The organism is Bradyrhizobium rifense, from assembly GCF_008123425.1.
GTDB classification, from domain to species: domain Bacteria; phylum Pseudomonadota; class Alphaproteobacteria; order Rhizobiales; family Xanthobacteraceae; genus Bradyrhizobium; species Bradyrhizobium rifense.
Window position 1 is genome coordinate 115,343 of the sequence record NZ_VSSS01000030.1, and the last position, 110,583, is coordinate 225,925.

The 110,583-nt window shown below is 63.8% G+C and carries 115 protein-coding genes, 2 tRNA genes and 1 pseudogene (2 of these 118 only partly in view); 38 read left to right on the forward strand and 80 right to left on the reverse strand.

The window, feature by feature from the left end; all coding sequences use genetic code 11:
• From FXB40_RS19185 to FXB40_RS50405, 6 genes and pseudogenes are all read right to left on the reverse strand, one after another.
• On the reverse strand, positions 1-51 hold the beginning of the coding sequence (locus tag FXB40_RS19185; protein WP_148773746.1) for a formylglycine-generating enzyme family protein. It extends 930 nt beyond the left edge of the window; only the first 51 of its 981 coding nucleotides appear in the window; the start codon lies at positions 49-51; the stop codon falls past the left edge of the window.
• Positions 52-369: 318 nt separating this feature from the next.
• Complete coding sequence (locus FXB40_RS19190) at positions 370-1,692, reverse strand: TAXI family TRAP transporter solute-binding subunit (RefSeq protein WP_148773747.1); 1,323 nt, start codon at positions 1,690-1,692, stop codon at positions 370-372.
• A 395-nt stretch (positions 1,693-2,087) separates the two neighbouring features.
• Positions 2,088-2,387, reverse strand: a complete 300-nt coding sequence (locus FXB40_RS19200; RefSeq protein ID WP_148773749.1) for a hypothetical protein — start codon at positions 2,385-2,387, stop codon at positions 2,088-2,090.
• 134 nt (positions 2,388-2,521) lie between these two features.
• On the reverse strand, positions 2,522-2,854 hold the full coding sequence (locus FXB40_RS19205; RefSeq protein WP_246207757.1) for a putative quinol monooxygenase: 333 nt from the start codon (positions 2,852-2,854) through the stop codon (positions 2,522-2,524).
• A 209-nt stretch (positions 2,855-3,063) separates the two neighbouring features.
• Positions 3,064-4,128: a sigma-54 interaction domain-containing protein gene (locus tag FXB40_RS19210; protein ID WP_246207715.1), complete on the reverse strand. Its 1,065-nt coding sequence runs from the start codon at positions 4,126-4,128 to the stop codon at positions 3,064-3,066.
• A gap of 42 nt (positions 4,129-4,170) precedes the next feature.
• A pseudogene (locus FXB40_RS50405) lies at positions 4,171-4,680 on the reverse strand (GAF domain-containing protein); the annotation flags it as partial.
• A gap of 771 nt (positions 4,681-5,451) precedes the next feature.
• On the opposite strand from FXB40_RS50405, the gene FXB40_RS47970 reads away from it, so the two are divergent.
• On the forward strand, positions 5,452-5,604 hold the full coding sequence (locus FXB40_RS47970) for a hypothetical protein (RefSeq protein WP_187436985.1): 153 nt from the start codon (positions 5,452-5,454) through the stop codon (positions 5,602-5,604).
• Between the two features lie 559 nt (positions 5,605-6,163).
• Here the strand turns inward: FXB40_RS47970 and FXB40_RS19220 are convergent.
• The 6 genes from FXB40_RS19220 to FXB40_RS19245 form a co-directional block, all read right to left on the reverse strand.
• Positions 6,164-6,568 carry a GFA family protein gene (locus tag FXB40_RS19220; protein WP_148773753.1) on the reverse strand — a complete coding sequence of 135 codons (405 nt, stop codon included), beginning with the start codon at positions 6,566-6,568 and terminating at the stop codon, positions 6,164-6,166.
• Positions 6,569-6,637: 69 nt separating this feature from the next.
• The gene (gene lon / locus FXB40_RS19225; protein WP_148773754.1) at positions 6,638-9,061 is read right to left on the reverse strand and encodes an endopeptidase La; all 2,424 of its coding nucleotides are present in this window, start codon (positions 9,059-9,061) and stop codon (positions 6,638-6,640) included.
• Between the two features lie 325 nt (positions 9,062-9,386).
• Positions 9,387-10,658: an ATP-dependent Clp protease ATP-binding subunit ClpX gene (gene clpX / locus FXB40_RS19230; protein ID WP_148773755.1), complete on the reverse strand. Its 1,272-nt coding sequence runs from the start codon at positions 10,656-10,658 to the stop codon at positions 9,387-9,389.
• Between the two features lie 464 nt (positions 10,659-11,122).
• Positions 11,123-11,755: an ATP-dependent Clp protease proteolytic subunit gene (locus FXB40_RS19235; protein ID WP_148773756.1), complete on the reverse strand. Its 633-nt coding sequence runs from the start codon at positions 11,753-11,755 to the stop codon at positions 11,123-11,125.
• Positions 11,756-12,029: 274 nt separating this feature from the next.
• Positions 12,030-13,388, reverse strand: coding sequence for a trigger factor (gene tig / locus FXB40_RS19240; protein ID WP_148773757.1), 1,359 nt, complete (start codon positions 13,386-13,388; stop codon positions 12,030-12,032).
• A 178-nt stretch (positions 13,389-13,566) separates the two neighbouring features.
• Positions 13,567-13,651 (reverse strand) — tRNA-Leu (locus FXB40_RS19245).
• A gap of 154 nt (positions 13,652-13,805) precedes the next feature.
• Between FXB40_RS19245 and FXB40_RS19250 the strand changes: the two genes are divergently transcribed.
• Positions 13,806-15,122, forward strand: coding sequence for a multicopper oxidase family protein (locus FXB40_RS19250; protein WP_148773950.1), 1,317 nt, complete (start codon positions 13,806-13,808; stop codon positions 15,120-15,122).
• A gap of 1 nt (position 15,123) precedes the next feature.
• On the opposite strand, the gene FXB40_RS19255 is transcribed toward FXB40_RS19250, so the two are convergent.
• Positions 15,124-15,561 (reverse strand): GNAT family N-acetyltransferase, encoded by a 438-nt coding sequence (locus tag FXB40_RS19255; RefSeq protein ID WP_148773758.1) that lies wholly within the window; start codon positions 15,559-15,561, stop codon positions 15,124-15,126.
• Positions 15,561-17,060, reverse strand: a complete 1,500-nt coding sequence (locus FXB40_RS19260) for an NAD(P)H-hydrate dehydratase (RefSeq protein ID WP_148773759.1) — start codon at positions 17,058-17,060, stop codon at positions 15,561-15,563. The genes FXB40_RS19255 and FXB40_RS19260 overlap by 1 nt, the downstream gene beginning before the upstream one ends.
• 380 nt (positions 17,061-17,440) lie before the next feature.
• On the opposite strand from FXB40_RS19260, the gene FXB40_RS19265 reads away from it, so the two are divergent.
• Positions 17,441-17,779: a P-II family nitrogen regulator gene (locus tag FXB40_RS19265; RefSeq protein WP_007603495.1), complete on the forward strand. Its 339-nt coding sequence runs from the start codon at positions 17,441-17,443 to the stop codon at positions 17,777-17,779.
• 150 nt (positions 17,780-17,929) lie between these two features.
• Positions 17,930-19,339, forward strand: coding sequence for a type I glutamate--ammonia ligase (gene glnA, locus FXB40_RS19270; RefSeq protein ID WP_148773760.1), 1,410 nt, complete (start codon positions 17,930-17,932; stop codon positions 19,337-19,339).
• Positions 19,340-19,401: 62 nt separating this feature from the next.
• Here the strand turns inward: glnA and FXB40_RS19275 are convergent, their stop codons facing one another.
• The 5 genes from FXB40_RS19275 to FXB40_RS19295 all read right to left on the reverse strand — a co-directional run bounded on the left by FXB40_RS19275 (position 19,402) and on the right by FXB40_RS19295 (position 22,266).
• Entirely contained in the window at positions 19,402-19,836 is a 435-nt protein-coding gene (locus tag FXB40_RS19275) for a hypothetical protein (RefSeq protein WP_148773761.1), read from the reverse strand.
• A 211-nt stretch (positions 19,837-20,047) separates the two neighbouring features.
• Positions 20,048-20,425 carry a helix-turn-helix domain-containing protein gene (locus FXB40_RS19280; RefSeq protein ID WP_148773762.1) on the reverse strand — a complete coding sequence of 126 codons (378 nt, stop codon included), beginning with the start codon at positions 20,423-20,425 and terminating at the stop codon, positions 20,048-20,050.
• Positions 20,426-20,436: 11 nt separating this feature from the next.
• Complete coding sequence (locus FXB40_RS19285) at positions 20,437-20,715, reverse strand: type II toxin-antitoxin system HigB family toxin (RefSeq protein ID WP_246207718.1); 279 nt, start codon at positions 20,713-20,715, stop codon at positions 20,437-20,439.
• 95 nt (positions 20,716-20,810) lie between these two features.
• Positions 20,811-21,422, reverse strand: coding sequence for a hypothetical protein (locus tag FXB40_RS19290; protein ID WP_148773764.1), 612 nt, complete (start codon positions 21,420-21,422; stop codon positions 20,811-20,813).
• A 70-nt stretch (positions 21,423-21,492) separates the two neighbouring features.
• On the reverse strand, positions 21,493-22,266 hold the full coding sequence (locus tag FXB40_RS19295; RefSeq protein WP_187436986.1) for a gamma-glutamyl-gamma-aminobutyrate hydrolase family protein: 774 nt from the start codon (positions 22,264-22,266) through the stop codon (positions 21,493-21,495).
• A 245-nt stretch (positions 22,267-22,511) separates the two neighbouring features.
• Here FXB40_RS19295 and FXB40_RS19300 point away from each other — a divergent pair, with 245 nt between their 5' ends.
• Positions 22,512-23,648 (forward strand): AI-2E family transporter, encoded by a 1,137-nt coding sequence (locus tag FXB40_RS19300; RefSeq protein WP_148773766.1) that lies wholly within the window; start codon positions 22,512-22,514, stop codon positions 23,646-23,648.
• A 6-nt stretch (positions 23,649-23,654) separates the two neighbouring features.
• On the opposite strand, the gene FXB40_RS19305 is transcribed toward FXB40_RS19300, so the two are convergent.
• The 6 genes from FXB40_RS19305 to FXB40_RS19330 form a co-directional block, all read right to left on the reverse strand.
• Positions 23,655-23,951, reverse strand: a complete 297-nt coding sequence (locus FXB40_RS19305; protein ID WP_035673823.1) for an antibiotic biosynthesis monooxygenase family protein — start codon at positions 23,949-23,951, stop codon at positions 23,655-23,657.
• Between the two features lie 98 nt (positions 23,952-24,049).
• Positions 24,050-24,286 carry a hypothetical protein gene (locus FXB40_RS19310; protein WP_148773767.1) on the reverse strand — a complete coding sequence of 79 codons (237 nt, stop codon included), beginning with the start codon at positions 24,284-24,286 and terminating at the stop codon, positions 24,050-24,052.
• Between the two features lie 57 nt (positions 24,287-24,343).
• Positions 24,344-25,576: a GGDEF domain-containing protein gene (locus tag FXB40_RS19315; protein ID WP_148773768.1), complete on the reverse strand. Its 1,233-nt coding sequence runs from the start codon at positions 25,574-25,576 to the stop codon at positions 24,344-24,346.
• A 229-nt stretch (positions 25,577-25,805) separates the two neighbouring features.
• On the reverse strand, positions 25,806-26,285 hold the full coding sequence (rpsI, locus tag FXB40_RS19320; protein ID WP_007611021.1) for a 30S ribosomal protein S9: 480 nt from the start codon (positions 26,283-26,285) through the stop codon (positions 25,806-25,808).
• A gap of 2 nt (positions 26,286-26,287) precedes the next feature.
• A complete protein-coding gene (gene rplM / locus FXB40_RS19325; protein WP_008137961.1) occupies positions 26,288-26,752 on the reverse strand; it encodes a 50S ribosomal protein L13 in 465 nt (154 codons plus the stop codon).
• Between the two features lie 158 nt (positions 26,753-26,910).
• A complete protein-coding gene (locus FXB40_RS19330; protein ID WP_148773769.1) occupies positions 26,911-27,339 on the reverse strand; it encodes a PaaI family thioesterase in 429 nt (142 codons plus the stop codon).
• Between the two features lie 86 nt (positions 27,340-27,425).
• Here FXB40_RS19330 and FXB40_RS19335 point away from each other — a divergent pair, with 86 nt between their 5' ends.
• From FXB40_RS19335 to FXB40_RS19350, 4 genes are all read left to right on the forward strand, one after another.
• Positions 27,426-28,250: an enoyl-CoA hydratase gene (locus tag FXB40_RS19335; protein WP_187436987.1), complete on the forward strand. Its 825-nt coding sequence runs from the start codon at positions 27,426-27,428 to the stop codon at positions 28,248-28,250.
• 19 nt (positions 28,251-28,269) lie between these two features.
• Positions 28,270-28,854, forward strand: coding sequence for a CoA-binding protein (locus FXB40_RS19340; protein WP_148773771.1), 585 nt, complete (start codon positions 28,270-28,272; stop codon positions 28,852-28,854).
• A 128-nt stretch (positions 28,855-28,982) separates the two neighbouring features.
• Positions 28,983-30,263 (forward strand): O-acetylhomoserine aminocarboxypropyltransferase, encoded by a 1,281-nt coding sequence (locus tag FXB40_RS19345; protein WP_148773772.1) that lies wholly within the window; start codon positions 28,983-28,985, stop codon positions 30,261-30,263.
• Positions 30,264-30,382: 119 nt separating this feature from the next.
• Positions 30,383-30,727: a hypothetical protein gene (locus FXB40_RS19350; protein ID WP_148773773.1), complete on the forward strand. Its 345-nt coding sequence runs from the start codon at positions 30,383-30,385 to the stop codon at positions 30,725-30,727.
• Positions 30,728-30,746: 19 nt separating this feature from the next.
• Here FXB40_RS19350 and FXB40_RS19355 read toward each other — a convergent pair whose 3' ends face one another.
• Positions 30,747-31,829: a COX15/CtaA family protein gene (locus FXB40_RS19355; protein WP_148773774.1), complete on the reverse strand. Its 1,083-nt coding sequence runs from the start codon at positions 31,827-31,829 to the stop codon at positions 30,747-30,749.
• Between the two features lie 109 nt (positions 31,830-31,938).
• On the opposite strand from FXB40_RS19355, the gene FXB40_RS19360 reads away from it, so the two are divergent.
• On the forward strand, positions 31,939-32,160 hold the full coding sequence (locus tag FXB40_RS19360) for a DUF2842 domain-containing protein (RefSeq protein WP_045003154.1): 222 nt from the start codon (positions 31,939-31,941) through the stop codon (positions 32,158-32,160).
• Here the strand turns inward: FXB40_RS19360 and FXB40_RS19365 are convergent.
• Entirely contained in the window at positions 32,150-33,193 is a 1,044-nt protein-coding gene (locus tag FXB40_RS19365) for a polysaccharide deacetylase family protein (RefSeq protein ID WP_148773775.1), read from the reverse strand. The genes FXB40_RS19360 and FXB40_RS19365 overlap by 11 nt on opposite strands.
• Before the next feature lie 129 nt (positions 33,194-33,322).
• Here FXB40_RS19365 and FXB40_RS19370 point away from each other — a divergent pair, with 129 nt between their 5' ends.
• Positions 33,323-34,504, forward strand: a complete 1,182-nt coding sequence (locus FXB40_RS19370) for a GNAT family N-acetyltransferase (RefSeq protein WP_148773776.1) — start codon at positions 33,323-33,325, stop codon at positions 34,502-34,504.
• Between the two features lie 19 nt (positions 34,505-34,523).
• Here the strand turns inward: FXB40_RS19370 and FXB40_RS19375 are convergent, their stop codons facing one another.
• Entirely contained in the window at positions 34,524-36,761 is a 2,238-nt protein-coding gene (locus FXB40_RS19375) for a GumC family protein (protein WP_148773777.1), read from the reverse strand.
• Between the two features lie 202 nt (positions 36,762-36,963).
• Here FXB40_RS19375 and FXB40_RS19380 point away from each other — a divergent pair, with 202 nt between their 5' ends.
• The 4 genes from FXB40_RS19380 (at position 36,964) to FXB40_RS19390 (ending at position 41,173) form a co-directional block, all read left to right on the forward strand.
• Positions 36,964-38,097, forward strand: a complete 1,134-nt coding sequence (locus tag FXB40_RS19380; protein ID WP_148773778.1) for a glycosyltransferase family 4 protein — start codon at positions 36,964-36,966, stop codon at positions 38,095-38,097.
• A gap of 119 nt (positions 38,098-38,216) precedes the next feature.
• A complete protein-coding gene (locus tag FXB40_RS19385; protein ID WP_148773779.1) occupies positions 38,217-39,764 on the forward strand; it encodes an undecaprenyl-phosphate glucose phosphotransferase in 1,548 nt (515 codons plus the stop codon).
• A 9-nt stretch (positions 39,765-39,773) separates the two neighbouring features.
• A complete protein-coding gene (locus FXB40_RS47975; protein ID WP_187436988.1) occupies positions 39,774-39,917 on the forward strand; it encodes a hypothetical protein in 144 nt (47 codons plus the stop codon).
• Positions 39,917-41,173, forward strand: a complete 1,257-nt coding sequence (locus FXB40_RS19390; protein WP_187436989.1) for an O-antigen ligase family protein — start codon at positions 39,917-39,919, stop codon at positions 41,171-41,173. Before FXB40_RS47975 ends, FXB40_RS19390 begins: the two co-directional genes overlap by 1 nt.
• Here the strand turns inward: FXB40_RS19390 and FXB40_RS19395 are convergent.
• A complete protein-coding gene (locus FXB40_RS19395) occupies positions 41,142-41,618 on the reverse strand; it encodes a MarR family winged helix-turn-helix transcriptional regulator (RefSeq protein WP_187437006.1) in 477 nt (158 codons plus the stop codon). The genes FXB40_RS19390 and FXB40_RS19395 overlap by 32 nt on opposite strands.
• A gap of 147 nt (positions 41,619-41,765) precedes the next feature.
• On the opposite strand from FXB40_RS19395, the gene FXB40_RS19400 reads away from it, so the two are divergent.
• The gene (locus FXB40_RS19400; protein WP_148773782.1) at positions 41,766-42,962 is read left to right on the forward strand and encodes an FAD-dependent monooxygenase; all 1,197 of its coding nucleotides are present in this window, start codon (positions 41,766-41,768) and stop codon (positions 42,960-42,962) included.
• A gap of 124 nt (positions 42,963-43,086) precedes the next feature.
• On the opposite strand, the gene FXB40_RS19405 is transcribed toward FXB40_RS19400, so the two are convergent.
• From FXB40_RS19405 to FXB40_RS19420, 4 genes are read right to left on the reverse strand one after another with little or no spacing between them, the layout of a single operon-like run.
• Entirely contained in the window at positions 43,087-44,262 is a 1,176-nt protein-coding gene (locus tag FXB40_RS19405; RefSeq protein ID WP_148773783.1) for a saccharopine dehydrogenase family protein, read from the reverse strand.
• Positions 44,263-44,292: 30 nt separating this feature from the next.
• On the reverse strand, positions 44,293-45,471 hold the full coding sequence (locus FXB40_RS19410) for a saccharopine dehydrogenase family protein (RefSeq protein WP_148773784.1): 1,179 nt from the start codon (positions 45,469-45,471) through the stop codon (positions 44,293-44,295).
• A gap of 9 nt (positions 45,472-45,480) precedes the next feature.
• Complete coding sequence (locus FXB40_RS19415; protein ID WP_148773785.1) at positions 45,481-46,263, reverse strand: DUF169 domain-containing protein; 783 nt, start codon at positions 46,261-46,263, stop codon at positions 45,481-45,483.
• Positions 46,264-46,319: 56 nt separating this feature from the next.
• Positions 46,320-47,087 (reverse strand): YdcF family protein, encoded by a 768-nt coding sequence (locus tag FXB40_RS19420; protein WP_148773786.1) that lies wholly within the window; start codon positions 47,085-47,087, stop codon positions 46,320-46,322.
• Positions 47,088-47,273: 186 nt separating this feature from the next.
• On the opposite strand from FXB40_RS19420, the gene FXB40_RS19425 reads away from it, so the two are divergent.
• The 3 genes from FXB40_RS19425 (at position 47,274) to FXB40_RS19435 (ending at position 49,175) form a co-directional block, all read left to right on the forward strand.
• A complete protein-coding gene (locus tag FXB40_RS19425; RefSeq protein WP_148773787.1) occupies positions 47,274-48,215 on the forward strand; it encodes an acetamidase/formamidase family protein in 942 nt (313 codons plus the stop codon).
• A gap of 201 nt (positions 48,216-48,416) precedes the next feature.
• On the forward strand, positions 48,417-48,614 hold the full coding sequence (locus tag FXB40_RS19430; RefSeq protein WP_007603456.1) for a hypothetical protein: 198 nt from the start codon (positions 48,417-48,419) through the stop codon (positions 48,612-48,614).
• A gap of 72 nt (positions 48,615-48,686) precedes the next feature.
• Positions 48,687-49,175, forward strand: coding sequence for a GcrA family cell cycle regulator (locus FXB40_RS19435; protein WP_148773788.1), 489 nt, complete (start codon positions 48,687-48,689; stop codon positions 49,173-49,175).
• 283 nt (positions 49,176-49,458) lie between these two features.
• Here the strand turns inward: FXB40_RS19435 and FXB40_RS19440 are convergent, their stop codons facing one another.
• On the reverse strand, positions 49,459-51,003 hold the full coding sequence (locus FXB40_RS19440) for a porin (RefSeq protein WP_148773789.1): 1,545 nt from the start codon (positions 51,001-51,003) through the stop codon (positions 49,459-49,461).
• 408 nt (positions 51,004-51,411) lie between these two features.
• On the opposite strand from FXB40_RS19440, the gene FXB40_RS19445 reads away from it, so the two are divergent.
• Positions 51,412-51,918, forward strand: a complete 507-nt coding sequence (locus FXB40_RS19445; RefSeq protein WP_148773790.1) for a MarR family winged helix-turn-helix transcriptional regulator — start codon at positions 51,412-51,414, stop codon at positions 51,916-51,918.
• A 32-nt stretch (positions 51,919-51,950) separates the two neighbouring features.
• Here the strand turns inward: FXB40_RS19445 and FXB40_RS19450 are convergent, their stop codons facing one another.
• From FXB40_RS19450 to FXB40_RS19460, 3 genes are all read right to left on the reverse strand, one after another.
• Positions 51,951-53,066, reverse strand: a complete 1,116-nt coding sequence (locus tag FXB40_RS19450; protein WP_148773791.1) for an alpha/beta hydrolase family protein — start codon at positions 53,064-53,066, stop codon at positions 51,951-51,953.
• A gap of 286 nt (positions 53,067-53,352) precedes the next feature.
• Complete coding sequence (locus FXB40_RS19455; protein WP_148773792.1) at positions 53,353-54,324, reverse strand: SDR family NAD(P)-dependent oxidoreductase; 972 nt, start codon at positions 54,322-54,324, stop codon at positions 53,353-53,355.
• A 144-nt stretch (positions 54,325-54,468) separates the two neighbouring features.
• A complete protein-coding gene (locus FXB40_RS19460; protein ID WP_148773793.1) occupies positions 54,469-55,377 on the reverse strand; it encodes a dihydrodipicolinate synthase family protein in 909 nt (302 codons plus the stop codon).
• A 326-nt stretch (positions 55,378-55,703) separates the two neighbouring features.
• Between FXB40_RS19460 and FXB40_RS19465 the strand changes: the two genes are divergently transcribed.
• Entirely contained in the window at positions 55,704-55,943 is a 240-nt protein-coding gene (locus FXB40_RS19465; RefSeq protein WP_027529950.1) for a hypothetical protein, read from the forward strand.
• A gap of 115 nt (positions 55,944-56,058) precedes the next feature.
• Here FXB40_RS19465 and FXB40_RS19470 read toward each other — a convergent pair whose 3' ends face one another.
• Entirely contained in the window at positions 56,059-57,030 is a 972-nt protein-coding gene (locus FXB40_RS19470; RefSeq protein ID WP_148773794.1) for an alpha/beta fold hydrolase, read from the reverse strand.
• A 121-nt stretch (positions 57,031-57,151) separates the two neighbouring features.
• Between FXB40_RS19470 and FXB40_RS19475 the strand changes: the two genes are divergently transcribed.
• Together FXB40_RS19475 and FXB40_RS19480 are read left to right on the forward strand one after the other, a co-directional pair.
• A complete protein-coding gene (locus FXB40_RS19475; RefSeq protein ID WP_187436990.1) occupies positions 57,152-57,772 on the forward strand; it encodes a TetR/AcrR family transcriptional regulator in 621 nt (206 codons plus the stop codon).
• A gap of 160 nt (positions 57,773-57,932) precedes the next feature.
• A complete protein-coding gene (locus FXB40_RS19480; RefSeq protein WP_148773796.1) occupies positions 57,933-58,340 on the forward strand; it encodes a hypothetical protein in 408 nt (135 codons plus the stop codon).
• A 130-nt stretch (positions 58,341-58,470) separates the two neighbouring features.
• On the opposite strand, the gene FXB40_RS19485 is transcribed toward FXB40_RS19480, so the two are convergent.
• The 7 genes from FXB40_RS19485 to FXB40_RS19515 all read right to left on the reverse strand — a co-directional run bounded on the left by FXB40_RS19485 (position 58,471) and on the right by FXB40_RS19515 (position 63,205).
• Positions 58,471-58,548, reverse strand: a tRNA-Pro gene (locus FXB40_RS19485).
• 110 nt (positions 58,549-58,658) lie between these two features.
• On the reverse strand, positions 58,659-59,237 hold the full coding sequence (locus FXB40_RS19490) for a MerR family transcriptional regulator (protein WP_148773797.1): 579 nt from the start codon (positions 59,235-59,237) through the stop codon (positions 58,659-58,661).
• A gap of 24 nt (positions 59,238-59,261) precedes the next feature.
• Positions 59,262-59,603 (reverse strand): integration host factor subunit alpha, encoded by a 342-nt coding sequence (locus FXB40_RS19495; protein WP_187436991.1) that lies wholly within the window; start codon positions 59,601-59,603, stop codon positions 59,262-59,264.
• Between the two features lie 134 nt (positions 59,604-59,737).
• On the reverse strand, positions 59,738-60,718 hold the full coding sequence (locus FXB40_RS19500) for a beta-ketoacyl-ACP synthase III (protein ID WP_148773798.1): 981 nt from the start codon (positions 60,716-60,718) through the stop codon (positions 59,738-59,740).
• Positions 60,715-61,776, reverse strand: a complete 1,062-nt coding sequence (gene plsX, locus FXB40_RS19505; protein WP_148773799.1) for a phosphate acyltransferase PlsX — start codon at positions 61,774-61,776, stop codon at positions 60,715-60,717. Before plsX ends, FXB40_RS19500 begins: the two co-directional genes overlap by 4 nt.
• Positions 61,777-62,072: 296 nt before the next feature.
• Positions 62,073-62,654 carry a YceD family protein gene (locus FXB40_RS19510; protein ID WP_148773800.1) on the reverse strand — a complete coding sequence of 194 codons (582 nt, stop codon included), beginning with the start codon at positions 62,652-62,654 and terminating at the stop codon, positions 62,073-62,075.
• A complete protein-coding gene (locus FXB40_RS19515) occupies positions 62,651-63,205 on the reverse strand; it encodes a ubiquinol-cytochrome C chaperone family protein (protein WP_148773801.1) in 555 nt (184 codons plus the stop codon). The genes FXB40_RS19510 and FXB40_RS19515 overlap by 4 nt, the downstream gene beginning before the upstream one ends.
• A 98-nt stretch (positions 63,206-63,303) precedes the next feature.
• Between FXB40_RS19515 and FXB40_RS19520 the strand changes: the two genes are divergently transcribed.
• Positions 63,304-63,789: an outer membrane protein assembly factor BamE gene (locus FXB40_RS19520; protein WP_187436992.1), complete on the forward strand. Its 486-nt coding sequence runs from the start codon at positions 63,304-63,306 to the stop codon at positions 63,787-63,789.
• Positions 63,790-63,922: 133 nt separating this feature from the next.
• Positions 63,923-64,924, forward strand: coding sequence for a Bug family tripartite tricarboxylate transporter substrate binding protein (locus tag FXB40_RS19525; protein ID WP_148773803.1), 1,002 nt, complete (start codon positions 63,923-63,925; stop codon positions 64,922-64,924).
• Between the two features lie 167 nt (positions 64,925-65,091).
• Here the strand turns inward: FXB40_RS19525 and FXB40_RS19530 are convergent, their stop codons facing one another.
• From FXB40_RS19530 to FXB40_RS19585, 12 genes are all read right to left on the reverse strand, one after another.
• Entirely contained in the window at positions 65,092-67,212 is a 2,121-nt protein-coding gene (locus FXB40_RS19530) for a sodium-translocating pyrophosphatase (protein WP_148773804.1), read from the reverse strand.
• Positions 67,213-67,450: 238 nt separating this feature from the next.
• Positions 67,451-68,449, reverse strand: a complete 999-nt coding sequence (gene thiL, locus FXB40_RS19535) for a thiamine-phosphate kinase (RefSeq protein WP_148773805.1) — start codon at positions 68,447-68,449, stop codon at positions 67,451-67,453.
• A 118-nt stretch (positions 68,450-68,567) separates the two neighbouring features.
• The gene (gene nusB, locus FXB40_RS19540) at positions 68,568-69,062 is read right to left on the reverse strand and encodes a transcription antitermination factor NusB (RefSeq protein WP_148773806.1); all 495 of its coding nucleotides are present in this window, start codon (positions 69,060-69,062) and stop codon (positions 68,568-68,570) included.
• A gap of 3 nt (positions 69,063-69,065) precedes the next feature.
• Positions 69,066-69,557, reverse strand: coding sequence for a 6,7-dimethyl-8-ribityllumazine synthase (gene ribH, locus FXB40_RS19545; protein WP_148773807.1), 492 nt, complete (start codon positions 69,555-69,557; stop codon positions 69,066-69,068).
• Positions 69,558-69,658: 101 nt separating this feature from the next.
• Positions 69,659-70,270: a riboflavin synthase gene (locus FXB40_RS19550; protein ID WP_148773808.1), complete on the reverse strand. Its 612-nt coding sequence runs from the start codon at positions 70,268-70,270 to the stop codon at positions 69,659-69,661.
• A 1-nt stretch (position 70,271) separates the two neighbouring features.
• Positions 70,272-71,420 (reverse strand): bifunctional diaminohydroxyphosphoribosylaminopyrimidine deaminase/5-amino-6-(5-phosphoribosylamino)uracil reductase RibD, encoded by a 1,149-nt coding sequence (gene ribD / locus FXB40_RS19555; protein WP_148773809.1) that lies wholly within the window; start codon positions 71,418-71,420, stop codon positions 70,272-70,274.
• A complete protein-coding gene (gene nrdR / locus FXB40_RS19560; RefSeq protein WP_027529969.1) occupies positions 71,417-71,899 on the reverse strand; it encodes a transcriptional regulator NrdR in 483 nt (160 codons plus the stop codon). Before nrdR ends, ribD begins: the two co-directional genes overlap by 4 nt.
• Positions 71,900-71,928: 29 nt before the next feature.
• Complete coding sequence (glyA, locus tag FXB40_RS19565) at positions 71,929-73,227, reverse strand: serine hydroxymethyltransferase (RefSeq protein ID WP_148773810.1); 1,299 nt, start codon at positions 73,225-73,227, stop codon at positions 71,929-71,931.
• A gap of 261 nt (positions 73,228-73,488) precedes the next feature.
• On the reverse strand, positions 73,489-73,710 hold the full coding sequence (locus tag FXB40_RS19570; RefSeq protein WP_008131709.1) for a hypothetical protein: 222 nt from the start codon (positions 73,708-73,710) through the stop codon (positions 73,489-73,491).
• A gap of 37 nt (positions 73,711-73,747) precedes the next feature.
• Positions 73,748-73,981, reverse strand: coding sequence for a hypothetical protein (locus FXB40_RS19575; protein ID WP_148773811.1), 234 nt, complete (start codon positions 73,979-73,981; stop codon positions 73,748-73,750).
• A 211-nt stretch (positions 73,982-74,192) separates the two neighbouring features.
• Positions 74,193-74,711: a transcriptional regulator LdtR gene (gene ldtR, locus FXB40_RS19580; protein WP_148753515.1), complete on the reverse strand. Its 519-nt coding sequence runs from the start codon at positions 74,709-74,711 to the stop codon at positions 74,193-74,195.
• A 399-nt stretch (positions 74,712-75,110) separates the two neighbouring features.
• Positions 75,111-75,614, reverse strand: a complete 504-nt coding sequence (locus FXB40_RS19585; protein ID WP_148773812.1) for a DUF6163 family protein — start codon at positions 75,612-75,614, stop codon at positions 75,111-75,113.
• Between the two features lie 138 nt (positions 75,615-75,752).
• Here FXB40_RS19585 and hemB point away from each other — a divergent pair, with 138 nt between their 5' ends.
• The 3 genes from hemB to FXB40_RS19600 all read left to right on the forward strand — a co-directional run bounded on the left by hemB (position 75,753) and on the right by FXB40_RS19600 (position 78,483).
• Complete coding sequence (hemB, locus tag FXB40_RS19590) at positions 75,753-76,814, forward strand: porphobilinogen synthase (RefSeq protein ID WP_187436993.1); 1,062 nt, start codon at positions 75,753-75,755, stop codon at positions 76,812-76,814.
• 251 nt (positions 76,815-77,065) lie between these two features.
• Entirely contained in the window at positions 77,066-77,602 is a 537-nt protein-coding gene (locus FXB40_RS19595; protein ID WP_148773813.1) for an RDD family protein, read from the forward strand.
• A gap of 104 nt (positions 77,603-77,706) precedes the next feature.
• Positions 77,707-78,483 (forward strand): arginyltransferase, encoded by a 777-nt coding sequence (locus tag FXB40_RS19600; protein WP_148773814.1) that lies wholly within the window; start codon positions 77,707-77,709, stop codon positions 78,481-78,483.
• Between the two features lie 5 nt (positions 78,484-78,488).
• Here FXB40_RS19600 and FXB40_RS19605 read toward each other — a convergent pair whose 3' ends face one another.
• Positions 78,489-79,841: an Nramp family divalent metal transporter gene (locus tag FXB40_RS19605; RefSeq protein ID WP_148773815.1), complete on the reverse strand. Its 1,353-nt coding sequence runs from the start codon at positions 79,839-79,841 to the stop codon at positions 78,489-78,491.
• A 170-nt stretch (positions 79,842-80,011) separates the two neighbouring features.
• On the opposite strand from FXB40_RS19605, the gene FXB40_RS19610 reads away from it, so the two are divergent.
• Positions 80,012-81,256 carry an MFS transporter gene (locus FXB40_RS19610; protein ID WP_148773816.1) on the forward strand — a complete coding sequence of 415 codons (1,245 nt, stop codon included), beginning with the start codon at positions 80,012-80,014 and terminating at the stop codon, positions 81,254-81,256.
• Here FXB40_RS19610 and FXB40_RS19615 read toward each other — a convergent pair.
• Positions 81,253-82,512: an adenylate/guanylate cyclase domain-containing protein gene (locus FXB40_RS19615; RefSeq protein ID WP_148773817.1), complete on the reverse strand. Its 1,260-nt coding sequence runs from the start codon at positions 82,510-82,512 to the stop codon at positions 81,253-81,255. The genes FXB40_RS19610 and FXB40_RS19615 overlap by 4 nt on opposite strands.
• 155 nt (positions 82,513-82,667) lie before the next feature.
• Between FXB40_RS19615 and FXB40_RS19620 the strand changes: the two genes are divergently transcribed.
• Together FXB40_RS19620 and FXB40_RS19625 are read left to right on the forward strand one after the other, a co-directional pair.
• A complete protein-coding gene (locus FXB40_RS19620; protein WP_148773953.1) occupies positions 82,668-83,825 on the forward strand; it encodes an MFS transporter in 1,158 nt (385 codons plus the stop codon).
• 31 nt (positions 83,826-83,856) lie between these two features.
• Positions 83,857-84,045: a hypothetical protein gene (locus tag FXB40_RS19625; protein WP_148773818.1), complete on the forward strand. Its 189-nt coding sequence runs from the start codon at positions 83,857-83,859 to the stop codon at positions 84,043-84,045.
• A 20-nt stretch (positions 84,046-84,065) separates the two neighbouring features.
• Here FXB40_RS19625 and FXB40_RS19630 read toward each other — a convergent pair whose 3' ends face one another.
• The 4 genes from FXB40_RS19630 to FXB40_RS19645 all read right to left on the reverse strand — a co-directional run bounded on the left by FXB40_RS19630 (position 84,066) and on the right by FXB40_RS19645 (position 88,917).
• Positions 84,066-86,129, reverse strand: coding sequence for a methyl-accepting chemotaxis protein (locus tag FXB40_RS19630; RefSeq protein ID WP_246207720.1), 2,064 nt, complete (start codon positions 86,127-86,129; stop codon positions 84,066-84,068).
• Positions 86,130-86,196: 67 nt separating this feature from the next.
• Positions 86,197-86,832 carry a hypothetical protein gene (locus tag FXB40_RS19635; protein ID WP_246207723.1) on the reverse strand — a complete coding sequence of 212 codons (636 nt, stop codon included), beginning with the start codon at positions 86,830-86,832 and terminating at the stop codon, positions 86,197-86,199.
• A 283-nt stretch (positions 86,833-87,115) separates the two neighbouring features.
• Positions 87,116-87,994 (reverse strand): DMT family transporter, encoded by an 879-nt coding sequence (locus tag FXB40_RS19640; RefSeq protein WP_148773819.1) that lies wholly within the window; start codon positions 87,992-87,994, stop codon positions 87,116-87,118.
• An 83-nt stretch (positions 87,995-88,077) separates the two neighbouring features.
• On the reverse strand, positions 88,078-88,917 hold the full coding sequence (locus tag FXB40_RS19645) for an N-acyl homoserine lactonase family protein (RefSeq protein WP_148773820.1): 840 nt from the start codon (positions 88,915-88,917) through the stop codon (positions 88,078-88,080).
• 357 nt (positions 88,918-89,274) lie between these two features.
• On the opposite strand from FXB40_RS19645, the gene FXB40_RS19650 reads away from it, so the two are divergent.
• Entirely contained in the window at positions 89,275-90,093 is an 819-nt protein-coding gene (locus FXB40_RS19650) for a chromate resistance protein ChrB domain-containing protein (RefSeq protein WP_148773821.1), read from the forward strand.
• Entirely contained in the window at positions 90,093-91,478 is a 1,386-nt protein-coding gene (gene chrA, locus FXB40_RS19655; protein ID WP_148773822.1) for a chromate efflux transporter, read from the forward strand. The genes FXB40_RS19650 and chrA overlap by 1 nt, the downstream gene beginning before the upstream one ends.
• Positions 91,479-91,510: 32 nt before the next feature.
• Here chrA and FXB40_RS19660 read toward each other — a convergent pair whose 3' ends face one another.
• Together FXB40_RS19660 and FXB40_RS19665 are read right to left on the reverse strand one after the other, a co-directional pair.
• Entirely contained in the window at positions 91,511-93,055 is a 1,545-nt protein-coding gene (locus tag FXB40_RS19660; RefSeq protein WP_148773823.1) for a GMC family oxidoreductase, read from the reverse strand.
• A gap of 4 nt (positions 93,056-93,059) precedes the next feature.
• The gene (locus FXB40_RS19665) at positions 93,060-94,610 is read right to left on the reverse strand and encodes an ABC transporter substrate-binding protein (protein WP_148773824.1); all 1,551 of its coding nucleotides are present in this window, start codon (positions 94,608-94,610) and stop codon (positions 93,060-93,062) included.
• On the opposite strand from FXB40_RS19665, the gene FXB40_RS47980 reads away from it, so the two are divergent.
• Positions 94,588-94,851: a hypothetical protein gene (locus FXB40_RS47980; protein ID WP_187436994.1), complete on the forward strand. Its 264-nt coding sequence runs from the start codon at positions 94,588-94,590 to the stop codon at positions 94,849-94,851. The two genes, FXB40_RS19665 and FXB40_RS47980, sit on opposite strands and share 23 nt — an antisense overlap.
• A gap of 12 nt (positions 94,852-94,863) precedes the next feature.
• Here the strand turns inward: FXB40_RS47980 and parC are convergent, their stop codons facing one another.
• The 3 genes from parC to recO all read right to left on the reverse strand — a co-directional run bounded on the left by parC (position 94,864) and on the right by recO (position 98,334).
• On the reverse strand, positions 94,864-97,122 hold the full coding sequence (gene parC / locus FXB40_RS19675) for a DNA topoisomerase IV subunit A (RefSeq protein ID WP_148773825.1): 2,259 nt from the start codon (positions 97,120-97,122) through the stop codon (positions 94,864-94,866).
• A gap of 60 nt (positions 97,123-97,182) precedes the next feature.
• Positions 97,183-97,458 (reverse strand): hypothetical protein, encoded by a 276-nt coding sequence (locus FXB40_RS19680; protein ID WP_148773826.1) that lies wholly within the window; start codon positions 97,456-97,458, stop codon positions 97,183-97,185.
• A 123-nt stretch (positions 97,459-97,581) separates the two neighbouring features.
• A complete protein-coding gene (recO, locus tag FXB40_RS19685) occupies positions 97,582-98,334 on the reverse strand; it encodes a DNA repair protein RecO (RefSeq protein ID WP_148773827.1) in 753 nt (250 codons plus the stop codon).
• Positions 98,335-98,392: 58 nt separating this feature from the next.
• Between recO and FXB40_RS19690 the strand changes: the two genes are divergently transcribed.
• A complete protein-coding gene (locus FXB40_RS19690; protein WP_148773828.1) occupies positions 98,393-98,698 on the forward strand; it encodes a hypothetical protein in 306 nt (101 codons plus the stop codon).
• 86 nt (positions 98,699-98,784) lie between these two features.
• Here the strand turns inward: FXB40_RS19690 and FXB40_RS19695 are convergent, their stop codons facing one another.
• The 8 genes from FXB40_RS19695 to rpoZ all read right to left on the reverse strand — a co-directional run bounded on the left by FXB40_RS19695 (position 98,785) and on the right by rpoZ (position 106,083).
• Positions 98,785-99,165, reverse strand: coding sequence for a hypothetical protein (locus FXB40_RS19695; protein ID WP_148773829.1), 381 nt, complete (start codon positions 99,163-99,165; stop codon positions 98,785-98,787).
• A gap of 21 nt (positions 99,166-99,186) precedes the next feature.
• Positions 99,187-100,113: a GTPase Era gene (gene era, locus FXB40_RS19700; protein WP_148773830.1), complete on the reverse strand. Its 927-nt coding sequence runs from the start codon at positions 100,111-100,113 to the stop codon at positions 99,187-99,189.
• Complete coding sequence (gene rnc / locus FXB40_RS19705) at positions 100,103-100,957, reverse strand: ribonuclease III (protein ID WP_148773831.1); 855 nt, start codon at positions 100,955-100,957, stop codon at positions 100,103-100,105. Before rnc ends, era begins: the two co-directional genes overlap by 11 nt.
• On the reverse strand, positions 100,954-101,718 hold the full coding sequence (gene lepB / locus FXB40_RS19710) for a signal peptidase I (RefSeq protein ID WP_148773832.1): 765 nt from the start codon (positions 101,716-101,718) through the stop codon (positions 100,954-100,956). The genes rnc and lepB overlap by 4 nt, the downstream gene beginning before the upstream one ends.
• Before the next feature lie 261 nt (positions 101,719-101,979).
• Entirely contained in the window at positions 101,980-102,399 is a 420-nt protein-coding gene (gene acpS, locus FXB40_RS19715) for a holo-ACP synthase (RefSeq protein ID WP_148773833.1), read from the reverse strand.
• Positions 102,396-103,148, reverse strand: coding sequence for a pyridoxine 5'-phosphate synthase (locus FXB40_RS19720; RefSeq protein ID WP_148773834.1), 753 nt, complete (start codon positions 103,146-103,148; stop codon positions 102,396-102,398). The genes acpS and FXB40_RS19720 overlap by 4 nt, the downstream gene beginning before the upstream one ends.
• Positions 103,149-103,193: 45 nt before the next feature.
• Positions 103,194-105,479: a RelA/SpoT family protein gene (locus FXB40_RS19725; RefSeq protein WP_148773835.1), complete on the reverse strand. Its 2,286-nt coding sequence runs from the start codon at positions 105,477-105,479 to the stop codon at positions 103,194-103,196.
• Positions 105,480-105,690: 211 nt separating this feature from the next.
• On the reverse strand, positions 105,691-106,083 hold the full coding sequence (rpoZ, locus tag FXB40_RS19730) for a DNA-directed RNA polymerase subunit omega (protein WP_014494742.1): 393 nt from the start codon (positions 106,081-106,083) through the stop codon (positions 105,691-105,693).
• 329 nt (positions 106,084-106,412) lie between these two features.
• Here rpoZ and FXB40_RS19735 point away from each other — a divergent pair, with 329 nt between their 5' ends.
• A complete protein-coding gene (locus FXB40_RS19735) occupies positions 106,413-107,057 on the forward strand; it encodes a LabA-like NYN domain-containing protein (protein ID WP_148773836.1) in 645 nt (214 codons plus the stop codon).
• On the forward strand, positions 107,038-107,712 hold the full coding sequence (locus FXB40_RS19740) for a uracil-DNA glycosylase (RefSeq protein WP_148773837.1): 675 nt from the start codon (positions 107,038-107,040) through the stop codon (positions 107,710-107,712). The genes FXB40_RS19735 and FXB40_RS19740 overlap by 20 nt, the downstream gene beginning before the upstream one ends.
• On the opposite strand, the gene FXB40_RS19745 is transcribed toward FXB40_RS19740, so the two are convergent.
• From FXB40_RS19745 to dapA, 4 genes are read right to left on the reverse strand one after another with little or no spacing between them, the layout of a single operon-like run.
• The gene (locus FXB40_RS19745; protein WP_148773838.1) at positions 107,709-108,302 is read right to left on the reverse strand and encodes a peroxiredoxin; all 594 of its coding nucleotides are present in this window, start codon (positions 108,300-108,302) and stop codon (positions 107,709-107,711) included. The genes FXB40_RS19740 and FXB40_RS19745 overlap by 4 nt on opposite strands.
• A gap of 4 nt (positions 108,303-108,306) precedes the next feature.
• Entirely contained in the window at positions 108,307-108,780 is a 474-nt protein-coding gene (smpB, locus tag FXB40_RS19750; RefSeq protein ID WP_148773839.1) for an SsrA-binding protein SmpB, read from the reverse strand.
• Positions 108,781-108,839: 59 nt separating this feature from the next.
• Entirely contained in the window at positions 108,840-109,253 is a 414-nt protein-coding gene (gene mscL / locus FXB40_RS19755) for a large conductance mechanosensitive channel protein MscL (RefSeq protein ID WP_187437007.1), read from the reverse strand.
• A gap of 57 nt (positions 109,254-109,310) precedes the next feature.
• Positions 109,311-110,201 carry a 4-hydroxy-tetrahydrodipicolinate synthase gene (gene dapA, locus FXB40_RS19760; RefSeq protein ID WP_187435282.1) on the reverse strand — a complete coding sequence of 297 codons (891 nt, stop codon included), beginning with the start codon at positions 110,199-110,201 and terminating at the stop codon, positions 109,311-109,313.
• A gap of 296 nt (positions 110,202-110,497) precedes the next feature.
• Here dapA and FXB40_RS19765 point away from each other — a divergent pair, with 296 nt between their 5' ends.
• Positions 110,498-110,583, forward strand: the start of a protein-coding gene (locus tag FXB40_RS19765; RefSeq protein ID WP_187437008.1) for a transglycosylase SLT domain-containing protein. 2,314 nt of this gene lie beyond the right edge of the window; 86 of the gene's 2,400 nt are visible here — the first part of the coding sequence; the start codon lies at positions 110,498-110,500; the stop codon falls past the right edge of the window.

Genomic DNA, 110,583 nt, shown 5'->3' on the forward strand with positions numbered 1-110,583 from the left:
ATGCCGCTGGTACCGATCGCCAACCGATGAAGAGACCTCAGCAATACTCATGAGAACCTCAATCCAAAGTGCCTAGTTGGTGCGCCGCTTTATGGCTTCCTGCGATTCGGTACGAGGCGATTTCGATTTCTGCAGAGTGCCGACGGGCTGACTGGCGGGTGGCGCGCTTCGCAGTCTTTGCCACTCATCCTGAAGCGCATAACCTCTGTGAACGACCTCGCCCGGAACGGTCGCAACGAATTCACCCGTTTGCGCAACGGCCGTCGCCGTCGACATGAACAGAGCGACGAGGATGGCGAAGTTGAATAAGGCTCGCATATCGAGGACTCCTTCACTTTCAGCGCCGCCGGACGATGGCGTTCCGTCGGTCTAGGCCGCGGGAACGAGCACCGACCTCTTTGCGAGCGTCGTTCGTCGGTCGTGAATCAAACTCTCCAGCCGATGCGCCGCCACGTTCAGCGTGGCGTCATCCACCGCGGTTTCGTCCCCCTCGGCGGATTTGGCGCGTTGGGTCTTGAGAATGTCGTCGATCTGATCTTCGATGTGCAGAAGCTCTGTCTCGGTGAGGACGTTGCGGATCTGGCGACCCAGCGCGTAGAGGGAATCCAGGGGGCCTTCACGCGTTGCGGGGTTGCCGATCCCGAGGAATTTCCAGCCCGTCGCAAGGACCGTCGCGATGCCGCCGAGCAGCATCGGCGTCAGGTAGATCCAGTTTCCGTATTCGTCCATGAAGCTCTGCGTGGTGCTGTTGTAGACGGCAGCCGCCCCGCGGTGCAGCGGAAGGTAGGCATCCTGATCGGTGCTAGGTGCGGTGATCTGCGCGAAGATGGGTTCTTCGTGCATCAGATCCCTGCGGACACTCATGATCGTCTGCGTGAGAGTTGTGACCAGATCCGATCCGAGCGTCTTGCCGGCGACCAGGTACAGGTTGGTCCTCAAAGTCGTGACGTCGTCGTCCGGAACGGGGGGAGCTCCCCGCAGCGTGCCCTTGGGCACGTCGAAGCTCTCGTAGGCGCGCTCCGCTTCCGCGATGGCGCCTGCCGACTCGACGGGGATCAGCGTCGGCAGAGCTTTCGGACCGGACTGGAAGATGTCACGAACCAGAGACAGATATTTACCGGTCAGAGGGATCACGATGAGCATCGCGCTCACCTCCTTGGATTGAATGGCCCGGCGGGCATCGGGCAGAGCGACGTCCTTGAACACCTTCGCGCGATCGAGCCCGTATTCCTTGCTCAGCACGTCCACGATCTTCGTGTTTGCTTCCCCTCCGAGCACGCCAACGCGGTGCCCCTTCAGCTTGTCCATGCTGTCGATGGAGGAGCCAGGCGGCGCTATGACCAACGCGGCCATGTGACTGACGACGACCACGGCCTGCGCCTTCGACAGATCGCCGACGTCGCCGCGGACCACCGCCAGATCCACCTTGCCGTCGGAAAAGGCCTTGGCGGCGCCGGGCGCGGTGCCGCTGTCCACAACTTTGAGCCGCACCGACGCATTGTTCGAGGCGAGCCGGGTGGCGATGGCGGACATCGCCTTGGCGGCCTCGCCGTCGATCGAGCCTACAGCGACGCTGAGCGTCACCGGACGGGTCCAGTACCGATAGGCAAGGAGGCCAGCGCCGGACACGACGCCGACGACGCCGACGAGCAGGACGAAACGGAGCCAGAGTGGTAGCTTCAGTGATTTCATCGTCGTTGCTCCGACTTGAACGACGGATGATCGCGCGGACGCCCTTTCGAGCGCTCGATCATCCATCTCGCTAACGATTAGTAAGCCCGGCGGCGGGCTACCGACGCCCGAGGCGCGACAACAGCAGGATGCGCGACGGGAGTTGCGACGACGGCGGCACCTCCCGCACTGACGCAGCCCGCCCGGACCACGCCTTTGGCGCAGACAACAGCGTTTGCTTCGATCGAAGTCAGGGCGAACAGACCGCCCGCCAGCAACAGAGACGTAATCACATGCTTCATGGTTCTTTGCCTTGAGTTGCGAGGGAACCAACGATCAGCATCGACATCCGATAGGATGCTTCGCCGATCATTCCTTGGGAAGCTTTCGCGCCAACTGCTGGTCCTGAATACATGTCAACAAATCGACGTAGCTGGGCGGGTCACGTCGGCGTCGGCTCTGTTGCCAACTGCCGCGCCAGTGCACATGACGCGGTCGGCGTTCATGAACCCGGACCATTGGGTCTCGAGCTGATCCTTCGCCTTCTGTTCGTCGTCCATGCACCGCTTAATCGTCGCGTCCATGCCGGCCTTGGGATCGAACGCCGAAGCGCTGTCAGCCTTGCAGCCGCGCGCGATATCGAATTTTGGAGGCTGGTCCGCGACCGCGACGACCAATTGCGACGTGAGGACGATCATTGAAAATTGCAGCAGCATGGGAGTGCTCCTCACTGACTTCAAGGAACGGTGGTGCTTATTCAATATCCAGATCAAAACCCGCGATGACCGCAATCGCGGCCAGGACGAGGCGCATTAATTTACCGGTCGTCTCTCTCTCCTTCCGAGAGCCTTCACTGCACGTCGGGGGTGATGCCTTGGTAAAGTGCCAGGACGTCCATGCCCTCCGCCCGCTCGACCGCGTCGAGGCGCACGACAGGGGCCTCACTGCAGAGTTCGATTGCCGACACGATCGCATTCAGTTTAGCGGTGTCGAGATTGCGCTCGAACTGCTCTCGCGATTCCCAATCTTCGACGAACAAGAGAGTCCGGCGACCGTCGAGATCCGAATAAAGGCGGGCGTCCAGACAACCCGGCGCGACCCTCGTCGGCCCAAGCAGGGCGCCAAGCGCGCGCAGCAGGGCCGTTCGCCTTTCGTCGGGAGCCACGACTTGCAGGGAGAACACGATCAAGCTCGTATCTTTCGCGACCGCCGTCCACAAACAAGGACGGTCCTGTCTCACATCGCAAAAAGCGGGCCAACGGCGAAGCCGGACGCGCGTCAGACAGAAAGATCAGGCGGAGCAGTGGGATAGTTGAGTTGCGCAGCGAGCCCGACGCGACCAGATGCGATGGAGTTCTCCGAGAATTCGGAGAACCTCCGAAACTTCGGAGGTCAATGCTTCGGCGTAAGGCCAAGCTTCTTGATGCGGGATTCGAGTGTCGTCGGCTTCATGTTGAGAAGAGCCGCGGCTCCGTTCGTCCCGCGAATTCGCCAATTGCACTGCTCGACGGCCTGCCGGATGATCGTCAGCTCGGCCTCGTCGAGCGAGCCGGCCGTGACCCTTACGGCAACCGGCCTCAGGGCCGCGCTGCTGAGCTTGACGTACAGCTTGGGACCCCGAGAAAGGATCATCGCGCGCTCGATCACGTTTCGCAGCTCACGGATATTGCCGGGCCAGAGATACTCCCGGAGCGCGTCCATGGATTCTTCCGCGATTTCCTCGATCGGCTTGCCCATCGAGTTGCCGAATTCCTTCACGAACGTCCACGCCAGAAATGGTATGTCCTCTCGCCGTTCGCGCAACGGGGGCACCTCGATCGGAAATACGTTGAGTCGATAGAATAGATCCTGCCGAAACCGCCCCTCGCTCACGGCCTGCTCGAGGGGCCGGTTGGTGGCAGCAATCACACGCGCATCGACCTTGATGGTCTTGTTGCCTCCCAATCGCTCGAACTCGCCCTCCTGCAGGACGCGGAGCAGCTTCGGCTGCAACTCCAGCGGCAATTCGCCGACCTCGTCCAGAAAGATGGTCGAGCCGTCAGCGATTTCGAAACGCCCCGCCTGCCGTGCAAGAGCGCCCGTGAACGCGCCCTTTTCCCGGCCGAACAGTTCCGACTCGATTAGGCTCGCCGGCAGCGCCGCGCAGTTGACCTTGATCATCGCGCGATCTTTTTGGGCGCTCGAATCATGGATCGCCTGGGCCAAGACTTCCTTACCGCTACCGGTTTCTCCGAGCAGAAGTACAGTCGAACTGGTTTGCGCTACCTGTTTGATTTCCTCGACCACTGACAAGAAGCGCGCCGAGCGGCTCATGAGGCCTTGCGGCGGCCTGACCTGGACGGCCTGCTTCAGATAGGAATTCTCCCGCTCGAGGCGGTCTTTCAGGAGCCTGATTTCCGCCATCGCGGCCAACAGCTTTTCGTGCTCCCGCTTCCGCGCGATAGCATGCGCGAACACCTCGCCCACCAGCATGACCCGTGCGATCAGATCATCCGGCCAGTTGCGGGTTTCTCTGAAGGCTGCGAACGCAATCGCGCCGATAACCCGACCGCCAATCCGAAGCGGGATGCTCAGATGCGATCGGAGGCCCGTCCGCCGGCAATATTCGGCCTCGCCGACAGCTTCCGGCGGAAGATCGTCGGCAGGATCCCGGACGACAAGCGTTTCGCCGGCGCGGAGTTTGGCTGTGAACCAGTCAAGCTGCGCCGGGAGTGGACCCAGGGGCGTAGCGTCAACGCCGTCTATGGCTGACGAAGAGACGACGACGAGAGAATCGTCCTGAAATTCAGCGAATGTGCTGCGGTCGAACCCGAGAAATTGTCGGAGGGTGACTTGCGCGATCTGAATTTCGGGCTCGACGCGATCGGCCAGGACGTTGGCCATTCGCGCGGAGAGATCAGCGAGCATGCGTTCGAATGCAACAAGCTCTTCGAGAGGACTGCTGGGAGCCGTATTCATTGCAGCCCATTCAGACCGGTCTAAGTCCGAATTGCTCCGCGCGGTACTCATTGGCACTCCTCCACTTCGCAAAGTTGCAACACGAATTGGTGGTGCTCAGTGCCACAGATCAAGCGCGCTCTAGCACCGCGCCGATAGAACGGAGGTTATCGCAAGAAATCCGTTGATCGGATTCATTTTCTCAACAACTCGCCCCTCCAAACTAGCATATTTGATCCATGTCTGGATGCTTTGCTGAGCAATATTGCTCAGTCCAAAAGCCAGAACTCACCGATGTGCCTATCGGCGCCCCGATTTTAGCCAGCTATCCTGCCATAGTCGTCTGATCAACTACCCAGCTCGGCGATTTTGACGCCAGTGCATGGGCAAACCTTTCCTGTCTGCCCCGATAACCGAACAACCTGCGAGCCGGTTCGGATTTCGCATTTGTACCAGCAAGGGACATCAGCTTGAATGAAAGTGGCCGCCAACTGAAGGCGGCCCTTTTTCTTCCATCTCATCTGAGCATTGAGGTCGGCAACTATTCGGGGATCGACCCACCAGCAACAATTCCCGTCGAACACAGCGCCAAACTGATCGCGTTGGGTTACATGGTGGACTTGGTGGGAAGGCTTCGAATGACTACGCCCGGCAGGCAGCTGATAGCTGTCGGGTTAAAACATGCTGACGGACCCAGCTGAGGCGCAACACTCTCAGTCACCGATGGATGCAGAAGGCTGGGCGGTGATGTCTCCCATGTGGATACTGGACCTGATTCAAAACAGGCCAACGCGAAAATCAACCTCTTATCGGGCGAACTGAGGGCGGCCTAAAAGGTGTGTCATGACGCCGAAGATCAAAGAGCATACCTGCACAACCTGCAACGGAACGGGCTTCTCCACGGTGAAGCAGCCGATGCTGGCAACTCGCAAAATCTATCCGGTGAAGTGCACAGTCTGTGCAGGCAAAGGACGGATTGCGGACAGCGCCAACTGAGGCGGCCTGAACTTCTCGGTGGTTGCCGTGGGTGCGAAACCGGGGCGTCCGCACCCGCCCATTATGTCTCCATCAAGTCCCATGACATATGCGCGGTAGTCTCGCATCGCCGTCCCCCTCGGCGGAAAAACTTCCATAGATCCTAGCGTGATAAAATCACTTCGGCGGCTGCAATCCCGAGGACTGTAGCCCCTCGTTCATCTGAGAGGCTGCTCGGCTTGTCGCGCCCACCGCAAAAACAACTCGCGGGCCATACTGCCAGGGGGTTGCTCTGCGGCCGCCTCCTTATATCACTGGGCCTCGTCCGCCAGCCGCTCCTCCGGGCGGTTTCGACGGCGTTCTCGCCACATCGACCCGGCTAGGCAGGCCCGTACCAGCTACGTACCAGAAACTGGCAATTCAGCCCGGAACAAAATGAGTTGCCACAAACCGAAAATAGTGGAAATTCAATAGCGGGTCCCAGCCGGGCCTCGTTTACACCGAGAGGGTCCGCGGTTCGAATCCGTGACCGCCCACCAGCCTACACTCGCTATGCGAGCTTCGGCTTGGCAAGCCAGCCTCAATCCCCCGGCCTCCCCGGCAGCAGCGGTACGGCGTCAATCCACACCGCCGCCGACTGGCACCATATCTGGCGGCTGGGCCTCAGCGCATCGCGCTGGCGGATCGAGCCCCAGCGGATGCCCCAATCGTCGGCCTGGTCGCCCTCGCCGCTGGTGAACAGCGGGGAACCGCAGTCGGCACAGAAGTGCTGAAAGCGCATCCGGCCGTTGTCGCCGCGCTTGCCGTAGAGCTTTGGCGTGCCGCCGGTGAGCTTGACGTCGGCTGCGGTGCAGATCGCGGTCACCCGGAACGGCGATCCCGTCAGGGTCTGGCAGTCGCGACAGTGGCAGACCGAGACCGTCTCAGGATCGACCTCGGCTTCGAAGGTGATCTGCCCGCAATGGCATTGACCGTCGACCTGCATTGCATCCCCTTCCCCAAAACAAAAACGGCGCCCGAAGGCGCCGTTTTATCATCTTTTCGAATTGCGATCTCAGTGAGCGGTCAGGCCGCCAGCGGCTTCGTCACCGTCGGGCTTCACCGTCACCTTGGTGTCCTCTTCCCAGACGATCGGCACCGGTTTCCTGACCAGCGCCTTGGCGACGACGTCGTCCAGGCGCGAGACCGGGATGATCTCCATGCCGCCCTTGATCGCATCGGAAATCTCCGTGAGATCCTTGGCGTTGTCCTCGGGGATCAGCACCGTCTTGATGCCGCCGCGGGCAGCAGCCAGCAGCTTCTCCTTGAGGCCGCCGATCGGCAGCACGCGGCCGCGCAGCGTGATTTCGCCGGTCATCGCGACATCGTGGCGGACCGGAATGCCGGTCATGACCGAGATGATCGCAGTGGCCATCGCCACACCCGCCGACGGACCGTCCTTCGGTGTCGCGCCTTCCGGCACGTGCACGTGGATGTCGCGCCGGTCGAACAGCGGCGGCTCGATGCCGTAGACGATCGCCCGGGAGCGGACGTAGGACGCCGCCGCCGAGATCGATTCCTTCATGACGTCGCGCAGATTGCCCGTGACCGTCATCTTGCCCTTGCCAGGCATCATGACGCCTTCGATCGTCAGCAGTTCGCCGCCGACATCGGTCCAGGCAAGGCCCGTGACGATACCGACCTGCGGCTCGCTCTCGATCTCGCCGTAGCGGTACTTCGGCACGCCGAGCAACTCTTCCAGAGTCTTCTCCGTGACCTTGACCGACTTCTTCTTGGAGAGCATCAGCTCCTTCACCGCCTTGCGGGCGAGTGTGGAGAGCTCACGCTCCAGGTTACGCACGCCCGCTTCGCGGGTGTAGCGGCGGATCAGAAGCAGCAACGCGTCGTCGTCGATCGAGAACTCCTTGGAGTCCAGGCCGTGCTTGGACACCGCGGTCGGGATCAGATGCTTGCGCGCGATCTCGACCTTCTCGTTCTCGGTGTAGCCCGCGATCCGGATGATCTCCATGCGATCCATCAGCGGTCCCGGAATATTGAGCGTATTCGCGGTCGTAATGAACATGACGTTCGACAGATCGTAATCGACCTCCAGATAGTGGTCGGCAAACGTCCCGTTCTGCTCGGGGTCGAGAACCTCGAGCAGGGCCGAGGACGGATCGCCGCGGAAATCGGCGCCCATTTTGTCGATCTCGTCCAGCAGGAACAGCGGATTGGACGACTTCGCCTTCCGCATCGACTGGATGATCTTGCCGGGCATCGAGCCGATATAGGTGCGGCGGTGACCGCGGATCTCGGCCTCGTCACGCACGCCGCCGAGCGAGACGCGCACGAACTCGCGGCCGGTCGCCTTCGCGATCGACTTGCCGAGCGAGGTCTTGCCGACGCCGGGAGGCCCGACGAGGCACAGGATCGGTCCGGTCAGCTTGTTGGCGCGCGACTGCACTGCGAGATATTCGACGATGCGGTCCTTGACCTTCTCGAGTCCGTAGTGATCCGCATCCAGAACCGCCTGCGCGGCTTCCAGATCCTTCTTCACCTTGGACTTCTTGTTCCACGGGATCGACAGCAGCCAATCCAGATAGTTGCGCACCACGGTCGCTTCCGCGGACATCGGCGACATCTGGCGCAGCTTCTTCAATTCATGCTGCGCCTTCTCGCGCGCTTCCTTGGAGAGCTTGGTCTTGGAGATCTTCTCTTCGAGATCGGCGAGCTCGTCGCGACCGTCGTCGTCGCCGAGTTCCTTCTGGATCGCCTTCATCTGCTCGTTGAGATAATACTCGCGCTGGGTCTTCTCCATCTGGCGCTTGACGCGCGAGCGGATGCGCTTCTCGACCTGCAGCACCGAGATCTCGCTCTCCATCAGGCCCAGCACCTTCTCCAGGCGCGTGGTGACGGACAGCGTCTCAAGGATTCCTTGCCGATCCGCGATCTTGACCGCGAGATGCGAGGCAACGGTGTCGGCGAGCTTGGCGAAATCGGTGATCGCCTGCACGACGCCGACGACCTCGGCCGAGATCTTCTTGTTGAGCTTCACGTAGCTCTCGAAGTCGGACACGACCGAGCGCGAGAGAGCTTCGGCCTCGACCGACTTCGCATCGGTGTCGGCGAGGGCAATTGCGGTGGCCTCATAATAGTCGGCGCGATCGGTGTATTTCTGCACGCGCGCACGCTCGAGCCCTTCGACCAGCACCTTCACGGTGCCATCGGGAAGCTTCAAGAGCTGCAGCACGCTTGCAAGCGTACCGGTCTCGTAAATGGCATCGGGCGCCGGATCATCGTCGGACGCGTTCTTCTGCGTCGCGAGCATGATCAGCGCGTCGTTCTTCATCACCTCTTCGAGCGCGCGGATCGACTTCTCGCGACCGACGAAGAGCGGAACGATCATGTGCGGGAAGACGACGATATCGCGCAGCGGCAACACGGGATAAGCGTGCGTCTCGCCATGGACGATGGTTGGCCGGGGTTTTGGATTAGTCATGGCCTTTTCCTTTTGCTTTGCCCCCTCGCACGCAGTCCGCCGCTCTCATGCGCAACCGCCACAAGGTGCCGAGGTGATCCACAAAACCAGCCTACCATTCGAAGGTTGGACCGGGCTTGCCGGATCGGAACTGAGGCGAATCTTGAACAGAATTCTCGCTCGCCGCCGACATTAGGTGGCTATCGACCCGGGGGGTGTCAAGTCATTGAAAAACACGCGCCATCAGGCGCTTACGCACTGGGGTAAGCGACGCAACATCGGCTGCGGAGTAGATTTCCGCAGCCGCTACTATGAATGACGTTTGGAGCGTTCCAGCGCCGCAAAATCAGGCGCTGGCGTTCTCGACGGCACGATCGGACCGATCGGCATAGATGTAGAGCGGACGCGCCGTTCCTTCCACGACTTCGCGGGAAATCACGACTTCTTCCACACCTTCCAGGCCCGGCAGGTCGAACATGGTCTCGAGCAGGATCGCTTCGAGGATCGAACGCAGACCACGCGCGCCGGTCTTGCGCTCGATCGCCTTGCGGGCAACCGCGCCAAGCGCCTCGTCGGCGAAGGTCAGCTCGATGTTCTCCATCTCGAACAGCCGCTGGTACTGTTTCACCAGCGCGTTCTTCGGCTCGGTCAGGATCTTCTTCAGCGAAACCTCGTCCAGATCCTCGAGCGTCGCCACGACCGGCAGACGGCCGACGAACTCGGGGATGAGGCCGTACTTCAGGAGATCCTCAGGCTCGACGTGACGGAAGATCTCGCCGGTGCGGCGGTCTTCCGGCGCCATCACCTGGGCAGCAAAACCGATCGAGGTCGACCGTCCCCGCGCCGAGATGATCTTCTCGAGGCCGGCGAACGCACCGCCGCAGATGAACAGGATGTTGGTGGTATCCACCTGCAGGAATTCCTGCTGCGGATGCTTGCGGCCGCCCTGCGGCGGGACCGAAGCCACCGTGCCTTCCATGATCTTCAGCAGCGCCTGCTGCACGCCCTCACCCGACACGTCGCGCGTGATCGAGGGATTGTCGGACTTGCGGCTGATCTTGTCGATTTCGTCGATGTAGACGATGCCGCGCTGGGCACGCTCGACATTGTAGTCGGCGGCCTGGAGGAGCTTCAGGATGATGTTCTCGACGTCCTCACCGACATAGCCGGCCTCGGTCAGCGTCGTCGCATCCGCCATCGTGAACGGCACGTCCAGAATCCGGGCGAGCGTCTGCGCGAGCAGCGTCTTGCCCGAACCGGTCGGACCGATCAGCAGGATGTTCGACTTCGCGAGCTCGACGTCGTTGTGCTTGGTCTGGTGGTTGAGGCGCTTGTAGTGGTTGTGCACCGCGACCGACAGGACCTTCTTGGCATGGCTCTGGCCGATGACGTAATCGTCCAGGACCTTGCAGATTTCCTTCGGCGTCGGAATCCCGTCGCGCGACTTGACCAGCGAGGACTTGTTCTCCTCGCGGATGATGTCCATGCAGAGCTCAACGCACTCGTCGCAAATGAAGACCGTGGGACCCGCGATCAGTTTGCGGACTTCGTGCTGGCTCTTGCCGCAGAACGAGCAATATAGCGTGTTCTTGGAGTCGCTCGTGCCGACCTTACTCATTCATGTCTCCGTCCGCGGTTCGATCCCGTCCGCTCGATCGTCCCATCCCGAAACGTTCGCGGGTAAGGGACTCAAATAGAGCAAATTCCGTACCAAAAAAGACCCTACGCGTCACACACCGTGCGAATCACGGTCACTCGATTCTCCGCGATCATAGCCGATCAGTCGTAGCCAACCATGCTGTCACCCGACTATCAAGAATTCGCTAATCGGGGGGGCGCTGGCTACCCGTGACAATACCGTGATTTCACGTCTTGGCACGGGCGAAGTGACCGAAATCACCCCAGCGTTGCTGGATTACCACGAAAAACAAGCACGAAAGCGGAACTTTCTGCCTGTCGCAGGGCGCAAAACCGCGTCTTTTGCGCCCTCGCGAGGTGCGTCGTTAACGCGAACGTCGCCCTCACGATCCCCACGGAATCCCCAAGAGGAATTCCAGGGATCGATGTTACGGCCCCAGCGCGTTACTGGGGCTTCGCCGCCGGTTCCTCGGCACGCTTGTCGATCACCCTGTCGACGAGGCCAAATTCCTTGGCGTCGTTGGCGGTCAGGAACTTGTCGCGCTCCAGCGCGTCCTCGATCGACTTGTAGGTCTGGCCGGTGTGCTTCACGTAGATCTCGTTGAGCCGCTTCTTCAGGTTCAGGATTTCCTGCGCGTGCAGCATGATGTCGGTGGCCTGACCCTGGAAACCGCCGGAGGGCTGATGGACCATGATGCGCGCGTTCGGCAGCGAGAAGCGCATGTCCTTCTCGCCGGCGGCGAGCAGCAGCGAGCCCATAGAGGCCGCCTGCCCCGTGCACAGCGTCGAGACCGGCGGGCGGATGAACTGCATGGTGTCGTAGATCGCGAGGCCCGACGTCACCACGCCGCCCGGCGAGTTGATGTACATCGAGATTTCCTTCTTCGGATTTTCCGCCTCAAGAAACAACAACTGTGCAACGATCAGCGTCGACATGCCGTCCTCGACCGGTCCGGTCAGGAAGATGATGCGCTCTTTCAGCAGGCGCGAGAAAATGTCGTAGGCGCGCTCGCCACGGTTGGTCTGCTCGACCACCATGGGCACGAGGTTCATGTAGGTTTCAACCGGATCGCGCATGAGTCACCTAGGTTTTCGGAGGACGTCGCCACTTTGCAGCCGATGGACGTCCCGTGATGCAGGAAGTTGGTAGAAGAAGAACGCTCGCGGGTAGAACGCTGGGTACAGGGTGCACCGACAGATATAGCCCAATTCACGCCAGACAAGTGCGGAACGAATTAAGGCTTAATCCACCGGGCACTTGAAGCTGATTCTCGCAAAAAGGCCCAGCCGGCCATCTGGCTAGCTGGGCCTGTTTGCTGATCATCCTTAATAGAAGACTGTCTCAACGCCTTCAGGCCGCAGTCTTTTCTTCGTCGTCCTTGTACAAATCCTCGCGCGAGACCTTCTTCTCGGTCACGTTGGCGAGTTCGAGGATGAAGTCGACGACCTTGTCCTCGTAGATCGGTGCACGAAGCTGGGCCAGCGCCTGGGCATTGCTGCGGTAATAGTCCCAGACTTCCTTCTCGCGGCCTGGCATCGAGCGGGCGCGCTCGATCACGGCACGGCCGACCTCGTCGTCGGTGACGGTGATCTTGTTCTTCTCGCCAATCTCGGAGAGCACGAGACCGAGACGCACGCGGCGGTCGGCGATCTTGTGGTACTCTTCCTTTGCCTTGTCCTCAGTGGTGTCCTCGTCGGCAAAGGTCTTGCCGGCCGAATCCATCTCGGCCTTGACCGAGTTCCACATCAGATTGAACTCCTCGTCGACCAGCGAGGACGGCGCCTCGAAGCGATGCGCCTCGTCGAGACGGTCGAGCAGCGCGCGCTTGACGCGCTGGCGCGTTGCATTGGCGTATTCGGCAACCAGACGCTCGCGCGCGGCTTCCTTGAGCTTGTCCAGCGATTCGAGGCCGAGCGTCTTGGCAAACTCGTCGTCGATCACGAGATCCTGCGGCGCCTCGATCAGCGTCGCGGTGGTCTCGAACTCGGCCGGCTGGCCGGCGAGCTTCTCGCTCATGTAGTTCTTGGGGAACGCCACCTTCAGCGTGCGCGTCTCGTTCGCACCGATGCCGATGAGCTGCTCCTCGAAGCCCGGGATGAAGGTGTTGGAGCCGATCACGACCTGGATGCCCTCACCGGTGCCGCCCTCGAAGGCTTCGCCGTTGATGGTGCCCTTGAAGCTGATGGTGACGCGGTCGCTGGATTCAGCCTTCGCGCCCTCGGCCTTGGCCGCATAGCCGCGGTTGGTGTCGGCAATGCGCTTGATCGCTTCGTCAATGTCCGAATCGGACACGTCGGCAACGGGCTTCTCGACCTGGAAGGTCTTGAAGTCGGCGAGCGCGATGGCAGGCACCACTTCGATCGCGACCGTGTAGGTCAGGTCGGACTTGCCCGAGAGCAGTTCCTCGACCTCAGCCTGCTCGGTCGGCATGGTGATCTTCGGCTCGGTCGCGAGCTTGAAGCCGCGCTCGGTGAAGAGCTGGGTGTTGGTGTCGCGGATGGTCTGGTCGATCGTCTCGGCCATCACCGAGCGGCCATAGACCTTCTTGAGGTGGCCGACCGGCACCTTGCCGGGACGAAAGCCGTTGAGACGGACCTTGTCCTTGAGGTCGACGAGCTTGGCGCCAGCCTTGGCGTCGAGATCAGACGCGGGAACGCTGATCTTGAACTCGTGCTTCAAGCCTTCCGAGAGGGTTTCTGTGACCTGCATGGCGTCCAATCTTCTTCTCGTTCGGTCCCGGCACGCTCGCGCGTCGGGACGCTGTCATTAATCGATCCGGCGCGAGGCAAACGCCTCAACGCCGGTGGTTCATCGAGCCCGGCTCCAGGCGGAAAACATCCGCGCGGAGCGAGGCCCCTCAGTAATCCGTGCAAACGCTGAAAGCGCTTGGTGCGGGCGGAGGGACTCGAACCCCCACAACTTTCGTCACTGGAACCTAAATCCAGCGCGTCTACCAGTTCCGCCACGCCCGCGTAAATTTGCATCAAGACCGGCCGCGATGCCGCGGGCGGCGGGCTTATAGCATGTGCCCGCCTGTTCGCAGCAAAAAAATGGCCCGATGGAGGCACCCTCCAAGTAGGCACGATGGCTGGACTTATCCAGCGCGGCGTGGTCCGGATCGCGCTTATGAAACCGCGGATTTTCGACCCCAATCGACGAGAGGTTTTGGTCGGACTGGGCGCCTCGCTGGGGGCCTCGGCCGCCGGGCTGATAACCGGCGGCGCGGGTCCGCTTCCGACCGCCCAGGTCCTCCTTCAGGCAAGGCCTGCCACGCTGGCCCTGAGGCCGGGTCAACCGGCTACACCGATCTGGGAGCTGGCCGCTGCAAGCCATATCGGGAATGTGCGTTTCAAGCGTGGGGACCGCTGCGAAGTGGTCTTTCGGAACGACCTGCCTGTGCCGGTTGCGCCAGTCTGGTACGGCCTCGATAGCATAGCCGTGCCGGACCCGCTGGCGGGACGGGCGCCCACCGCACCGGGCTCGACCGAAACATCAATTATTTCAATACCAAACGCGGGAACCTTGCTTGCCAACTTCCGTCTCTTTGAGGACCGCCTGAACCAGCCGGCCCGCCCGCTCCCGATCATCGCCGCGGAGACGAGCTCAGTCACCAGCGACCGCGACGAGATTCTGCTCATCGAGGAATGGCGCGTGCGGCCGGACGGCACCGCGCTGTCGCCGGGCCGCGACCCTAAGGACACGACCCCGCTCTACACCCTGAACGGCCGGACTTCGTTCGAGCTCTCAGCAGCCGTCGGCGAGCGGCTGCGGCTGCGCTTCATCAACGGCTCGCAACGATCTGTTCTGGCAATCAAATTGGAAAGCCACGAGGTCCAGGTGATGGCGCTGGACGGACAGCCGTCGGAGCCCTTCCCGGCCCGCAATGGCGCCCTGGTGCTCGCCCCAGGCGCCCGCGCCGATGCTTTTGTGGATGCAGCCACATCGGCCGCATTCGTGCTCCATGACGGCAAGGACGCGCGCCCGATCGGGCGCCTCGCGATCTCCGGCAAACTGGACCGGCGTGCGCCGCTGCCGCCACCGCAGCCACTGCCTTCGAACAACCTTCCCGAAAAACTCGACCTGAAAGGCGCCCTGCGGTTCGATGTCGCGCTCGGCGCCCCCGACGCCGGCTGGACCCGGACGGCCAATTTCTCCACCGCCTCCGCCCCCGCCTTCCGCGCCAAGACCGGCCGGACCGTCGTGCTGGCGGTGAAGAACCCCGCCCCTGCGACCGCCGTCTTCCACCTGCACGGCCACCATTTCCGCCTGCTCGACCGGCTCGACGACGGCTGGAAGCCCTACTGGCTCGACACGCTCGCCCTCGAGCCCGGCAAGACCGAGCGCATCGCCTTTGCTGCGACCTCACCGGGACGATGGCTGATCGAATCCGTCGTGACCGACTGGGCCGCGCCGCGGCTGGTGCGGTGGTATGGAGTGGAGTGAGCTATGCCCGCGTCCAAACGTACCGGACGTCCGGCTCCTTCTCCTCGTTCCGCGCCCCGTCTGTCTGCTCGGCCAGCCTGAACCCGCGCGCCTCGTAGAATCGCCGCGCCGGCGCGTTGCGCTGGAAGGTCCAGAGCTCGAGCCGCTCGCTGGCGCCTTTGGCGATGTCGAGGAGATCGGTGCCAATGCCGCGGCCCTGCGCGGCGGGAAGAACGTAGAGCTGCTCGATCCAGCCGTCGCGAAACGCGATGATCCCGCTCAGCACTTCATCGTCAAAATGTCCCCAGACGCGGCAGGTCGGAAAGACACGCTCGCGGTAGAACCAGTGATCCTCGTCCGGCGTGTGCAGCCCGATGAGCCACGGCATCGCCTGGTCGAACGCGGCCCGATGGACCTGCGCCGCCGCGCCCATATCGGTGAGCGCGAGCGGCCGCAGCATCAGTACTCGATCCCGAGCGCGTTGTAGATCCGCCGGTGCACAGCCGGCAGAGTCTCGGTGAGATCTTCCGCAATCAGCCCCGGCCCTGCTTCGCTTGCCGCCTCGCCGTGCATCCAGACGCCGATGCTGGCGGCTTCGAACGCCGGCACGCCCTGCGCCAAGAGACCAGCGATGATGCCGGCGAGCACGTCGCCGGCGCCAGCGGTGGCGAGCCATGGCGGCGCGTTGGCCGCGATGGTGGCGCGGCCATCAGGCGCGGCGATCGTGGTGTCAGGGCCTTTCAGGAGCACGACGGCGCCGGAGCGCTCGGCAGCGGCGCGCACGCGCTCGAGCTTCGAGCGGCCCGGAGTCTTGTTGCTGAGGTCGGAAAACAGCCGCGGAAACTCGCCCTCGTGCGGCGTCAGCACCACCTGGGCCCCGAGCGAAGACTTGATCGATTCAAACAGCCGCTCGGGATTGGCGGCAAAGCTCGTCAGCGCATCCGCGTCGAGCACGACATGGCGCTGCGTCGAGATCGCGGTGTGAACCATATCGCAGGTCCGCTCACCGACGCCGGCGCCGGGACCGATCATGCAGGTGTTGTAGCGCTTGTCGCCAAGCAGCTCGCCGAATTCGACCACGGTGTCGACGGCGCGAACCATCACGGCCGTCAGTGCGCTTGCATTGATCGCGAGCGCATCGCGCGGGGACGCGAGCGTCACGAGGCCAGCGCCGGCGCGCAAGGCACCGCGGGCGGCGAGCCGCGCAGCACCGGTCGCGGCCACATCGCCGGAGACCGCCAGCACGTGGCCACGCGCGTATTTATGGCCGTCGATGCGCGGCACCGGAAATGCTGCGCCCCAGAAATCCGGATCGTTCTCGAAGAGCTGCGGCGCGATCTCGTCGAGCACCTGCGCGTCGATGCCGATATCGGCAACGCGCACGTGGCCGCAATGCATGCGCCCCGGCAGCAGGAGATGCGCGGGCTTCTTGCGGAAGAAGGTGACGGTCTCGATGGCATTCACCGCGACGCCCAGCACCGCAGCGCTGGTGCCGTTGATGCCGCTCGGCAGATCGACCGCCAGCACCGGCGCGCCATTGGCGTTGATCGCCTCGATCATCGCCCGCGCCTCGCCGTCGACGGGACGGCTCAAGCCCGCGCCGAACAGCGCATCGATGATCAGCGCCGGCTTTCCGATCGCCTGCGGATTGAACGGCAGCACCGGCTGCTTCCAGCCGCGCGCGGCGGAGGCTGCGTCGCCCTGAAGCTGATCGCGCTCGCACATCAGGATGATCGAGACCTCGCGGCCTTGCGCGGCGAGCTCGGCGGCTGCGACAAAACCGTCACCGCCATTGTTGCCGGGGCCGGCCACGATCAGGATCGGCCCCTCCTCCACCAGCGCGTTGGCGGCTTCGGCGACCGCCTGGCCGGCGCTCAGCATCAGCTTGAAGCCGGGCGTGCCGGCCGTGATGCTGAGTTGATCAGCCCGCTGCATTTCGGCGGTGGTTAGAACTTCCATGCCACTTCCCTGGTCCAAACGCCTTTTCAACAGGCACGTTCCATGCCGATCCAGCCAACAGAACAACGATCTGCTCAGATATTGAACCGTTTGCCTATTTCGTAGTCTGAGGTATTTTGAGCCGGTCGGCTTCACCTATCAGAGATGCTCGTTAAAAGGCTGATAACGCTCCAATAATCAGGGCATTTGCAACTTGGCATAGACCCTGCTTTCGAGGAAGCCGCTTCGGTTCGTCGTGCTCACTGGCATTATCTGGGTGTGGCCGGCCGTTGTTGCCGGGCTGGTCAGGTCCCGGCATAGCGAAGACAAGATCGTGCGTGAGATAAAGCGCATCCTGACGAAGACGTTGCTATTTGTTCGATAAGGCCGGGAGGCGCGCAGTGAAGAAAATCGAAGCCATCATCAAGCCGTTCAAGCTCGACGAGGTGAAGGAAGCGCTTCAGGAAGTCGGCCTCCAGGGCATCACCGTGACCGAGGCCAAGGGCTTTGGTCGCCAGAAGGGCCATGCCGAGCTCTACCGCGGCGCAGAATACATCGTCGACTTCCTGCCCAAGGTGAAGATCGAGATCGTGATCGGCGACGATTTGGTCGAGCGTGCGATCGATGCGATCCGCCGGGCTGCACAAACCGGGCGCATCGGCGACGGCAAGATCTTCGTCTCCAATATCGAAGAGGCGATCCGCATCCGAACCGGCGAATCCGGGCTGGACGCTATCTGAGCCGGGTGCTATCCCGAATCCTGCGACACTCTGAAAGAAAAAAGGCTGCTTCGGCGGCCTGATTTCGTTTGTGCGGTTGCGCTAACTCGCCGAAAGCGAGAACGAATCTGCTCATCTGGAAACCGTCCCGCAGAGCCAAAAGGGGTATGCATGAAGACCGCCAAAGACGTCCTGAAATCGATCAAGGACAACGACGTTAAGTACGTCGACCTGCGCTTCACCGATCCGCGCGGCAAGTGGCAGCATGTGACGTTCGACGTCAGCATGATCGACGACGATATCTTCGCCGAAGGGACGATGTTCGACGGCTCCTCGATCGCCGGCTGGAAGGCGATCAACGAGTCCGACATGTGCCTGATGCCGGATCCGGTGACCGCGACGATCGATCCGTTCTTCGCCGAAACCACCATGGTCATCACCTGCGACGTGCTCGAGCCGACCACCGGCGAGCCCTACAACCGCGACCCGCGCGGCATCGCCAAGAAGGCGGAAGCCATGGTGAAGTCGATGGGCGTGGGCGACACCGTCTTCGTCGGTCCCGAAGCCGAGTTCTTCGTGTTCGACGACGTGCGCTTCTCCTCCGGTCCCTACAACACCGGCTTCAGGCTCGACTCCTCCGAACTGCCGACCAACACCGACACCGAATATGAAGGCGGCAATCTCGGCCACCGCATCCGCACCAAGGGCGGCTACTTCCCCGTTCCGCCGCAGGACTCGGTGCAGGACATGCGCTCGGAGATGCTCGGCGCCATGGCCAAGATGGGCGTCAAGGTCGAAAAGCATCATCACGAAGTCGCATCCGCCCAGCACGAACTCGGCATGAAGTTCGACACGCTGACGCTGATGGCCGACCATTTGCAGATCTACAAATACTGCATCCACCAGGTCGCGCACATCTACGGCAAGACCGCCACCTTCATGCCAAAGCCGGTCTATGGCGACAACGGCTCGGGCATGCACGTGCACCAGTCGATCTGGAAGGACGGCAAGCCGGTGTTCGCCGGCAACAAATATGCCGACCTGTCGGAGACCTGCCTCCACTACATCGGCGGCATCATCAAGCACGCCAAGGCCATCAACGCCTTCACCAACCCGTCGACCAACTCCTACAAGCGTCTGGTCCCGGGCTATGAGGCGCCGGTGCTGCTCGCCTACTCCGCGCGCAACCGCTCGGCGTCTTGCCGCATCCCCTACACCGCTTCGCCGAAGGCCAAGCGCGTCGAGGTGCGTTTCCCCGATCCGCTCGCCAATCCCTATCTCGGCTTCGCCGCGATGCTGATGGCCGGCCTGGACGGCATCAAGAACAAGATGGATCCGGGTCCGGCGATGGACAAGGACCTCTACGATCTGCCGAAGGAAGAGCTGAAGCAGATCCCGACCGTCTGCGGCTCGCTCCGCGAGGCGCTCGAAAACCTCGACAAGGACCGCGGCTTCCTCAAGGCCGGCGGCGTATTCGACGACGACTTCATCGACGCTTACATCGAGCTGAAGATGACCGAAGTCGCCCGCTTCGAAATGACCCCGCATCCGGTCGAGTTCGACATGTACTATTCTGGCTGATCGGCTCGAACAATCACGACACGCGAAAGGCGCCCCCCGGGGCGCCTTTTTTGTTTTGCGGGCTATCTACCCTGCTTGTCGGCGAATATCGCCAATTCCCCGCCGCCAGTCGCAACGACGTAATAGCCTGGTACGCCGATCTCCCATCCCTCGTAGCCGGACGACATGTTGAGAACTTCTAAAACGACATGGTCAGCAAAGAGGAGCGACATGTCTCCGGTGTCCGAACGAATTGAGATGCGCTCAATAGGCCTAGAGCCAAGAAGATCTCGCGCGACCTTTTCGCCATCTAGCGGAGCCGCGAGACCAAATCGATGACCATCGTCGGAGCTCGAGAATGCGATTCTGTTCCCCACGATAATCCGCCATGGACACTCAGCGCTCAGGCCGGACGCTGCGATGTCACCGAAGCTGAATTTCCAATCGTACTCCCGGCGCGTGACCGCCGCGAGATGGCGGCCCGCAAGGTGCGTGGTCAGGGTCTCCTCGACATCCATCTCTCATTCCTCTGAAGCGCTTGGAGCCATCTCCCGACAAGGGCGATGGGTTTCGCGCAGGCTGAAAGCCATCAACTTTCGTTCTGCATCTGACTCCACTTCGTTCTCAAAGAACGAATCGGAATCGCGAAAATCGACGCGCACCAATTCTTGCTGATTGGTTTATTCGATCCGAGATATTGCGAGCGAGATGGGTAGAGCCCTCGCGAAACTACGCAGCTTTCAATCGGTAGGGCTTAACCAGCAGCTCGGCGGGCACTTTCCAGGCCTCGCTGATCCGAAAGATCATCTCGACCGTCAGCGCGCGCCTTCTGTTCAATATCTCTGATGCACGCGAGCGCGACCCCAATAGCTCCGCGAGTTCTGCCTGAGTGTGCCCGCCTTCATCGATCAGGTAGTTCAGCATATCGATTGGGTCGAGACGCGACACATCGATCGGCCAATGCGCCGTCTCATACTTCTCGACGAGCGTTGCCAGGATATCCAGCTTGTCGCCATCATCAGTCCCGGGCTCGGCACTCCAGAGCCGCTCGACTTCAGCGACGGCGGCATCATAGTCTGCTTCTGTCCGAATGGGATGGATTTCCATGGAATCTTTCCTCAATACATCGCAACCGTCAGCGCATCGACCTTGTCGTACTCCGCATGCGTACCGATGAACTTGATAAAGGCAATTTGGTGCTTGAACGCGAACGCGACGATCAGACGAAAATTGCCGCCCGCGATTTCAAAACGCACCCGCTCTCCGTTCAGAACGACCACTCCGGGCACGGTCGTCTGTATCTCATTCATCGAAGCCCATTTCGCGGCTCTGGCGAGCTTGACCCATCGAACGATTGCGGGTTTCGCCTTGGGGTTTGCCGCGGCGAATTTGGCCAAAGTCGATTGCTTGATGATTCTCACGGCAAATATTCCCAAATTGGGAACGCCTTGTCAATGACATGAAACGTCGAAGGCCCGATCCATCTTCCGCCTCACTTGTCCGGAAAATTCACGCCGATCTCCGTCACCACCGGCGCCCATTTCACCAGCGTTGCGTTGTCGGAGGCAACCTTCACGCCGTCGCCCAGCAACGATTTCGGCGCAGCAGACTTCCTGTCGAAGCGCACCGTCACGGTGCAGTCACCCTGCATCGGCCCGCTGAGCGCGCCGCCCTTCCAGTCGGTGACGAAGCCGCCGTAATCCCATTCGAAGCCGGCGACCATAAACGGCTTGCCGTTCGCTTTCTGAACGTCGGCGAGGCTCGATCCGATGGTGACGCCGCCGACGCTCCAGCGGCTAGTCCTGGCGGTGTCGCCCAGGGTCAAACCGGAGGCGCGCATGGCCTTGTCGTTACTGAAGGCGACCTCGTTGCGGCGGTCCATCGCCTTCGGGAAGAGGACGAGCCCCTTGTACTTCTCACCCTCCGCGCCTGGCAGGTCTTGCATCACGGCATCCTTGCCGTAGCGCTGCTTCAGGCTGCGTTCCGTATCGTCTGATGACACCGGCGAAGCGCAGGTGATCGGTCCCTCGGTCGGCGCAGCGGTTTGAGCGATGGCGGTGGATGCGCACAAGACGGAGACAGCAACGGTCAATCTGCAAATCATCGGGATGCAATTCCAGCTTGAAAATTCAAAGGACAAATAGCACGGAGCCGCACGCCCAAAAGACCCGCGCCTACGCCGCCGCCCTCTGCTTCGCGACCATCGCTTCGCCGAAAGCCTCGAACAGCTTGCGGTTGATCGGATTGCGCTGCGGGTCGTATTCGGCGTGCCATTGCACACCGAGCGCAAAGGTCGGCGCTTCCGCGATCTGGATCGCCTCGATGGTGCCGTCCTCGGCGATGCCTTCGATCAGCACGCGCTTGCCGGGCTCGAGGATGCCCTGTCCGTGCAGCGAATTGACCCGGATCTTCTCGCAGCCGAGGAGCCTTGCGAAGGCACCGCCCGGCGTGAGGTCGACGTCATGACGGTCGGCGAACACCACGGTCGGATCGGGATGGATCTCGCCATTCTCGAGCCTGGGCATGCGGTGGTTCATGCGGCCTGGGATCTCGCGGATCTCGGGGTGCAGCGAGCCGCCAAAGGCGACGTTCATCTCCTGCAAGCCCCGGCAGATGCCGAACAGCGGGATGCCGCGCGCGACGCACGCAACCGAGAGCGCAAGTGCGACCTCGTCGCGGTGGATGTCGTAGGGCTCGTGCTTCTCGCAGGGGTCGACGTTGAAGCGGGTCGGATGCACGTTGGCTCGGGCCCCGGTGAGCACGATGCCGTCGACGGCATCGAGCAGCGCGGCGATGTCGGTGATGTCGGGTGAGCCCGCAAACATCACCGGCAAGCCGCCGGAGACCTCGGCCACGGCGCGCAAATTACGCTCGCCGACCATCTGGACCTGAAATCGATTTTCGACGCGATGGGCGTTCCCGATCACGCCGACGACCGGCTTTCTCATTTCCCGTTCAGACCTCCCCGCCGAAGAAGATTCTCCAAACATGCCCCTCGGATGGAACAAATTCAACAGAAGGGTTCGCGGGACGGCAATGCTATTTTTGCGCAAATGCGCCCCCTGGGGCACCCCGGCGCGTCCGCGGCGTTGGCTCCGGCCGGCCACGGGCGCTTCAATCCGGCGCACGGCCCCGGCTTGATCCCGGGCGAGATTTCACGAAAGAGTGCTTCCCCCTCCGAAAAGGACGTGATGTGACCATCCCCAGAGATGAACAGCCCAAAGCCCGGTCCGATCTGGCCTCGGCCATTACCGTCGGCGGCATCGGGGTCGTGCTGTTCACGGCAATGCTGGTCTTCACCTGGTACTTCGCCGCCACCCTGCTCCTGATCTTCGCCGGGATGCTGCTGGGCGTCGGGCTCAACGCCCTGACCAATGCGCTCGGTCGTCGCGTTCACCTGCCTCACGCCGTGCGGCTCGCGATCGTCTGTGTCGCGCTGGCCCTGGCGATTGCGGGCGTTGCCTACCTCGGCGGCGCCACCATCGCCGAGCAGGCTTCGCTGCTCAGCAACACCATCAAATTGCAGATTGCACACGTCAAATCCTTCCTCGACAGCCGTGGCATCGACACCAGCTTCTTCGACATCGGCAATGCCACCTCCGCCGCCTCCTCGGGCGATGCGGGGTCTACGCCTGCCCCGAGCCCGAATGCGCATGGCCCATTGCCGGGCGCCGGCGCGATCGCCTCAAGTGGTGGGGCGATCGTGAGCCAGACGTTCAAGCTGCTGTTCGGCGCGATCAGCGCCGTCGGCAATGTCTTCATTGTGCTGTTCCTGGGGCTGGCCTTCGCTGCGCAGCCCGCCGTCTATCATGATGGCCTGCTGTTCCTCGCACCGGCCAGGCACCGCATCCGCGCGACCCTTATCATCGACCGCATCGGCGAGACGCTGGAGCGCTGGCTGATCGCGCAGATGATCGTCATGCTAGCCGTCGGCGCGGTAACCTGGATCGGGCTTGCCATCATCGGCATCCCCGGCTCGTTCATCCTCGGAATCCAGGCCGGACTGCTCGCCTTCATCCCCACCGTCGGCGCCATCATCGCTGGCGTCATCGTGGTGCTGGCGAGCCTGGCGTCGGGCTGGCTCCCGACGCTATCGGCGCTGGTGTTGTTCCTCGGCGTGCATGTGATGGAAAGCTACGTGCTGACGCCGCTGCTCCAGCGCCAGGCGCTGGACATCCCGCCGGCCACGCTGTTCGCGTTCCAGATCGTGCTCGGCGTCGTGTTCGGAATCTGGGGCCTGGCGCTGGCGCTGCCAGTGGTCGCCATCGCCAAGGTCGTGATCGACCATTTCAAGACGTATGAGGCGCCGCCTCTGGCAGAGGCGGCGTGAGCCAGCTCAGGTCGTCAGCACGGTCTCGGTGTGCTCGACCTCCGGGGGCGAGGCAAAATACTGGCCGACGAGCCCGCGCCATTCCGTGAAATTCTCGGAGCCGCGGAAATCGACGGTGTGGTTCTCCAGCGTCGCCCATTTCACCATCAACCGATAGCGCTGCGGCTTCTCGATCGATTTGTGCAGCTCAAACCCGTGAAAGCCCTTGGAGCGGCCGAAGGCGGCCTTGGCCTTGGCGACGGCGGCCTCAAAATCCTTCTCGCTGCCCGGCTTGACGTCGATTTGCGCGATCTCGGTGATCATCGGTTTCCACCCTTTGTTTGGTGGCCGTATCTACCGCAGCCGGGAGCAAAGAAAAAGGCGCCCAAACGGCGCCCTGCCCGACCGAAAATGCGGCGCTCTCAGGCGAACAGCAGCACGGTGCCTGCAACGACCAGCGCGCAGCCGAGAAACAGCCCGACCGGCCAATAGCTGCGGCCCTGCGTGTAGCGCCCCTGGGCGCGGCGCTCGGCAATCAACGCGGTCTCGTATTCGTCCGCGGTCGAGAACAGACAGGCGAAGCCGCCGCGTGCCGAGGCCGCAGCGGCTTCGAGCGACATCAGGGCAGCCTGCGGGTTCTGTCGACGGATCGATTCCATGACCGCAATGGTAGGAACCGAATGGTAAACAGGGGATTACCGCGAGACCCTTTCGTCTCAGGCCGTCGCCGGCTGTGTCTTGGACTCTGCCTTGGGGACACCGATCCGCGCGGCGCTCTGGCGGCGCCAGTTCTCCAGCGACAGCGGCAGCTCCTCCGCGGCTTCGACACGGTTACGGCCGCCGCGCTTGGCCTGGTAGAGCGCGGTGTCGGCCGAGGCCAGCAGCACCTCGAGCTCGGTGCCGGCGGGGCCGCCGGCCACACCGATGCTGACGGTGGTGTCGACCGGGCCTTCGTCGACCACGACGCCGGAGGTCTCGAACGCCTCGCGCACGCGCTCGGCGACCAGCACACCCTCCTCCAGCGCGCAGGGCAGCAGTGCGGCGAACTCCTCGCCGCCGATGCGGCCCGACAGGTCCGAGAGGCGCAGATTGTTGACGACCACGGTCGAGAACAGTTTTAGCATCTCGTCGCCGGCGGGGTGGCCGAAGCGGTCGTTGATCGACTTGAAATGGTCGATGTCGAAGATCATTACCGTGACCGGGCGGCCGCCCTTGGCCTCGCGCTCGATCATGCGCGCGCAGGCTTCCGAGAAACCGCGGCGGTTGAGCATGCCGGTCAGCGGATCGGTTGACGCGGCAGTGCGGTGCGCAGTCACGGTGCGCTCGGACACCAGCATGAAGATCACGAACACGGTGCCGACGGCATAGAGCACGAGCTCGACCGCGAACACGGTGACCCAGACGCTGTGGGAGAAGCCGGCATCATTCGGGCGCAGGAAGCCGCCGAGCAGGATCGGCAGCATCAGCACGCAGCCGTGCATCACCGGCGCCACGAAGGCGGGCCAGCGACGTTGCAGGCTCTTGCGCCGCTCGACCCAGAGCTCGCTCGCGGTCAGCGCCGCATAGACCGAGACGATGCCGGCGCCGATGATCATGCGCAGCATCGACGCTGCGGGATCGAGCAGCGTCACCGTCGCGATCCAGGCAAGCGCACCGAGCACGAGACCGGGCCAGTTCGGCTTGCGGCCGTGGAAGACGCGCGCCGCATTCCACACCATGCCGCAGGCGACGAAGCCCACCGCATTGAGCGCGAGATAGAGGTGCGGGCCGAGCTTGTCGCCGGTCGCCGTCCACAGCGCGACGGAGGCTGCACCGAGCAGATAGGCGGTGCCCCACCATTTCAGCGCGGGGCTGTTCTCCTGTCTGCCGAAAAACACCATCATGGCGCCGAGCAGTGCGGCGACCATCGTGGCGACCAAATAGAGCGTGATGCTATCGAGCGACATCATGTCGGCCCCCTCTTGAACATAGCAGTTACGCGATCGGCACATCCGATTTGCGCGCCCTTCCAGATGCGACGCTATGTCCCGCGAGTTCCATTCAGGTTTTCACGGGAGCCCAAGTTTTCGGGAAACTCGTCTTCAATTTGCGTACAAACGAACAGCAAAAAGGGCGCTGGAATCAGCGCCCTTTTGCATTTCATTGAAGCCGCTTTCGCGGCGAATGTGACCGAAGCGATTAACGCTTCGAGAACTGGAAGGACCGGCGGGCCTTGGCCTTGCCGTACTTCTTACGCTCGACCACGCGGGAGTCGCGGGTGAGGAAGCCGCCCTTCTTGAGGACAGTACGCAGCTCGGGCTCGAAGTAGGTGAGCGCCTTGGAGATGCCATGACGCACTGCACCGGCCTGACCGGATAGACCACCACCGGCGACGGTGCAGATCACGTCGTACTGGCCGGACCGCGCGGCCACGGAGAACGGCTGCTCGATCATCATGCGCAGCACGGGACGGGCGAAATAGACCTCGACCTCGCGCGAGTTGACCGTGACCTTGCCGGCACCCGGCTTGATCCAGACGCGGGCGACCGCGTCCTTGCGCTTGCCGGTGGCGTAGGCGCGGTTGAACTTGTCGACCTTCTTCTCGTGCTTGGGCGCATCGGGCGCCGCCGCGGTCTTGAGCTGCGAGAGCTGGTCGAGCGACTGAATGGATTCGGCCATGATTATGCGGCCCTCGTGTTCTTGCGGTTCAACTTGGCGATGTCGATCTTCTCGGGCGTCTGGGCCTCGTGCGGATGATCAGCACCGCCATAGACGCGGAGGTTGCCCATCTGGACGCGACCGAGCGGACCACGCGGGATCATGCGCTCGACAGCCTTCTCGAGCACGCGCTCGGGATGCTTGCCTTCAAGGATCTGGCGCGCGGTGCGCTCCTTGACGTGGCCGACATAGCCGGTGTGCTTGTAGTAGGTCTTCTGCTCGCGCTTGCGGCCGGTGAGGACCGCATGCTGGGCGTTGATGATGATGACGTTGTCGCCGCAATCAACGTGCGGGGTGTAGGTCGGGAGGTGCTTGCCGCGCAGACGCATGGCGACGATGGTGGCGAGACGGCCGACGACCAGACCCTTGGCGTCGATCAGCACCCACTTCTTCGTCACCTCGGCCGGCTTTGCCGAAAAGGTTTTCATGTCAGAGTTTCCGTGGACGGGGAATAGCGGCGCGAACACCGCACCGGACTGCGCGGGTTTCTAGAGAAGAGACGCGCAACGGTCAATGCCCGGCGACGTAAATTATATCAATAAAATCAGTATCTTAAAAATATGGTGCGATATTACCTGCGAAAAGATCAAACATTTGGAATGGAATAGGTCGAGGTGACATGGGCGATCGGATCGGGCGACGTCCCCGACAACAGCTTCACCTCCCCGACCGCCAGCCGCTTGCCAAGCTTGAGCAGCCGGGCCTCCGCCAGCACATCCTGCCCTGGCTGGCCCTTGCGCAGGAAATTGATGTTGAGATTGGTGGTCACCGCGAGCCCGATCGGCCCGATGGCCGACAGCAGCACCACGTACATGGCGAAATCGGCCAGCGCCATCAGCGTGGGGCCGGACACGGTTCCGCCCGGCCGGAGCATCCGTTCGCTGAAGCGCTGTCGCAAAAGGCAGGTCTGGCCGTCCGCGCTCTCGATCGTGATGTCGTCGCCGCCGAACGCCTGGGGAAACTCGTCACGGAGAAACTGCTCGACCTCCGCCACGCTCATTTTCGCTGCCGCCATGCTGTTCCCCACACTCGCTTCACGTGACCTGTTACATTAGGTTATCTGCATCATCCAATTGCAATAATCCAATCGGAAACGCCTTGATGTCCACCCAGGCCGCCCGCGCCTCCTCCCCGCAACCGCCAATTCTGCTGCGCGAAATGGTTGGTCCCATCGCTGTGCTGACCCTGAACCGGCCCGCCGCACGCAACAGCCTGTCGGAAGCGATGATCGCCGGCCTGCACGCCGAACTCGATGAGATCCGCGACAACAAGTCCATCCGCGGCGTCGTGATCGCCGCCAACGGTCCCGCCTTCTCCGCCGGTCACGATATGAAGGAGCTGACCGCGCGCCGCAGCGATCCGGATCGCGGCCGCGCCTATTTCGCCGAACTCATGAATGCCTGCAGCGCGATGATGCAGGCGATCGTGCACCTGCCAAAGCCGGTGGTCGCGTCCGTCCAGGGCATCGCGACCGCGGCCGGTTGCCAGCTCGTGGCGAGCTGCGACCTTGCGATCGCGTCGGAAGCAGCGAGCTTCGCCACACCCGGCGTCGACATCAGCCTGTTCTGCTCGACGCCGATGGTGGCGCTCTCGCGCAACGTGCCGCGCAAGCAGGCGATGGAGATGCTGCTCACGGGCGAGCCGGTCCCGGCTGCGCGCGCCCGCGAGATCGGCCTCGTCAATCGCGTGGTCGCCGCCGGCACCGAGCGCGACGCCGCGATCGCGCTTGCACAACAGGTCGCGCTGAAATCCGCCTACACCGTCAAGCTCGGCAAGGAGGCGTTCTACCGTCAGGCCGAGATGAGCCTTGCGGACGCCTATCGCTATGCGGCAGAGGTGATGACCGAGAACATGATGGCCCGCGACGCCGAGGAAGGCATCGGCGCCTTCATCGAGAAGCGCATGCCGACATGGCGGGATGAGTGACAACAAGAAAAGACGACAAATGAACCACGACGCCTATCCCGACAATTACATCCGCAGCATCCTCAACAGCGTGAAGTCGATCGCGATGGTCGGCGCCTCGCCGGTCAATGTGCGGCCGAGCTATTTCGCGTTCAAATATCTGGCGCAGCGCGGCTACGACATGATCCCGGTCAATCCCGGTCATGTCGGCAAGGAGCTGCTCGGAAAGCCCTTCGTCGCCTCGCTCCGCGATATCGGACGTCCCGTCGACATGATCGACATCTTTCGCAATTCCAGCCACATCATGCATGTCGTCGACGAGGCCCTCACGCTCGATCCGCTGCCGAAGGTGATCTGGATGCAGCTTGGCGCGCGTGACGATGCGGCGGCGGAAAAGGCCGAAGCCGCGGGTATCAAGGTCGTGATGAATCGCTGCCCCAAGATCGAATATGGCCGCCTGTCGTCAGAGATCTCCTGGATGGGCGTCAATTCGCGCACGCTCAGTTCCAAGCGCCCGCCTGCACCGACGCAGGGCATGCGCCTGTCCCTCAATCGGATGAGCGTCGGCGGCGGCGAGACCGCGGCCTCTGATCGCGCCGCAAAGAACAAGACCGAACAAAGCTGACGCAATAAACGTCCATTGCGCGAACGTGACAATGCGTAGCGCCGACGTGTGACGGCGCGGCTTGACGGCAGCCGAGACGCCGATCAGCATGCCGCGCGATTTCAGACCACAAGAACAGGACGCCCCCAATGAGCGATCGCCTTCCGGGATTTTCGACCCTCGCCGTGCATGCCGGTGCACAGCCCGATCCCACCACCGGTGCGCGCGCGACTCCGATTTATCAGACGACGTCGTTCGTGTTCAACGATGCCGACCACGCCGCCTCGCTGTTCGGCCTGCAGGCGTTCGGCAACATCTATACCCGCATCGGAAATCCGACCAACGCGGTGCTGGAAGAGCGCGTGGCCGCACTCGAAGGCGGCACCGCCGCGCTTGCGGTGGCCTCGGGCCATGCCGCGCAGGTCGTGGTGTTGCAGCAGCTGATGCAACCCGGCGACGAATTCATCGCCGCGCGAAAGCTCTATGGCGGCTCGATCAACCAGTTCGCGCATGCGTTCAAGAGTTTTGGTTGGAACGTGGTGTGGGCCGATCCCGATGACGTCACAAGCTTCGAGCGCGCGGTGACGCCGCGCACCAAGGCGATCTTCATCGAGTCCATCGCCAATCCCGCCGGCAGCATCACCGACATCGAGGCGATCTCGACGGTGGCGCGCAAGGCCGGCGTGCCGTTGATCGTCGACAACACGCTGGCCTCGCCCTATCTGATCCGCCCGATCGACCACGGCGCCGACATCGTCGTGCACTCGCTGACGAAGTTTCTCGGCGGCCATGGCAATTCGCTCGGCGGCATCATCGTCGATGCCGGCACCTTCGATTGGTCGACCGGCGGCAAATATCCGATGCTGTCGGAGCCGCGGCCGGAATATCACGGCATCCGTCTCCAGGAGACGTTTGGCAATTTCGCCTTCGCCATCGCCTGCCGCGTGCTGGGCTTGCGCGACCTCGGGCCTGCGCTGTCGCCGTTCAATGCCTTCATGATTCTCACCGGCATCGAGACGCTGCCGCTGCGCATGCAGAAGCACTGCGACAACGCCAAGGCCGTCGCCGAATTCCTCGTAGGCCATCCCGCGGTGTCCGCGGTGAACTATGCTGGGCTCGCTAGCGACAAGTACAACCAGCTCGCGCGCAAATATGCACCGAAGGGTGCGGGCGCCGTGTTCACCTTCAGCCTGAAGGGCGGCTACGACGCCGGCGTCAATTTGGTGTCGAAGTTGCAGCTTTTCTCGCATCTGGCCAACGTCGGAGACACCCGTTCGCTCGTCATCCACCCCGCCTCGACCACGCACAGCCAACTCGACGACGCCGCCAAGATCAAGTCCGGCGCCGGCCCCGACGTGGTCCGGCTCTCGGTCGGCATCGAGGACAAGGAGGATTTGATCGCAGACCTGGAGCAGGCGCTGGCGGCCTAGTTTTCTGAGTCATTCCGGGGTGCGCGAAAGCGTGCCCCGGAGCGCACCCCGTTAACAGTCATTAACCATATCTGCCGCATACATCGTCCTTGGATCGCCCCTTTGATTCGGAGCCGACGATGCTGCGCTGGATGGTGCCTGCCCTGGCAGTGATGCTGACGGTTTCAGCCGCTGTTGCCGCCGATATGCCGGCCAATCCGAAGCGGCGGGCCGCCGCTTCGGCGCAGGAACCGCCAAAGGTCTATGTCGAGACCGATCCGGATGCGCTGATCTCGCCGGCCTATGGCGTCGGCAGCTACATCCGCAACCTGCCAGGCACGCCGCTGCTGCCGGGCTCACATACGCTGCCAGGTTATTATGGCCGCCCCTGGGACTACGACTATCAGGGCGCGTATTACGGCGGGAAGCAGGTTGATTATTTCTGGCGCCTGCCCTACTCGTGCGGCATCTACGGCTATTGCTGATCAGCCGGGCTAATGGTGATCAGCCGGGCTGACCGACGGGAACTACAGCCGGCTGCGCTTCCGCGCTTTGCCGAGACGCGAGCCGTTCCGCCCGCATCACCGCAAGCGTGAGCACCACGATCGCAACCGCCTGGTGCGAGAGCGCGAGATCGATCGGCACCTGGTTGATCAGCGTGAGGATGCCGAGCACCGCCTGCAGGCTCACGGCCGCAAGCAGCCAGAGCGCGCCGCTCGCCGCCGAGCCTGCGCGTGAACGCACCGCGTCGAACGCGTGCAGCGCCGCCAATGTGAACAGCAGATAAGCCGTCATGCGGTGCTCGAACTGCACCGTCAGCACGTTGTCGAACATGTTGCGCCACCATGGCGTCTCGAACCACAGCCGCTCCGCGGATGGAATGAACGCACCATCGATCTGCGGCCAGGTGTTGTAAGCGCGTCCGGCGCGCAGGCCCGCGACCAGCGCACCGAAATAGATCTGGATGAAAGTCACGATCACCAGCACCGCGCTCGTGAACCGCAGCCGCGCGGGAACGGCAAGCTGCGGCCTGTCGGCGAGCCGCCGCACCGTCCAGACGATGCCGGCGAAGATCAGCAGCGCGAGCACCAGATGCGTCGCCAGCCGATATTGCGACACCTCGACCCGCTCGGACAGCCCCGACGCCACCATCCACCACCCGACCGCACCCTGGAGACCACCGAGCGCGAACAGCAGCCACAGCCGCCGCTTCAACTCAACCGACAGACCGCCGCGCCACAGGAAGAACAGGAACGGCAGCAGATAGGCGACACCGATGAAGCGGCCAAGCAACCGGTGGCTCCATTCCCACCAGAAAATCTGCCTGAACTCGGACAGCGACATCCCCGCGTTGAGCTCGCGATATTGCGGGATCTTCTTGTAGGCCTCGAAAGCATCGGTCCACTGCGCCCCCGAGAGCGGCGGAACGCTGCCGGTGACCGGCTTCCACTCGACGATCGAAAGGCCGGATTCGGTCAGCCGCGTCGCGCCGCCGACCAGCACCATCAGTGCGATCAGTGCGGCCACGGAGATCAGCCACCAGCGCACGGCGCGATGCGGGTTGGTCTGGGCGGAATTCGTCGTCATTTCAGGGGCAAACCAAGCCTTGTACCCAAGCTACTTGAACCGGACGGCGTGCCCCTTATAGTCCCCCGCTCCCGCAGTTCAAGTTACGCGAAAGCCGCAATAGTCCGCCATGACGATCCGCACCCGCAAGTTCCTCGGCGCCATCCTGCTCCTTGTGCTGGCCACGGTCTGGGCCCTGCTCGGCATGGCGGCGGCGCAGATGCCTTGGATCGCCGAGTCCGGCTGGCGGCAGGCGATCTATTACGTGGTGGTCGGCATGGGCTGGGTGCTGCCGGCGATGCCGATCGTGAGCTGGATGCAGCGGCCGGACCGCGCCAAATCTAGCTCGTAACGCTGCCCGTCGGTTTCACCGGCGCAAACGCAACGCCCGACACCAGCACGCGCATCATGCGCAGTGAGCGCACCCTTCCGTCCCAGGAAATCCGCGGCAGCGCGCGCAGATTGGTTCGGCCTTCCGCATCCACGATTCCCGGAATGGTCGACACCGCGCTGGCAAAGCCCGCCTCCTCCGCCATCACGACGTGGTTGCGCCGAAACGAGGCGCGGTCGCCGAACGGAAACGCCAGATGCCGGATCTCGCGGCGGAAGGCCGCTTCCGCCACCGCCTTGCCCATCGTCATCTCGCGCAGTGCGGCTGCGTCCTTCATGTTGGCGAGAACCGGATAGTTCACGGTCGCACTGCCGATCGTGACATTCGGATCGGCAGCTAACTTGGCCAGATCCTCCCAATCCATCGACGCCTCGCGCGAGAGTACGACGAGATCGATCCGGTAGCGCGTGCAGAGATCGGCGATCGCCGCCGACAAATCTGCCGGCGCCAGCGAGCGCAGCCAGTTCTCGAGATGCGAAAACAGCGCCTGCTTCCCGGCATTGTCGGTGACGGTGAAGCGCTGCTCCTTGTCACCCATCATAAGATTGACGCGGCTCTCGCGCGCGATCAGCCGCTCGAGCCCGAGCCACCACGCCTCGCCGACGCCATCGGGAAACGCGGTGGGAACGTAGATCGTGAACGGCACGGCGTGGCGCGCCAGCACCGGATAGGCAAAGCTGATGAAGTCCTTGGGCGCACCATCGAAGGTGAGCGCCACGAAGCGCCGCTTCGCCGGCAGCGTCACCGCGCGCCGGCAGACCTCGTCCATGCCGAGAAAATCATAATTCCAGCGCTTCAGCGCGCGAATGGCGCGATCGAGAAATTGCGGCGTGATTTCGTTTTGGCGCAGCGGCTGGAACGCGCCGCTCCGCCGCGGTCGCACGCGCTCGAAGCGCAGGATTGCGCCTGCGCCACGGCTGCGCAGCAGCGGCTGGCCGGTGAACCAGGCCAGTTCGAGCCGCAACCGCTCCAGCCATCTGTCGTCAGATGCCAATTGCCCACCTTCGCGTTCGCCGGCGGCCCGTTCCCTCAGCTATTGTCATTACCCTTTGTTGACATTTATTTGCAAAGGTCGGCCACAGGCCGAAATACGTATTTTTCGTTTTCTCGACAGGTTTCGCGGATGACCATGGCTGCGGCGATGCAAAGCCGGACGGCAGAATCGCCAGCGCGGTCGAAAGCGAGCCGTATCGCGCATGTCGACCTCATCAGCGATATTGCAGAGGCTGAGGCGGTCTGGCGCGCCCTCGAGGAGCCCGGTCATCTCTTCACGCCCTATCAGCGGTTCGACCTTCTGGGCTCATGGGCGCGATCGGTCGGGGAACGCGAAGGCGCCCGTCCCTTCGTCGTGATCGCCCGCGACGCCGAACAGACACCGCTCGCACTGCTTCCGCTCGCGCTGCGCCAGGGCCACGGTGTGCGCACCGCCTGCTTCATGGGCGGCAAGCACACGACCTTCAACATGGGGCTGTGGAACGCCGGGTTCGCAGCACAGGCCGTTACCACCGATCTCGACGTGCTGTTCGCGCCCTTGCATGACCAGGTCGACGTTCTCGCGCTGACGCAGCAGCCGAAGCGTTGGGATGATCAGCAGAACCCGTTTGCGCTGCTGCCGCAGCAGAGCGCGATCAATGGCTGCCCGCTGCTGGCGATGGAGCCGGGCGGCCCGCCCGCATCCCGGATCAGCAATTCCTTTCGCCGCCGGCTGAAGAGCAAGGAGAAGAAACTCCAGGCGCTCGCCGGCTATCGCTACCACCTTGCCACGACGGACGCGGATGTCACCCGCCTGCTCGACTGGTTCTTCCGCGTCAAGCCGGTCCGGATGGCGGAGCAGAAGCTGCCGAACGTCTTTGCCGAGCCGGGTGTCGAGCAATTCATCCGCAGCGCCTGCCTCGCGCCGCGCGGCGAAGGCCGTGTCATCGACATTCATGCGCTCGAATGCGACGAAGAGGTGATCGCGATCTTCGCCGGCGTTGCCGACGGCCAGCGCTTCTCGACGATGTTCAACACCTACACGATGTCGGAGCACGCCCGCTACAGCCCGGGCCTGATCCTGATGCGCTACATCATCGACCGCTACGCCGAGCGCGGCTATCACTCGCTCGACCTCGGCATCGGCACGGACGAGTACAAGCGCATGTTCTGCAAGGATGACGAGGACATTTTTGACAGCTTCGTGCCCCTGACCTCGCGGGGCAAGCTCGCGGCGATGGCGATGTCCTCGCTCAACCACGGCAAGCGCCTGGTCAAGCAGAACCAGATGCTGTTCGACCTGGCGCGACGGCTGCGGCAAACGTTCGGATAGGCCGAAGCGCTCCCTCGCCTTACGCCGCCACCACGCGCGGCCCCTCCATCCCCTCGGACGGCTGCACCGGCCGGCTCAGCATTGTCACTTCGTTGAAGCCGACGGCCTTGAGCTGCTCGCACATCAGCACGCGTGCATCCGCATCCATCGCCGGATCCGGCACCACGACGGCGCGGGCATTCGCCGTCAGCAGCTCTGCAGGCAAGTCTTCGGCACTGCCGGCGTCAACGAGCACGTGGTCGTAGGCACGCAGCAAGGCATCGATCGCGAGCGTCACCCGCGGCGACTGCAGCAGGCTGCGGTCGAAGCCGGGACGGCCGGCCATCACCAGGTGCAACCGCGAGAGCTTGTCGCGCGTGATGACCTGGGCAAACGAGGCCTGCCCCTGCATCAACTCGGCAAGACCGGGCGCCGTCGGATCGACAGACACCGCGGCAATCGTCGGCGAGGATGCGGCGAGATCGACCACGACGACGCGAGCGTCGCGCGCAAGATGGCGGGCTAGCGTCAGCGTCGATAGCGTGATGGCATCGCCCGAGGCGGTGCCGAGCACGGTGACCTTCTTCGCGGCCGAGCCCGCAGAGCGCAAGCTTTCGGCCAGTTGTCCGATCTCGACGAATTCGTTGACATCGGCGTCGGGCGTCATCGCTGGCTGCAGCGGTGCAGCCTCCTCAACCACAGGATTGACGACCGGCTCTTGGCGAGCCGCCCGCGCCGCTGGTGCGAGCGTGGCAATGGCGCGCGGCGCGGTCTGGCGCAGCAGCTCACCGGTGACGACGAGACCGGACGAGAGCAGCAGCGTCGCCAGCGTCGCGATCAGCACGATCGGCAGCTTCTTCGGATAGGCCGGCGTGTTGGAGACGATGGCGCGCGAGATGATACGGCCTTCCGCCGGCGCGGAATCGATGCTCTCGCGTGTGCTGGCCTCGCGATATTTCCCGAGATAGGTCTCGAGCAGGTCGCGCTGCGCCTTGGCCTCGCGATCGAGAGCGCGCAGCTGCACGTCCTGGCCGTTGGTCGAGGTCGCCTGCTTCTTGAGCTGATCGAGGCTCGCGGTCAGGCCGTCGACCCGGCCGCCGGCGATCCGCGCGTCGCTTTCCAGCGAGCGCGAGATCTTGGCCGCCTCGTCGCGGATCTGATTGTCGAGATCGCCGAGCTGCGCCTTCAATTCCTTGATGCGCGGATGATTGCCGAGCAGCGTGGACGACTGCTCAGCGAGCTGCGCCCGTAGCGTCACCCGCTGCTCGGACAATCGCCGCATCAATTCGGAGTTCACCACCTCGGATGCCTCGATCGGCTTGCCGCTCTGCAGCATCTCCTTGATCAGCCGCGCCCTGGATTCCGCATCCGCCTTCATCGAGCGCGCGTTGTTGAGCTGGGTGTTGACCTCGCCCATCTGCTGGTTCGACAGCGTGGTGTTGTTGGTGCCGACGAACAGCGACGATTTGGAACGGAAGTCCTCGACCTTGGCCTCGGCGTCGGAGACCTTCTTGCGCAGATTTTCGATTTCGCCCGAAAGCCACTGGCTGGCGTTGCGGGCCTGATCCTGGCGCGCATTCTGCTGCAGCACGAGATAGCCATCGGCGATCGAATTGGCGACGCGTACGGCGAGCTCGGGATCCTGCGACTGGAATTCGACCACGATCACGCGCGACTTGTCGACGGCGTAGGCCTGCAGGCGATCGTAATAGGCGTCGAGCACGCGCTCTTCCGGCGTCATCGAGAACGGATCGCGGCCGATGCCGACCATCGCCGCCAGCGACTTCAGCGGCGACACGCCCTGCAGCACCGGATCGAATTCGGGCCGCTCGGCCAGCTTGTTCTTCCTGATGATCTCGCGCGCGAGGTCGCGCGACAGCACGAGCTGCACCTGGCTGGTGACGGCCTCGGGGTCGAGCGCCTGCCGCTCCTCGGTGCTGCGGTCGCTGCTCGGCCGCAGGAAGACGTTCTCGCGACCGTCGATCAGGATGCGCGATTCGGACTTGTAGCGCGGCGTGATGAAATTGACGACGGCGACGGATGCGACGAGTGCCAGCACCGTCGGCACGATGATCCAGCCGCGCTTGCGCGCGAGCGCACCGCCAAGCGCGTGCAGGTCGATGTCACCGGATTCGGCTGGCGCCGGCTGCGCAACAACCGGCGCGGGCCTGGCTTCAACTCTGGGCTTGGTCTCAGGCTTGGCTTCGTGCTTGGCCTTCGAGACGGCCCGCTCGATGACGGCCTTGTCCGCGCCGGCACGCCAGAACGCTAAACGCATCGAACACTCCCGCAGGGCAACGCCACTCGTGTACCTCGATGGGGCCGATTACACTCCATTAAGGTTGCTGCTGGGTTAATCGCGACGTCTCGCGAGCAGCGCACGCGCGCTCGTCACCGTTTGTTAACCACGAGGGCCCTTAATCCATCTCGATATTTCGAGAACTTTGTTCGGCATTCGCCGTCGAGCGCTGGTTTTGATCATGCCCCCCTCTCCCGACCAGCCGCTTCGCATCCTGCACGCCGTACGCGCGCCCGTCGGTGGCATTTTCCGGCACATCCTCGACCTCGCCAACGGCCAGGTCGATCGCGGTCACCATGTCGGGATTCTCGCCGACGGCCTCACCGGCGGCGAGCGCGCGGACAAGGCGCTGGCCGCGCTTGCGCCGCGGCTGAAGCTCGGCGTGCATCGGCTGGCGATCCGCCGCGAACCCTCGCCGGAGGATTTCCTGGTCTGGCTGCGCATGCGCCGCCTGATCGCCACGCTCAAGCCCGATGTCATGCATGGCCACGGCGCCAAGGCCGGCGCCTTCGTGCGCATGCGGCGGCGCGCGGACGACACCATCCGCATCTACACCCCCCACGGCGGCTCGCTGCATTACCCGCTCAACACCCTGAAGGGCGAGTTTTATGCGCGGCTCGAGCGCACGCTGATAGATGCGACGGATCTGTTCCTGTTCGAGAGTGCCTTTGCACGCGACACCTACCAGCGCATCGTAGGCACGCCCAAAGGCGTGGTGCATTGCGTTTTCAACGGCGTGACGCCGGAGGAGTTCGAGCCCGTCGTCATCGCCGACGATGCCACCGACCTCGCCTATGTCGGCGAGTTCCGGCACATCAAGGGCGCCGACCTCCTGGTCGACGCCGTGGCCCGGCTGCATGAGAGCGGCAAGAAGGTCACGCTGACGCTCGGTGGCGACGGCGAGGAGATGACGACGCTGAAGGCGAAGGTCGAGAGACTCGGCCTGACGGACGCGATCCGCTTCATCGGCCACGTCAAGGCGCGCTACGGCTTTTCCAAGGGACGGCTGCTGGTCGTTCCCTCGCGCGGCGATTCCATGCCCTATGTCGTGATCGAGGCGGGCGCGGCCGGCATCCCCATGATCGCCGCGCGCGTCGGCGGCATCCCCGAGATCTTTGGACCCGAGAGCCCGGCCCTGTTCGCGGCGAGCAACGCCGAAGCCATGGCCGAGGCGATCGCGGCCGCGCTTGACAATCCGGAGGGAACCGCGCAACGCGCGACCTCCCTGCGCGCGCGCATCTCGGCGCATTTCTCCCAGCAGGCGATGGTCGATGGCGTGCTCGCAGGTTACCGCGACGCATTTGCAAATCATTAACCATCCTTAAGGCTGCTTTAGAGAATCTTCCGATTTGTCCGTTATCCGATGAGCCTAGGGATGCTTGCCCGGAGGCGCAAAGCCGCGCCCGCGGGTCTTTGGAATGGACGTGGACGCCTGTGGAACCGCTCAACGCACGCTCGATGCTCGATGCCGCGACCAGCGCCGCGGCTAAGCCGGCTGACGAACCTTTTGTCGAGCGACGCCGTCGCCTGACGCCGGCCGCACTCGAAGTCGTCAACCAGAAGGTCGCCCGCGCCTATTCGCCGATCGTCATCACCGGCATCGCGCGCGCCATCGATTTCGTGTTGCTGAGCGTGGTCGGCATCGCCGTGTATGTCGGCTACGTCATGCCGCTCGTCGGTTTCAGCTGGGTCTATCCCGCAGAGATCATCGCCGTCGCGGTCGCCGCTGTGGTCTGCTTCCAGGCCGCCGACATCTATCAGGTGCAACTGTTCCGCGGGCAGCTCCGGCAAATGTCGCGGATGATCTCGTCCTGGTCGTTCGTCTTCCTGCTGTTCATCGGCATCTCCTTTTTCGCCAAATTCGGCAGCGATATCTCGCGGCTGTGGCTTGCCGCCTTCTACTTCCTCGGCCTCGCCGCGCTGGTCGCCGAGCGCCTTATCCTGCGCTCGCTGGTGCGCAGCTGGGCGCGCCAGGGCCGGCTCGATCGCCGCACCATCATCGTCGGCTCCGACAGCAACGGCGAGCAGCTGGTCGAAGCGCTGAAGGCGCAGGAGGATTCCGACATCCACGTGCTCGGCGTGTTCGACGACCGCAACGACAGCCGCGCGCTCGACACCTGCGCCGGCGCACGCAAGCTCGGCAAGGTCGACGACATCGTCGAATTCGCCCGCCGCACCCGGGTCGATCTGGTGCTGTTCGCGCTGCCGATCTCGGCGGAGACGCGCATCCTGGAGATGCTGAAGAAGCTCTGGGTGCTGCCGGTCGACATTCGTCTCTCCGCGCACACCAACAAGCTGCGCTTCCGCCCCCGCTCCTATTCCTATCTCGGCGAAGTGCCGACGCTCGACGTGTTCGAGGCGCCGATCACCGACTGGGATCTGGTGATGAAATGGCTGTTCGACCGTGTCGTCGGCGGCCTCGCGCTGCTCGCAGCACTTCCCGTGATGGCGCTGGTGGCGCTGGCGGTAAGGCTCGACAGCCCCGGCCCGGTCCTGTTCCGCCAGAAGCGGTTCGGGTTCAACAATGAGCGCATCGACGTCTACAAATTCCGCTCGATGTATCATCACCAGGCCGACCCGACCGCGTCGAAGGTCGTGACCAAGAACGATCCGCGCGTCACCCGCGTCGGCCGCTTCATTCGCAAGACCAGCCTCGACGAGCTGCCGCAGCTTTTCAACGTGGCGTTCTCCGGCAATCTCTCCCTGGTCGGCCCGCGCCCGCATGCGGTGCAGGGCAAGCTCCAGAGCCGCCTGTTCGACGAAGCCGTCGACGGCTATTTCGCCCGCCATCGCGTCAAGCCCGGCATCACCGGCTGGGCCCAGATCAACGGCTGGCGCGGCGAGATCGACAACGAAGAGAAGATCCAGAAGCGCGTCGAGTTCGACCTCTATTACATCGAGAACTGGTCGGTGCTGTTCGACCTCGTCATTCTCCTGAAGACGCCGCTCTCGCTGCTGACCAAGAACGAGAACGCGTATTGAGTTTGTGTCATGCCCCGGCTTGACCGGGGCATCCAGTACGCCATGGCGCTGGTGTTCAGCTTCGTCGCCGCGGAATACTGGATCGCCCGGTCAAGCCGGGCGAATGACAGCGAGCGTGTGTGTACCAGTTTGCGTAAACGTGTGAGCGCGTGATGGCGTATGCGGCGACAGCCGGTGGAATGACAATAGCCGCCCCGGCTGCGCCCGGCGTGCTGGCCCTCCAGCGCGCGCTGGTGTGGCTGGTCGGCGCGTCCGGTGCGATCGTCTTCATCGAGCCGAGCCCCTACGAGATCGCGACGCTGCTGGCCACCGTCGCTTTCTTCGCCACCGGCCTGCGGCTCAAGCTCGTGCTGATGCCGCTGGTGCTGGCCCTGGTCCTGCTCAATGTCGGCTACACCATCAGCGCGATCCCGCTGCTCGACCAGTCCGAGGTCGCAAGCTGGATCGCGACTTCCTGGTACATGGCGGTGACCGTGATGTTCTTCGCCATGGTCACCTCCGAAGACACGGCTGCCCGGCTCGACATGCTGCGCCGCGGCCTCGTGGTCGGCGCGATGATCGCCTCGCTCTCGGCGATCGCGGGCTATTTCAACCTCGTTCCCGGCGGCCACGATCTCCTGACGCTCTACGAGCGTGCACGCGGCACGTTCAAGGACCCGAACGTGCTCGGCGCCTTCCTGATCCTGCCGGCGCTGTTTGCGCTCCAAAGCGTCGTCTCCGACAGATTCGCCAAGGCGTTCCGCAACGTCATCGCCTTCGGCATCATGTCGCTGGCGATTCTGCTCGCCTTCTCCCGCGCCGCCTGGGGCGGGCTGGTCCTGACCTCGGCCTTCATGCTGGCGCTGATGGTGCTGACCAGCCGCACCAATGCGCAGCGCTCGCGCATCATCATCATGGCCATCGTCGCAATGGTGCTCGGCCTCGCGCTGATCGCGGTGCTGCTGTCATTCGACTCCATCGCCGAGATGTTCAAGCAGCGCGCGAGCTTCGACCAGAGCTATGACGAAGGCCGCTTCGGCCGGTTCGGCCGCCACATCCTCGGTGCGGAGATGGCGCTCGACCTGCCGTTCGGCATCGGCCCCTTGCAATTCCACCGCTTCTTTCCCGAAGACACCCACAATTCCTATCTGAACGCCTTCATGTCCGGCGGCTGGCTCTCCGGCGTATGCTATCCTGCGCTGGTCTTCACCACCGTCATCATAGGCTTCCGCCACATCTTCGTTCGCGTGCCCTGGCAGCGCGCTTATCTCGCGGTGTTCGCGGCCTTCGTCGGCACCGTCGGCGAAAGTTTCGTGATCGACACCGACCACTGGCGGCACTTTTGGATGATGCTGGGCGCGATGTGGGGCATGATCGCGGCTGCGCAGGCCTACAAGATCAAGTCTGGCGAGGACGCTTCTTCAGCTTGAGATCGGGACGCTTCTCCGGCGGCGCATCGAGCAGGCCCTTCAGCGCCGCGGTTGCCGCGAGCACGCCCTTGTAACCCTCGGTCGCGAAACGCAGCAGCAGCCGCAGCTCCTCGTCCGAATAAGCGCTCCAGACCTTCTCCATCGCCTGCTGCATCGGCACATAAAGTTCGCCGATCTTCATGGCCTTCTCCGGCACGACGGCGATGAAAACCTTACGGCGATCGGTCTCGTCGCGCTCGCGGCGCACGAGGCCGGCCTTCTCGAGCCGGTCGACCACGCCGGTGATGGCGCCGGTCGTCAGCCCCGTGACTTCGGCGAGCCGGCCCGCCGTCACGCGACCTTCAAGGTACAGGATGTCCATGCATTCGAGGTCGGAATTGGCAATTCCTGCAACGTTGGCAACGGTCTGGCCATAGAGCACGCCCTGCGCGGACGACCGGCGCATCGCCTCCTCGACCTCTTGCAACAACGTCACGCGCGCCTTCGTCCTTGACAAGGCCGACCTCATATCTTAGTCGATATATATCTTAGCCACTAAGAGATTTAGCGACCGTAATTTCTCCTATCACCGCGGAAGCGTCCGGAGCAAGCCATGTCCTATCGTCCCCGCAAGGCCCTGATCATCGGCGCCGGCATCGCCGGGCCCGTTGCCGCGATCCTGCTGCGCCGCGCCGGCATCGAATCCGCGATCTACGAAGCCTGGCCCTACTCCAAAGGCATCGGCGGCGGCCTCCAGATCGCGCCGAACGGCATGCATGTGATGGACGAGATCGGGCTTGCGGACGAGCTGATCAGCCGCGGCTCGATCGCGGAGTCCTTCGACTTCTATTCGCAGGAAGGCCGAAGGCTCGGCTCGATCAACCGCGACATGGCGCGGCGCTTCGGCCAGCCCGCGGTCAATGTCTGCCGCGCCACGCTGAACGAGATGCTGATCGACAAGGCCTGGTGCGCCTGCGTCTCGCTCTATTTCGACAAGCGCCTGATCAAGATCGAGGATCGCGGCGACCAGCCGATCATCGCCTATTTCGCCGACGGCACCACCGCCGAGGGTGATTTCCTGATTGGCGCAGACGGTGTGCATTCGATCACGCGGCGCCAAGTCGTGCCGGACGGACCAACACCCTTCAATACAGGCCTGATCGGGTTCGGCGGTTTCGTGCCTCACGCGGTCTTCGACGGCCGCACGATCGCCCGACATGTCGAGACCACGTTCGGGCAGAGCGGCTTCTTCGGCTACGGCTATTGCAGCCCGGACCCGAAGGACGGCGTGATGTGGTGGAGCACGCAGCCGGCCCGCGGCATGGATGCCGCGATGTTCCGCGCGCTCGACCAGCAGACCCTGAAGCAGCACCTGCGCGGCTTCCATCACGGCTGGCATGATCCGATCCCTGCCATCATCGAGGCGGCCGAAAACATCGCGGTCACCGACACGCTCGACGTCGCGACCCTGCCGACCTGGTCGCGCAAGCGCTCGCTGCTGATCGGCGATGCCGCGCATGCAACCAGCCCCCATGCCGGCCAGGGCGCCTCGCTCGCGCTGGAAGATGCGATGCGGCTCGCCCGTCTCATGCAGGAGGGCCAGGAGCTAACCGCCACCTTCCAGGCCTTCGAGGCCGAGCGGCGCCCCCGCGCCGAGAAGATCGTCGCGATGGCGCGGCGCAACGGCAACAGCAAGCGCGAATTCAGCGCCACCGGCGCCTTCATCCGCAATCAGATGATGAAGTGGCTGCTGCCGCTGGGCTCGAAGAGCATGGAGTTCATGTACGCGTATGACGCGCGGGCGGTGTAGCGCCGAGCTGCCGTAGGACACGGTGCAGTAGGGTGGGCAAAGGCGCAACGCGCCGTGCCCACCATCTCTCTGCAATCGCGACAATGGTGGGCACGCTTCGCTTTGCCCACCCTACGAGACCGAGCTAGCTCTCTACGGCAAACTTAAGCTCGGCGTGATCGACCAGCCGCCTGATCAGCTTGTGCTGCATCGCCGCGCCCGGCGTCCAGAGCCCGGCCGGAACATCAGGCGTGTCGCGCAACAGGCACATCGCGCATTCGGAGATCATCTTCGCCGTTGACGCATAGCCGGGATCGAGATCGCCTTTCACTGCCGCGCGGACCTGACGGCCATCGGGCGCAATGGCAATGTAGAGCAGGTCGTAATATCCGTTCTCGCGCTCCTCCTTCGAGGGCCCCTCTCCGGGCTTGAGCGCTTCAGGACCGGTCTTTTCGCTGTTGGCGGCCATGACCAGCTTGGCATTGGCCTGCCCTTCGTCCCCAGCCCCCGTCAGCACCATCTCGTCGTAGATGAAATCCCTGCCATAGGGGAATCCCATCAGCATGTTGGAGCGGTGGACGTTGCGCGTGTTGAGGATCGCCATCGCGAACGGGGCGGACCAGGATTGCAAATCCTCCTCGAAAACAGGCTTGTTGCCACGTGGCTGCCTGGGCCCTTCAAAACCGGGCGTGAAGGCAAATGGGTTCTTGAGGATCGACACCAGGCTGAGATCCTGCGCAACCGCTTCGAACGTGACCCTTGCACTGGCCGAGGTGCCACCGGAGAACTTCCAGCTGAGGTCGCGGACGCGCCCTTTTACGCGCGATGCCGGCGTGCCGAACACGCGCCTGGCTTCCTCCTGAACGAAGAAGGCACCAAGCTCGAACGGGATGGAATCGAAGCCGCAGGAGAACATGATGCGCGCGCCGCTCGCCTTGGCGGCCGCTTCATGCCTGTCGATCATCCGCTTCAGCCAGATCGGCTCGCCGCAGAGATCCATATAGTCGGTACCCGACGCGACACAGGCGGCAAGCAGATCGGACCCGTAAAGCTGATATGGACCGACGGTGGTGACGACCAGCTTCGCCTGATCGACCATTGCCCGCAACGACGCAGGATCGGCTGCGTCCGCCACGATCAGCGGCGTGTCCGCGGGCGCACCGATCACATCGCGAACGGATTCGAGCTTGTCTCTGCTGCGCCCGGCCATCGCCCATGTCGGCGCCCCGTCCCCGACATAGTGCGCGGCGAGATACTCGGCCACGAGCTGGCCGGTGTATCCCGTTGCGCCATAGATGACGATGTCGAACTTCGCGGACACGGATCACGCTTTCCTTAGGCGTCGTGGACCTTATGCTTCCACGGCGAACGTCAGCCCCGAATTGTCCCGCAGCCGCTTGATCAGCCTGTGCTGCATCGCTGCGCCTGGGGTCCAGAAGCCGGCTGAGACGTCGGTCACGTCGCGCAGCATGCACATCGCGCATTCGGAAATCATCTTCGAGGTCGAACCGTAGCCGGGATCGCGGTCGCCGGTGACACCGGCGCGAACCATGCGGCCATCTGGCGCGGTCGCGACATAGAGCAGATTGAAGAGCCCGTTCTCGCGCTCTTCCTTCGACGGCCCCTCGCCGGGCTTCGGCGCGTTCGGGCCGGTCTTCTCGGCGTTGGCGGCCATCACGCGCTTGGCGTTGGCCTCACCCTTCTCGCCGGGACCGGTCAGAACCATCTCGTCGTAGACGAAGTCCTGGCCGTAGGGAAAGCCCATCAGCATGTTGGAGCGATGGACGTTGCGGGTGTTGATCAGCGCCATCATGAACGGCGCGGCCCAGGATTGCAGATCCTCCTCGAGCAGCGACCTGTTGCCCTTCGGCTGCTTCGGTCCGGTGAAGCCCGGCGTCAGCGCGAACGGATCGTTCAGGATCGCAATGAGGCTGATGTCTTTGGCAACGGCATCGAAGGTCGCCTTCGCGCTCGCCGCGGTACCGCCCGAGAGCGTGCCGCGCATGTCGCGCACACGGCCCTTGACGCGCGCGGCGGGTGCGCCGAACACCCGCTTGGCCTCTTCCTGCACGAAGAACGCACCGAGCTCGAACGGCACGGAATCGAAGCCGCAGGAGAATACGATGCGCGCGCCGCTTTCCTTCGCAGCCGCCTCGTACTTGTCGATCATCTGCCGCATCCAGATCGGCTCGCCGCAGAGATCGAAATAATCCGTGCCGGTGGCGACGCAGGCAGCTAACAGTTCCTCGCCGTAGAGCTGATACGGACCGACCGTCGTGATCACCGACATCGTCTGCTCTGCCATCGCCTTCAGCGAGGCGGCGTCCGATGCATCCGCGACAATCAGCGGAATATTCCCCGGCGCGCCGATCGCATCGCGCACCGATTTCAGCTTGCCGAGGCTGCGGCCCGCCATCGCCCATTTGAGTGTCTTGTCGCTCTTGTAATGCTGAGTCAGATATTCAGCGACGAGCTGACCGGTGAAACCGGTCGCGCCGTAGACGACGATGTCGAATTTCGCAGAGCTCATGGTCGACCTTTACTTCTTCGCGTAACTCACGCCCATGCCGGCACGGACGTCGCTTTGAATCCCGTAGGGCGGAATCGGATAGCGCAGGCCGTTCCTGGCCAGCGCCTTCATGCCCTCGATCGCCTTGGCGAGATGCGCGGGCTTCAAGGCCATCAGCATCTCCTCGTCCGGCACGCCGCCATAGCGCCGTTCGGCATAGCATGGCAAGGACAGGCTGGGCTCACCGCTTTTGAGCGCCCGCCCCCAGGAATCCGCGCAAGCGGTCTCGCCGACCACACCCCATTCGAACTTCTTGTAGCCGGTATATTGCAGCCCGTTGATCAGGATGATCATCTGGCCGGGCGTTGCGTAGACGAGGCAGATGTCGGGCGGATCGAGCCGCCCGCTCGCAAGCGGACTGACCGCGAGCGCCTGATATTGCCCGAACGGAACCACGTCCAGCGCCTCCTGGCGCTTGCGGGCATCCTCCGCGGTGCCGTGCCAGACGCCGACATAATTTTCGCCGGCAAGCCATTTCTCGTCCTGCGGGCTGAGCCCGATCACCGCGCGGCACTGCGCGCCGACGAGATCGTCGGCGGTGATGCCGACGGTCCACCCCAGGCGCGAGGCCATGCTGACGATCTGGTCGGTGGTGTGGACCGCATTCGGCCGCCGGATTTTCGGGATCGCCTCCATGTCCGCGACATGCGCGAACAGCTTCATGCCGATCACCGTGGTCTTCAGCCGCAACAGGCTGTTGAGATCGGCCACGAGGCCGGCAAGATCGATCGTGTCAGCTGCTGGCTGCTGCATGGCATCCTCCCGGCGCGCCGTTTCCGACGCCTCTTGTTGGGCCTCTCGGGCCTGTTCTAGTCCTTGGCCGGCCCGGGAAGCAACTCGCTGGTTCTGCCCATGAGGCGGTAGCTCACAAGGCCGATCCACTCGCGCACAGCCGTGTCGGTTCGGCCGAGACCGTCCGCGCCGAAATTGGTGAAAGAGAACAGATCGTCACGTCCGCCCATCCGCCAGTCCACGGGATAGGCCTCGACGTCAAATCCAGCCTTGCGGAAAATTCCGATCGAACGCGGCATGTGATAGGCCGAGGTCACCAGCAGCCAGCGCTCGCCCGGCTTCGGCGCCACCAAAGGCTTCGTGAAGATCGCATTCTCGTACGTGTTGCGCGACTCCCGCTCCAGGATCAGACGTTCCCTGGGTATGCCGGTATTTTCCAGGATGGGTGCAGAATAGTCGGCTTCCCTGGCGCCCGGTGCGATCAGGTTCGCAGAGCCGCCCGTGAAGACGATACGCGCATTCGGATAGCGGCGCGCAAGCTCGGCGGGCGCAAGCAAGCGATCGGCCGCGTGCGAGACCACCGGCGTGTGATGTGCTGCCGACAGATCGGTATCGACCGAGCCGCCCAGCACGATGATGCCGTCGGGCGCACCGCGCGACGGATCCCATGCGGGAAAGCGCGACTCCAGCGGATAGAGCAGCAGATTGCCGAGCGGCGAAAAGGCGGCGAGCGCGAGCAGGATCAGCGTGGTCGCGGCCAGTTTCCGGCCGAGCCCGGCAACGCGCGTTGCCATCAGCACGACCGAGACGATCCCGAGCTCGACCAGAAGATTGATCGGCACCACTGCGGCGCCAAACGTCTTGGAAAGAAGGAAAAACAGGAGAAACCTCGCTGAAATGATCGGGGTGCGCGGGCTTGACCCGCCCACCCATCTTCAGAAATCTTCTTGGGAGAGGATCGATTGCCGGGTCAAGCCCGGGCATAACAGGATCTCATGACAAGTTCTGATGAAACCGATTGGACGCGGCAAATGACCCATCATCACCTGCATTCAAGTCCCGAAACCTGCCATTGGGGCTTCTTTGAAGCCGCGCTCAAGCCGGTCCTCACCGTCGCCAGCGGCGATGAGGTGACCGTCGACACCATCAGCGGCGGCCCGGACATGCTGCCCGACCGCAGCAAGTTTCACATTCCGCCGGAGATTTTCGAGGTTCATGCCAAGAACGAGCGCATGCTCCCCGGCCACATCCTGACCGGCCCGATCGCAGTCGAGGGCGCCGAGCCCGGCGATGTGCTCGCAGTCGAAATCCTCGACGTCCAACTCCGCCAGGATTGGGGCTGGAACATGATCAAGCCGCTGTCCGGCACCCTGCCCGACGATTTCCACGAGACGCGGATGCTCAACATCCCGCTGGACCGGTCGCGGATGGTCGGCCGGATGCCGTGGGGCCTCGACCTGCCGCTCAAACCGTTCTTTGGTGTGATGGGCGTTTCGCCGCCGCCGGCCTGGGGCCGCATCTCCTCGCTCGTGCCGCGCGCCATGGGCGGCAATCTCGACAACAAGGAGCTCGGCGCTGGCGCGACATTGTATCTGCCGGTGTTCGTTCCGGGCGCGATGTTCTCCTGCGGCGACGGTCATGGCGTGCAGGGCGACGGCGAGGTCTGCGTCACCGCGATCGAGACGGCGTTGCAGGGCCGCTTCCGGCTGACGCTGCGCAAGGATTTGCGGTTCGACTATCCGCGCGCGGAGACGCCGACCCACTACATGACCATGGCGATGGACCCCGACCTCGACCAATGCGCGGTGCGGGCACTGCGCGACATGATCGTCCTGCTCGGCGAGACGCGAAACCTGTCGCGCGAGGACGCCTATACGCTGTGCAGTCTCGCGGCCGATCTGCGGGTGACCCAGACCGTCAACGGCTCCAAGGGCATCCATTGCATGATCGAAAAGGCGATCGTGCACGGCTGATCTCGCCGGCACCTCCTGACAGCTCCACGCGTCCCCACCGCCCGGACATTCCGGGCGGCGCACTGAGTCACGCCTGATTTCCTCCACGATTCCAACAGGCTGAGCGATGGGCTCAGCTAGCATTTGACTTCCGCCCCCGAACCTAAATAGAGTCTTAATCGTTACTTTTATGTACCTGAGTAAGAGGCTAGCGTTCGGGCCATGGCCACCGAAAAAGCCGAGACTGACCGCATTCCCGTAACCTTGGCGCTCTCGACCATCACCTACCTGGAGAAGTTGGTGAGACAGGGCACCCACGGCACCAGCGTTCCCGGCGTCGCACGTACCTTGATCGAGGAAGGCATCCGTCTCGCCATCAAGGACGGGCTTTTGTCGATTCGCGACAATGGCAGGACGTGAACGCACGCCGGACGTGAAGCGGACGGATCTCGAGCGACGGTTGGTCGATTGTCGCAACCTGGGACCGTTACAATGCCTGTTCTCTCACCAACCTGGACCAACGAACGAATTGAACTTCTGAAGCAACATTTCGAGGCCGGCCTGTCCTGCCGCGAGATCGCCGCCGACATCGGCGTCAGCCGCAACGCCGTGATCGGCAAGCTGTCCCGATTGAATCTCACACGCGGCCGCTCGCTCGACGAGCGCAGGCTCCAAGATAGGAATCAAGACAGGACTGGCGCGCCGCGCGCGCAAAGAGCGGTGCCCCGGCTGCAATTCGAAATGCTCGCGACAATCTACGGCGAAGCGGACGCGCCTGTCGCGACCGGGTCGATCGACGAGGCCAATCGCTGCTCGCTGATGGAGCTCGGCGAAAACCGCTGCCGCTGGCCGATCTCGACACCCGGTGCCGAGGATTTCTGCTTCTGCGGCAACGTCGCGCATGACGGCCAGCCCTATTGCGCCGGCCACAGCCGCCTCGCCTACAAGCCGAACTCGCGTGCGCGCGTCATGCGCGGCTGAAGCGCGCCGTCCCTTGAGCTCCACAACGAAAAACCTCCGGTAGGGCATTACCGGAGGTTTCTGGAGGCTTAGCGTGAAGCTAAGAGCCGTGATCTTTTGAAACCGGCTGACAACTATATAGCTGAGCAACTCAGGTAAGTAAATAAGTTTGGCTGCGATCTACTCGCATAGCTCGTCTTCGCTGTCCGTGCAGGAGAGTTCGGTTTTTCGAAATCGCCATCGCGCCAGAAAAAAGCCCCGGCGGTTTCCCGCCGGGGTTCTCTGATCGATTTGCGATCGATGATCAGAAGTTGCGCTGAGCGCGCAGCATCATGGTCACCGAGTTCTGGTCCTTCAGCTCGTACACGGCGCCCGGCTTGGCAGCAGTCGAAATGGCCGGGGCAGTGATGGCGCCGGAGTACTTCTGGTCCAGACGCGACCAGCTCAGGTCGGCCGTGAACGCCAGGTTCTTGACCGGAGTCCAGACGGTGTTGACACCGACGACGCCGAAGTTGAAGTCCGGGTTACAGGTCGAACCGGCCACCGCGATCGAAGCGAAGTTGGCGCAGATCAGGGCCTTGCCCGTGGTACCGTACTTCAGCTGGGCATAACCGCCGTACACGGCGCTCGCCCAGTTCGGGGTCCAGTTGTGGGTATAGCCACCACGGATGCCCCAGGTCTTGACGGTATCGATGCTGCCGCCAGCACCGAAGACGCCATCAGCAAGACCGGCAAAGCCGATGCTCTGGTACGCCGTGCTGCTACCGCTGAACATGAAGAAGCTCTGCGGGAACAGGCTCTGGAAGTTGTAGCGCGTTGCACCGTCCGTGTAGACGGCCTGCAAGTTGACAACGTCGCCCGCACCAGTCGGGATGTTCTTGATCGACAACGAGCCCTGCACAGCCCAGCCCCACTTGTCCGACGGATGACCGGTCGGTTCCGTCGTGCCGTAGTAGCCAGGATGCAGATCCTTCGCGGCAACCGAGACCTGGGCCAGACCCCAAGCCTGGTCGACACGGACCTGACCAATGATATCGGGGACGCGCGTGCCACCCCAATCGTTGACGCCGTAGTTGCCCTGGATGAGGGCAGCGGCAGCGTTTGCGGCAGCCGAGGTCGTCACGATGGCGCCGGCACCGTTAACAGCGCTGGAGGCGGTGAAACCGGTGACGTTCCACAGGTTCGACTGGCCGTTCGACGCCGTCGTTTCTTCTTCCAACGCCAGCGAACCGGTGATGCCCTGGCCGAAGTCAGCGGTATAAGCGAACTGGTTCACACCGTTGACGTGGTTGGAGCCGCCCGGAATGGTATCGGGACCGCCAGCCGGATAGCTCTGCCACGGGGCATCGAAGATCGAGACCGTGCGGCCCATGGTGAACCCAGCGAACTGGATGAACGCATGGTAGAGGCCGAGCGCGGGCGCGCTGGGCGAGATCGTCGACGGGCTGCTGCCGGTGACGTTGGACGTATCATAGCTGAAAACCATGTCGGCGTAGGTGCGAACAACGCCATACTCGGTCGCCGTGCGGGTGTCGATGTTGAGGTCGAAACGGGCGCGGCTGTAATAGTAGTTGGTCAAACGATTGTTCGACCCACCGTTCGCACTCGACACGGAGTTGTTGAAACCATAGTCGCCGGCGCCGCCGAGAATTGCGTCAGCGCGCAGGTAACCACCGAGCTTGATGCAGGTGTCGGTGCCCGGCATGTAGTAGAAACCCGCACCGTACAGCGAGCAGACCTTCACGTATTCGACCGCCTTGGCCTTGAGCGGAAGGTCGGCCGCCTGAGCTCCACCGACGGCGATCAGACCCGCCGCAGTGCCGAGCAAAAGGCTCTTCACCATTTTCATTTAAAACCTCCAAGTTGTTCATTTAGCGGAGACCGGACCGTGAGGCCCCCCAGATCCCCGTCTCTTCAAATCCGCTCGGCCGCTTCGCGCTTTCGGACACACCCGCATTCAGCGCGAGGGACGTGAGCGGACCACCTGCAACGGGACGATCGAGAACCCCCCACCGTCACGGATGAATATGCCTGCGCCGTTCCCTTAATCAAAATAGTTTATTAGATAAGCTTTGTGGTTTCGCCAACTCTGTGTCCGTGGCGCAACACCTGACCTGAGCTGAAAGGCTGACCGGATCATATTTGTAATTTGCGTGACACAATTACCCTGCTCTGCACTTGCGTCAGGGCAGACTTGCGTGGACTATCGCCGCCGCGAACACCGGCCGGAAATAAATCAGCTTGCGGGAGTGACGCTGTGTCAGCGACGAGGAAAGAAGGAGCGCGCCTCCGCCCCATCGGTAATCTGGATCTCATCAGGCGATTCACCTGGGAGATATCGTCGATCAACATGCATCTGGAGGAGCTGCGTCAGTTCTGGGCCAGGACGCTCGGCATCAGCGGACCGCAATGGCTGATCCTGATGGCGATTTCCGACCTCGACAAGGACGACGGCGTCCCCGTCAACGTGGTCTCCAAGCTGCTTCATGTCGACCCGTCCTTCGTCACCACCCAGTCCAAGCTGCTGGAGAAGAAGGGCCTGCTGCGCCGCCGCCCCTCACCGACCGACGCCCGCGTGGTGCGGCTGTCGTTGGTCGACAAGACCCAGAAGCACATCGCGAGCCTCAACGAGCAGTACAAGTCGATTCGCGAATTCGTCTTCCAGGAGTTCGATGAAAACGAGCTGACCGAATTCACCACCAAGCTCGCGACGCTGAAGACCCGGCTGGAAAAGGCCTGCGTCAGGATCTCCCTCGACTTCTGAGGCGCATTCGTTTTTGAGCTAAGCAGCCGCGCTCAGATCCGGTTGACGACGGCACCGAGTCGCGATTCGAGCCAGTCGAAGATGTATTCGTTGGCAAGGCTCGGATTGTCGGCATGAGCCTGCGCAGCCCCGGTCTCCGCCGCGGTGAACACTTTCAGCACGATGTCCGAGCTGCCGAGCTGGGATTTTTGCAGGATCTGACGCGCCCGATCAGCCTTGAGCCAGCCGTCCTCGCCAAGTGTGATCAACACCGGACATTCGGCGCCGGAGGCCATCAGCGGCGCATGTGGCACCGGCACGACGCTGAGGTCGCTCATCGCAAACCGGCTGGCAAAGAACGACCGCTCGTGCAGGTCCCACAGGCCGCCGTCACAGACGGCTGCGGCAAGACGCGGCTCCTGCAACACCGCACGCGCCACGAACGAAGAGCCCCACCCGTCCGCCACGATTGCAACGCGATCGAAATCGACGTCCTTGCGCTGCTCCAGATAATCCATCGCGCAGCCGACAGAGCTTTCGAGATCCCGGCGCCGCATGAGCATGTCGGCGTAGTCGTCGCGCTGGTCGCCGAGCAGGTCCAGCGCAAGCATCGACAACCCACGCTCGCGCGCATGCGGTGCGAGCTTGAACAGGAACTCTTCCTTGCGGTGGCCGGGCTCACCGATGCAGATCACCGTCGGGGCGCGACCGTTCGCCGCAGGCGCAGGCAGGAAATAACCCTGCAACGAATGTCCTTCGATCCACGGGATCGTCACGACTTCGCCGGCCGGCCCGCGCGCCCTGAGGAAACGCCGGGCGCATTCCTGCATCGCGAGCACCGCGACCCAGCGGCGCTCGTCGGCAGGATCGAGTGGCATTGCCGCCGCACCGTAATAGTTCATCGCGCGCAGCCAATTGCGCTGCGCCGTTGCCATATGGCCTTCCGCAAACGCAGCCTCGGCACGATGCCGATTGGCCTGTGCCAGCTTCTTCCACTCGCGATGCCAGGACTGCTCGTCATCGCGCTTCAGCTGCCGCGCGATCATCAGGCATTCGGCGATGGTGGCGCCGCCCTCCTGTGCCGCCGTCAGCAGCCGCGTGAATTCAGCAGAGATATCCTCTCTCTCCGGGCAGAGGATGAAATCGTCGGAGAGGCATGCGGGTATCATCGGAGCTACGCTTTATCGTGGCGCTAGCCTGATTCACTAAACTATTTCAGTTCGCTAACCAAGCTGCGGCGCGCCGAATGAGACCCGTTCTAGATCACCATCGCTTGAACGCTTGTCACATGCCGCATGCGTGACATTCCGTATCGTCATAAGGGCACGAACGCGCGCGTGAGGCAGATAAATTACCTGAGGAAAGTGACCTGAATTAATTACCTGCGCACCACTTGCGATGATGCTTGTCATACCTACGTGCGCGCGCGTCGTTGACGGTCTCAGCCAAACAGAGTCAGCCAAGTCGCCAGCCGACTTCCTGGGTGAAACTTTCGTAGAATGCGCGGTCATAGGCCTGCTCGGGCGCCGCGCGCACGCGTTCGTCGAGCAGCTTGGCATCATCGCCGACCAGGATGCGCCAGCGCTCCGCCTTCACGCCGTCGAGGATGATCCTGGCGGCCTGCGCCGCCGTCGTCGGCGCATCCTCGAGGAAGGTGCGGGCGCGTTCGGCGAACGCCGCCTGGATCTCCTCGTCCGACTTTTTGTCAGCATCTGGCACACCGGCCGCAACCATGCGCTTGCGGGTCAGCTCGACCTCCTCGGCGTTGAGGCGCTCCGATCCGTCGCCACTCTGCACCTTGCGTGAGTTGGAGACGATTGAGGTGCCGATATGGCCGGGCATCACCACCGAACATTTGACGTGCGGCGCGTGCAAGCGCAGGTCGTTGATAAGCGCCTCGCTAAACCCCTTCACCGCGAACTTCGCCGAGCTGTAGGCGGTGTGCGCCTGGCCCATGCCGATCGAGGCCCAGAAGCCGTTGACGCTGGCGGTGTTGATGATGTGGGCTTCGTCCGCCTTGACCAGCATCGGCAGGAAGGTGCGGACACCAAGATAGACGCCGCCCCAGCAGATGTTGAAGGTGCGCTCCCACTGCTCGCGCGTGTTGGTGAACAGGCTGCCGCCACCGCCGATACCGGCGTTGTTGAACAGCAGATGGATCTTGTCGGTCTTCTGCTGCTCGGCGAGCTCGTCGCGAAAGCGCTTGAGATGATCCTCGATCGACACGTCGGCGACATGGGTCGTGACGCGCAGGCCCTGCGGCAGCTTCTCGACCTCGCAGAGCCGCTTGGTCTCCGCCATCGCGGCTTCCGAGACGTCGCACATCGCGACGTTGCAGCCCTCGGCAACAAGCTGCCGGGCGAGCTCGCGCCCCATGCCCGTGCCACCCCCGGTGATGACGGCGATCTTTCCAGCAAATTCCTTCATGGGACTTCGGCTCCTCCCCTTATCGGCATGTTTCTTCGTCGTTGACGCGCCGCGCATGCGACGCGCGCAAAATGTAGCAGCGCCGCATCCACAGGTAAAAGCGGATCGGCGCTGCTGTCTTCAACAGTTATTTCGGGATACGGACTATTCGGCCGCCTCGACGCGCACGCCCTTCAACGCGCCGAGGGCCTCCAGCGCCTTGCGGACCGCGGCCTGCTGTGCCGGCGAGGCCTCCGGCATCGGCGCACGCGGATAGGTTCTGGGCAGGCCCTGGAGGGTCTGCGCGTAGCGGGTGCAGGCCGGCAGATTGTCGGCGATGACGGCGTTCCACAGCGTCAGCAGCTTCTTGTGCAGGTCGAGCGCACGCGGATGATCGCCTGCCTTCACCGCGTCCCATAACGCGACGGAGGCGTGCGGCGCCGCGGTCAGGATCGCGGCAATCGAGCCGTGCGCCCCCAACGTGTAGGACGGATACATCAGGGCATCGACCGCGCTGTAGATCAGCTTGTCCGGTGCCATCATCATGAGGTCTGCGAACAGCTTGAGGTCGCCCGCGCTCTGCTTGACACCGACGACCAGCGGCACCTCGGTCATGATCCGCGTCAGCAACGCCGGCGACAGATACGACCAGGGCACGACGTTGTAGATGATGATGGGCATGCCGGTCTCATCCGCCATGGCGCGAAAATGCGCCACCATCGCCTCGTCATCGGGCTTGAACAGGTAGTGCACCGGCGTGACCTGGAGTGCTGCGACATTCATGTCGCGCACGAGCTTGCCGCGGCGGATCGCATCGCGCGTGGAGTCCACGATGATGCCGGCGATCACGGGAATGCGTCCCTTCACCGCATCCACCGTCGCTTCCATCAGGTCGCGATATTCCTCGTGGTCGAGCGTATGCCCCTCGCCGGTCGAACCGCCGGCCGCAACGCCATGCGCGCCGGCGCCGATCATCCAGTCGACCTGCGGCGCCACCAGCTTGGTGTCGATCTCGCCATCTTTGCGGAACGGCGTGGTCATCGGCGGGATCACGCCGGTCGGTCGCACCTTCATGGTCTACCCTCACGCTTCCTTTGGTCCTGTGGCGATCCCGCTCTTTTGACGGGTATCCGCACGGCTGCCGAGCGTATCGGCTGCGCCGGCCTTGTGAAGGGCGGATCGCGCGGCGCTGCCCCCACAATCGCTCATTCCTGCGCCTTTTCCCTGTGGGTTCCCCGTATTTGTCCGGCTTCGGTTTAAGGGCATTATTTTTACAATCCGAATCGTCAAATGGGGAACGCTGGGGCGAGTCGCCTTGGCCGGCGTGTCGTTTACGACACAGGCTGTGGCACCGGGCTTGCATCCTCCTCGTGGTCGAAACTACCGATGAGGTGACTGGAATGTTCATAACCGTCGTTGCCGTGCTCTGCCGGCTTGGCGCAGCTGCCTCGGGTAGCTGCGTCGAGGAAATCGTGACCGACAGCAATATGACGCCCGACATGTCGATGATGGCGTGTGCGGTCGGTGCGCAGGCCCCGCTTGCAAAGTGGATGGGCGAGCACCCGATCTATCACGCCAATTGGCGCCTCGACCGCTACAAATGCGTGCCGGGTCACTACGAGATCAAGGGCCACGCCTAAGGCCCCGCAAAACTACTGATATCGAGGAAACGCCCGGGGCCGCCATCCCCCGCGCGAGCTTGCAGCGCCAGACCCATTGCGGCGGCGCCTGCGTGACAACGATCACGCCTTCCCCTCAAGCCACCGCACGCAAAATATTCGCACGCGCCTGCCGCCCTTCCGGCGTCGGCATCAGCGCATAATTGTGCGGCTGGTCACGGAGCAGATGGAGCTCGACCGGCACGCCGGCCGCCCTCGCCCGCGCGGCAAGATCGACGCTATCGGGATAGAGCAGATCGCGCGTGCCCGAGAAGATCGTCATCGGCGCGAGCGAACGAAAGGCACCGTTCAGCGGGCTGACCAGGGGATGGCCGACATCGAGCTCGCCGGCATAGAGCCGCCCTGCTTCAATGATCCCCGGAATGTCCTGCATCGGATCGCGCGCCGCGATCTCGACCTGCTCCGGACGGCTCACCGAGGCATCGGCCGCGGGGGAGATCAGGATCAGCCGGCTCGGCTGCCGATGCCCGCGGTCACGCAGCCATTGGCATGCGGCGAGCGCGAGGCCCGCGCCTGCCGAGTTGCCGACCACCGTGACCTTTGCGGAGCCCGCATCCTCCAGCAGCATCCGCAACAGCTCGGCCGTCTTCGGCACGACATCCTTCGCGGTCGCGCGCGGCGCCAGCGGATAGATCGGCACGACGCAGACGACGCCCGCCTTGCGCGTCATCTGCCCGACGAAGCGCCAATGCGCCGGCACGATCTCGTTGATGAAGCCACCACCATGCAGGAACATCACGTGATTGCAGCCTTCGTGCCCCGATGACGGCGCCGTGTAATAGACCGGCCATCCGCCCATCTTGGTCAGCGTCGCCTCGACGCCGCGGCCCAAACCGGTCGGCTCATGCGATGCCGGCGCCAATGCGAGCTTCTGTACATGCGCCAGCACGGCCTCGGCCGAGGCGAGTTGCTGCTTGTACGGAAGCTGCCGCAGCAGCAAGTTGAAGAGGCGGCTCTGCAAGCTCGGCGCGGGATCGTTCGAAGGCTTGGCCCACGCGAAAGGGCATTCGCACAGCCGCCCGATCGACAGCATCTTCGCAACGCTCATGCTCCTGCCCTCATTTGCTGCGCCCGGCCGGCACCAACTTGGTTCTATCCATCGGATGCCGAACCTGCCTATAATGCGAGCATTCACTCGCTTTTCCTACTCGCATTCGAAATGCTGGATCATGGCGCGCAAACCACCGACAAAACCCCGGAAAAATGCCCTGCAGGAGCGATCCCGCGCCACGGTCGACGCGCTGGTCGAGGCAACTGCTCGCATTCTGGTGCGCGAAGGTTTTGAGAAGACGAGCACCAACCGGATCGCCGAAATCGCCGGCGTCAGCGTCGGCTCGCTCTATCAATATTTTCCGAGCAAGGAGGCGCTCGTCGCCGCCGTGATCGAGCGTCACAACGAGGAGATCATGGGTATCGTCCGCACGACGCTGACCGAAGTCATGGACATGCCGATCGAGAAAGCCGTGCGCCGCCTCGTCACCGTCGCGATCGACGCGCACCGCATCAACCCTGAATTGCATCGCGTTCTCGCCGAGCAGATCCCGCGCGCCGGAAAGCTCGACGTCGAAGCCTTCAACCGCGAGGTCCACAGTCTCGTCCGCGCCTATTTCGAGAGCCACCGCAAGGAAATGCGCAAGATCGACCTCGATGTCGCAACCTTCATCTGCGTCAGCACAATCGAAGCGGTCGCGCACAACACGGTGCTGAACCAGGCCGAGATGCTGTCGGACAAGATGGTGCGGACGCTGATGGATGAGACGACGCGGATGGTGGTGGGGTTTTTGAGGTAGCGCGCGGTCGCTATCGTCCGCCGCAACACTCACGAAGCTCGTCACCCGATAGGGTGAAAAATTAGCGCTTTACTACTATTGATTGCCGTCGATTGATGGGTGTATTTTTGGCGACCGATTGAAACTACGCGCGGCGATTTCGAGAAGCGTGAGACTTTCAATGCAGCAAGTTCAGGAAGTTCTCGTCGGATTGGTGGTCGTGTGCCTGTTTGCGTACACGGCCGCTGCAATAGGCTATGCACTGTTCAAGTTAGGATGGACGTGGTTCAAGTTCACCGATGGACTGTTTTCCCTGGGAAGTTACTTCTTCATGTTTGGATTGCCGGTCTCCGCTGTAGCAGCCGCGGCGATCGTCAGCGTCTTCCAAGTCGTCGCGCCACCACAGAAGGATGGGAATAATCTCTCCTTCGAAGCTTTTAGTGCCAAGTTTTCAGGCCCGGCAGTTCCGGCAACACTCTGGATCGTGACCTATCTTGCTCTTGTTGTGTCGATCGTCGCGATCTCGCGCGCCACCGGTCGACAAGGACACCAGAACCAGTCTGATGCTCGCTCCAAATCCGCCCAATGATGGGCGTCCACGCTTGTAGACCAGCGTTGTGCGGGAACATCCCACGGGATTCGGTTCGCAACGGGCTCAAGACCGTGACCACCCCAAGGGCGATCACGACCGAGCGATCATCCGCACAATGTGAAATGAATGGTCGGAGCGAGAGGATTTGAACCTCCGACCCCTAGTCTCCCAGACTAGTGCGCTAACCGGGCTGCGCCACGCTCCGAACGTCGTTCCATTAGCTAGGATCGCTGCTTTGCGCAAGGCGAGCCGCACCATTTTGGTGTCTTCGCCCAAAGCCCAGGGAACGGACCGCAAAGAGGACGAAAAGGCCCGTCAGCCGTCCTTCAGCGCCAGATCGAGCATCTCCCGGCAGGCGACGAGGTCGGCGAGGACCCGTCCGAGCCGCTCCCGGTCCATCGCGCTGGGGCCGGCGGGTGCGGCGGGGGTGCCGCCCTTGCGGAAGGTGGTGAGGATGTCCTCGTCGTCGACCTCCGTGAAGCGGAAGTCGATGCCCTCCTCTTCGTCGCCCTGGTAGTCGTCCTCGTCAGCATCGGTGACGCCCTTGATCGGCGCCTCGTCGTCCGGCTCTATCAGGCTCGCCCCGATGGCGTCCTCGATGGCCCCGAACGAGACCGCGGCCGAGCCGTCGGCCAGGCCCTGTACCGATTTGACGCCGTGCTCTTTCAGGATCCGCTGCACCCCGCGGATGGTGTAGCCCTCCCCGTAGAGCAGACGGCGGATGCCCTTGAGCAGGTCGACGTCGTCGGGGCGGTAATAGCGGCGGCCGCCGCTCCGCTTCATCGGCTTGATCTGGGAGAATCGCGTCTCCCAGAACCGCAGCACGTGCTGCGGAATGTCGAGTTCCTGCGCTACTTCGCTGATGGTTCGGAACGCATCCGGCGCCTTGTCCAAATGCCAAATCCTTTCCGAAGGCGATTACGCCTCGGGTTGAGCCTTGCTGGCATCGCCATTGGTGCGGTGCTGAGAATTGATCCGCTGCTTCAGGATCGCCGACGGCTTGAACACCATCACCCGGCGCGGCGAGATCGGTACCTCGGTGCCGGTCTTCGGATTGCGACCGATACGCTGACCCTTCTTGCGGACCATGAAGGAGCCGAACGACGACAATTTCACCGTCTCGCCCTTTTCCAGGCAGTCGGTGATCTCCTTCAGCACGAGTTCCACGAATGCGGACGATTCCGTGCGCGACAGCCCCACCTTCTGGTAGACGGCCTCACAGAGATCAACACGCGTTACGGTTTTACTTGTATCGGTCATCGCCCTGCCCCACATCACGGCGAACAATTGTTGTCTGAAATTATGAGCTTACGATACGGCGGTCAACAGCGCTCATCAATGCAGGCGCATCGATAATCCGCGCAAATTCCGGCAAAATTTTATCGACTGTGGCTCTACCAGCGCACCAGCGCGGAGCCCCAGGTGAAGCCGCCGCCCATGGCCTCCAGCAGAACCATGTCGCCGCGCTTGATGCGGCCGTCCTTCCGCGCCACCGACAGCGCCAGCGGGATCGAGGCGGCGGAGGTGTTGCCGTGACGGTCCACCGTCAGCACCACCTTCTCCGGCGCGATATGGAGCTTGTGGGCGGAGGCGTCGATGATTCGCTTGTTGGCCTGGTGCGGCACGAACCAGTCGATGCTGTCGGCATTGAGCCCGGTCGCCTCGAAGGCGTCGACGATGACGTCGGTGATCATGCCGACCGCATGCTTGAAGACCTCGCGGCCCTCCATGCGCAGATGGCCGACCGTCTGGGTCGAGGACGGCCCGCCGTCGACAAACAGCTTTGCCTTGTGGCGGCCGTCGGAGCGCAGATGCGTGGTCACCACGCCGCGGTCGGTTGCGGCCTTGCCCGGCTGCTCCTGAGCGTCCAGCACGACGGCGCCGGCGCCGTCGCCGAACAGCACGCAGGTACCGCGATCGTTCCAGTCGAGGATGCGCGAGAAGGTCTCGGCGCCGATCACCAGAGCGCGCTTGAAGGCGCCAGAGCGCAGGAAATTATCGGCGGTCGCAAGCGCGAACACGAAGCCCGAGCACACCGCCTGGAGGTCGAAGGCCGCGCCGTGATTGATGCCGAGCGCGTGCTGCACGGCGACCGCGGTCGCGGGAAACGTGTTGTCCGGCGTCGAGGTCGCGAGCACGATCAGGTCGATCGACTGCGCATCGACGCCGGCGTCGGCGAGCGCGGCCTGCGCCGCCTTGATCGCAAGATGCGAGGTGAACTCGCCGTCGGCCGCAATGTGCCGCTCGCGAATGCCGGTCCGCTGCACGATCCACTCGTCGGAGGTGTCGATGCGCGCCGCCAATTGAGCATTGGTCACCACTTGCTCCGGCAGATAGGAGCCGCAGCCGAGCACGACCGAACGAATCTTGGTCACGAAACATCCTCCGGCGCGGGCTGCACGGAACTGAGTCCACCACCGTCGCGGTTGAGCATCTGATTGATCTTGTTCAGGAGATCGAATTTGACCATTTCATAGCCAACATCGATCGCATAGGCAAAGCCTTCGGCGTTGATTCCACCATGGCTCTTGACCACGACCCCCCTCAATCCAAGGAACATCCCGCCATTGGACTTGTTGGGATCCATCTTGTTGCGCAGGGCCTGGAAGGCGCCGCGGGCGAAGAGATAGCCCAGCTTGGACATCCAGCTCCGCTGCATCTCGTTGCGGAGCAGTTCCGCCATCTGGCGCGCAGTTCCCTCGGCCGCCTTGAGCGCAATGTTGCCGCTGAACCCCTCGGTCACGATCACGTCGGCCAGCCCCTTGCCGATGCCGTCACCCTCGACGAAGCCGATATAATCGAGCCCCGGCAGGTTCATCGCGCGCAGGATTTCGCCCGCCTCGCGGATTTCCTCGTGACCCTTGATCTCTTCGGTCCCGATGTTGAGCAGGCCGACCGTAGGGCGGGGCTTGCTGAACAAGACGCTGGCCATCGCCGCGCCCATGACCGCGAGCGAGACCACATGATGCGCATCCCCCCCGATGGTGGCGCCAAGATCGAGCACCACGGATTCGCCGCGCATCGTCGGCCATATGCCCGCGATCGCCGGCCGATCAATGCCCGGCAGCGTGCGCAGATGGAAGCGCGCCATCGCCATCAGCGCGCCGGTATTGCCGGCGGAGATCGCGACATCCGCCTCGCCCTTCTTCACCGCGTCGATCGCAAGCCACATCGAGGACGTCTTGCGGCCGCGCCGCAGCGCCTGGCTCGGCTTGTCCTCCATGCTGACGGCAACGTCGGTATGGACGATGCGGGAGGCGGCCTTGAGCTTCGGGTGACGGTCGAGCTCGGGCTCGATTCGGGCGCGATCCCCGACCAGCAGGAACTCGGTCTCAGGATGCCTGCCGAGCGAGATGGCCGCGCCTGGAATGACGACAGGGGCGCCGACGTCGCCCCCCATGGCGTCAAGCGCGATACGAACCTTGCTTGGCATCAAAATCCCGGAAACCTGGTCTGGCGCGGTCGTCCGCTGGCGGGACCGCGAAATGGATTCGCCATGGACATGGCGACCGGCCAAGCGCCACGCCGCGCCCGAACCGGGCGGACAATAGCGTTTTGTTATCCCGAAACAACCTCTTGCCCCCAGCCTTTTGGATTAACGGCGATCCGCCGGCGGATGCGCGGATTCACAAGAACAACTTAAGAATCAAAGAGCTAGGACAACCTTTCAAACCAGTCCCGCAAACGCCTCACGCCCCGTAGCACAGCGGTGTTACGGGGAATGCCCAGCTATTTGCCTTTCTTCTTGCCCTGCTTGTTGTCCTGGAGCGCCTTGAGCGCCGCGAACGGATGGTCCTCGGGATCGAGCGCGGTGACCTCCGCCTCGAACACGACCCCCGGCTTGCGGGGATACGGGTCGATCGCCAGGAACAGCGCGTCGGTCGCGATCCGGCCGAGGTCGATGATTCCGTTGACGATGGCCTCCGGCGGATCGGCGACCTCCGGGGGCTCCTTCTCGTCCTCCCCCTCTTCGATCAGGTCGGCCAGCCGCCGCGCCTCGGCCTCGGGGGCAAAGGTCAGGTCGATATCCTCGTCGATCTCGCTTTCGATCGGATCGAGCGTAACCACGCAGGTCTGGCCGACCCGGGCGCGGACATGGCCCGTGACCTGGAGCCGGCCGCCGCTCTTCGGCACGATTTCGAGGTCGGCATGGGCCGACAGGACCTCACGCACGCCCGCAAGACCGGCCATGGCCTGTCGCTCCGCGGCCGAGGCTTCGAGCTCACGGTGCAGGCCAGTATCGGGAATATGCGCCACCATCACAGGCACGCGCCAAGGGTCGGGCTCAGTTCCGGTCAACGGTCGGCTCATAACGTTCCATCCTCGCGAAGCGGTGCGGGAAATTTGAAGGATCCGAGCAGCAGCGCGGGATCGCCGGTCTGGCCGAGGTCCGCATTCGCGGCCTGTGCGTAACTGGCGAGCTTCCGCGCGTGATCGAGCCCGACGCCATTCAAGATATTCTTGCAGATCGCCTGCGCCAGCGCCTCGGCGTCCGTGTCGATCGCCTGGTCGTAAGCCTGGACGCGGCCGTAAAAGGCCTCGCCGAAGGCCCGCATCCGCTTCGGGACGGTCTGATCGCCGATGCCCATCTCGCGCAGATTATCGTCCATGTCCTCGCAGAAGCGGTCGAACAGGGCCTGCGACAGCTCCACCCCGCCCTGGGCGACAGTCCGCAGCCGCCGCAGCAACAGCCAGAGGTGCAGCAGCAACAGGTCAAAACGGCCATTAACCGTATCAGGCACGCCCAAGTCCCGGTAAAATATGGGTTCTCGCGCCTGCGTCACGATCATGCCATAGATGGCCTCAATGGTGCCGGCCGGGGCTAGCCGGGGTTTCCTGAAGTGATTGAACGGCCAAAGCATTGTGGTTTCCGCAAGCGGGCGCGCGCGAGTTGCATTCAGAGCCTCCGCCCGGTACTTCAGCGCCTCGCGCGACGCAAGGGGACGGAATCAGTTCCACTATGACGATATCGAACCAGACCAGCCTGCGCGCGGACAAGCGGCGCGGCCTTCATGCATGCTGGCGCGGCTTGCGCATGCTCGCGGCCGTGGCTCTGGTCGGTGGCGCCCTTGCGGGATGCACCGGCGAGCAATTCCAGAAGGGCTACATCCTGCCGCCCGGCGCACTCGAGCAGATTCCGATCGGCGCGAGCCAGGACCAGGTGCTGATCGTGATGGGCACGCCCTCCACGGTCGCTACGCTGGACGGTGAAGTGTTTTACTACATCTCGCAGCGCTCGGAGCGCATGGTCGCCTTCATGAACCAGAAGGTGGTCGACCAGCGCGTCATCGCCGTCTATTTCGACAAGAACCGGCGCGTGCGCCGCCTTGCGAATTACGGCCTCCAGGACGGCAAGATCTTCGACTCGATCAGCCGGACCACGCCGACCTCAGGTCAGGAAATGAGCTACCTCGCTCCGCTGTTCAAGCTGCTCAGCTTCAACTGAGACCTTGATGATCTGACATTTCGGCCTGCGGCGTCGTGCCGCTCTCCGCGCGGCACTTGCGGGCGCGCGCGACTTGCCGTTGCACGCCGGGTTCCATACCCTCTCTGCAAAACAAGAAGCAGGGAGTGGATTCGTGCCCAACAAAGTTCTGTCCCGTCGTCGCGTGCTCGCCGGTGCCGCCGGTCTTACGGCCGCAGCCATCCTGCCGCGATCGAGCCTTGCCGACTGGAAGCCGACCGAGAACATCCGCGTCATCGTGCCGGCTGCGGCCGGCGGCTCGACCGACGTGATGGGACGGTTGCTCGCAGCCCATCTCCAGTCCGCCTGGGGCCAGACCGCGGTCGTGGAGAATCGTTCGGGCGGCGGCGGCACGATCGGGACGGCCGAAGTCGTTCGCTCCAAGGCCGACGGCCACACCATCCTGATCGGCAACCCCGGGCCGAACGCGATCGCCTACAGCATCTTCAAGAACCTCAGCTACAAGCCGGACCAGCTCCAGCCGGTCTCCAACATGATCCGGATCCCGAACATCGTGTCGGCGCATCCGAAGACCGGCATCAAGTCGGTCGCCGAGCTGATTGGCTTTCTCAAGGCCAATCCGGACAAGCTCAGCTACGCCTCCTCCGGCGTCGGCCAGAGCCCTCACCTCACCGGCGCCTGGTTCCTCCAGCTCACCGGGCTGAAGATGACGCACATCCCGTTCCGCGGCGCCGGGCCTGCGCTGCAGGCCGCGCTTGCCGGCGACATCCAGATCCTGTTCGACAATCTCTATCCGAGCCTGCCGCAGGTTCAGAACGGCACGCTCAACGGCCTCTGTGTCACCACGACCGAGCGGAGTGATCTCGCACCGAACCTGCCGACCATGCGCGAGAGCGCGCCGGAGCTTGCGAACTTCGATGTGTCGTCATGGTTCTCGGTGTTTCTGCCGAAGGGCGTCCCTGCGCCCGTGGTTGAAGCGCTCAATCTCCAGGTCAAGGCAATGCTCGAGCGCGACGACATGAAGAAGCAGATCGTCGCCATGGGCGCCCGCGCCGACTACGGCACGCCGCAGCAATTCGCCGACTTCGTGGACGCCGAGACGAAGAAATTCGCCGGCATCATCCAGAAGGAAGGCCTGCAGATGGACGTGCAGTAGCTCCGCACCGCGATTTCGTGGGGCGGATTAGCGCAGCGTAATCCGCCACCACTCGGGCGGCAAAGACGGCGGATTACGCTTCGCTAATCCGCCCTACACACCGTCGCCAGAAACAAAAACCCCGCGGCTCGCACCGCGGGATTTTGCTTTGCGTTGTCGTCTCTGCCTCAGTGCGCCAGGACCGCCAACAGCAGCAAGGCCACGATGTTGGTGATCTTGATCATCGGGTTCACCGCCGGGCCCGCCGTGTCCTTGTAGGGATCGCCGACGGTGTCGCCGGTCACGGCGGCCTTGTGGGCATCAGAGCCCTTGCCGCCGAAATGACCGTCCTCGATATACTTCTTGGCGTTGTCCCAGGCGCCACCGCCCGAGGTCATGGAGATCGCGACGAACAGGCCCGTCACGATCACGCCGAGCAGCATCGCACCGACCGCCGAGAACGCCGCCGACTTGCCGGCGACGCCGCCGCCCGCGATCGCGTAGATCAGGAAGTAGACGACGATCGGCGACAGCACCGGAAGCAGTGAGGGGATGATCATCTCCTTGATCGCCGCCTTGGTGAGCAGGTCGACCGCCTTGCCGTAATCGGGCTTGTCGGTGCCCTGCATGATGCCGGGCTTCTCGCGGAACTGCCGGCGCACCTCCTCGACGATCGCGCTGGCCGCACGGCCGACCGCCGTCATGCCCATCGCACCGAACAGGTACGGCAGCAGGCCGCCGAACAGCAGGCCCACCACGACGTAGGGATTGTTCAGCGAGAAGTCCGGATTGACCCCGGCGAAGTAGGGATGGTGGGCGGAGTCCGCAACGAAGAACTTGAGGTCCTGGTTGTAGGCCGCAAACAGCACCAGGGCACCGAGACCGGCGGAGCCGATCGCGTAGCCCTTGGTCACCGCCTTCGTCGTGTTGCCGACCGCGTCGAGCGCGTCGGTCGACTTGCGCACTTCCTTGGGCAGGCCCGCCATTTCGGCGATGCCGCCGGCGTTGTCCGTCACCGGGCCGAAGGCGTCGAGCGCGACGACCATGCCGGCCAGCGCCAGCATGGTGGCGGTCGCGATCGCGATGCCGAACAGGCCGGCGAGGCTATAGGTGACCAGGATGCCGGCGATGATGACGATCGCGGGCAGCGCGGTCGCTTCCATCGAAACGGCGAGACCCTGGATCACGTTGGTGCCGTGACCGGTCACCGACGCCTGGGCGATCGACTTCACCGGGCGATAGTCGGTGCCGGTGTAGTACTCGGTGATCCAGATGATCAGCGCGGTGACGATGAGGCCGACCACGCCGCACTCGAACAGCGCCATGCCGGTGTAGTCGACGCCGTCGAGCTTGCCGAAGCCGATCAGGTAGTAGATCACGCCGGCAATGCCGATCAGCGACAGGACGCCGGTTGCGATCAGGCCCTTGTAGAGCGCGCCCATGATCGACTGGCTCGGCCCGAGTTTCACGAAGAAGGTGCCGATGATCGAGGTGATGATGCAGATGCCGCCGATGGCGAGCGGCAGCGTCATCATGTCGGAGAGGATCGGCGTCTTGGCGAAGAAGATCGCCGCGAGCACCATGGTGGCGACCGCGGTCACCGCGTAGGTCTCAAAGAGGTCGGCAGCCATGCCGGCGCAGTCGCCGACGTTGTCGCCGACGTTGTCGGCAATCGTCGCCGGGTTGCGCGGATCGTCCTCCGGAATGCCGGCTTCGACCTTGCCGACGAGATCGCCGCCGACATCCGCACCCTTGGTGAAGATGCCGCCGCCGAGACGGGCGAAGATCGAGATCAGCGAGGCGCCGAAGCCGAGCGCCACCAGGGCGTCGACCACGGTGCGGCTGTCGGGCGCGAGCTTCAGCGAGTGGACCAGGAAGCCGAAATAGAGGGTCACGCCGAGCAGCGCGAGACCCGCCACCAGCATGCCGGTGATCGCGCCCGCCTTGAAGGCGAGCTCGAGGCCGCCCGCGAGCGACGTCGTCGCGGCCTGGGCGGTGCGCACGTTGGCGCGAACCGAGACGTTCATGCCGATGAAGCCGGCCGCCCCCGACAGGATGGCTCCGATCAAGAAGCCGACCGCGACATAAAGCCCAAGGAAATAGGCAAGCAGCACGAAGATGACGATGCCGACGATGCCGATCGTGGTGTACTGGCGCCGGAGATACGCTTGTGCGCCTTCACGCACAGCTTCCGCGATCTCCTGCATGCGCGGTGACCCCGCATCCGCACTCAACACCGAAGACGTCGCCCAAATCGCGTAGACGACGGAAAGCACTCCGCAGAGCACAATCAACCATAATGCTGTCATGTGATTTTTGCCTCAGATCCTTGATGTACGTACCCCCGGCGCCTTTTGTTTTTCCGTCAAGCGGTGTGGCGCCCTTATGTTGAACAGGGCCGCCCCTTGCACGAAGGTGTGGCCCTGGTCGGTCACAAGCTTGCCAAAATCAAATTGAGGGTGCAACGCCGGATGAGGCCGAAAAAGCCGATCTCGGCAAGTATTTAGACCTAATCCCGAGCGGCTGGCCGCCGGCTCGGCGCAATTGCTAGAAGTGGCTGTAGGACAGCCGCTTCAAGGCCAACTCCTGGCCCTGCCCATCCAGGAAGCGCGGCCGCTCATAGCCCGCGACGATGGTGCCGATCGCTGTGACGGCCAGACCCACCGCCCGCCCTGCTTCCATCAGCGCATCGCTCTGTGCCTGCGGTACCGTGCACAGCACCTCGTAGTCGTCGCCCCCGGCAAGCAGCGTCTCAACGCAAATCGCGTTGCGGGCGACCAGGCCGGCCGCAGCGGGTGACAGGGGCACGCTCGCCACATTGAGCGTGGCGGAGACGCCGGACGCCGCGCAGAGTTTCGTCAGGTCGCCGGCGAGCCCGTCGGACACGTCCATCGCCGCTGTCGCGTGGTCGCGCACGGCCTGCGCCAGCACGTTGCGCGGCTGAGGGATCCGATAGCGCGAGATCAGCGCTTCTCTTGCAGCTGGATCGGACGTCAGCGCTGTGGCCGCCGCGCCGCCGGTGAGCACATCGAGGCCGAGCGCGGCATCGCCGATCGTCCCCGTCACCAGGATGCGATCACCTGGTTTTGCGCCGGTGCGGCCGACCATCCGCCCCTTCGGCACGCGGCCGAAGGCGGTGATCGAGATCATCTGGGGTCCCGGCGTCGACACCGTGTCGCCGCCGAGCAGCGGGCAGCCGAAGCTCCTGGCGTCCTCGCCGAGCGCATCGGCAAACGGCCTGAGCCAGGCATCCTCCTTGCTGCGCAGCGCCAGCGTCAGCACGAAGCCGGCGGGCGCAGCCCCCTTGGCGGCAAGATCAGACAGGTTCACCCGCAGCGCCTTGCGCGCGATGGTGTCTGGCGGGTCGGTGGCAAGATAATGCACGCCCTCGACCACGGCATCGGTGGTGACGACGATGTCGTCGCCGGACGAGGACAGGATCGCGGCGTCATCGACCAGCCCGAACGCACCGGGATCAGTCGCCAGCGGCTTGAAATAGCGCGCGATGAGGGAATCTTCGGCGGAGGGATTGTGCGGAGTGGTCATCAGCTCGATCCGTCATCTCCCGCCGTCATTGCGAGCGAAGCGAAGCAATCCAGACTGCCTACGCAGAAACAGTCTGGATTGCTTCGTCGCTACGCTCCTCGCAATGACGACCCCATACCTACCCCCGCCCGAACTCGTCACCGCGAAACTGGCGGCCGATCTGGTCGAGCACCGCGTTGACCATGCCGGTCTCCTCGCGGTCGACGAAGGCATTGGCGACGTCGACATATTCGGAGATCACGACACGGCCAGGCACGTCCTTGCGGTGCTCCAATTCGTAGGCCCCTGCCCGCAACACCGCACGCAGGATCGCCTCGATCCGCTTCAACGGCCAGCCCTTCGACAGTGCCTCGTCGATCAGAGGATCCAGCTTCTTCTGGTCGCGCACGACGCCGGAGACGACGTCGCGAAAGAACGCGGCTTCCGCCGGCAGATAGGTATCGCCCTCGACCTCGTTGCCGAGCCAATGGCTCTCGAACTCCGCAAAGATGTCGTTGATGCCGGCGCCGGCGATGTCCATCTGGTACAGCGCCTGGACGGCGGCGAGCCGTGCCGCACCGCGCCGGTTCGCTTTCTTCTCCGCAGGTCCCGCCGGTTTCCTGGTGTCAGCCATCGCTCAGGCCCGCGCCATGCGGCGTTTGATGCGCAGCATCGCGATCGCAGCGCGCGCGGCATCGCCGCCCTTGTTGAGCTCGCTGGCGCGCGCCCGCGCCCAGGCCTGGTCCTCATTGTTGACGGTCAGGATGCCGTTGCCGAGCGGCAGCTTGCGCGACACCGCAAGATCCATCAGCGCGCGCGAGGATTCCTGCGAAACGATCTCGAAATGGATGGTATCACCGCGGATGACGCAGCCGAGCGCGATCACCGCGTCATAGGGCTTGCCGTTGGCCGCAGCCGCGTCGACCGCGATCGCGATCGCCGCCGGGATCTCCAGCGCGCCGGGAACCGTGATGACGTCATGGGTCAGGCCGGCCACCTTCAGCTCGGTGACCGCGCCGTCCAGAAGCGCGTCCTGGAGATCGTCATAGAACCGAGCCTCGACAATCAGCGCACGCGCGCCGGAAATGTCGGTCTGGTCCTTCAGGGGTGCGCGCCGCGCGTCTGCCATCGTCTCAATCCGTTTCGTGAAGTCGTCTCTTGAAGTCGTCTCTTGAAGTCGTCTCTTGGGTCGGCGCGTTATGTAGTCGCCGCAGGCCGGTAAGCCAAGTTTTAAACCGTCATTTCCGTCAGCCGCGCCGCATAGCGGGCCATCAAATCGACCTCGATATTGACCTCAGTCCCCGCCTTCCAGCCGCCGATTGTCGTGACATCAAGCGTATGCGGGATGATCAGCACCGAAAAGGTCACGTCCTTCACCGTATTAACCGTCAGCGAGACGCCGTCGAGCGTAATCGAGCCCTTGGTGGCGATGAACCGCGCCAGCTCCCGCGTGGTGGAGAGCTCGAACCGTGCCATGTCGGGCAGGTCCTCGCGGCTGACGATGGTGGCGATGCCATCGGCATGGCCGGCGACGATGTGGCCGCCGAGCTCGTCGCCGATCTTGAGCGCCCGCTCGAGATTGAGCCGCGTACCGAGCTTCCAGCGCTTCGCTGTCGTCAGTGCCAGCGTCTCGGCGGCGGCATCGACGTCATACCAGGTCTTGTCGCCTGCGACGCCGGAAGCAACCACAGTCAGGCACACGCCGTTGCTAGCGATCGAGGCGCCGTCGGCAATGGTGGTCTGATCATAGCTGCATGCGATGCGCAGCCGGTGCAGCTGCCCCTGCGCCACAGGCTTGAAGCTGACGATCTCGCCGATATCGGTGACAATGCCGGTGAACATGTTAGGCGCGCTCGTAGATGGTGAGAGTATCGTGATCGAATGTCTCGCTAGCATGAACCTTGTAGGCCTGCGACTGCGTGATTTTCGACAGGGGCAATGCATCGAGCGCATCGACGCCGCCGGCCCCGACCTCTTCCGCTCCGCGGAACAGCCAGATTTCGTCGACGAGGTCGGCGGCCACGAACGAAGCCGCAACGCGGCTGCCACCCTCGACCATCAGCCGCGTGATGCCCTTCTCGGCCAGCGCATGCAGCACGGCCGGAAGATCGAGCCCGGATGCACCGTTCGGCGGCATGCGCATGATTTGCGCACCGGCCGCGCCGAGGCGGGTTGCGGCTGCCGCTTCCGCCAGTTCGGAAGCGATCACCCGGAGCGGCGTCTCGCGCGCGGTACGAACCAGTTGGCTTGATGCGGGAATACGGAGGCTCTGGTCGAGCACCACGCGGACCGGCGAGCGCGCTTCCATGCCCGGCAGACGGCAATTGAGCTGCGGATCGTCCGCCAGCACCGTGCCGATGCCGACCAGGATGGCGTCGCTCGAGGCGCGCAGGAGATGCACGCGATTGCGCACGGCTTCGCCCGTAATCGCCAGCGGCTTGCCGCCGGCGGCGCCGATCTTGCCATCGGGCGAGACCGCGAGCTTCAGGATGACGTGCGGGCGGTGATCGCGGATGCGGCGGAAATGACCGGCGTGGTCGAACGCGGCCTCGGCCGCGCACAGGCCCACATCCACCGTGATGCCGGCCGCGCGCAGCCGCGCATGGCCCTGGCCTGCGACTTCCGGATTGGGATCCTCGATCGCTGCCACCACCCGCTTGATGCCGGCGGCGATCACAGCGTCGGCGCAAGGCGGCGACTTGCCGAAATGCGAGCATGGCTCGAGCGTAACGTAGAGCGTGGCGCCGCGCGCCGCCTCGCCGGCCCGGCGCAAGGCCTCAGGCTCGGCATGCGGGCGACCACCCGGTTGCGTCCAGCCGCGGCCGACGATGATGCCATCCTTGACGATGACGGCACCGACGGCCGGATTGGGCCACGTGCGCCCCTGCCCTCGCCGCCCGAGCGACAGCGCAAGCTGCATGAAGCGGCGATCGGAATCCTTGGTCTCGCGGATCTTCTGGGCGAACTGATCCTCCAGGATGCGGAAGATCATTTGCGGATCGCGGCGAGCCGCGCTTCCTCCTCACCGGAGAGCTCGCCGAGCACGTCGGCGAAATCCTTGGCCTCGCGGAAATTGCGGTAGACGGAGGCGAAGCGCACATAGGCGACGTCGTCGAGCGTGCGCAGATGCTCCATCACGGTCTCGCCGATCACCTCGGAGGAGATCTCGGCCTCGCCACCGGTCTCTAGCTCGCGCACAATGGTGGAAACCATCTTCTCCACCCGCTCCGGCTCGACCGGCCGCTTGCGCAGACTGATCGACACCGAACGCATCAGCTTGTCGCGGTCAAACGGCACGCGGCGGCCGTTGCGCTTGATCACCGTGAGCTCGCGCAACTGCACGCGCTCGAAGGTGGTGAAGCGGAATTCGCAGGCGACGCACACGCGCCGCCTGCGGATGACTGAGGAATCCTCGGTCGGACGCGAGTCCTTTACCTGCGTATCGAGACTGTTGCAGTTCGGGCAGCGCATCCGTTTACCTTGACCAGTTTACTTGGACCTTACTGATAGATCGGGAACCGATCGGTGAGCGCCTTGACCCGTTCCTTGATCGCGGCCTCGACCAGCGGCGCCTTGCCGTCGTCGGACTGCGCGATCGCGTTGAGGACCTCGGCGATCATGCCGCCGACCTGCTGGAATTCGGCGACGCCGAAGCCGCGGGTCGTCGCCGCGGGCGTGCCGAGACGCAGGCCCGAGGTGACGAACGGCTTTTCGGGGTCGAACGGAATGCCGTTCTTGTTGCAGGTGATGGCGGCGCGGACCAGCGCCTTCTCCGAGACGTTGCCCTTCAGGCCCTTCGGCCGGAGGTCAACCAGCATCAGATGGTTATCGGTACCGCCGGAGACAATATCGAAGCCATGGCTCTTCAGCGTCTCGGCCAGTGCCTTGGCGTTCTCGACGACGTTCTTCGCATAGACCTTGAAGTCCGGACGCAGCGCTTCGCCAAAAGCGACCGCCTTGGCCGCGATCACATGCATCAGCGGGCCGCCCTGCAGGCCAGGGAAGATCGCCGAGTTGAGCTTCTTGGCGAGCACCTCGTCATTGCTGAGGATCAGGCCGCCGCGCGGACCGCGCAGCGATTTGTGCGTGGTGGTCGTGGTGATGTGGGCATGCGGCACCGGCGAGGCATGCACGCCGCCGGCAACGAGGCCCGCGAAGTGCGCCATGTCGACCAGCAGATACGCACCGACCGAGTCCGCGATCTCGCGAAAACGCTTGAAATCCCAGGGGCGCGAATAGGCCGAGCCGCCGGCGACGATCAGCTTCGGCTTGACCTCTTCGGCCTGCTTGGCGACCGCGTCCATGTCGATGATCTGGTCCTCGCGGCGCACGGTGTAGTGCGCAGCCTTGAACCATTTGCCGCTCATGTTGACGGGCGAGCCGTGGGTGAGATGGCCGCCGGCCGCGAGATCGAGGCCCATGAAGGTGTCGCCGGGCTGGAGCAGCGCCAGGAACACCGCCTGGTTCATCTGGCTGCCGGAGTTCGGCTGCACATTGGCGAAGTTGGCGCCGAACAGCTTCTTGGCGCGATCGATCGCGAGGTTCTCGGCGACGTCGACCCACTCACAACCGCCGTAGTAGCGCGCGCCCGGATAACCTTCTGCGTACTTGTTGGTCATCACCGAACCCTGCGCTTCCAGCACGGCCCGGCTGACGATGTTCTCGGATGCAATCAGCTCGACTTCATGGCGCTGCCGGCCGAGCTCGCCCTTGATGGCGGCGGCGATTTCCGGGTCGGCCTGCTCGAGCGAGGCGGTGAAAAACGAATCGGGCGCAGAGGCGGTTTTGGCGAAGGTCATCTTGCGAATATCTCCACCGCCGCAGCCTTTTGGCGGGCTACGGGCGGGTCTGGTGTGGTGATCGGAAGCGGCGAGCGCGATCTACCACATCGGCCGCCCCCGGCCAAGTAGTTGCGGGTCGGGCCTGATATTTATGCAAGATATGGTGGGGATTGAAGGGTCGTGGGGGTTGGACCGCTCTCTGGAATCGCCCCGATCCGATCATCCCAGAAGAGCCCGCTTCGGACCCAAATGGCGCCCCTGCGCCGGCCGGATTTCCCCCTACAGCCCGGTATACCCGGCCTTCACGGGGTCCACGCTGCCATCGAGCTGGCGCAGATAGGTCAGGCCGCACACCGTCAACCTGTGGGTGTCCTTTTCGCCGGCTTCCATCAAGGTGTTGAGGTAGTTCGTCACCTTGGCCCGCGCCTCTGCGCTCGCCGCGGAGGTGCGGTTGGCGAGCAGGTCATAGGTCTGCATGATGCGGTCGATGGCGGCTTCCATGGCACCCTCTGTTTCTCTGGGATTTTGGGAGACTTGATCAGGCGGCTCGGGCACCGGACTGCGCCTCGAACCTGACAATGGCCTTGTTGGCCAGTCTGATCTTGTTGAATTCGCCGTGCTGGAACAGCTTGATGATGATCTCGAGCAGGCGCTCATTGGTAACGAGCGTGTCGGGGATCGCGCCGGAACGACGGAGATAATTCGCGGCGATCGCGTAGGCATCGCTCACGAGCTCGACGTTCATAGCCTGCAACCCGCGATCGACCAGCATCGCATCCTCCGATCCGGAGAGATAACCGCAAGGCAGGGAACTGGTTCCGCCGGACTGTCGATTTTTTCGCAACCGCGAGACGACAAAACGCGCCGGTCCGGGCAGAAGCCGGGCCGGCGCGCTTGGGGAAGTCTAGGCACGTTTGGCAGACACTTTCGGGAAGGCTTGCCGGTCTTGTTGTGGGCCGGCTTGGCCAAATCCCTTCGAAAACTCAGAGCCGATACAGGATCTGGTCGGTCCAGAACCGCTCGAGGCGGTGCAGCGACTTGTTGAGGGTCGAGAACTCCTCGCCCGAGATGCCGCCGACCTGTTCAACGGTCTTGACGTGCTTCTGGTAGAGGGAGTCGACGATGCGGCGGATCTCCTGGCCCTGCGGCGTCAGGCGGATGCGCACCGAGCGGCGATCAACGCGCGAGCGCTGATGGTCGAGGAAGCCGAGCTCGACGAGCTTCTTCAGATTGTAGGAGACGTTGGAGCCGAGATAGTAACCGCGCGTGCGCAGTTCGCCCGCGGTCAGCTCCTTGTCGCCGATGTTATAGAGCAGGAGCGCCTGCACGGAATTGATGTCGGCGCGGCCACGACGATCGAACTCGTCCTTGATCACGTCGAGGAGACGGCGATGCAGCCGCTCCACCAGAGTCAATGCTTCCAGATAGAGCGACTGCACCGAACCCTGCGGGCCCGAAACGCGCTCTGCGGTATCTGCCGCAGTTGCGACGGCTTTCATCATGACACTTCCCCTGTTGTCGTTTTTATCGACACTTATTCGACGAAACTTGTGTCCCGTCTGATAGGTGCAACTTAAGGGGGGCGTTTGAAGATCGGCTTAAATAAGAGAATAAAGAGATCATGAATTTAAGACAGTGAATTGCGGATTAAGCCTGTGCCACAAGGGCTTTTCGCAACCATCTGTTGACCCTCGCAAGGTCCTGTTCACCCTCCGTGCACACCGATTGTCGCATTCCAGAACAGCCCCGCCCCGTTTCGAAACGCACGCGTAAGAGCTGTGGCGGATATCGCGAGATCAATGAAAAGTTACCTCGAATTTTACGCAAGGAGTGGTCAACCAACCGCGCGTGAAACCACGCGTGTCCCGGAGCTGAACAGATCCTACAAGATGCCAGTGCGCCTATGGCGGCCGTTCGCGCGCGGCCATCCAGGCGAGCGCAAGATAGGCGGCGAGCATGAAGGCCTCGACGCCGACCACAACGAGGCTGCCGCCATAGATGCCGGGGAACATCAGCTCGATCACCGCCATCGAGACGACGGTCGTGAGCCACACCACCGCGCCCCAGGGCGTGGCGAGCCAGAGGCCGACGGCGGCGACGAGCTCGATCACGGCGAAGTAGATGGTCGAGGCCTGCCAGGCCATCGACTGGTTCTCGAACGCCTCGTCCTCGCCGCCGACAAAGCCCGTCACCTGCGCCCAGTGATAGAGGCCCTTGAGGATCGACAGCAGCGCCATCACCCGCAGGAACAGCACCAGCCGGCGCGTCCAGACATTGTCGTCGGACTCAGGCCGCTCCGACGAGATCGCCGCCACCGACATCGCATTGTCGCGGGCGCTGTCTCTGACGGCGTCCCTGGCATTGGCGCCGTCGCGGGCCGCATCGCGGGTGGAGATCTCGGACATGGCCCCCTTCTGGCTGTTTCGCCCCGCAAAATCAATCGGCAGCGCACGTCGATTCAATTCTGCCTTGCGGCAGATCAAGCCGCGGTGACGGGAACCATGCGAGCTGGTATAAGAATAATTCCAGCCGGAGGAAGAGTAATGGCGATCAAATACGGACGTCCGATCGAACTGCGCGAGGTTTCGCGCGGGACTGCCGCGGGAGCCTCCCCTGCCCTCGATCTGACCATCCGCCCGCGTCGCAACCGCAAGGCCGAGTGGGCCCGGCGCATGGTGCGCGAGAACGTGCTCACCACCGACGATCTGATCTGGCCGCTGTTTTTGATCGACGGCAACAACAAGCGCGAGCAGATCACCTCGATGCCCGGCGTCGAGCGCCTCAGCGTCGACCAGGCTGTGCGCGAGGCCGAGCGCGCTATGAAGCTCACCATCCCCTGCATCGCGCTGTTTCCCTACACCGACCCGTCCCTGCGCGACGAAGAGGGATCGGAGGCCTGCAACCCGAACAATCTTGTCTGCCAGGCGGTGCGCGCGATCAAGAAGGAGTTTCCTGAAATCGGCGTTCTCTGCGACGTCGCGCTGGATCCTTTCACCAGCCACGGCCATGACGGGCTGATCGCCGATGGCGCAATCCTGAACGACGAGACCGTCGCCGTTCTGGTCCGCCAGGCTCTGGTGCAGGCCGAGGCCGGCTGCGACATCATCGCGCCCTCCGACATGATGGATGGCCGCGTCGCCGCGATCCGCGAGGGCCTCGACCACGCCGGCCTGCTCGACGTGCAGATCATGGCCTATGCGGCCAAGTACGCCTCTGCCTTCTACGGCCCGTTCCGCGACGCCATCGGCTCGGCCAAGACGCTGACCGGCGACAAGCGCACCTATCAGATGGACAGCGCCAACACCGACGAAGCACTGCGCGAGGTCGAGCTCGACATCTCCGAGGGCGCCGACATGGTGATGGTGAAGCCCGGCATGCCCTACCTCGACGTGGTCCGCCGCGTGAAGGACACGTTTGCGATGCCGACCTTCGCCTACCAGGTCTCCGGCGAATACGCGATGATCGCAGCCGCCGCCAACAATGGCTGGCTCGACGGCGACCGTGCGATGATGGAGAGCCTGCTCGCCTTCAAGCGCGCCGGCGCCGACGGCGTGCTCAGCTATTTTGCGCCGAAGGCGGCGGAGAAGCTGCGCGCCCAAGGATAAGCTCTCGTAGTGTGGGCAAAGCGCAAGCGTGCCCACCATTCCATCGTGCGCGACAGCGGGCAATGGTGGGCACGGCGCTGACGCGCCTTTGCCCACGACGCCGGTGCTCTTGTCTCCCTAGCGTCGTCATGACGCCTCCCCCGCCCCCGAATCGCCGGAATATTTCGGCTTGTTAACCCCTGCGCACCCTTGGCAGGGGATTAGCCTGTTCCCATGTCCTGCCACGGGAGTTTTCCCTGGGAGGACGGACGATGTCTTATGACTCGGGTAGTTCAGGCGCCTGGCGCAGTGATGGCGCGGCTCACGCCTACGATCCCTATCTGCATCCGGAACTGTTTCGCGGTGTCGCGACGCGGCGGGTGTTCGCTTTCCTGATCGACATGGTCGTGATCTCCGTTCCCGTCATCCTCGGATACATCTTCATCGCCGTGTTCGGTGTGGTGACGCTCGGCATCGGCTGGGCGCTGTTCTGGCTGGCCTGGCCGGCCTCCGTGGTCTGGGCCATCGTCTATTACGGCGCCTGCATCGGCGGCCCCTCGTCCGCGACGATCGGGATGCGGGTCATGGATCTTGAGTTGCGCACCTGGTACGGCGCGCCCGGCTACTTTGTCCTCGGCGCCACCCATGCTGTGCTGTTCTGGGTGACCGTCTCGTTCCTGTCGCCGTTCGTCGTGCTGGTCGGCCTTTTCAACGGCCGCCGGCGGCTGCTGCAGGATTTCGTGCTGGGAACGGTCGTGATCAACAATTCCGTTCGGGCGCCGGTGCCCCAGACGGCAAGGACCTACTAACCAGGATCCGCTAGGCTGACTGATCAGATCTGCCAAGCGGACCGATTGACCGGGGGCTTTCGTAGCGCGATGCTGATACTCACTTCGGAGGCCCACGACGTCCCTTGACCCAGCACTCGCGCGACACCCCACAATTTTACCTCACAGCGCCGTCCCCCTGCCCGTATCTGCCGGGGCGGCATGAGCGCAAGGTGTTCACGCACCTCGTGGGTGAGCGCGCCGGCGACCTCAACGACCTCCTGACCCATGGCGGGTTCCGCCGTAGCCAGTCGATCGCCTACCGGCCGGCATGTGACCAGTGCCGGGCCTGCGTGTCGGTCCGCGTCGTCGCCAACGAGTTCCGCCCCTCCCGCAACTTCCGCAAGGTGATGGCGCGCAATTCCGACATCATCGGCGAGCAGCGCAGCGCGGTACCGACCTCCGAGCAATATTCGGTGTTCCGCGCGTATCTCGACGCCCGTCACCGCCATGGCGGCATGGCAGACATGACCGTGCTCGACTACGCCATGATGGTCGAGGACAGCCATGTCGAGACCCGCATCATCGAGTACCGCAAGCGCGGTCCCGACAGCGGTATCACCGGCCGCGGCGAGGAGCTGATCGCGGTCGCGCTCACCGACGTGCTCAGCGACGGCCTGTCGATGGTCTATTCGTTTTTCGAGCCGAGCCAGGTCAGCCGCTCGATGGGCACCTTCATGATCCTCGACCACATCGCGCGTGCGCGTCGCCAGGGCCTGCCCTACGTCTATCTCGGCTACTGGATCGAGGGCTCCAAGAAGATGGACTACAAGGCCCGCTTCCTGCCGCAGCAGCGCCTGGCACCGTCAGGCTGGCTGCGCATCGACGCGCAAGGGGATGCTGCGTCCGAGCCGCAGGATTAGCGCTCTCACCCGAACAGCGTATCCACCAGCAGCTTCACGTTCAAAATCACGATCACCCCCGCAACGATCCAAGCGGTCGCAGCGACGTATGGTGCAATCGCAAACTGCCCCATCTTGCGGCGGTCGGAGACGAAACGAACCAGCGGGATGACGGCGAAAGGCAGCTGCATCGACAGCACGACCTGACTGAACACCAGCAGATCCGCGGTGCCGCGCTCGCCGTAGATCGCGGTGACGATGATCACCGGAATGATAGCTATGCCGCGCGTGAGCAGGCGGCGCGCCCAGCTCGGCAGGCGCAGATCGAGGAAGCCTTCCATCACGATCTGGCCGGCGAGCGTCGCCGTCACCGTCGAGTTCAGGCCCGAGGCAAGCAGCGCAATCGCAAACAGCGTCGAGGCGATGCCGAGGCCAAGCAGCGGCGAGAGCAGCTCAAAGGCCTGGCCGATCTCGGCGACGTCGGAATGGCCGCTCTTGTGGAACGTCGCGGCGGCCACGACGAGGATCGCGGCGTTGATGAACAGCGCCAGCGTCAACGCGATGGTGGAATCCGTCGTCGCCCATTTGATCGCCTCGCGACGGCCCTCGTCGTTACGCTCATACGCGCGCGTCTGCACGATCGAGGAATGCAGGTAGAGATTATGCGGCATCACGGTCGCGCCGATGATGCCGATCGCGATGTAGAGCATCTCGGAATTGGTGAAGATCTCGGTCTTCGGCACAAAGCCGTGCAGGACCTCCGCGACCGGCGGCGCCGCGGCCACGATCTGGACTGCGAAGCACACCGCGATCACCGCAAGCAGTGCCATGACGAAGGCTTCGAGGAAGCGGAAGCCGCGATTCATCAGGACGAGCAGCAGGAAGGCATCGAGCGCGGCAATCAGCGCGCCGCCGACCAGGGGAATGCCGAACAGCAGTTTGAGCGCAATCGCCGTGCCGATCACCTCGGCGAGATCGCAGGCGATGATCGCCGCTTCGCAGGCCAACCAGAGCATGAAGTTCACGGTCGGCGAATAGGTCGCGCGGCAGGCCTGCGCGAGATCGCGGTCGGTGACGATGCCGAGCCGTGCTGCCAGCGCCTGGAGCAGGATCGCCATCAAGTTCGAGAGCAGGATGACCGAGAGCAGCGTGTAGCCGAACTTGGATCCACCGGCGAGGTCGGTCGCCCAGTTGCCGGGGTCCATGTAGCCGACCGAGACCATGTAGCCGGGGCCGACAAAGGCCAGCAGCCGCCGCCACCATGCCCCCGCTGCCGGGATGGCGACCGTGCCATTCACCTCGGCAAGGCTCTTGGTGGTGGGCGCATCAGCGCGCCAACCGGCGGCGTCAGTGGTCAGGTCGGGCGATCGGGCATCCATGCTGGCACAATACCGGAGTCGAGCCTTATTGCAACTCATTTGCAACTGCATCTAGCCGCATCGGTTCCCTGCGGCCGCCCCGTTTTGCCCGGCCCTGTCGGGAAGCGGGTGGGTTTGGCCGTCCCAAGAAGCGCCTACTGGCGGCAACTCGACTTTGCAGGAAATGAGCCATGTCCAATCCGCCCCGCCTCCCCAAAACCTTTAACCGCCTCGCCTGGTCCAATCTGGCGGCACAGTCGGCCGAACAGATCGCGCTGGCCGCGGCTCCCATCGTCGCTGTGCTGACCTTGGGCGTGGCCGAAGGCCAGACCGGCCTGCTCCAGACCGCCCTCACTTTGCCTTTCGTCCTGTTCGCCATTCCGGCCGGTCTGCTTGCCGACCGCATCTCGCGCCGCTCGCTGATGGCGGCTGCCGAGGCACTGCGCGCGGTTGCGCTCGGAGCAATCGTGCTGCTGCTCGCACTCGGGGCGCTCAATCTGCCACTGCTGGCGCTGCTCGGCTTTGCCGCCGTGTGCGGCACCGTCGTCTACAGCGTGGCCGCGCCGGCCCTGGTGCCCTCACTGGTGAGCGCTGAGCTGTTGCCGGCTGCCAATGCCCGCATCGAGCTTGCCCGCACCATCGCCTTTGCAGGCGGGCCTGCGCTCGGCGGCACGCTGGTCGGCTGGTGGGGCGCGAGCCTGGCGTTCGGCTTTGCCACGGCGCTCTCGGCCATCGCCGTGGTGCTGCTCTCCGGCATCTACGACCCCGCGCGTACGCCTGCGCCGCGCCGTCATCCGTTCCAGGACATTCGTGAAGGCGCGGCCTTCGTGTTTCACCATCCGCTGCTGCGGCCGGTGTTCATCACGCAGTTCATTTTCAACACCGGCTGGTTCCTGCAGATCGCGGTGTTCGTGCCTTACGCCGTGCGTCATCTCGGCCTGACCGCCGCCGGTGTCGGCGCCGTGCTGACGATGTACGGCGTCGGTATGGTGATCGGCGCGCTGTTCGCCACGCGCGTGATGAAACGCATCGCGTTCGGCATCGTGGTCGGCCTCGGCCCGGTCACCGGCTTCGTCGCCGCGGTGGTGATGGCACTGACCGTGCTGGTGCCCTCCCCATGGCTCGCAGGTCTCAGCTTCTTCCTGCTCGGCGTCGGCCCGATCCTGTGGGTGATCTCGACCACGACCTTGCGCCAGTCGGTGACGCCGCCGCGGCTGCTCGGGCGCGTCTCCGCGATCAACATCATGAGCTACGGCGCCCGCCCGCTCGGCTCGGCGCTCGGAGCCATCGTCGGCGGCTTCTGGAGTGCGGAAGCGTGCCTCTACCTCGCCACAGCCGTGTTCGGCGTGCAGGCGCTGGTGATCTGGCTCTCGCCCGCGGTTGCGTTGGATCGGCAGCCGGCCATGGTGGGAGACGAAGCGGCGGCGAGGTGCTAATTCGCCAGATACCGCTCGTAGCTCCCCGTCACCGGCTCGCTGGCATCGACCTCGGGGTCGAGCGTGTAGAGGTCCTGCGCGCGGCCGATGCCGCGCAGCGCGTAGCGGCCGGTGGAGACGAGATAGCGGCGGCCGGCGGCGTCGAGGCCCTTGTAGAATTCTGCTGATGCCAAGAGCTCACGATCGACCGAACGGCTCATCGAGGCGATGCGGCTGACTTCGTTGACGGTCGGCCCCACCACGGTGAAATCGAGCCGGTCCTCGCTGCCGATATTGCCGTAAAAGACCTCGCCGACATGCAGGCCGATATAGGCTGACGTGGTCGGACGACCGTCGGCCGCCCGGCGCGCATTCAGCGCCGCGACGTTCTGGCGAAACAGGTGCTCGGCGCGCAGCGCCGCGCGGCGGGCATGGGCCATGTCCTCGCCGGTGAACATCGCGAGCACGCCGTCCCCGATCAACTTCAGCACGTCGCCGCCGGCCTCGTGAATCGCGTCGATCACGGCCTGGGCGTAGTCGTTGAGGAACGGGATGATCTCGTCGGGACCGATGCTCTCGCTGATCCCGGTCGAGCCGCGCAAATCCGAATACCAGAGCACGGCGTTGATGCGCTCGGTGACGCCGCGCGAGATGCGTCCGCCCAGCACCTGCTCGGAGGCACCGCGTCCGAGATAGACGCGCCCGAGCGTGCGCGCGATATCGACCTGCTGCGCCGATTTGATCGCGAGCCCCAGCACCGGCACGAGATCGCGCAGGGCCTCAAGCTCTTCCTCATCAAAGCCTTCATCGCGCCGCGTGGTCCAGCAGGAATAGAAGCAGTCCATCAGGCCGAGCGCGCCGTTCTCGCCGAAGCGATGCACGAAGGCCAGATAATGCTTGTGGCCCTTCTCGGCGAGTTCTTCGATCTGCGAGAAATCCATCGAGGGCGCGTCGGCGAGATCGATCACCATCTCGTCCTGGCCATGCTCGAGCATGTGGAAGAACACCGAGCGGCGCCAGCTCTTGGCGGCGTCGCCTTCGGCGGTCGAGCCATATTCGAACATTTCGCTCTCGTTGCTGGCCCGATCGCTCCAGCGGAAGCCGCGGCCCTCATAGATCGGATGGAGCGTGTCGATGACGACGAGCCCGCGCGAGAGTTCCAGCCCCTCTGCGCGGCAGCGCTCGCAAAAGCCGCGCAGCAGCTCGTTTTCGGGAAGGCCGGTGAGGCCCTGACCGGTCAGCCAGTTCATCAGCGCAAGGCGCGAGGTCAATTGCATACGCCATTATGGCGTGCATTCGTGACGAGCGAAAGGCCGAGCACAACCGAGGCTCCCGCCCGCAGCAGGTCGAATATGTCGCGGACGGTGTTGACGCGCTCTCGGCTCGGGCCGCAAATGCAAGTGATGACACCGACGACCAGACATACGGCGACATGAGCCAGCGCCAGCTTCCCATCATCCTGGCGCTCGGCACGACGCAGACTCTGGCCTGGGCCTCCAGCTACTATCTGCCGGCGCTGCTCGCCGATCCCATGGCGCACGACCTCGGCATCTCCACCAACTGGATCTTTGGCGCGTTCTCGGCCTCGCTGGTGATCTCCGCGATGCTGGGACCGCGCATTGGCCGGCAGATCGATCTTGTCGGCGGCCGGCAGGTGCTGTCGGCCTCGAACCTGACCATTGCCGCCGGCCTCGTGCTGCTTGGGTTCTCGCAATCCGTTCCGGTGATGGCGTTCGCCTGGCTCGTGCTCGGCATCGGCATGGCGATGGGGCTCTATGACGCCGCCTTCGCCGCACTCGGCCGCATCTACGGCACCGAAGCCCGCGGCTCGATCACCGGCATCACGCTGATGGCGGGCTTTGCCTCGACCGTCGGCTGGCCCCTGACCGCCTGGGGGCTCGCCCATATCGGCTGGCGCGACACGTGCTTCGCCTGGGCCGCAGCCAACATCCTGATCGGCCTGCCCCTCAATTTCTTCATGCTGCCAGCGATCAAGGGCGCCAAGCAGGCCGCCGCAACGGCGGAGAAGCCGCACGTCCCGCTCGACCGCACCATGATCCTGCTCGCCTTCGTCTTTGCCGCGGTCTGGACCGTCACTGGCGCCATGGCCGTGCATTTCCCACGCATCCTCGAGGCAACCGGCGCCACGCATGTCGAGGCGATCGCGGCTGGCGCGCTGATCGGCCCGGCGCAGGTGATCGCGCGCATTCTCGAAGCGAGCGTTCTCTCCCGCTTCCATCCGCTGTGGTCGACCCGGCTCGCCTGCCTCACCCATCCAATCGGAGCCGCCGTCGTCGCCATCTTCGGCGCGCCTGCCGCAAGCGCCTTTGCGTTGCTGCACGGCTCCGGCAACGGCATCTTGACGATCGCGCGCGGAACCTTGCCACTCTCGATCTTCGGCCCGAAAGACTTTGGTTATCGGCTCGGCATCATCGGCGCGCCGGCACGGATGGCGCAGGCGGTGGCGCCGCTGGCCTTCGGCCTGCTCATCGACGTCATGGGCGCAAAAGTGCTAATGGTCTCGTCCGCGCTCAGCCTGTCGGCGCTGGCCGCGCTGTTCCTGATCCGCGCCGAGAAGCGGCCGGATTGACCGTGCCACCGCTTTCGCGCACAAGCGCAGCATGACCGAAGACAAGAGCCCACCCCGCACCTTCAAAGGCCTCCTGCGATGGGCGATGACGCCGCCGCAGGCCTGGGGCGTCTATCTCCTCGCCATTCTGCTGGTGTGGCTGCTCTCGTTCTATGCCGGCACGCTGAAGCCGAAGAAGACGCCGGAGGGCGGCCCGCCGCCAGTCATGGCACCGCGCTAAATCACCAAAGTCATCGCGCTTCAGGCGGCCCGGACTTCCTCGACAAAGCTGCCGACCTCGCTTGTCAACTGCTCGGCCTGTCGCGACAGGCCGTCTGCCGCGCTCAGCACCTCACTCGCCGCGACGCCCGTTTCCGTTGCCGCCTTGCTCACACCACCGATGGTCGCCGTCACGTCCCTCACAGATTGCGACGTCTGCTGAACGTTGCGAGCGATTTCCGCCGTCGCCACGCCTTGTGCCTCGACTGCCGTCGCGATCACATTCGAGATCGAGCTGACCTCTTCGATCGTCCCGGTGATTCCGCGGATCGCCTCGACAGCCTCCTTGGTGGCGGCCTGAATTTGCGCGATCTGGGCCCCGATATCCGCTGTCGCGGTCGCCGTCTGGGTCGCCAGCATCTTCACCTCGGAGGCGACCACGGCAAAGCCTCTCCCGGCATCCCCGGCCCGCGCCGCCTCGATCGTGGCATTCAAGGCCAGCAGGTTCGTCTGAGCGGCGATCGCCTGGATCAAGGTGACCACCGCGCCGATCTTCTCGGCCCCCTCGGCCAGCGTCTGCACGATCTTGTCGGTCCGCTGCGCATCGGCCACCGCCCGGCCGGTGATCGTCGACGATTGTGCGACCTGGCGGCTGATCTCGCTGATCGATGCCGTCAATTCTTCGGCCGCAGAGGCCACCGTGCTCGCGCCCACGCTCGCTTCCTCGGCCGCCGCCGCAACCGTTGTCGCCTGCCCCTTGGTCTGCGTCGCGGTCGAGGACATCGATCGCGCTGTCGTCTCGAGCTCGGTAGCCCCCGACGCCAGCAACGCTACCATTGCGCCCGCCTTGGCCTCGAAATCGCGAACCAGGCCTTCGAGACGCGCCGCGCGCTTCTCTTTGACGACCCGCTCGGCGGCCTGTTCTCCAGCCAGTCGATTGGTGGTGGCCATGGCCTCCTTGAAGACCTGCACGGCGAGAGCCATGCCGCCGATCTCATCCTTGCGAGCAGCAAATGGCACCTCGGCTTCCTCGTTGCGGGCAAGCCGGGTCATCACCTCCGAAAGCTTTGAGATTGGCGTGAGCAAGTGGCGCACGAGCAGCACCGACGAAGCTGAAGCTAATCCCAGAACGACCAGAATAGCCGCGCCGGTGAACAAGATTCCCCACAGCCCGTTGGCTTCGTCCAGTTCGGCCACGGCCTGCGCATCGCGCAAGGCCGCATCGCGAATCCCCAGCAGCGAGGCGTTCGCACCGGTGGCTGACCTGCGCCAGTCGTCGACCGATACCTCGTATGGCGTGCCGTTGAATGCAGCCTTTGTCAGCCCGTCGCGCAGCGGCTTGTCCGAACCAAAATAGCGATCCCTGGCCGCGCCGACGCTGGCCCGCGTGTTCTTGGGCGCGAAAACGTCATCACCGCGGTCGAGGATTTCAGCCCAAAGCCGCGCCATCTGGCCGTTCGCAGCGCTTAGTTCGTCCCGCTCCGCCAATGTGGCTGGACGGCCGGCCGACACCAGACCCGAAATCATCAGCGAGACCTGACCGGCGGTCTGCCGGATCACCCAGCCCTTCTGCGCGACATCGAGCAAGTTTCCCGCCGTGGTGCTCAGCCGCATCGTCGCCTTGATGCCGGACTCCAGGAGTTCATTCAGGCTCGCCATCGCCTCGGCGTAGTCTCGCATGGCCCTGGCAGCGCTGCCGCCGGGACGCTCGGTCAGCGGCTTCTGCCAGTAGGAAGCGGCCTCCTCACGCGTGGCCGCGATCTTCGCCGCGGCCGCCTTGACCCGCTGCGTCAAGTCAGCATCGCCGCGGGCTAGCGTCTCCAGTTTCGCCAGCGCCTCGTCGCTCGTTCGACGATTGTCGGCAAACTCCTTGAGCACCGCATCATCCGCCGCGGATTTTCCGAGCAGCGCTCGATTGACGGGACCACGCTCGACGGTCAGGCTGCCGACAGCATCGAAGCCGGCCGCCAGACGGGTCTCCAGGGCGTGCGCCGCGATGGCGTTCTGGTACGCGCTCCAGCGTTCGCTGAGTTGAAGACCTGACGTCAGAACGACGACGCCCGACATCAGCGCTGCAATGGCAATTCCCGACCGCTTGATGGACACGCCCCACTCCTCATTCGCGCCAAAACCTAGGACGTGAGGGCCAGCCCCCTCGCTCGAAGGCCACGCCTCATTTCAATTCGAATTCGACAAGCTCGACGGTCGATGTCCCCGCGTTTCGCATCGTCCGCGTGGGGCCCGCATCCTGCCATGCGAAATCGCCATACTTCAGGTTGAGCCTGTGATCCGGCTTGCCCTGCCTGCCCTCGACCAATTCGCCGCCCTGCACCACAATGCGCACGCCCGGCGCTGCCTGCTGCATCGGTGGCGCAGACTCACCCGGCTGGAGGATCAACCGCCAGGCCTGAACACGGTGATTATCCATGACCGAGACGTACGGTGCAGGACGTACAAGCGGTGAAAAGCGGCCCGGCTGGGAGTCGTACATCTCAAACCCCATGATCCGGAAATCGCTGGAGCCGACATTGACAACCTGATGCACCACCGGCTGCTTCGCATAGTTGGTGAACAACACTTCCCCGACCTTGCGCGGCGTGATGACGGGCTTGCCGCCAAGCGGCGTCCCCTCGGCATCCGAGACGGCCATGTACACCTGTGCAAAGTCCCGGGTGTGCCGGTGATAGGCGGCCATCTCTCCGGCCGGGATCGTGACGTTCATGAAGCGCAGATATTCGTTGCTGAAGGTCTGATCGTGAAAGCTCGCAAACTCGATCGGAACGATCTCGGGATCGTCCGCCGCGCTCACTTGTCTCGGTAGCACCGCAGCGCCAAGCACCGCGCAGCAACCGCACAAGAACTGACGCCGTCCCATCGAATTACGCATATCCTTGCCGTCCTGTTGAATTATGCACGCTTGCATGCTTATCGGCCGACTCTTTAAAGTCCGCTTAAATGAAGGCCTCATCGCAGTTTCAGAGAACGCATGGCGCGTCGCTGCGAATGGCATGCCTGCTCGAGCCAGTTGGATCGTTGATGACGGCCCTGCCGAATCTATTGGCACGGCAATAGCCGCGCCTGCGCGGAGCTGATCAATTCGTCTTCGTTTCGCTAGTCGCGATCCAGATGCCGGCGAATACGGCAACCAGCCCGATCAGGAGATTCGGCGTGATCGGCTCGCCGATCAGCAGCGCCGCCAGCAAGGTCGCCGCGATCGGATTGACCGTCATCGTGTTGGCAACGCGAGTCGGCGTGGCGCGCGCCAGCGCCATGACCCAGAGAATGAAGGCGAGCGCGCCGCCGCCGGCGCCGAGATAGAGTCCGGCAATCCACTGCGCCGCCGTAAAATGGTTGAGCGCGGCAAAGCTGCCCTTCGCAAGACCCACGATCACCAGCACCACGGCACCCGCGCCCATACCGACGGTGAGAAAGCCGAGCGCGCTGGAACGCTGCATCAGCGGCCGCGACAGCACATTGTAGAAGGCCATGCAGAACACCGCGCCGGTCATGATCAGCTCACCGCGCCAGGAACCGGGCGGGCTCTGTGCCAGCCCCACGGCAAGCGCCGCCGCCACGCCGAGCACGGCGATGCCCACGCCGATGATCTTGCGCGCCGTCAGCCGTTCCACACCGAGGATCGCACCGACCACCATGGTGTGAAGCGGCAGCGTCGCCAGCGCGAGACTGGCACGGGCAGCGGTCGTGTAAGACACTGCGATATTGTAGAGGATGAAGAACAGGCCGAAGAAGCAGATGCCGAGCGCCATCACCGCCGGCCAGTTCGACCGCTGCGGCCAGCGCACGCGCAGCAGAAGCGCGCACGGCAGCAGGCAAAGGAAACCGATCCCCCAGCGCAGGATCGCCAGCATCACCGGATCGGCGCCGGCGACGAGATAGCGAGTGATCGCAGCCGCAGTGCCCCCTAAGCTGCTCGACGCCAGTGCGATCGCGACCCCGAGCCATTCCCCCACGCTTCGCCTCCCGTCCCGGAGCTTCTGGAGGCGGCTAGCACATCCCTGCTGCCACTGGGGTGGCAACAGGACCGCTGGCGAAGCTAATCATAAAACTCCGGCGACATCTTCTGGCTGTCGCGCTGGGCCTTGTCGTGGTTGATCCAGAGCTGCCCCTTCTCCTTGTCGAGCGTGTCGGCGATCTTCTGCATCGAGGCGACCGACTGGTCCTTGCTGACATTGTTGACGGGAACGCGCCGGTTCTCCCAATTGCTCTTGAAGTGGACGGCATCGCCGGAGAGCACGACCGCCCCGGTCTTCGGCAATTTCACCAGCAGCGACTGGTGCCCCGGCGTGTGACCGGGCGTCGAGAGAACGGTGATGCTGCCGTCGCCGAACACATCCTTGTCGCCGGTGAGCAGCTCGACCGGATGCGAGGGCTTGAAGCGCGGTTCGTTATTGGCGCCGGGCCAATCGTATTCGGCTTTCTGCACGTAGAGGGTCGCCTGCGGAAACATCTCGACATTGCCGATGTGATCGGGGTGCGTGTGCGAGACGCCCATTGCCTTGATGTCGGCGGGCTTGACGCCGATCTGCTCGAGCTGGGCTGCGAGCGTCTTCGGCCGCTTCCAGGTCACGGCCTTCGGATCTGCCGGCGCAAGCCCGTTCGGCATCGCAGCGACCGCGTCGGGGATGCCGGTGTCCCACAGGAACCAGCCCTGGCTGTGCTTGATGAGATAGCAGGTGTCGACGAAATCCATTGACTGACCTTCGTTCACCCCAGGCGACCAGCGCCCGATATCGCCGGCAACCCCCTCCCCGCAATTCATGATGTAGAGCTTCTCGACCCCGGGCTTTTCCGACTGTGCCACGGCCGTATGGCCGGACAGCGCGAGCGTGGCGACGGCGAGAGCGAGTTTGATCTTCGTGATCCTGGGCATCATCCTTGGTCTCTCCTTGCAGCGGTTGGGCGTGCTGCGACCGAGGATCAACCCCGGCCGCGCCGCAGAATTCCGTTCGCGCCGATCACGTCAGTGCGGGCAGGTCTCGACCGTAACGTGACGAATTTGAGGCCATCGTCGATTGTTCGATGGAATGGGAGTGCATCGGTGATCTCCGAAAGGTCAGGTCCGCTGGCCCCCAACATAGACCTGGGGGCCCTGTTGACGAAATCGGTGAAACGAGCCGATTGACAGGTCGGGGCCGTTTCGGTGTAATGAACCTCATGGGGATTTGAGCGATCTCCCCACGAGGCGACATGCCCAAGTATCGCGTCCCGTTTGTTCTTACGAGGGCGCATCATGTCTTCCTACACAACGATATCGTCTGACAAATTGGCGCGATTGATCGGCACGGCGAATGCCCCTGTCGTGATCGACGTGCGCACGGACGAGGATTTCGCCGCCGACCGGCGGCTGATCCCCGGCTCGATCAAGCTCAGCCACGACAATGTTCCGGACTGGGGCGGCTCATTCGCCGGCCGGTCCGCGATCGTCTCGTGCCTGCGCGGCGAAAAGCTGGCGCAGGGCACCGCGGCCTGGCTCAGGCAACTCGGCGTACAGGCCGAGACGCTGGAAGGCGGCTTCGAGGGCTGGAAGGCGGCGAAGCTGCCGCTCGTCGACACCCGCAAACTGCCGCCACGCGACGCCAAGGGCCGCACCGTCTGGGTGACGCGGGCCCGGCCGAAGGTCGACCGCATCGCCTGCCCCTGGTTGATCCGCCGTTTCGTCGATCCTAATGCGGTGTTCCTGTTCGTGGCGCCGTCCGAGGTAGTCGCCGTTGGCGAGCGTTTTGGCGCGGCGCCCTTCGACATCGAGAACGTGTTCTGGAGCCACCGCGGCGAGCTCTGCACCTTCGACGTGATGATCGAGGAATTCGGCATTGCCACCCCGTCGCTGCTGCGGCTCGCATTGCTGGTACGCGGCGCCGACACTGCGCGGCCCGACCTCGCGCCGGAAGCCCCCGGTCTGCTCGCGGCCTCGCTCGGGCTGTCGCGGATGTATGACGACGACCTCGAACAGCTCGAGGCCGGCATGCTGCTCTACGACGCCTTCTACCGCTGGTGCCGCGACGCCACCACCGAGACCCACAACTGGCCGACCAACAAGGTGAAGGCTTGATGGACACCCGTAGCGTTCAAGCAGGAGCTGATGCCAGTCACGGCATCAGCTTCGGTGAAGCCTTTCGCGTCTGGCTCCGCGTCGCATGCCTGAGCTTTGGCGGGCCCGCGGGCCAGATCGCGGTGATGCACCGTATCCTGGTCGAGGAGAAGAACTGGATCTCCGAAGGCCGTTTCCTGCATGCGCTGAACTACTGCATGCTGCTGCCCGGACCAGAGGCGCAGCAGCTTGCGACCTATGTCGGCTGGCTGATGCACCGCACCGCCGGCGGGCTGATGGCGGGCGGGCTGTTCATCCTGCCCGGCATCATCGCCATCATGGGCCTGAGCTACGTCTATGCGGCTTTCGGCAATGTCAGCTTCGTCGAGGCGCTGTTCTTCGGGCTGAAGGCGGCCGTGCTCGCCATCGTCATCGAGGCCGTCTTCCGCGTTGGCAAGCGGGCGCTGAAGAATCGCATCATGATCGCGCTCGCCGCCATCGCCTTCGTCGCGATCTTCTTCTTTGCCGTCCCCTTCCCGATCATCATCATCGCCGCCGGTATGATCGGCTATGGCGGCGCACGCGCCGGCCGTCCGGAATTCGCACCGGCCGGTCATGGCCATGGCGGCAGCGGTGCCGTGATCGACAGCATGCTCGGCGAAGCCGTGCCCGAGCATGTCCGTCCGAACACCGCGCGTGCGATCCGGACCGCGGCGCTGTGGCTGGCGCTCTGGCTCGTGCCGGTGATCGCGCTGCTTTTGGTCCTCGGACAAGCCAGCGTATTCAGCCAGATCGCGCTGTTCTTCTCAAAAATGGCGCTGGTCACCTTCGGCGGCGCCTATGCGGTGCTGGCCTATGTCGCCCAACAAGCGGTCGAGCATTATCACTGGCTGAAGCCGCACGAGATGCTCGACGGCCTCGGCATGGCCGAGACCACGCCGGGCCCGCTGATCATGGTGCTCCAGTTCGTCGGCTTCATGGCCGCCTATCGCGATCCGAGCGGCCTGTCGCCAATGCTGGCGGCCATGCTCGGCGGCCTGCTTGCGACCTGGGTCACATTCACGCCCTGCTTCCTCTGGATCTTCGTCGGCGGCCCCTATATCGAGCGCCTGCGCGGCAACACCGGGCTTGCCGGCGCGCTCAGCGCCATCACCGCCGCCGTCGTCGGCGTGATCCTCAACCTCTCGATCTGGTTCGCACTCCACACCCTGTTCCGCGAGACCGTGCCGGTGCACGCCTTCCCGCTGGATTTTGACAGGCCGGTGCTGACGAGCGTCGATATTCCCGCGCTGGTGCTGTCGATCGCGGCCGCGACCGCGATCTTTCGGTTCAAGCTCGGGATGCTGACGGTGCTCGCCGGCAGCTGCGCGGCGGGCGTGACGTTGCGGGTCATTGGGGTGATCTGAGACGGCGCTCCACTCTCGCTGTCGTCGCCCGGCTACCGCATCATCATCCGCGCGATCGCTTCCCCAATCACCACCGTCGTGAAGTGAGTATTGGCGCGGCAGTCGGACGGCATGATCGAGGCGTCGGCGACGCGCAAGCCCGAGATACCCTTCACCGAGCCATCAGGGTTGACCACGCCGTCGACATCCCCCACCCCCGTCATGCGGCAACTGCCGGCCGCGTGCTGGATGTCTCCGGTCTCACGGCGCAGCAGTGCATCGAGCTCGTGATGCGGCAGCGCCGCGGCCTGCGGCAGCGTGAGATCCGTATCGGTGAGCCGGATCCAGTCGGAGATGCCGGCGAGTGCCGGCTGCGAGGTGATGACGGCCAGCCGCTTCACCGCATCCATCATACGAAGCATATCGCGGGGATCGGCGAGCATGTTTTCCTCGACGATCGGATCGACGGATGGATCAGTCGAAGCCAGCTTGAGCGTGCCGCGCGAATAGGCGTTGAACAGGCCGGCTCCGATCGCCCCGGGCACACCGATGCCGCGGTGATTGAACGCGATCAGGATCATATCGCGCTTGCCGCCGTTGGCGAGGCCGGAGGAATAGGTCACGCAGCAATTGGTGTGGCGGGTGTCCGGGTCGGTCGGCCGCAGGTTTTCGTGGAGCTGGATCGTGGCGCGAAACAGCGGATGGTCGAAGAAGTGCCGGCCGACCGGCAGATCGCGCTCGACCGCGATCCCGATCGCCTTCAACTCCTCCGCCGGCCCGACGCCCGACCGCAGCAGGATCGCCGGACTGTGGATGGCGCCTGCGCACAGCACGATCTGGCGTGTGCTGATGTCGTTGGTGCCCTGCCCCTCGGTGTGAACGCGCAGACCAGTCGCCCGGCCGTCGCTGATCAGCACGCGATCGACCAGCGTCTTGCCCCGGATCTCCAGATTGGCGCGGCCGCGCGCGGGCTCCAGATAGCCCTCATTGGTGGTGATGCGGCGGCTGTCGCGGCTGTTGATGGGATAGCAGGCGACGCCCTCGCCGTCTGGACCATTGACGTCCGCGCACCAGGGATAGCCGCTCGCCAGCGCCGCATCGCGCAGGCCGCGATCGATCGGGCCCCATTTTTCCGGCGGCGCGCGATAGACCGGCAACGGCCCGCCGCGGCCGTGACCTGCGGCGTCGCCAAACTCAAAGTCGTCCTCGATCACGGAAAACAGCGGCATCACCTCTTTCGCCGACCAGCCGGAGCAACCATTGGCCGCCCATTCGTCGAAGGCATCCGCGACGCCGCGGATCGCGATCTGTCCGTTCATCATCGACGAGCCGCCGAGCCCCTTGCCGCGCCAATAGAAGCGCGGCTCCTGCCCCGCCACGCGGCGCGTCAGCAGATCAGGCCATTGCCATTTCTCCTGATACTCGCGCTTGTGGATGATCGGGATCGGATTTGGCGTTCGCACCTCCCAGGGCGCGTCATCAGCGCGCCAGTCGAGGCCGGCTTCGAGCAGCAGCACGCGCCGTGCGGGATCCTCGGAGAGCCGCGCCGCAACTGCGGCGCCGGCGGAGCCGCCGCCGACAACAATGACATCGTACATCGCGTTACTTCTCAACGTTCCAGAACACCGGGATGGCGGACGGTATCAGACCGCGCAGAGTGGCGCGATAGGCCGCCGGCTGCGCGAACTGGCCCCACGGGATCGCGGGCGCCTGATCATACATGATGCTCTGGATCTCGCCGGCAATCTTCTTGCGGTCATCCTCGGCAGGCGCTTTCGCAAAGGCTTCCATCAGCGGCGTGATGCGCTGATCGCATTGCCAGCCGGTGAAGTCGGCGCAGTTGAAGGCGACCATGACATTGGTCAGCGGCGAACCCAGGTCGAAACCACCGGCATGAACGCCATAGACACTCCAGCCCTCCTTCTTGGCGCGGCGCGCCAGCACGCTCGCCCAATCCATCACCTGGAGATCGACGTTGAAGCCGGCCGCCTTGAGCCGCTCGGCCAGCACCTGCGCCGAGACGCGTGGCGCTTCGAGATCGTTGGCCTCTATCACGACCACCGGCTCGCCGGCGTACTTCGTCGCCTTCAGTGCGGCCTTCGCCGCTTCGATCGACGGATTTGCCGCGGCTTCAATGCCGGCCTTGCTCTCATAGGTCGTGCCGCAGGTGAAGAACGTCGCGCAAGGCGCGGCGTATTTGGCATCGAGCCCGAGTGCATCCAGCACTTCGCGCTGATCGACCAGCTTCCACAGCACGCGCCGGATCGCAGGATCGTCGAACGGTTTCGACGCCGCATTGAGGCGATAGGCGCCGGCGAACATGTTGCCGCCGGTGAAGTTCACGAGTTTTACGCGAGCGTTCTTCTCGAGTTGCGGCAGCAGATCGAACGGCGCGTATTGCATGAAGTCGATTTCGCCGGCCTGCAATGCGGACGCCGCGGTCGATCCGTCGGGAATGACGCGGATCTCGAGCGTGTCGATGTTGACGCGCTTGCCGCCAGCCAGGAAGTCGGCGGGCTCTGGTCGCGGCACATAGTCGGCGAATTTCTTCAGGATCATGCGATCGCCGGTGCGGTGATCGGCCTTGCTGTAGACGAACGGACCGGAGCCGATGATCTCGGTGATGCGCTGGTCGCCGGGCGTCTTGGCAATGCGCTCGGGCATCATGAAGGCGACGGGGCTGACGGGATTGCCGAGCGCGTCGATGACGAGGCCGGACGGCTCCTTCAGCGTCAACACGAAGGTTTTTGCGTCGGTCGGCTCCAGCGAGGCCGTGATCGCAAAGATGCGGCGGCCGAGCGCGCTGCGGGTGCCCCAGCGGCGCAGCGAGGCGACACAATCGGCCGCGGTGACCGGCTGGCCGTCATGCCATTTCAGGCCGTCACGCAGCGTGAACGTGTAGGTCAAACCGTCGGCTGAGACCTTCCAATCCTGCACCATCTGCGGCTTGACGTCGCCCTTGGAATCCTTCGCGAACAGCGTGTCGAACACCATGTAGCCGAACGTGCGCGAAATATAGGCCGTGGAGAAATGCGGATCGAGCGTAACGATCTCCGCCTCGAGCACCGCGACGAGATTACCTGCTGCGTGCGCCGGCGCAGATACCAGCGCGAGGACGAACAGCGCCGGAATGAACGACTTCAGCTTGAACATTGGTTTCTTTTTGCCTTTTGACGAAGCGTTTGCACTCGCCAAGAAAAAGCAATGTTCGTGCCCGATCGACGCAGGCACTTATGCGCTCAGGACTATCTGCCGCGCGTTTGCGCGCTACACTCTCGCTGTCATCGCCCGGCTTGACCGGGCGATCCAGTACTCCGTGAAGCCAGTGATCGAACCGAGAAGCCGCGGCGTACTGGATGCCCCGCTTTCGCGGGGCATGACACCGGTGCTGTAGCGAGAGTCGTCCCTACCCGATCACCTTGCCGAACTTGTTCGACTTCGGGAAACCCTTCGGCGGCAGGCGGCCGGCATCCGCGCGGGTGCCTTGCCACTCGGCGAGCTCCTTGGTGGTCGCGGAGAATTCGCGGCCAGCGGAGTCCTTCCAGGTCAGGCCAGCCTTGGCCTCGAAGACAGCGACGTCGGACAGACCGCCGTCCTTGTACTTCTGCAGGCGCACGCCGCGACCACGCGCCATCTCCGGCACCTGGTCGAGCGGGAAGATCAGCATCTTGCGGTTCTCGCCGATCACCGCGACGGTGTCGCCGATCACCTCGGTGACCGTGCGCGCCTCGTTCGGCATGTCGACGTTGAGGACCTGCTTGCCCTTCTTGGTGGTGCCGACGCAATCGTCCTCGTTCACCACAAAACCCTGGCCCTCGTGGCTCGCGACCAGGAATTTGCGACCGCCCTTGTTGACGAACAGCGCGACGGGCGCGGCCTCCTGCTCGAGGTCGATGAACATGCGAATCGGATTGCCGTGGCCACGGCCGCCCGGGAGCTTCGCGACATCAAGCGAATAGAATTTGCCGTTGGTGGCGAACAGCAGCAGCTTCGAGGTCGTCTCCGCGAAGAAGGCGAAGCCGAGCTTGTCGTCCTGCTTGAAGGTAAGGCCCGAGAGATCCTCGATATGCCCCTTCATGGTGCGGATCCAGCCCTTGTCGGAGACGACGACGGTCACCGGCTCGCGCTCGACGAGGGCTTCCTCCATCGCGGCGAGATCGTGCTCGGGCGCGTCGGCAAAGGTGGTGCGGCGCTTGCCGAGCGGCGTCTTCGGTCCGAACATGTCGCGGACCTTGCCGACCTGCTCGGCGACCTTCTTCCACTGCTCGGGCTCGGACGCGAGCACCGCGTTGATGCCCTTGAGTTCGGCGCGGAGAGTCTTGTCCTCGGTGCGGATCTCCATCTCTTCGAGCTTGCGCAAGGAGCGCAGGCGCATGTTGAGGATGGCTTCGACCTGCACCTCGGTGAGCTTGAACGCCTTCATCAGCGCCGGCTTCGGCTCGTCCTCGGTGCGGATGATCCTGATCACCTCGTCGATGTTCAGATAAGCGATGAGCAGGCCGCCGAGCACTTCCAGCCGGTGCTCGATCTGCGCCTTGCGGTAATTGCTGCGGCGAATCAGGACGTCGCGCAGATGGTCGAGCCATTCGCGCAGGCACTCCGCGAGCCCGACCACCTTGGGGACGCGGCCCTTGATCAGCACGTTGAGGTTCAGCGGAATCTTGTTTTCGAGCTCGGTCAGCCGGAACAGCGATTCCATCATCAGCGTGGGATCGACGTTCTTCGACTTCGGCTCGATCACGATGCGGACGTCTTCGGCCGACTCGTCCCTGATGTCGCCGACCAGCGGCAGCTTCTTCTGGTCCAGCAGCTCGGCGACCCTCTCGATCAGACGCGACTTCTGCACCAGGAAGGGAATCTCGGTGACGACGACGACCCAGGTGCCGCGCGTCCCCTCTTCCTGCTCCCATCGGGCGCGAACGCGGAAGGAGCCGCGACCGGTGGTGTAGGCTTCAGCGATGGCCTGCTTGGAATCGACGCAGATGCCGCCGGTGGGGAAATCCGGGCCCTTCACCCACTTCAAGAGCGCCCTGGATTTCGCGTCGGGCTTCTCGATCAGATGCAGCGCGGCATCGCACAGCTCGGCGGCGTTGTGCGGCGGGATCGAGGTCGCCATGCCGACGGCGATGCCCTGCGCGCCGTTGGCGAGCAGGTTCGGAAAGCCGCCGGGCAGCACGACCGGCTCTTTCGACTGGCCGTCGTAATTGGCGCGGAATTCGACGCCGTCCTCGTCGATGCCCTCGAGCAGAAGCCGCGCGACGTCGGTCATGCGCGCTTCGGTGTAGCGGTAGGCGGCGGGGTTATCGCCGTCGATATTGCCAAAATTGCCCTGGCCGTCGACCAGCGGGTAGCGCGAGGAGAAATCCTGCGCGAGGCGCACCATGGCGTCGTAGATCGCCTGGTCGCCGTGCGGATGGAACGAGCCCATCACGTCGCCGACGATTTTGGCGGATTTCTTGAAGGCCGTGCCGGGGTCGAGCCTGAGCAGGCGCATGCCGTAAAGGATGCGCCTATGAACCGGCTTCAGGCCGTCGCGCGCGTCGGGCAGCGCGCGATGCATGATGGTGGAGAGCGCGTACGCGAGATAGCGCTCTTCCAGCGCCTCACGCAGCGGCACATCATGAATTTCGGCCGGTTCTTCCGGCGGAACGATTCGTTTTCCCATGCCGCCCGGTTAAACCGTGGAAGCGAATCGGGCAAGGATGGATTGGTTCCCTGTGGGCTTCTACTGCCCTGCCCAGCCGGCAGTCACGGTCGTCTGGACCTTGGCAGGGGGTGTCGCCGGCATGTTGGCTACGCAGCGGCGGGCAGTCTCGATTTCGGCATCGGTTGCGCCCTTGGATCGCGCCCATGCCTCTGCCGCCGCAGCGGAATATTTCGCGACATAGAACCTGACGACCGTGCAGGAGGCGCGACGGAACACGCCCGGTTGCTCGCCTGCGAGGGCGTCCGGCGCCAGCGCAATCAGCGCTGCCGATACGATAAGTCCCTTGATCAGCATCAGGTTATCCCCGGGTTGGAACCCCAAGGGCCAATCCGGGAAACCCGGTTTGGTTCCGGGAAAAGTTGCCTGAATGAGCAATACAGAGGCGCGCTGGCTTCATGGCGCCGGAATTGCCGCCTTTCAGGGCGCAGGAAGCGCCGCTTTGGCCTGCTGCCGCGTCAGGGCATTGATGAAGCCGGAGCGCGCGTCGGAATGGACCTGCCCCCGCGGCTCCAGCACATGGCGCAGCAGGAACAGGCCGGTGAGCCGAAAGCCGTCCTGGAGATCTTCGTCCGTGAGTTCGCTCGCGGCTTCGCCATGGCGCAGGAATGGCGGCAAACGCAACAGCCGGTCGCGCCACGGCTCGCCCGCGCCGCGCGACACCGCGCCGCCGGATTTGGGCGAGACATAGATCAGGTCCGTGGTCTCCCCGGTCACCGCGCAATTGTCCAGCGCCAGCCCGAAGCCGAGCTCGGAGAGCATCGCCAGCTCGAAATGGATGACGTGCACGGCCGCGCTGCCGATGTCGTCGAAATCGTCGAGCGAATGTTCGAGCAGCGCAAAGATGTCCTCGTGCGGATCGCGCTCCGGCAGCAGCCGCGCAACCGAGGCCAGATGCGTGACGCCGTAGACGCCATGGGACGATCCCAGCAGCGTCGCCGCGCGCAGCTTCAGGCCTTCGATGGCGTAGGTGCCGAGATGCTCGTCGAGCCGCGCCCGCCACACCGCGCTCACGCTGTTGCCGGGCTGCAAGAGTGGCCGCAGCCGCGAGCTTGCTCCGCCGCGCACGAGACCGAGATGCCGGCCATGCTGGCGCGTCAGCAGCTCGACGATGGCGCTACTTTCGCCATGCCGCCGCACGCCCAGCACGATGCCTTCGTCGGTCCATTCCATATGCTAAGTATAGCGCCATATGCACTGACGCAGAAGTTCGGACACGCCTGGGAGCACGATGGCCAGCATCATTTTCGACTTGATCGCGCTCATTCTCGAATTGGTGTTCTGGGTAGCCTGGGAGGCCTTGCCGACCGTTTTCTATTTCACCGCACTGGCTTTGCTATTTGCAGCCACGTTCGGCAGGATCACCGTCGAATTCCCCACAAGCATGATCCGGGTCGGCTGGACAGGCCTCTTGCAGGTCACGCGTACAAGCGAAGGCCGGGTGATCCTGTCGCCGGCGCTCGGCGTTGTCGTAGGCTTCGTAATCTGGACGATCATCATAAGCGCGGTGATCATTGTCCACGCCTACCGATTGTAGGACGAGTTCGAGAAATCGTAGGGCAAAGCGACTTGTCCGCCGTAGCTCGAAGAGCGAAGGCGGAAGCGTGCCCACCAATTTGATGGTCACGCGTTGAACCAGCCCCGCGCGTCGCCGGTGAACGAAAAATACAGGCCGAACCCCGTCAGCACGCAGGAGACGATCTCGATCACGCTGTCGAGCTCAAGGCCCTTATCGCCGAGGATCTGACCGAGCGAGATCACAGACAGGACCAACGCCGCCGCCAGCACCCAGCGCGGCCAGTTCTTGCGCCAATGCGCAGCCAACCAGACGAAATAGACCAGCAGCAAAATCATCCCACCGGCGAGCAGCGTCGCCGTCATGATCATCTGTTCGGTCATCTCGATGGTGGGGGTGCGATCCTGCACCGCCACAGACAGCGCATCCAGCATCAGCGATGCATAGAGCAACGCTTCGAAGCGCCGGACGTTCGTGGGCACGCTCATCAAATACCGATCTTTTCTTGCTTATTCCTTGGGAAATTCCAGGCCCATCTCGCGATAGCGATCGGGATCGTCGCCCCAGTTCTCGCGCACCTTGACGAACAGGAACAGATGCACCGGTACGCCGAGTATCTCGCCGATCTCCTTGCGCGAGTCCGCGCCGATCGACTTGATGGTGGCACCGCCTGCGCCAAGCACGATCTTGCGTTGGCTTTCGCGCTCCACGAAGATCGTCTGCTCGATGCGCACCGACTTGTCCTTGCGCTCCTCCCACTTGTCGGTCTCGACCGTGGACTGGTACGGCAATTCCTGGTGCAGCTTGCGATAGATCTTCTCGCGGGTGATCTCGGCCGCGAGATGCCGCATCGGCGCGTCCGACATCTGGTCCTCGGGATAGAGGAACGGACCCGGCGCCACCATCTCGGCGAGCGTGCTTCGAATATCGTCGACACCATCACCCGAGATCGCCGAGACCATGAAGGTCTTGGCGAAGGCCATGCGCTCGTTGGCGGCCTGCGCCAGCGCCAGCAGCTTCTCGCGCTGGACCAGATCGACCTTGTTGATTACCAGAATCTTGTCGTGATTGACGCTCGCGACCTTCGTGAGAATCGCCTCGGCCTCTTCGTCGATGCCGCTTTTGGCATCGAGCAGCACGCAGACGAGGTCGGCGTCATGCGCCCCGCTCCAGGCGGTCGAGACCATGGCGCGGTCGAGCCTGCGCTTGGGCAGGAAGATGCCCGGCGTGTCCACCAGGATGATCTGCGCGTTGTTCTCGATCACGATGCCACGGATCAGCGCGCGCGTGGTCTGCACCTTGCGCGAGACGATCGTGACCTTGGCGCCGACCAGCGCGTTGACCAGCGTGGATTTGCCGACATTCGGTGCGCCGATCAGCGCAACGAAGCCGCAGCGCGTCGCCGCGGGCGCTTCGCCGCTTGCTTCAGCCGTCATTGCCGCCACCGACACCTTCTCGTTCGATCATGACCGAGGCCGCGACCTTCTCCGCCGCGCGCTTGCTGCCGCCGGTGCCTTCGGCCGGCGCCAGCCCCGGCAAGTCCACCGCAACGCGGAACTCCGGATCGTGATGCGGGCCGGTGCGCTCGACCTCGCGGTAAACCGGCGTCGGCAACCCCTTCCCCTGCGCCCATTCCTGCAGCACGGTCTTGGGATCGCGCAGCGGCCGCCGCGGCTTGTGCATGCGCTCGGTCCAGTTGCGCTTGACGAACTCGTCCGCCGCCGCATGACCTCCGTCGAGGAAGATCGCGCCGATCACGGCTTCGCAGATGTCACCGAGGATGGACTTGCGCAGCCTCGCATCGGCGCTGGAGCCGACCGAACCGAGCTTGATGTCGTCGAGCAGACCGAGCGACTTGGCGACGTCGGCGCAGCTCTCCTTGCGCACGAGCTCGGCGAGCCGCTTGGACAGCTCACCCTCATCGGCGTTCGGGAAGGCATGATAGAGCATGTCGGACACGACGAGCCCGAGCACGTGGTCGCCGAGGAACTCCAGCCGCTGATAGCTGTCGCCGCGTTTGCGTCCGGACTTCAGCGCCGACACGTGCGTGATTGCCTGCATCAGCAGGTTCGGATCGGCGAAGTTGTGGCCGATGCGCGCCTCGAGCGCCGCGTTCGCGTCAGCCGCCGCCTTGGCTTTGCTACTTCGTGTCCGCTTCTTCTTGGCCGGCGCCTTGGTATCAGGAGTCTTGGTCGCAAGCGTCTTGGTTGCAGCTTCGCCCTCAGGGGCGGCTTGCGCCTCGATCGGTTGGGTCGTGATATCCTTGGCTTCGTCTTTCATCGGACGATTTTGAAGAAACGATTCCAGCGCACCGCCCACGGCCAGCGCCAGAACATCCAGGCATGTTCGCCTTCGGCGATCGAGAAGAAGATCATCTGGGCTCGGCCGATCAAATTCTCCTGCGGCACGTAGCCGACCTGGCCGAGGAAACGGCTGTCGGTGGAGTTGTCGCGGTTGTCACCCATCATGAAGAAATGGCCAGGCGGCACAGTGTAGACGTTGGTGTTGTCCATGTAGCCGTTGTCGGCGCAATCGAGCGTCTCGTAGGAGACGCCGTTCGGCAGCGTCTCCTTCCAACGCTTCACGCGCGAGATGCCGCCGCCTTCGGAGCCGCAGGGATCCTCGCCGACATACTCGCTCATGCGCTGGCGCTCGACCGGGGTATCGTTGATGTAGAGCAGGCCGTCCTTCATCTGGACGTGGTCGCCAGGCAAGCCGATCACGCGCTTGATGTAATCGGTGGTGTCGTCCTTCGGCAGCCGGAACACGACGATGTCGCCGCGGTTCGGATCCGAGCCCCAGATCCGTCCCGAGAACAGCGGCGGCGAGAACGGGATCGAATAGTGGCTGTAGCCGTAGGAATATTTCGAGACGAACAGATAGTCGCCGACCAGCAGCGTCGCCTTCATCGAGCCGGACGGGATGTTGAACGGCTGGAACAGGAAGGTGCGGATCACCAGCGCGATCAGGAGAGCATGGATCACGACCCGGATCGTTTCGCCGACGCCGCTTTCAGTTTTCGTTCCCGAAGTCACGCTCATTGCTCTCTCAATTCCGGCCGGCGATCACAGAACGCCCTCCTCCCGCGAACGGCCCGCCGGTTCGCGGCCAAAGGAGATTGTCCTGATTCTGATAGTGAGGGCCAATTCCGGCGTAAAGCCGAATTCGCCCAGCCTGATTTGCGTCCGCGGACTTTTAGACGGTTGCCGCAGGCCACGCAATCAAGGATCGCATCAAAAACCCGTAAGACGTTGAATTTCAATACGAATTATAAAATTCCCACTCCGATCCTCAGGAATCGGTCAGGGCTTGGCTCGCGGTACGGCAGAAATGATCACGAAGGCCTGCGCCAACGGCCAGTCGTCGGTGATCGAGAGGTCGATCTGAGCCTCGAATCCCTCCGGCGTCAGGGCCTGGAGCCGGGCCAGCGCCCCCCCGGTCAGCCGCATGGACGGCCGGCCCCCGGGCAGGTTGACCACCCCCATGTCGCGCCACCACACGCCCTGCCTGATGCCGGTGCCGAGGGCCTTGGAGCAGGCCTCCTTGGCGGCAAAACGCTTGGCATAGGTCGCCACCACCATCTTCTCGTTCTTGGCCCGCCGCTCCGCCTTGGCCCGCTCGGCCGCGGTGAAGATGCGGTCGAGGAAGCGCTCGCCATGGCGCTCTATCACCTTTCCGACGCGGGTGATGTCGATGAGGTCTGAGCCAATGCCGATGATCATGCCCGGCTCCGTCCGATATCCATCGCCGCGCGCATCTTGCGCACCGTCTCGGCAAGACCAACGAAGAGCGCCTCGCCGATCATGTAGTAGCCGATGTTGAGCTCCATGATTTCGGGCAGCGCGGCGATCTTCTCAGCGGTCGCGTAGTCCAATCCGTGGCCGGCATGGACCTCGAGCCCGGCGTCCCTTGCGAGCTTCACGCCCGCCACGATCCGCCGCCATTCAGCTTCGGCCTTGTCAGCGTGGCCGTCGACCACGGCGTCGCACCAGGCGCCGGTGTGGATCTCGATCACGGGCGCGCGCAGCCGCGCCGCCATCTCAATTTGTGCAGGGTCCGCAGCAATGAACAGCGAGACGCGGATGCCGGCATCGTTCAGCCGCGCGATATAGGGCGCGAGCGCGTTGTGCTGACCGACCACGTCGAGCCCGCCCTCGGTCGTCACCTCCTGGCGCCGCTCCGGCACCAGGCACACCGCATGCGGCTTGGTGGCGAGCGAGATGCGCATCATGTCGTCGGTCGCCGCCATCTCGAAATTCAGCGGCTTGGAGATTTCCGCCTTCAGCCGCGCCATGTCCTCGTCGCGGATGTGCCGGCGGTCTTCACGCAGATGCGCGGTGATGCCGTCGGCACCAGCCTCGATCGCAAGCAGCGCCGCGCGGACCGGGTCGGGATGGCGGCCGCCGCGTGCGTTACGGACGGTCGCGACATGGTCGATATTGACGCCGAGGCGGAGCGGAGGTGCGGACATTTCAGGACTCACGGGATCGGAGGAACAGGCGACTGCGACAGTCGCCTATCCATTAACACGTTCGACGCGGGCGACGACCGCCTTGGCCCGCAGCTGGGCCAGGATCGCGCTCAAATGCTTGAGATCGTAGACTTCGAGATCGATCGTCGTCTCCGTGAAGTCGGGCGAGCGGCGCTGCATGCTGATATTGTCGATGTTGCCGTCGTGCTCGGCAATCACGGTCGCGATCTGCGCCAGTGCGCCCGGCTCGTTGACGTTCTCGACCTTGATGCGCGCCGGGAAGCGTTGCGGGGCGGAATCCTCGATGTCCCAGCGGACGTCGAGCCAGCGCTCCGGCTCCTCCTCGAAATCCTTCAGCGCCGGCGACTGGATCGGATAGATCGTGATCCCCTCGCCCGGCGTGACGATGCCGACGATGCGATCGCCCGGTACGGCACCGCCGTTCGGCGCGAACTTCACCGGCAGGTCCGAATTGTTGCCGCCAATGGGGATCGCAACCGGGCTGCGCGACGGCTCCAGCGCCTTCTCCTTGAGCTTGGCGGCGAGCCCCTTCTTGACGCCGTAGCGCGCGACGCGCTCCTCCTTGTAGTCGGGATACATGGCGCGCGCGACGTGGGAGGCCTTGATCTCGCCACGGCCGACCGCCGCCATGACGTCCTCGATCGAGGTGCGCGCCAGCCGCGGCAGCGCGCCCTTGAGCTTGTCGTCGGCGTATTCGATCTTGGCGCGCTCGAACAATCGCTCGACGATGCGCCGGCCGAGGCCGACATATTGATCGCGCACCGCGGTACGCGTGGCGCGCCGGATCGCAGCGCGCGCCTTGCCGGTGACCGCGAGCGTCTCCCAGGCCGACGGCGGCGCCGACTGCGCTTCCGAGGTCAGCACCTCGACCTCGTCGCCATTCTGAAGCTCGGAGGACAGCGGCGCAAACTGGCCGTTGATCTTGCAGCCGACCGCGCTGTTGCCGACGTCGGTATGCACGGCATAGGCGAAGTCGATCACATTGGCATGGCGCGGCAGTGCGATCAGCTTGCCCTTCGGGGTGAAGCAGAACACCTGGTCGTGGAACAGCTCGAGCTTGGTGTGCTCGAGGAATTCTTCGGGGTTGGCGCTTTCCGAGAGGATGCCGATGGTGTGGCGCAGCCAGGCGAACGCGGTGGACTCGCGCTTGAGGAATTCGGTCGGCGAGCCCACGCCTTCCTTGTAAAACACGTGCGCGGCGATGCCGCGCTCGGCGATCTGGTCCATCGCCTCGGTGCGGATCTGGAGCTCGACGCGCTGGTTGCCGGGGCCAATCACGGTGGTGTGGATCGAGCGGTAGTCGTTCTGCTTCGGCGTCGAGATGTAGTCCTTGAAACGCCCCGGCACGACCGGCCAGGTGGTGTGGACGATGCCCAGCGCGCGATAGCAGGCCTCGATGTCGTTGACGACGACGCGAAAGCCGAAGATGTCGGACAGCTGCTCGAAACCAACCGACTTGCGCTCCATCTTGGTCCAGATCGAAAACGGCTTCTTGCGGCGGCCATAGACCCTCGCACCGAGACCCCTGTGGCGCAGATTGTTGGAGAGCTGGTCCTCGATCTCGCCGATAAGATTGCGGTTGCGCTCGGCGAGCGCATCGAGTCGCTGCATCACCACCGAATAGGCTTCGGGATCGAGGGTGCGGAAGGACAAATCCTCCAGCTCCTCGCGCATTTCCTGCATGCCCATGCGCCCGGCCAGCGGCGCGTAGATGTCGAGCGTCTCCTCGGCAATGCGCCGGCGCGATTCGGTCGGCACGAAGTCGAGCGTGCGCATGTTGTGCAGGCGGTCGGCGAGCTTGACCAGGAGCACGCGGACATCGTCGGCAATGGCCAGCAACAATTTGCGCAGGTTCTCGGCCTGCTTGGCCTCGCGCGACACCAGCTCAAGCCGCTTCAGCTTGGTCAGGCCCTCAACCAGCGCGCCGATCTCGGGGCCGAACAGCTGGTCGATCTCCGCGCGCGTCGCCTCGGTGTCCTCGATCGTGTCGTGCAGCAGCGCGGCGACGATGGTGGCGTCGTCGAGCTTCAGGTCGGTGAGAATCGCCGCGACTTCGAGCGGGTGCGAGAAATACGGATCGCCGGAGGCGCGGGTCTGCGAGCCGTGCGCCTTCATGGCGTAGACATAGGCGCGGTTCAGCAGGTCTTCGTTGGTGTTCGGATTGTAGGACCGGACGCGTTCGACGAGGTCATATTGACGCATCATGCGCGCGCGCGGCTTCGCTGGCCGTGCCACCGGCGCAGTCGGGGCCACGGCAACCGATTCGGTTGCGGCCTGCATCTGCGTGGGTCTGCGGCGTCGATACACCATGCCGTCCTGCCTTCAAACGGACCTTGAAGGGGCCCGTTGCATACATCCTAAGCTCCGATCGCGGACACGGCCGATCAATTCGGTGACAGGCGCGCGGCGTAAACCGGCAACGCTATGGTAACCACGAAAACGCCAACAAAAGCAAAGGCCCGAACACGGGTTCGGGCCTTTGATAAGATCACAAGAAGTCGACGGATCGCGATTAAGACGATTACTCGTCCTCCTCGGGCTGCTCTTCCGGCGGCGCGAGGCCTTCGAGGCCCTTCAGGAGCTCCTCTTCGGTCATGCGCTCAACAGCCACTTCGGTATCGTCGGCATCGACGCTGGCGCCGGCGGAACCGATCAGCGGCACCGTATCCGGCTCGGGCTCGTCCACCTCGACGAACTTCTGGAGGGAGTGCACCAGCTCCTCGCGGAGATCCTCCGGCGAGATGGTCTCGTCGGCAATTTCACGCAAAGATACAACAGGGTTCTTGTCGTTATCGCGGTCAACCGTTAGTTGTGAACCGGACGAAATCATGCGGGCACGGTGGGCGGCCAGCAGGACCAGGTCAAACCGGTTGTCGACCTTGTCGATACAATCTTCTACGGTGACGCGAGCCATGGACTGTCGCTCCGTTGTGGGTGGGACGAAATATGTGGATGATTGGGGCTAGTTATAGGGGCCGGGGCGCTTTCGCAAGGCAAATTTGTAATTTGGCCTCGCCAAACGCCTCTGCTACCTCCACATTGGGGCTGGGATGGGTGGTTTCCCGGGCTGCCATTGAGGGCGGCGCCGGGAGTATGAAAGTCCGCCATAACTATACCTTGATTGCCCCGACTTCTCCGGATTTGCGGTTTCGACGGGTTTCGGCAGGACTTTGAACTGCGCGGCTTGCTGCCGCTGCGCCAACAATAAACGAATTTATCACGAACACTACGCGAGCAAACTGAATGTCACCTTCCCCTACCAACAAGATTGCGCTCTTCATCGATGGCGCCAATCTCTACGCGACGGCGAAAACTCTCGGCTTCGACATCGATTACAAGCGCCTGCTGAAGGAATTTCAGAGCCGTGGGACACTGCTGCGGGCGTTCTACTACACAGCGATCATCGAGGATCAGGAATATTCCTCGATCCGTCCGCTGATCGACTGGCTCGACTACAACGGCTACACGGTCGTCACCAAGGCGACCAAGGAATTCATCGACGCCTCCGGCCGCCGCAAGGTCAAGGGCAACATGGACATCGAGCTCGCCGTCGATGCCATGGAGCTCGCCGAGCACATCGACCAGATGGTGCTGTTCTCGGGCGACGGCGACTTCCGCTCGCTGGTCGAGGCCGTGCAGCGTCGGGGCGTGCGGGTGACGGTGATCTCCACCATCGCCAGCCAGCCGCCGATGATCGCCGACGAGCTGCGCCGCCAGGCCGATGTCTTCACCGATCTCGTCGAGTTGCAGTCCAAGCTTGGCCGCGACCCGTCCGAGCGCCCTGCCCCGCGCGATCGCGGCGAGCGCGAGGCGCGCCACCACGCTCCGCAGTTCCTCCAGCGCGCGACCACGATGGCGCCGAGGGGCGATGACGACTTCGAGGAGTGAGGTAGCCCGGTCTAGCCGCCAGGCCCCCACCCTCGTTCCCGACCGTGACTGTCCGCTCTGTCCGCGCCTGGTTGCCTTTCGCGAGGCGAACCGCGCGCGCGAGCCGTCCTGGCACAACGCGCCGGTGCCGCCGTTCGGCGATATCAAGGCGCGCCTATTGATCGTCGGCCTCGCGCCGGGCATGCAGGGCGCCAATCGCACCGGCCGCCCGTTCACCGGCGATTATGCGGGCGACCTGCTCTACGCCACGCTGCTCGAATACGGTTTTGCCAAGGGCACCTATCAGGCGCGTCCTGACGACGGCATGAAGTTGGTCGACTGCCGGATCGCCAACGCCGTGCATTGCGTTCCGCCGCAGAACAAGCCGCTGCCTGTCGAGATCAACACCTGCCGCCCGTTTCTCGTCGCCAACCTCGAGACGATGCCGAATTTGCGCGCGATCGTGGCACTCGGACGCATTGCGCACGATACGGTGCTCAAGCCGCTGAGCCTGAAGGCCTCGCAAGCCCCATTCGGGCACGGCGCCGTGCACCAGGCAGGCCGGTTCAAGCTCTACGACAGCTATCACTGCTCCCGCTACAACACGAACACAGGCGTGCTGACGACGGACATGTTCCGCAGCGTGTTCGCGAAGATCAGGGCCGACCTCGACTAGGTCTTTGCCGGAGTCTTTGCAGGATTTGCCTTCAGCCAGTCCAGCACATCGCCCGCGTTCCGGTCGGGCGGAAACACCGGATAGAACACATGGGTGATTCTGGCGTCGTCGATGATCAGCGCGAGGCGCTTGATCAGCGTCAGGCCCGCGACCTCCATGGTCGGCAGATTGAGGGCGCGCGTGAGTGCCAGCTTCTCGTCCGAGAGCACCGGGAACGGCAGATGCAGCCGCGACGCCATCTCGGTCTGGTAGGCGTTGCTCTGCGTCGAAAGGCCATACACCTGCGAAGCGCCGGCGGCTTTCAGATCGGCGAACAGGTCGCGAAATGCGCATGTCTGCGGCGTGCAGCCCCGCGCGCCCGGGATCATGTCCCAATCGTCGACCAGCCCGATCTTGCCGGGCTCGCCGGTGCGCGGATAGGCAAACACCACGGTGCGGCCCGGGAGCGCCGACAGATCGACCGAATTGTCATCGGTCGCACGCAGGCTGATCGCGGGCAGCATCATGCCTTTCAGATGCACGGCACCGCCATCGTCAGTAGGTGCGGGAATCTGGCTCCAATCGACCTCGAGCAGGTTCTTCTGGTTCATCTCGCTATCCCCTCGCCCGCATCAGCCGGCCCTTCTCCCGGCTCCAGTCGCGCTTCTTCTCGGTCTCGCGCTTGTCGTGCAGCTTCTTGCCCTTTGCAACTGCGAGCTGCAATTTGGCCCGCCCGCGCTCGTTGAAGTAGAGCTTGAGAGGGATCAGCGTCATGCCCTCGCGATCGACGGCGCCCATCAGCTTGTTGATCTGACGGCGATGCAGCAGCAGCTTTCGCGGCCGCTTGGGCTCGTGGTTGAAGCGGTTGCCCTGGAGATATTCGGGAATCGTGGCGTTGATCAGCCAGATCTCGCCGTCTTTGGAGTCGGCATAGGACTCCGCAATCGTGCTCTTGCCGTTGCGGATCGACTTCACCTCGGTTCCGGTCAGAGCAATGCCCGCCTCGACCGTATCCTCGATCGCATAGTTGAAACGGGCCTTGCGATTTTCCGCCATGACCTTGATAGGACGTTCGTTCTTATCGGCCATGACCTACAAACCTGATCGAGATGCGCGCGTAAGCTAACAGTTTGGATGAAGCGGGCGCGTCACTTCTTGAGGAGATCGCGGATCTCGGTCAGCAGCACGACCTCCGCCGACGGCTTCGGCGGCTCCGCGGGCTTGGCCTCTTCCTTGCGCTTCAATGTATTCATGGCGCGGATCACCAAGAATAGCACGAAGGCGACAATGATGAAGTTGATCGTCAGCGTCAGGAAGCTGCCGTAAGCGAGCACTGCGCCTTGCTTTTTCGCGTCCGCTAAGTTGGTGGCGGTGACCGTCTTCGACAAGGGGACGTAGTAATTCGAGAAGTCGAGGCCGCCGGTTGCGGCGCCGATCATCGGCATGATGATGTCACCGACCAGCGAAGTGACGATGGCGCCGAAGGCGGCGCCGATAATGACGCCGACCGCGAGGTCGACGACATTGCCCTTCATGGCGAAGTCGCGGAACTCCGTGAGCATCCGTCTGCCTTTTTCGTCGACTGCGCTCATGACGGGCTCCCCCCGGTGGCTAAAGCGTCAGTTGATCAGGCCGGCATGCACCATGGCGCTGCGCACCGCAACGCGCGTCGGCTCGGACACCGGCACCATCGGCAGCCGCAGCGTCTCATCCATCTTGCCGAGCAGCGTCATTGCATATTTGATCGGCGCCGGATTGCTCTCGATGAAAAGGTTGTTGTGCAGCGGCATCAGCTTGTCGTGGATCTTCAGCGCGGTGGCGTGGTCGCCCTTCGCCCAGGCGGCCTGGAACTCCGAGCACAGTCGCGGTGCGACGTTCGACGTCACCGAAATGCAGCCATGGCCGCCATGGGCCATGTAGCCGAGGATGGTCGCGTCCTCGCCGGAGAGCTGGTTGAAATCCTCGCCCATCGCCGCGCGCTGCTGCGACACACGCACCATGCTGGCAGTGGCGTCCTTGACGCCGGCGATGTTCTTCAGCTCCCACAGCCGCTTCATGGTGTCGACCGACATGTCGATCACCGAGCGCGGCGGGATGTTGTAGATGATGATCGGAATCCCGATCGCATCGTTGATCGCCTTGAAGTGCTGATACATGCCTTCCTGGGTCGGCTTATTGTAGTACGGCGTCACCACCAGCACGGCGTTGGCGCCCGCCTTCTCGGCATGCTGGGCCAGCTCGACCGCTTCCTTGGTGGAGTTGGAGCCCGCGCCGGCGATCACGGGCACGCGCCCCTTGGCCTCCTCGATGCACCATTCGACGACCTTCTTGTGCTCGTCATGCGAGAGCGTCGGGCTCTCGCCGGTGGTGCCGACCGGGACAAGGCCGTTGGTACCCTCGGAGATCTGCCAGTTGACCAGGGAGCGGAACGCCGCCTCGTCCAGCGAGCCATTTTTGAAGGGCGTGACCAAGGCGGTGAACGACCCCCGGAATTTCGTCTTGGCTGCCATGGACTTCCTCCGTACGCGGCGAGATTTTAGAGCAAGCCCCATTCTTATCGGGTCTGTCCGGCCGGTAAAAGACCTGCTGCCGACTGACACACCGTTTAAGCCGCGATTTTGCCGCGGTGGTGGTGCAAACCCGGCGGAGGTAAGCGGCTGTTGGTATTTTGTCCGCATATTCAATCAAATACAGCCAGATCTTGTACAGATAGGTCTTGAGCCAATTGACTGATTCGGGGCGACGAACCTCCGTGACCTCCTTATCCCGTGCCGCATGGCGATCTGCCGGTCTGGCCATAGGCCTGATGGCCGGCCTGTCGATCGGCTGCGCCGCCCTGGCCAAGTCCAATGAGACGACCGAGGACTCCGCGAAGGAACCCACCAAGCAAGC

Bases quoted from the DNA above. Each gene is read 5' to 3' on its own strand.
- FXB40_RS19190 (WP_148773747.1), bottom strand. From the start codon at position 1,692: ATGAAATCACTGAAGCTACCACTCTGGCTCCGTTTCGTCCTGCTCGTC.
- FXB40_RS19200 (WP_148773749.1), bottom strand. From the start codon at position 2,387: ATGCTGCTGCAATTTTCAATGATCGTCCTCACGTCGCAATTGGTCGTC.
- FXB40_RS47970 (WP_187436985.1), top strand. From the start codon at position 5,452: ATGACGCCGAAGATCAAAGAGCATACCTGCACAACCTGCAACGGAACG.
- FXB40_RS19220 (WP_148773753.1), bottom strand. From the start codon at position 6,568: ATGCAGGTCGACGGTCAATGCCATTGCGGGCAGATCACCTTCGAAGCC.
- lon (WP_148773754.1), bottom strand. From the start codon at position 9,061: ATGACTAATCCAAAACCCCGGCCAACCATCGTCCATGGCGAGACGCAC.
- clpX (WP_148773755.1), bottom strand. From the start codon at position 10,658: ATGAGTAAGGTCGGCACGAGCGACTCCAAGAACACGCTATATTGCTCG.
- FXB40_RS19235 (WP_148773756.1), bottom strand. From the start codon at position 11,755: ATGCGCGATCCGGTTGAAACCTACATGAACCTCGTGCCCATGGTGGTC.
- tig (WP_148773757.1), bottom strand. From the start codon at position 13,388: ATGCAGGTCACAGAAACCCTCTCGGAAGGCTTGAAGCACGAGTTCAAG.
- FXB40_RS19250 (WP_148773950.1), top strand. From the start codon at position 13,806: ATGAAACCGCGGATTTTCGACCCCAATCGACGAGAGGTTTTGGTCGGA.
- FXB40_RS19255 (WP_148773758.1), bottom strand. From the start codon at position 15,561: ATGCTGCGGCCGCTCGCGCTCACCGATATGGGCGCGGCGGCGCAGGTC.
- FXB40_RS19260 (WP_148773759.1), bottom strand. From the start codon at position 17,060: ATGGAAGTTCTAACCACCGCCGAAATGCAGCGGGCTGATCAACTCAGC.
- glnA (WP_148773760.1), top strand. From the start codon at position 17,930: ATGAAGACCGCCAAAGACGTCCTGAAATCGATCAAGGACAACGACGTT.
- FXB40_RS19275 (WP_148773761.1), bottom strand. From the start codon at position 19,836: ATGGATGTCGAGGAGACCCTGACCACGCACCTTGCGGGCCGCCATCTC.
- FXB40_RS19280 (WP_148773762.1), bottom strand. From the start codon at position 20,425: ATGGAAATCCATCCCATTCGGACAGAAGCAGACTATGATGCCGCCGTC.
- FXB40_RS19290 (WP_148773764.1), bottom strand. From the start codon at position 21,422: ATGATTTGCAGATTGACCGTTGCTGTCTCCGTCTTGTGCGCATCCACC.
- FXB40_RS19295 (WP_187436986.1), bottom strand. From the start codon at position 22,266: ATGAGAAAGCCGGTCGTCGGCGTGATCGGGAACGCCCATCGCGTCGAA.
- FXB40_RS19305 (WP_035673823.1), bottom strand. From the start codon at position 23,951: ATGATCACCGAGATCGCGCAAATCGACGTCAAGCCGGGCAGCGAGAAG.
- FXB40_RS19310 (WP_148773767.1), bottom strand. From the start codon at position 24,286: ATGGAATCGATCCGTCGACAGAACCCGCAGGCTGCCCTGATGTCGCTC.
- FXB40_RS19315 (WP_148773768.1), bottom strand. From the start codon at position 25,576: ATGATGTCGCTCGATAGCATCACGCTCTATTTGGTCGCCACGATGGTC.
- rpsI (WP_007611021.1), bottom strand. From the start codon at position 26,285: ATGGCCGAATCCATTCAGTCGCTCGACCAGCTCTCGCAGCTCAAGACC.
- rplM (WP_008137961.1), bottom strand. From the start codon at position 26,752: ATGAAAACCTTTTCGGCAAAGCCGGCCGAGGTGACGAAGAAGTGGGTG.
- FXB40_RS19330 (WP_148773769.1), bottom strand. From the start codon at position 27,339: ATGGCGGCAGCGAAAATGAGCGTGGCGGAGGTCGAGCAGTTTCTCCGT.
- FXB40_RS19335 (WP_187436987.1), top strand. From the start codon at position 27,426: ATGTCCACCCAGGCCGCCCGCGCCTCCTCCCCGCAACCGCCAATTCTG.
- FXB40_RS19340 (WP_148773771.1), top strand. From the start codon at position 28,270: ATGAACCACGACGCCTATCCCGACAATTACATCCGCAGCATCCTCAAC.
- FXB40_RS19345 (WP_148773772.1), top strand. From the start codon at position 28,983: ATGAGCGATCGCCTTCCGGGATTTTCGACCCTCGCCGTGCATGCCGGT.
- FXB40_RS19350 (WP_148773773.1), top strand. From the start codon at position 30,383: ATGCTGCGCTGGATGGTGCCTGCCCTGGCAGTGATGCTGACGGTTTCA.
- FXB40_RS19355 (WP_148773774.1), bottom strand. From the start codon at position 31,829: ATGACGACGAATTCCGCCCAGACCAACCCGCATCGCGCCGTGCGCTGG.
- FXB40_RS19360 (WP_045003154.1), top strand. From the start codon at position 31,939: ATGACGATCCGCACCCGCAAGTTCCTCGGCGCCATCCTGCTCCTTGTG.
- FXB40_RS19370 (WP_148773776.1), top strand. From the start codon at position 33,323: ATGACCATGGCTGCGGCGATGCAAAGCCGGACGGCAGAATCGCCAGCG.
- FXB40_RS19375 (WP_148773777.1), bottom strand. From the start codon at position 36,761: ATGCGTTTAGCGTTCTGGCGTGCCGGCGCGGACAAGGCCGTCATCGAG.
- FXB40_RS19380 (WP_148773778.1), top strand. From the start codon at position 36,964: ATGCCCCCCTCTCCCGACCAGCCGCTTCGCATCCTGCACGCCGTACGC.
- FXB40_RS47975 (WP_187436988.1), top strand. From the start codon at position 39,774: ATGCCCCGGCTTGACCGGGGCATCCAGTACGCCATGGCGCTGGTGTTC.
- FXB40_RS19390 (WP_187436989.1), top strand. From the start codon at position 39,917: ATGGCGTATGCGGCGACAGCCGGTGGAATGACAATAGCCGCCCCGGCT.
- FXB40_RS19395 (WP_187437006.1), bottom strand. From the start codon at position 41,618: ATGCGCCGGTCGTCCGCGCAGGGCGTGCTCTATGGCCAGACCGTTGCC.
- FXB40_RS19400 (WP_148773782.1), top strand. From the start codon at position 41,766: ATGTCCTATCGTCCCCGCAAGGCCCTGATCATCGGCGCCGGCATCGCC.
- FXB40_RS19410 (WP_148773784.1), bottom strand. From the start codon at position 45,471: ATGAGCTCTGCGAAATTCGACATCGTCGTCTACGGCGCGACCGGTTTC.
- FXB40_RS19415 (WP_148773785.1), bottom strand. From the start codon at position 46,263: ATGCAGCAGCCAGCAGCTGACACGATCGATCTTGCCGGCCTCGTGGCC.
- FXB40_RS19425 (WP_148773787.1), top strand. From the start codon at position 47,274: ATGACCCATCATCACCTGCATTCAAGTCCCGAAACCTGCCATTGGGGC.
- FXB40_RS19430 (WP_007603456.1), top strand. From the start codon at position 48,417: ATGGCCACCGAAAAAGCCGAGACTGACCGCATTCCCGTAACCTTGGCG.
- FXB40_RS19435 (WP_148773788.1), top strand. From the start codon at position 48,687: ATGCCTGTTCTCTCACCAACCTGGACCAACGAACGAATTGAACTTCTG.
- FXB40_RS19440 (WP_148773789.1), bottom strand. From the start codon at position 51,003: ATGAAAATGGTGAAGAGCCTTTTGCTCGGCACTGCGGCGGGTCTGATC.
- FXB40_RS19450 (WP_148773791.1), bottom strand. From the start codon at position 53,066: ATGATACCCGCATGCCTCTCCGACGATTTCATCCTCTGCCCGGAGAGA.
- FXB40_RS19455 (WP_148773792.1), bottom strand. From the start codon at position 54,324: ATGAAGGAATTTGCTGGAAAGATCGCCGTCATCACCGGGGGTGGCACG.
- FXB40_RS19460 (WP_148773793.1), bottom strand. From the start codon at position 55,377: ATGAAGGTGCGACCGACCGGCGTGATCCCGCCGATGACCACGCCGTTC.
- FXB40_RS19465 (WP_027529950.1), top strand. From the start codon at position 55,704: ATGTTCATAACCGTCGTTGCCGTGCTCTGCCGGCTTGGCGCAGCTGCC.
- FXB40_RS19470 (WP_148773794.1), bottom strand. From the start codon at position 57,030: ATGAGCGTTGCGAAGATGCTGTCGATCGGGCGGCTGTGCGAATGCCCT.
- FXB40_RS19475 (WP_187436990.1), top strand. From the start codon at position 57,152: ATGGCGCGCAAACCACCGACAAAACCCCGGAAAAATGCCCTGCAGGAG.
- FXB40_RS19480 (WP_148773796.1), top strand. From the start codon at position 57,933: ATGCAGCAAGTTCAGGAAGTTCTCGTCGGATTGGTGGTCGTGTGCCTG.
- FXB40_RS19495 (WP_187436991.1), bottom strand. From the start codon at position 59,603: ATGACCGATACAAGTAAAACCGTAACGCGTGTTGATCTCTGTGAGGCC.
- plsX (WP_148773799.1), bottom strand. From the start codon at position 61,776: ATGCCAAGCAAGGTTCGTATCGCGCTTGACGCCATGGGGGGCGACGTC.
- FXB40_RS19510 (WP_148773800.1), bottom strand. From the start codon at position 62,654: ATGAGCCGACCGTTGACCGGAACTGAGCCCGACCCTTGGCGCGTGCCT.
- FXB40_RS19515 (WP_148773801.1), bottom strand. From the start codon at position 63,205: ATGCTTTGGCCGTTCAATCACTTCAGGAAACCCCGGCTAGCCCCGGCC.
- FXB40_RS19520 (WP_187436992.1), top strand. From the start codon at position 63,304: ATGACGATATCGAACCAGACCAGCCTGCGCGCGGACAAGCGGCGCGGC.
- FXB40_RS19530 (WP_148773804.1), bottom strand. From the start codon at position 67,212: ATGACAGCATTATGGTTGATTGTGCTCTGCGGAGTGCTTTCCGTCGTC.
- thiL (WP_148773805.1), bottom strand. From the start codon at position 68,449: ATGACCACTCCGCACAATCCCTCCGCCGAAGATTCCCTCATCGCGCGC.
- nusB (WP_148773806.1), bottom strand. From the start codon at position 69,062: ATGGCTGACACCAGGAAACCGGCGGGACCTGCGGAGAAGAAAGCGAAC.
- ribH (WP_148773807.1), bottom strand. From the start codon at position 69,557: ATGGCAGACGCGCGGCGCGCACCCCTGAAGGACCAGACCGACATTTCC.
- FXB40_RS19550 (WP_148773808.1), bottom strand. From the start codon at position 70,270: ATGTTCACCGGCATTGTCACCGATATCGGCGAGATCGTCAGCTTCAAG.
- ribD (WP_148773809.1), bottom strand. From the start codon at position 71,420: ATGATCTTCCGCATCCTGGAGGATCAGTTCGCCCAGAAGATCCGCGAG.
- nrdR (WP_027529969.1), bottom strand. From the start codon at position 71,899: ATGCGCTGCCCGAACTGCAACAGTCTCGATACGCAGGTAAAGGACTCG.
- glyA (WP_148773810.1), bottom strand. From the start codon at position 73,227: ATGACCTTCGCCAAAACCGCCTCTGCGCCCGATTCGTTTTTCACCGCC.
- FXB40_RS19570 (WP_008131709.1), bottom strand. From the start codon at position 73,710: ATGGAAGCCGCCATCGACCGCATCATGCAGACCTATGACCTGCTCGCC.
- FXB40_RS19575 (WP_148773811.1), bottom strand. From the start codon at position 73,981: ATGCTGGTCGATCGCGGGTTGCAGGCTATGAACGTCGAGCTCGTGAGC.
- ldtR (WP_148753515.1), bottom strand. From the start codon at position 74,711: ATGATGAAAGCCGTCGCAACTGCGGCAGATACCGCAGAGCGCGTTTCG.
- FXB40_RS19585 (WP_148773812.1), bottom strand. From the start codon at position 75,614: ATGTCCGAGATCTCCACCCGCGATGCGGCCCGCGACGGCGCCAATGCC.
- hemB (WP_187436993.1), top strand. From the start codon at position 75,753: ATGGCGATCAAATACGGACGTCCGATCGAACTGCGCGAGGTTTCGCGC.
- FXB40_RS19595 (WP_148773813.1), top strand. From the start codon at position 77,066: ATGTCTTATGACTCGGGTAGTTCAGGCGCCTGGCGCAGTGATGGCGCG.
- FXB40_RS19605 (WP_148773815.1), bottom strand. From the start codon at position 79,841: ATGGATGCCCGATCGCCCGACCTGACCACTGACGCCGCCGGTTGGCGC.
- FXB40_RS19610 (WP_148773816.1), top strand. From the start codon at position 80,012: ATGTCCAATCCGCCCCGCCTCCCCAAAACCTTTAACCGCCTCGCCTGG.
- FXB40_RS19615 (WP_148773817.1), bottom strand. From the start codon at position 82,512: ATGCAATTGACCTCGCGCCTTGCGCTGATGAACTGGCTGACCGGTCAG.
- FXB40_RS19620 (WP_148773953.1), top strand. From the start codon at position 82,668: ATGAGCCAGCGCCAGCTTCCCATCATCCTGGCGCTCGGCACGACGCAG.
- FXB40_RS19625 (WP_148773818.1), top strand. From the start codon at position 83,857: ATGACCGAAGACAAGAGCCCACCCCGCACCTTCAAAGGCCTCCTGCGA.
- FXB40_RS19645 (WP_148773820.1), bottom strand. From the start codon at position 88,917: ATGATGCCCAGGATCACGAAGATCAAACTCGCTCTCGCCGTCGCCACG.
- FXB40_RS19650 (WP_148773821.1), top strand. From the start codon at position 89,275: ATGTCTTCCTACACAACGATATCGTCTGACAAATTGGCGCGATTGATC.
- chrA (WP_148773822.1), top strand. From the start codon at position 90,093: ATGGACACCCGTAGCGTTCAAGCAGGAGCTGATGCCAGTCACGGCATC.
- FXB40_RS19660 (WP_148773823.1), bottom strand. From the start codon at position 93,055: ATGTACGATGTCATTGTTGTCGGCGGCGGCTCCGCCGGCGCCGCAGTT.
- FXB40_RS47980 (WP_187436994.1), top strand. From the start codon at position 94,588: ATGAACGACTTCAGCTTGAACATTGGTTTCTTTTTGCCTTTTGACGAA.
- FXB40_RS19665 (WP_148773824.1), bottom strand. From the start codon at position 94,610: ATGTTCAAGCTGAAGTCGTTCATTCCGGCGCTGTTCGTCCTCGCGCTG.
- parC (WP_148773825.1), bottom strand. From the start codon at position 97,122: ATGGGAAAACGAATCGTTCCGCCGGAAGAACCGGCCGAAATTCATGAT.
- FXB40_RS19680 (WP_148773826.1), bottom strand. From the start codon at position 97,458: ATGCTGATCAAGGGACTTATCGTATCGGCAGCGCTGATTGCGCTGGCG.
- recO (WP_148773827.1), bottom strand. From the start codon at position 98,334: ATGGAATGGACCGACGAAGGCATCGTGCTGGGCGTGCGGCGGCATGGC.
- FXB40_RS19690 (WP_148773828.1), top strand. From the start codon at position 98,393: ATGGCCAGCATCATTTTCGACTTGATCGCGCTCATTCTCGAATTGGTG.
- FXB40_RS19695 (WP_148773829.1), bottom strand. From the start codon at position 99,165: ATGAGCGTGCCCACGAACGTCCGGCGCTTCGAAGCGTTGCTCTATGCA.
- era (WP_148773830.1), bottom strand. From the start codon at position 100,113: ATGACGGCTGAAGCAAGCGGCGAAGCGCCCGCGGCGACGCGCTGCGGC.
- rnc (WP_148773831.1), bottom strand. From the start codon at position 100,957: ATGAAAGACGAAGCCAAGGATATCACGACCCAACCGATCGAGGCGCAA.
- lepB (WP_148773832.1), bottom strand. From the start codon at position 101,718: ATGAGCGTGACTTCGGGAACGAAAACTGAAAGCGGCGTCGGCGAAACG.
- acpS (WP_148773833.1), bottom strand. From the start codon at position 102,399: ATGATCATCGGCATTGGCTCAGACCTCATCGACATCACCCGCGTCGGA.
- FXB40_RS19720 (WP_148773834.1), bottom strand. From the start codon at position 103,148: ATGTCCGCACCTCCGCTCCGCCTCGGCGTCAATATCGACCATGTCGCG.
- FXB40_RS19725 (WP_148773835.1), bottom strand. From the start codon at position 105,479: ATGGTGTATCGACGCCGCAGACCCACGCAGATGCAGGCCGCAACCGAA.
- rpoZ (WP_014494742.1), bottom strand. From the start codon at position 106,083: ATGGCTCGCGTCACCGTAGAAGATTGTATCGACAAGGTCGACAACCGG.
- FXB40_RS19735 (WP_148773836.1), top strand. From the start codon at position 106,413: ATGTCACCTTCCCCTACCAACAAGATTGCGCTCTTCATCGATGGCGCC.
- FXB40_RS19740 (WP_148773837.1), top strand. From the start codon at position 107,038: ATGACGACTTCGAGGAGTGAGGTAGCCCGGTCTAGCCGCCAGGCCCCC.
- FXB40_RS19745 (WP_148773838.1), bottom strand. From the start codon at position 108,302: ATGAACCAGAAGAACCTGCTCGAGGTCGATTGGAGCCAGATTCCCGCA.
- smpB (WP_148773839.1), bottom strand. From the start codon at position 108,780: ATGGCCGATAAGAACGAACGTCCTATCAAGGTCATGGCGGAAAATCGC.
- mscL (WP_187437007.1), bottom strand. From the start codon at position 109,253: ATGCTCACGGAGTTCCGCGACTTCGCCATGAAGGGCAATGTCGTCGAC.
- dapA (WP_187435282.1), bottom strand. From the start codon at position 110,201: ATGGCAGCCAAGACGAAATTCCGGGGGTCGTTCACCGCCTTGGTCACG.